At 43.8% G+C, this 115,343-nt stretch carries 111 protein-coding genes, 2 tRNA genes and 1 pseudogene (2 of these 114 cut by a window edge); 64 read left to right on the plus strand and 50 right to left on the minus strand.

Annotation, left to right across the window (positions count from 1 at the left end):
* From EHQ17_RS17780 to EHQ17_RS17790, 3 genes are all read left to right on the plus strand, one after another.
* A protein-coding gene (locus EHQ17_RS17780) for a hypothetical protein (RefSeq protein WP_135736223.1) crosses the window boundary here: on the plus strand, positions 1-212 show its end. 1,204 nt of this gene lie to the left of the window's left edge; only the last 212 of its 1,416 coding nucleotides appear in the window; its start codon lies beyond the left edge, outside the window; its stop codon occupies positions 210-212.
* 105 nt (positions 213-317) lie between these two features.
* Positions 318-1,205, plus strand: coding sequence for a HindIII family type II restriction endonuclease (locus tag EHQ17_RS17785; protein WP_135736224.1), 888 nt, complete (start codon positions 318-320; stop codon positions 1,203-1,205).
* A gap of 4 nt (positions 1,206-1,209) precedes the next feature.
* Positions 1,210-2,133 (plus strand): DNA-methyltransferase, encoded by a 924-nt coding sequence (locus EHQ17_RS17790; protein ID WP_135593903.1) that lies wholly within the window; start codon positions 1,210-1,212, stop codon positions 2,131-2,133.
* A 157-nt stretch (positions 2,134-2,290) separates the two neighbouring features.
* Here EHQ17_RS17790 and EHQ17_RS17795 read toward each other — a convergent pair whose 3' ends face one another.
* From EHQ17_RS17795 to EHQ17_RS17830, 8 genes are all read right to left on the minus strand, one after another.
* Positions 2,291-3,109: an NADH-quinone oxidoreductase subunit B family protein gene (locus EHQ17_RS17795; protein WP_135736225.1), complete on the minus strand. Its 819-nt coding sequence runs from the start codon at positions 3,107-3,109 to the stop codon at positions 2,291-2,293.
* A complete protein-coding gene (locus EHQ17_RS17800) occupies positions 3,106-4,515 on the minus strand; it encodes a hydrogenase large subunit (protein WP_135593899.1) in 1,410 nt (469 codons plus the stop codon). The genes EHQ17_RS17795 and EHQ17_RS17800 overlap by 4 nt, the downstream gene beginning before the upstream one ends.
* Positions 4,516-5,724 carry a proton-conducting transporter transmembrane domain-containing protein gene (locus EHQ17_RS17805; RefSeq protein ID WP_135593897.1) on the minus strand — a complete coding sequence of 403 codons (1,209 nt, stop codon included), beginning with the start codon at positions 5,722-5,724 and terminating at the stop codon, positions 4,516-4,518. It lies immediately after the preceding gene.
* Positions 5,721-6,341 carry a formate hydrogenase gene (locus tag EHQ17_RS17810; protein ID WP_135593895.1) on the minus strand — a complete coding sequence of 207 codons (621 nt, stop codon included), beginning with the start codon at positions 6,339-6,341 and terminating at the stop codon, positions 5,721-5,723. The genes EHQ17_RS17805 and EHQ17_RS17810 overlap by 4 nt, the downstream gene beginning before the upstream one ends.
* Before the next feature lie 15 nt (positions 6,342-6,356).
* On the minus strand, positions 6,357-7,244 hold the full coding sequence (locus EHQ17_RS17815; RefSeq protein ID WP_135593893.1) for an NADH-quinone oxidoreductase subunit H: 888 nt from the start codon (positions 7,242-7,244) through the stop codon (positions 6,357-6,359).
* A complete protein-coding gene (locus EHQ17_RS17820; RefSeq protein WP_135593891.1) occupies positions 7,211-8,932 on the minus strand; it encodes a proton-conducting transporter transmembrane domain-containing protein in 1,722 nt (573 codons plus the stop codon). Before EHQ17_RS17820 ends, EHQ17_RS17815 begins: the two co-directional genes overlap by 34 nt.
* A gap of 23 nt (positions 8,933-8,955) precedes the next feature.
* Positions 8,956-10,932, minus strand: a complete 1,977-nt coding sequence (locus EHQ17_RS17825; protein ID WP_135593889.1) for an alginate export family protein — start codon at positions 10,930-10,932, stop codon at positions 8,956-8,958.
* A gap of 156 nt (positions 10,933-11,088) precedes the next feature.
* Entirely contained in the window at positions 11,089-12,057 is a 969-nt protein-coding gene (locus EHQ17_RS17830; RefSeq protein ID WP_135593886.1) for a sodium-dependent bicarbonate transport family permease, read from the minus strand.
* Positions 12,058-12,642: 585 nt separating this feature from the next.
* Between EHQ17_RS17830 and EHQ17_RS17835 the strand changes: the two genes are divergently transcribed.
* From EHQ17_RS17835 to purT, 3 genes are all read left to right on the plus strand, one after another.
* Positions 12,643-14,274, plus strand: coding sequence for a helix-turn-helix domain-containing protein (locus EHQ17_RS17835; RefSeq protein WP_135593883.1), 1,632 nt, complete (start codon positions 12,643-12,645; stop codon positions 14,272-14,274).
* Positions 14,275-14,455: 181 nt separating this feature from the next.
* Complete coding sequence (locus tag EHQ17_RS17840; protein ID WP_135593881.1) at positions 14,456-15,610, plus strand: FecR family protein; 1,155 nt, start codon at positions 14,456-14,458, stop codon at positions 15,608-15,610.
* A 78-nt stretch (positions 15,611-15,688) separates the two neighbouring features.
* Positions 15,689-16,852 (plus strand): formate-dependent phosphoribosylglycinamide formyltransferase, encoded by a 1,164-nt coding sequence (purT, locus tag EHQ17_RS17845; RefSeq protein WP_135593878.1) that lies wholly within the window; start codon positions 15,689-15,691, stop codon positions 16,850-16,852.
* Here purT and EHQ17_RS17850 read toward each other — a convergent pair.
* Positions 16,849-19,272, minus strand: a complete 2,424-nt coding sequence (locus EHQ17_RS17850; RefSeq protein ID WP_135593876.1) for a 1-acyl-sn-glycerol-3-phosphate acyltransferase — start codon at positions 19,270-19,272, stop codon at positions 16,849-16,851. The two genes, purT and EHQ17_RS17850, sit on opposite strands and share 4 nt — an antisense overlap.
* A 106-nt stretch (positions 19,273-19,378) precedes the next feature.
* On the opposite strand from EHQ17_RS17850, the gene EHQ17_RS17855 reads away from it, so the two are divergent.
* Entirely contained in the window at positions 19,379-20,161 is a 783-nt protein-coding gene (locus EHQ17_RS17855; protein WP_135593874.1) for an LIC13411 family adhesin, read from the plus strand.
* A gap of 8 nt (positions 20,162-20,169) precedes the next feature.
* Here the strand turns inward: EHQ17_RS17855 and EHQ17_RS17860 are convergent, their stop codons facing one another.
* Entirely contained in the window at positions 20,170-20,538 is a 369-nt protein-coding gene (locus EHQ17_RS17860) for an LIC13410 family lipoprotein (protein WP_135593872.1), read from the minus strand.
* Between the two features lie 129 nt (positions 20,539-20,667).
* On the opposite strand from EHQ17_RS17860, the gene EHQ17_RS17865 reads away from it, so the two are divergent.
* Complete coding sequence (locus EHQ17_RS17865) at positions 20,668-21,645, plus strand: NAD-dependent epimerase/dehydratase family protein (protein ID WP_135593870.1); 978 nt, start codon at positions 20,668-20,670, stop codon at positions 21,643-21,645.
* On the opposite strand, the gene EHQ17_RS17870 is transcribed toward EHQ17_RS17865, so the two are convergent.
* Together EHQ17_RS17870 and EHQ17_RS17875 are read right to left on the minus strand one after the other, a co-directional pair.
* Entirely contained in the window at positions 21,640-22,086 is a 447-nt protein-coding gene (locus EHQ17_RS17870; RefSeq protein ID WP_135593868.1) for a MarR family winged helix-turn-helix transcriptional regulator, read from the minus strand. The genes EHQ17_RS17865 and EHQ17_RS17870 overlap by 6 nt on opposite strands.
* 23 nt (positions 22,087-22,109) lie before the next feature.
* Entirely contained in the window at positions 22,110-22,595 is a 486-nt protein-coding gene (locus EHQ17_RS17875; RefSeq protein WP_135593866.1) for a glutathione peroxidase, read from the minus strand.
* Between the two features lie 225 nt (positions 22,596-22,820).
* On the opposite strand from EHQ17_RS17875, the gene EHQ17_RS17880 reads away from it, so the two are divergent.
* Positions 22,821-23,576, plus strand: coding sequence for a type 1 glutamine amidotransferase domain-containing protein (locus EHQ17_RS17880; RefSeq protein ID WP_135593864.1), 756 nt, complete (start codon positions 22,821-22,823; stop codon positions 23,574-23,576).
* A gap of 45 nt (positions 23,577-23,621) precedes the next feature.
* Complete coding sequence (locus tag EHQ17_RS17885) at positions 23,622-25,418, plus strand: monovalent cation:proton antiporter-2 (CPA2) family protein (protein WP_135593862.1); 1,797 nt, start codon at positions 23,622-23,624, stop codon at positions 25,416-25,418.
* 423 nt (positions 25,419-25,841) lie between these two features.
* Here EHQ17_RS17885 and EHQ17_RS17890 read toward each other — a convergent pair whose 3' ends face one another.
* Genes EHQ17_RS17890 through EHQ17_RS17915 form a run of 6 tightly spaced genes read right to left on the minus strand, consistent with a single transcriptional unit; the run spans position 25,842 to position 31,216 of the window.
* On the minus strand, positions 25,842-26,639 hold the full coding sequence (locus EHQ17_RS17890; protein ID WP_135593860.1) for an SHOCT domain-containing protein: 798 nt from the start codon (positions 26,637-26,639) through the stop codon (positions 25,842-25,844).
* Between the two features lie 44 nt (positions 26,640-26,683).
* Complete coding sequence (csrA, locus tag EHQ17_RS17895) at positions 26,684-26,938, minus strand: carbon storage regulator CsrA (RefSeq protein ID WP_135593858.1); 255 nt, start codon at positions 26,936-26,938, stop codon at positions 26,684-26,686.
* Positions 26,939-27,391, minus strand: a complete 453-nt coding sequence (fliW, locus tag EHQ17_RS17900) for a flagellar assembly protein FliW (RefSeq protein ID WP_135593856.1) — start codon at positions 27,389-27,391, stop codon at positions 26,939-26,941.
* Between the two features lie 47 nt (positions 27,392-27,438).
* Positions 27,439-28,704 (minus strand): flagellar hook-associated protein 3, encoded by a 1,266-nt coding sequence (locus EHQ17_RS17905; RefSeq protein WP_135593955.1) that lies wholly within the window; start codon positions 28,702-28,704, stop codon positions 27,439-27,441.
* A 41-nt stretch (positions 28,705-28,745) separates the two neighbouring features.
* Entirely contained in the window at positions 28,746-30,656 is a 1,911-nt protein-coding gene (gene flgK, locus EHQ17_RS17910; protein WP_135593854.1) for a flagellar hook-associated protein FlgK, read from the minus strand.
* Positions 30,657-30,688: 32 nt separating this feature from the next.
* Positions 30,689-31,216, minus strand: coding sequence for a flagellar protein FlgN (locus EHQ17_RS17915; RefSeq protein WP_135593852.1), 528 nt, complete (start codon positions 31,214-31,216; stop codon positions 30,689-30,691).
* 306 nt (positions 31,217-31,522) lie between these two features.
* On the opposite strand from EHQ17_RS17915, the gene EHQ17_RS17920 reads away from it, so the two are divergent.
* A complete protein-coding gene (locus EHQ17_RS17920) occupies positions 31,523-32,608 on the plus strand; it encodes a M23 family metallopeptidase (RefSeq protein ID WP_135593850.1) in 1,086 nt (361 codons plus the stop codon).
* On the opposite strand, the gene EHQ17_RS17925 is transcribed toward EHQ17_RS17920, so the two are convergent.
* Together EHQ17_RS17925 and EHQ17_RS17930 are read right to left on the minus strand one after the other, a co-directional pair.
* Complete coding sequence (locus EHQ17_RS17925; RefSeq protein ID WP_135593847.1) at positions 32,605-32,904, minus strand: DUF1905 domain-containing protein; 300 nt, start codon at positions 32,902-32,904, stop codon at positions 32,605-32,607. The genes EHQ17_RS17920 and EHQ17_RS17925 overlap by 4 nt on opposite strands.
* 13 nt (positions 32,905-32,917) lie before the next feature.
* Positions 32,918-34,015, minus strand: coding sequence for a hypothetical protein (locus tag EHQ17_RS17930; RefSeq protein WP_135593845.1), 1,098 nt, complete (start codon positions 34,013-34,015; stop codon positions 32,918-32,920).
* Between EHQ17_RS17930 and EHQ17_RS19875 the strand changes: the two genes are divergently transcribed.
* Positions 34,014-34,613, plus strand: coding sequence for a hypothetical protein (locus EHQ17_RS19875; protein WP_167881203.1), 600 nt, complete (start codon positions 34,014-34,016; stop codon positions 34,611-34,613). The genes EHQ17_RS17930 and EHQ17_RS19875 overlap by 2 nt on opposite strands.
* Positions 34,614-34,618: 5 nt before the next feature.
* Here the strand turns inward: EHQ17_RS19875 and EHQ17_RS17940 are convergent, their stop codons facing one another.
* On the minus strand, positions 34,619-34,948 hold the full coding sequence (locus tag EHQ17_RS17940) for a hypothetical protein (RefSeq protein ID WP_135593840.1): 330 nt from the start codon (positions 34,946-34,948) through the stop codon (positions 34,619-34,621).
* Positions 34,949-34,965: 17 nt separating this feature from the next.
* The gene (rocD, locus tag EHQ17_RS17945; protein WP_135593836.1) at positions 34,966-36,213 is read right to left on the minus strand and encodes an ornithine--oxo-acid transaminase; all 1,248 of its coding nucleotides are present in this window, start codon (positions 36,211-36,213) and stop codon (positions 34,966-34,968) included.
* A gap of 126 nt (positions 36,214-36,339) precedes the next feature.
* Between rocD and EHQ17_RS17950 the strand changes: the two genes are divergently transcribed.
* The 3 genes from EHQ17_RS17950 to EHQ17_RS17960 are packed head-to-tail and all read left to right on the plus strand — an operon-like array spanning position 36,340 to position 37,706.
* A complete protein-coding gene (locus EHQ17_RS17950; RefSeq protein ID WP_135593832.1) occupies positions 36,340-36,702 on the plus strand; it encodes a TRL-like family protein in 363 nt (120 codons plus the stop codon).
* Between the two features lie 11 nt (positions 36,703-36,713).
* Positions 36,714-37,298, plus strand: a complete 585-nt coding sequence (locus tag EHQ17_RS17955) for a hypothetical protein (protein ID WP_135593828.1) — start codon at positions 36,714-36,716, stop codon at positions 37,296-37,298.
* A gap of 21 nt (positions 37,299-37,319) precedes the next feature.
* A complete protein-coding gene (locus EHQ17_RS17960) occupies positions 37,320-37,706 on the plus strand; it encodes a DUF423 domain-containing protein (RefSeq protein WP_135593826.1) in 387 nt (128 codons plus the stop codon).
* On the opposite strand, the gene EHQ17_RS20010 is transcribed toward EHQ17_RS17960, so the two are convergent.
* Both EHQ17_RS20010 and EHQ17_RS17965 read right to left on the minus strand, forming a co-directional pair.
* Positions 37,703-38,032 carry a hypothetical protein gene (locus EHQ17_RS20010; protein ID WP_210412902.1) on the minus strand — a complete coding sequence of 110 codons (330 nt, stop codon included), beginning with the start codon at positions 38,030-38,032 and terminating at the stop codon, positions 37,703-37,705. The two genes, EHQ17_RS17960 and EHQ17_RS20010, sit on opposite strands and share 4 nt — an antisense overlap.
* On the minus strand, positions 38,022-39,578 hold the full coding sequence (locus EHQ17_RS17965; protein WP_210412901.1) for a carboxypeptidase M32: 1,557 nt from the start codon (positions 39,576-39,578) through the stop codon (positions 38,022-38,024). The genes EHQ17_RS20010 and EHQ17_RS17965 overlap by 11 nt, the downstream gene beginning before the upstream one ends.
* A 75-nt stretch (positions 39,579-39,653) precedes the next feature.
* On the opposite strand from EHQ17_RS17965, the gene EHQ17_RS17970 reads away from it, so the two are divergent.
* Together EHQ17_RS17970 and EHQ17_RS17975 are read left to right on the plus strand one after the other, a co-directional pair.
* Positions 39,654-39,725 (plus strand) — tRNA-Gly (locus EHQ17_RS17970).
* Between the two features lie 267 nt (positions 39,726-39,992).
* Complete coding sequence (locus EHQ17_RS17975) at positions 39,993-40,607, plus strand: DUF6935 domain-containing protein (RefSeq protein ID WP_135593824.1); 615 nt, start codon at positions 39,993-39,995, stop codon at positions 40,605-40,607.
* A 154-nt stretch (positions 40,608-40,761) separates the two neighbouring features.
* Here the strand turns inward: EHQ17_RS17975 and EHQ17_RS17980 are convergent, their stop codons facing one another.
* Positions 40,762-40,959, minus strand: coding sequence for a hypothetical protein (locus EHQ17_RS17980; protein WP_135593822.1), 198 nt, complete (start codon positions 40,957-40,959; stop codon positions 40,762-40,764).
* A 64-nt stretch (positions 40,960-41,023) separates the two neighbouring features.
* Complete coding sequence (gene lpxD, locus EHQ17_RS17985; RefSeq protein WP_135593819.1) at positions 41,024-42,076, minus strand: UDP-3-O-(3-hydroxymyristoyl)glucosamine N-acyltransferase; 1,053 nt, start codon at positions 42,074-42,076, stop codon at positions 41,024-41,026.
* Between the two features lie 219 nt (positions 42,077-42,295).
* Between lpxD and EHQ17_RS17990 the strand changes: the two genes are divergently transcribed.
* Together EHQ17_RS17990 and EHQ17_RS17995 are read left to right on the plus strand one after the other, a co-directional pair.
* Positions 42,296-43,228, plus strand: a complete 933-nt coding sequence (locus EHQ17_RS17990) for a ferredoxin reductase domain-containing protein (protein WP_135593817.1) — start codon at positions 42,296-42,298, stop codon at positions 43,226-43,228.
* 152 nt (positions 43,229-43,380) lie between these two features.
* Complete coding sequence (locus EHQ17_RS17995; protein ID WP_135593814.1) at positions 43,381-43,602, plus strand: transcriptional coactivator p15/PC4 family protein; 222 nt, start codon at positions 43,381-43,383, stop codon at positions 43,600-43,602.
* Between the two features lie 13 nt (positions 43,603-43,615).
* On the opposite strand, the gene EHQ17_RS18000 is transcribed toward EHQ17_RS17995, so the two are convergent.
* Positions 43,616-45,235 (minus strand): anti-sigma factor antagonist, encoded by a 1,620-nt coding sequence (locus EHQ17_RS18000; RefSeq protein WP_135593809.1) that lies wholly within the window; start codon positions 45,233-45,235, stop codon positions 43,616-43,618.
* A gap of 58 nt (positions 45,236-45,293) precedes the next feature.
* On the opposite strand from EHQ17_RS18000, the gene EHQ17_RS18005 reads away from it, so the two are divergent.
* The 5 genes from EHQ17_RS18005 to recR all read left to right on the plus strand — a co-directional run bounded on the left by EHQ17_RS18005 (position 45,294) and on the right by recR (position 48,371).
* On the plus strand, positions 45,294-45,845 hold the full coding sequence (locus tag EHQ17_RS18005; RefSeq protein WP_135593806.1) for a nucleoside deaminase: 552 nt from the start codon (positions 45,294-45,296) through the stop codon (positions 45,843-45,845).
* Positions 45,846-45,873: 28 nt separating this feature from the next.
* Positions 45,874-45,957, plus strand: a tRNA-Ser gene (locus EHQ17_RS18010).
* A 10-nt stretch (positions 45,958-45,967) separates the two neighbouring features.
* Positions 45,968-47,431, plus strand: a complete 1,464-nt coding sequence (gene dnaX / locus EHQ17_RS18015) for a DNA polymerase III subunit gamma/tau (protein WP_135593804.1) — start codon at positions 45,968-45,970, stop codon at positions 47,429-47,431.
* A 6-nt stretch (positions 47,432-47,437) separates the two neighbouring features.
* Entirely contained in the window at positions 47,438-47,785 is a 348-nt protein-coding gene (locus EHQ17_RS18020; protein ID WP_135593802.1) for a YbaB/EbfC family nucleoid-associated protein, read from the plus strand.
* Positions 47,778-48,371 (plus strand): recombination mediator RecR, encoded by a 594-nt coding sequence (gene recR / locus EHQ17_RS18025; protein ID WP_135593799.1) that lies wholly within the window; start codon positions 47,778-47,780, stop codon positions 48,369-48,371. The genes EHQ17_RS18020 and recR overlap by 8 nt, the downstream gene beginning before the upstream one ends.
* Positions 48,372-48,378: 7 nt before the next feature.
* On the opposite strand, the gene EHQ17_RS18030 is transcribed toward recR, so the two are convergent.
* From EHQ17_RS18030 to EHQ17_RS18050, 5 genes are all read right to left on the minus strand, one after another.
* Entirely contained in the window at positions 48,379-49,953 is a 1,575-nt protein-coding gene (locus EHQ17_RS18030) for a hypothetical protein (protein ID WP_135593797.1), read from the minus strand.
* Positions 49,954-49,956: 3 nt separating this feature from the next.
* A complete protein-coding gene (locus EHQ17_RS18035; protein ID WP_135593794.1) occupies positions 49,957-50,805 on the minus strand; it encodes a substrate-binding periplasmic protein in 849 nt (282 codons plus the stop codon).
* A 62-nt stretch (positions 50,806-50,867) separates the two neighbouring features.
* On the minus strand, positions 50,868-52,130 hold the full coding sequence (locus tag EHQ17_RS18040) for an OmpA family protein (protein ID WP_425460728.1): 1,263 nt from the start codon (positions 52,128-52,130) through the stop codon (positions 50,868-50,870).
* Positions 52,131-52,282: 152 nt separating this feature from the next.
* Entirely contained in the window at positions 52,283-53,536 is a 1,254-nt protein-coding gene (serS, locus tag EHQ17_RS18045; protein ID WP_135593790.1) for a serine--tRNA ligase, read from the minus strand.
* A complete protein-coding gene (locus tag EHQ17_RS18050; protein WP_135593788.1) occupies positions 53,529-54,338 on the minus strand; it encodes a TatD family hydrolase in 810 nt (269 codons plus the stop codon). Before EHQ17_RS18050 ends, serS begins: the two co-directional genes overlap by 8 nt.
* Before the next feature lie 119 nt (positions 54,339-54,457).
* Between EHQ17_RS18050 and EHQ17_RS18055 the strand changes: the two genes are divergently transcribed.
* The 4 genes from EHQ17_RS18055 to EHQ17_RS18070 all read left to right on the plus strand — a co-directional run bounded on the left by EHQ17_RS18055 (position 54,458) and on the right by EHQ17_RS18070 (position 57,339).
* The gene (locus EHQ17_RS18055; RefSeq protein ID WP_135593786.1) at positions 54,458-55,483 is read left to right on the plus strand and encodes a M23 family metallopeptidase; all 1,026 of its coding nucleotides are present in this window, start codon (positions 54,458-54,460) and stop codon (positions 55,481-55,483) included.
* Positions 55,484-55,831 carry a bactofilin family protein gene (locus EHQ17_RS18060; RefSeq protein WP_135593784.1) on the plus strand — a complete coding sequence of 116 codons (348 nt, stop codon included), beginning with the start codon at positions 55,484-55,486 and terminating at the stop codon, positions 55,829-55,831.
* Positions 55,828-56,340, plus strand: coding sequence for a YaaR family protein (locus tag EHQ17_RS18065; RefSeq protein WP_135593782.1), 513 nt, complete (start codon positions 55,828-55,830; stop codon positions 56,338-56,340). The genes EHQ17_RS18060 and EHQ17_RS18065 overlap by 4 nt, the downstream gene beginning before the upstream one ends.
* Before the next feature lie 309 nt (positions 56,341-56,649).
* On the plus strand, positions 56,650-57,339 hold the full coding sequence (locus tag EHQ17_RS18070) for a hypothetical protein (protein ID WP_210412900.1): 690 nt from the start codon (positions 56,650-56,652) through the stop codon (positions 57,337-57,339).
* A 230-nt stretch (positions 57,340-57,569) separates the two neighbouring features.
* On the opposite strand, the gene EHQ17_RS18075 is transcribed toward EHQ17_RS18070, so the two are convergent.
* Genes EHQ17_RS18075 through EHQ17_RS18085 form a run of 3 tightly spaced genes read right to left on the minus strand, consistent with a single transcriptional unit; the run spans position 57,570 to position 59,951 of the window.
* Positions 57,570-58,445 (minus strand): ParB/RepB/Spo0J family partition protein, encoded by an 876-nt coding sequence (locus tag EHQ17_RS18075; protein WP_135593780.1) that lies wholly within the window; start codon positions 58,443-58,445, stop codon positions 57,570-57,572.
* Positions 58,446-58,447: 2 nt separating this feature from the next.
* Complete coding sequence (locus EHQ17_RS18080; protein ID WP_135593778.1) at positions 58,448-59,209, minus strand: ParA family protein; 762 nt, start codon at positions 59,207-59,209, stop codon at positions 58,448-58,450.
* Entirely contained in the window at positions 59,187-59,951 is a 765-nt protein-coding gene (locus EHQ17_RS18085; RefSeq protein ID WP_135593775.1) for an RsmG family class I SAM-dependent methyltransferase, read from the minus strand. Before EHQ17_RS18085 ends, EHQ17_RS18080 begins: the two co-directional genes overlap by 23 nt.
* A gap of 207 nt (positions 59,952-60,158) precedes the next feature.
* Here EHQ17_RS18085 and EHQ17_RS18090 point away from each other — a divergent pair, with 207 nt between their 5' ends.
* Positions 60,159-60,614 (plus strand): MarR family winged helix-turn-helix transcriptional regulator, encoded by a 456-nt coding sequence (locus EHQ17_RS18090; protein ID WP_135593773.1) that lies wholly within the window; start codon positions 60,159-60,161, stop codon positions 60,612-60,614.
* Between the two features lie 68 nt (positions 60,615-60,682).
* Here EHQ17_RS18090 and EHQ17_RS18095 read toward each other — a convergent pair whose 3' ends face one another.
* Positions 60,683-62,137 carry a M20/M25/M40 family metallo-hydrolase gene (locus EHQ17_RS18095; RefSeq protein WP_135593771.1) on the minus strand — a complete coding sequence of 485 codons (1,455 nt, stop codon included), beginning with the start codon at positions 62,135-62,137 and terminating at the stop codon, positions 60,683-60,685.
* A gap of 166 nt (positions 62,138-62,303) precedes the next feature.
* On the opposite strand from EHQ17_RS18095, the pseudogene EHQ17_RS18100 reads away from it, so the two are divergent.
* Positions 62,304-63,020 (plus strand): annotated as a pseudogene (locus tag EHQ17_RS18100) (hypothetical protein); the annotation flags it as partial.
* 491 nt (positions 63,021-63,511) lie between these two features.
* Here EHQ17_RS18100 and mnmG read toward each other — a convergent pair.
* Complete coding sequence (gene mnmG / locus EHQ17_RS18105) at positions 63,512-65,410, minus strand: tRNA uridine-5-carboxymethylaminomethyl(34) synthesis enzyme MnmG (RefSeq protein ID WP_135593766.1); 1,899 nt, start codon at positions 65,408-65,410, stop codon at positions 63,512-63,514.
* Positions 65,411-65,551: 141 nt separating this feature from the next.
* Between mnmG and EHQ17_RS18110 the strand changes: the two genes are divergently transcribed.
* The 10 genes from EHQ17_RS18110 (at position 65,552) to lenA (ending at position 78,478) form a co-directional block, all read left to right on the plus strand.
* A complete protein-coding gene (locus tag EHQ17_RS18110) occupies positions 65,552-66,475 on the plus strand; it encodes a branched-chain amino acid transaminase (RefSeq protein ID WP_135593765.1) in 924 nt (307 codons plus the stop codon).
* A 5-nt stretch (positions 66,476-66,480) separates the two neighbouring features.
* Positions 66,481-67,419, plus strand: coding sequence for a hypothetical protein (locus EHQ17_RS18115; RefSeq protein ID WP_135593764.1), 939 nt, complete (start codon positions 66,481-66,483; stop codon positions 67,417-67,419).
* 334 nt (positions 67,420-67,753) lie between these two features.
* A complete protein-coding gene (dnaA, locus tag EHQ17_RS18125) occupies positions 67,754-69,067 on the plus strand; it encodes a chromosomal replication initiator protein DnaA (protein ID WP_135593759.1) in 1,314 nt (437 codons plus the stop codon).
* 299 nt (positions 69,068-69,366) lie between these two features.
* Positions 69,367-70,488 carry a DNA polymerase III subunit beta gene (dnaN, locus tag EHQ17_RS18130; protein ID WP_135593757.1) on the plus strand — a complete coding sequence of 374 codons (1,122 nt, stop codon included), beginning with the start codon at positions 69,367-69,369 and terminating at the stop codon, positions 70,486-70,488.
* Between the two features lie 68 nt (positions 70,489-70,556).
* Positions 70,557-71,654 (plus strand): DNA replication/repair protein RecF, encoded by a 1,098-nt coding sequence (gene recF, locus EHQ17_RS18135; protein ID WP_135593755.1) that lies wholly within the window; start codon positions 70,557-70,559, stop codon positions 71,652-71,654.
* Positions 71,651-72,115, plus strand: coding sequence for a DciA family protein (locus EHQ17_RS18140; protein WP_135593753.1), 465 nt, complete (start codon positions 71,651-71,653; stop codon positions 72,113-72,115). The genes recF and EHQ17_RS18140 overlap by 4 nt, the downstream gene beginning before the upstream one ends.
* 65 nt (positions 72,116-72,180) lie before the next feature.
* Complete coding sequence (gene gyrB, locus EHQ17_RS18145) at positions 72,181-74,109, plus strand: DNA topoisomerase (ATP-hydrolyzing) subunit B (protein ID WP_135593747.1); 1,929 nt, start codon at positions 72,181-72,183, stop codon at positions 74,107-74,109.
* 17 nt (positions 74,110-74,126) lie between these two features.
* On the plus strand, positions 74,127-76,631 hold the full coding sequence (gene gyrA / locus EHQ17_RS18150; RefSeq protein WP_135593745.1) for a DNA gyrase subunit A: 2,505 nt from the start codon (positions 74,127-74,129) through the stop codon (positions 76,629-76,631).
* Positions 76,632-76,635: 4 nt separating this feature from the next.
* Entirely contained in the window at positions 76,636-77,592 is a 957-nt protein-coding gene (dusB, locus tag EHQ17_RS18155; RefSeq protein ID WP_135593743.1) for a tRNA dihydrouridine synthase DusB, read from the plus strand.
* 151 nt (positions 77,593-77,743) lie between these two features.
* A complete protein-coding gene (lenA, locus tag EHQ17_RS18160) occupies positions 77,744-78,478 on the plus strand; it encodes a lipoprotein LenA (RefSeq protein WP_135593741.1) in 735 nt (244 codons plus the stop codon).
* A 296-nt stretch (positions 78,479-78,774) separates the two neighbouring features.
* Here the strand turns inward: lenA and EHQ17_RS18165 are convergent, their stop codons facing one another.
* A complete protein-coding gene (locus tag EHQ17_RS18165; RefSeq protein WP_135593739.1) occupies positions 78,775-79,338 on the minus strand; it encodes a lipoprotein LipL21 in 564 nt (187 codons plus the stop codon).
* A 139-nt stretch (positions 79,339-79,477) separates the two neighbouring features.
* On the opposite strand from EHQ17_RS18165, the gene EHQ17_RS18170 reads away from it, so the two are divergent.
* Positions 79,478-81,028, plus strand: a complete 1,551-nt coding sequence (locus EHQ17_RS18170) for an LIC10012 family protein (RefSeq protein ID WP_135593737.1) — start codon at positions 79,478-79,480, stop codon at positions 81,026-81,028.
* A 21-nt stretch (positions 81,029-81,049) separates the two neighbouring features.
* Positions 81,050-81,943, plus strand: a complete 894-nt coding sequence (locus EHQ17_RS18175; RefSeq protein WP_135593735.1) for an AAA-type ATPase lid domain-containing protein — start codon at positions 81,050-81,052, stop codon at positions 81,941-81,943.
* On the opposite strand, the gene holA is transcribed toward EHQ17_RS18175, so the two are convergent.
* Positions 81,885-82,982 carry a DNA polymerase III subunit delta gene (gene holA / locus EHQ17_RS18180; RefSeq protein ID WP_135593733.1) on the minus strand — a complete coding sequence of 366 codons (1,098 nt, stop codon included), beginning with the start codon at positions 82,980-82,982 and terminating at the stop codon, positions 81,885-81,887. The two genes, EHQ17_RS18175 and holA, sit on opposite strands and share 59 nt — an antisense overlap.
* A 77-nt stretch (positions 82,983-83,059) precedes the next feature.
* Here holA and EHQ17_RS18185 point away from each other — a divergent pair, with 77 nt between their 5' ends.
* Complete coding sequence (locus EHQ17_RS18185) at positions 83,060-83,275, plus strand: hypothetical protein (protein ID WP_135593731.1); 216 nt, start codon at positions 83,060-83,062, stop codon at positions 83,273-83,275.
* On the opposite strand, the gene EHQ17_RS18190 is transcribed toward EHQ17_RS18185, so the two are convergent.
* Positions 83,266-83,829 (minus strand): nucleoside triphosphate pyrophosphatase, encoded by a 564-nt coding sequence (locus EHQ17_RS18190; RefSeq protein ID WP_135593729.1) that lies wholly within the window; start codon positions 83,827-83,829, stop codon positions 83,266-83,268. The genes EHQ17_RS18185 and EHQ17_RS18190 overlap by 10 nt on opposite strands.
* A gap of 61 nt (positions 83,830-83,890) precedes the next feature.
* Between EHQ17_RS18190 and EHQ17_RS18195 the strand changes: the two genes are divergently transcribed.
* The 5 genes from EHQ17_RS18195 to EHQ17_RS18215 all read left to right on the plus strand — a co-directional run bounded on the left by EHQ17_RS18195 (position 83,891) and on the right by EHQ17_RS18215 (position 88,527).
* Complete coding sequence (locus EHQ17_RS18195) at positions 83,891-84,757, plus strand: hypothetical protein (protein WP_425460729.1); 867 nt, start codon at positions 83,891-83,893, stop codon at positions 84,755-84,757.
* Entirely contained in the window at positions 84,754-85,272 is a 519-nt protein-coding gene (locus tag EHQ17_RS18200) for a hypothetical protein (protein WP_246057617.1), read from the plus strand. Before EHQ17_RS18195 ends, EHQ17_RS18200 begins: the two co-directional genes overlap by 4 nt.
* Positions 85,273-85,278: 6 nt before the next feature.
* Positions 85,279-86,022 (plus strand): SDR family NAD(P)-dependent oxidoreductase, encoded by a 744-nt coding sequence (locus EHQ17_RS18205; protein WP_135593727.1) that lies wholly within the window; start codon positions 85,279-85,281, stop codon positions 86,020-86,022.
* 15 nt (positions 86,023-86,037) lie between these two features.
* The gene (locus EHQ17_RS18210) at positions 86,038-86,646 is read left to right on the plus strand and encodes an L-threonylcarbamoyladenylate synthase (protein WP_135593725.1); all 609 of its coding nucleotides are present in this window, start codon (positions 86,038-86,040) and stop codon (positions 86,644-86,646) included.
* Between the two features lie 192 nt (positions 86,647-86,838).
* Complete coding sequence (locus EHQ17_RS18215) at positions 86,839-88,527, plus strand: FG-GAP and VCBS repeat-containing protein (protein ID WP_135593723.1); 1,689 nt, start codon at positions 86,839-86,841, stop codon at positions 88,525-88,527.
* A 1-nt stretch (position 88,528) separates the two neighbouring features.
* Here the strand turns inward: EHQ17_RS18215 and EHQ17_RS18220 are convergent, their stop codons facing one another.
* Positions 88,529-88,885, minus strand: coding sequence for an arsenate reductase family protein (locus EHQ17_RS18220; protein ID WP_135593721.1), 357 nt, complete (start codon positions 88,883-88,885; stop codon positions 88,529-88,531).
* 273 nt (positions 88,886-89,158) lie between these two features.
* On the opposite strand from EHQ17_RS18220, the gene fliG reads away from it, so the two are divergent.
* The 5 genes from fliG to EHQ17_RS18245 all read left to right on the plus strand — a co-directional run bounded on the left by fliG (position 89,159) and on the right by EHQ17_RS18245 (position 93,390).
* Positions 89,159-90,172 (plus strand): flagellar motor switch protein FliG, encoded by a 1,014-nt coding sequence (gene fliG / locus EHQ17_RS18225; protein ID WP_069605674.1) that lies wholly within the window; start codon positions 89,159-89,161, stop codon positions 90,170-90,172.
* A 206-nt stretch (positions 90,173-90,378) separates the two neighbouring features.
* Positions 90,379-90,969: a hypothetical protein gene (locus EHQ17_RS18230; RefSeq protein ID WP_246813877.1), complete on the plus strand. Its 591-nt coding sequence runs from the start codon at positions 90,379-90,381 to the stop codon at positions 90,967-90,969.
* Positions 90,941-92,155, plus strand: a complete 1,215-nt coding sequence (locus tag EHQ17_RS18235; RefSeq protein ID WP_135593719.1) for an LIC10025 family lipoprotein — start codon at positions 90,941-90,943, stop codon at positions 92,153-92,155. Before EHQ17_RS18230 ends, EHQ17_RS18235 begins: the two co-directional genes overlap by 29 nt.
* A 167-nt stretch (positions 92,156-92,322) precedes the next feature.
* On the plus strand, positions 92,323-93,027 hold the full coding sequence (locus tag EHQ17_RS18240) for a urate hydroxylase PuuD (RefSeq protein WP_135593717.1): 705 nt from the start codon (positions 92,323-92,325) through the stop codon (positions 93,025-93,027).
* A gap of 3 nt (positions 93,028-93,030) precedes the next feature.
* The gene (locus EHQ17_RS18245) at positions 93,031-93,390 is read left to right on the plus strand and encodes a c-type cytochrome (RefSeq protein WP_135593715.1); all 360 of its coding nucleotides are present in this window, start codon (positions 93,031-93,033) and stop codon (positions 93,388-93,390) included.
* A 316-nt stretch (positions 93,391-93,706) separates the two neighbouring features.
* Here EHQ17_RS18245 and EHQ17_RS18250 read toward each other — a convergent pair whose 3' ends face one another.
* The 3 genes from EHQ17_RS18250 to EHQ17_RS18260 all read right to left on the minus strand — a co-directional run bounded on the left by EHQ17_RS18250 (position 93,707) and on the right by EHQ17_RS18260 (position 97,559).
* The gene (locus EHQ17_RS18250) at positions 93,707-94,555 is read right to left on the minus strand and encodes an inositol monophosphatase family protein (RefSeq protein WP_135593713.1); all 849 of its coding nucleotides are present in this window, start codon (positions 94,553-94,555) and stop codon (positions 93,707-93,709) included.
* A gap of 20 nt (positions 94,556-94,575) precedes the next feature.
* Entirely contained in the window at positions 94,576-95,484 is a 909-nt protein-coding gene (locus tag EHQ17_RS18255; RefSeq protein ID WP_135593711.1) for an LIC_10030 family protein, read from the minus strand.
* Between the two features lie 92 nt (positions 95,485-95,576).
* On the minus strand, positions 95,577-97,559 hold the full coding sequence (locus EHQ17_RS18260) for a beta-galactosidase (protein WP_135593709.1): 1,983 nt from the start codon (positions 97,557-97,559) through the stop codon (positions 95,577-95,579).
* A gap of 190 nt (positions 97,560-97,749) precedes the next feature.
* Here EHQ17_RS18260 and EHQ17_RS18265 point away from each other — a divergent pair, with 190 nt between their 5' ends.
* From EHQ17_RS18265 to EHQ17_RS18295, 7 genes are all read left to right on the plus strand, one after another.
* On the plus strand, positions 97,750-98,607 hold the full coding sequence (locus EHQ17_RS18265; RefSeq protein WP_135593707.1) for an Hsp33 family molecular chaperone HslO: 858 nt from the start codon (positions 97,750-97,752) through the stop codon (positions 98,605-98,607).
* A 7-nt stretch (positions 98,608-98,614) separates the two neighbouring features.
* Complete coding sequence (tsaE, locus tag EHQ17_RS18270) at positions 98,615-99,127, plus strand: tRNA (adenosine(37)-N6)-threonylcarbamoyltransferase complex ATPase subunit type 1 TsaE (RefSeq protein ID WP_135593705.1); 513 nt, start codon at positions 98,615-98,617, stop codon at positions 99,125-99,127.
* Complete coding sequence (gene tsaB / locus EHQ17_RS18275; protein WP_135593703.1) at positions 99,124-99,804, plus strand: tRNA (adenosine(37)-N6)-threonylcarbamoyltransferase complex dimerization subunit type 1 TsaB; 681 nt, start codon at positions 99,124-99,126, stop codon at positions 99,802-99,804. The genes tsaE and tsaB overlap by 4 nt, the downstream gene beginning before the upstream one ends.
* A gap of 5 nt (positions 99,805-99,809) precedes the next feature.
* Positions 99,810-102,077 (plus strand): ribonuclease R family protein, encoded by a 2,268-nt coding sequence (locus tag EHQ17_RS18280; protein WP_135593701.1) that lies wholly within the window; start codon positions 99,810-99,812, stop codon positions 102,075-102,077.
* Between the two features lie 84 nt (positions 102,078-102,161).
* Complete coding sequence (locus EHQ17_RS18285; protein WP_135593699.1) at positions 102,162-102,665, plus strand: hypothetical protein; 504 nt, start codon at positions 102,162-102,164, stop codon at positions 102,663-102,665.
* A gap of 2 nt (positions 102,666-102,667) precedes the next feature.
* Positions 102,668-104,284, plus strand: a complete 1,617-nt coding sequence (locus EHQ17_RS18290) for a GMC family oxidoreductase N-terminal domain-containing protein (protein ID WP_135593697.1) — start codon at positions 102,668-102,670, stop codon at positions 104,282-104,284.
* A gap of 63 nt (positions 104,285-104,347) precedes the next feature.
* The gene (locus EHQ17_RS18295; protein WP_135593695.1) at positions 104,348-105,850 is read left to right on the plus strand and encodes a tetratricopeptide repeat protein; all 1,503 of its coding nucleotides are present in this window, start codon (positions 104,348-104,350) and stop codon (positions 105,848-105,850) included.
* On the opposite strand, the gene EHQ17_RS18300 is transcribed toward EHQ17_RS18295, so the two are convergent.
* Genes EHQ17_RS18300 through EHQ17_RS18315 form a run of 4 tightly spaced genes read right to left on the minus strand, consistent with a single transcriptional unit; the run spans position 105,847 to position 108,523 of the window.
* A complete protein-coding gene (locus EHQ17_RS18300; protein ID WP_135593694.1) occupies positions 105,847-106,566 on the minus strand; it encodes a type I 3-dehydroquinate dehydratase in 720 nt (239 codons plus the stop codon). The genes EHQ17_RS18295 and EHQ17_RS18300 overlap by 4 nt on opposite strands.
* Positions 106,567-106,568: 2 nt before the next feature.
* Positions 106,569-107,537, minus strand: coding sequence for a KpsF/GutQ family sugar-phosphate isomerase (locus EHQ17_RS18305; protein WP_135593692.1), 969 nt, complete (start codon positions 107,535-107,537; stop codon positions 106,569-106,571).
* Positions 107,521-108,060 carry a UpxY family transcription antiterminator gene (locus tag EHQ17_RS18310; protein WP_135593690.1) on the minus strand — a complete coding sequence of 180 codons (540 nt, stop codon included), beginning with the start codon at positions 108,058-108,060 and terminating at the stop codon, positions 107,521-107,523. Before EHQ17_RS18310 ends, EHQ17_RS18305 begins: the two co-directional genes overlap by 17 nt.
* Entirely contained in the window at positions 108,044-108,523 is a 480-nt protein-coding gene (locus tag EHQ17_RS18315) for an LIC_10042 family TonB-like protein (RefSeq protein ID WP_135593688.1), read from the minus strand. Before EHQ17_RS18315 ends, EHQ17_RS18310 begins: the two co-directional genes overlap by 17 nt.
* A gap of 240 nt (positions 108,524-108,763) precedes the next feature.
* Here EHQ17_RS18315 and EHQ17_RS18320 point away from each other — a divergent pair, with 240 nt between their 5' ends.
* The 4 genes from EHQ17_RS18320 (at position 108,764) to EHQ17_RS18335 (ending at position 113,598) form a co-directional block, all read left to right on the plus strand.
* Positions 108,764-110,461 carry a methyl-accepting chemotaxis protein gene (locus tag EHQ17_RS18320; protein ID WP_135593686.1) on the plus strand — a complete coding sequence of 566 codons (1,698 nt, stop codon included), beginning with the start codon at positions 108,764-108,766 and terminating at the stop codon, positions 110,459-110,461.
* 80 nt (positions 110,462-110,541) lie between these two features.
* Positions 110,542-111,417 carry a M50 family metallopeptidase gene (locus tag EHQ17_RS18325; protein WP_135593683.1) on the plus strand — a complete coding sequence of 292 codons (876 nt, stop codon included), beginning with the start codon at positions 110,542-110,544 and terminating at the stop codon, positions 111,415-111,417.
* Complete coding sequence (locus EHQ17_RS18330) at positions 111,414-112,352, plus strand: UDP-glucuronic acid decarboxylase family protein (protein WP_135593681.1); 939 nt, start codon at positions 111,414-111,416, stop codon at positions 112,350-112,352. Before EHQ17_RS18325 ends, EHQ17_RS18330 begins: the two co-directional genes overlap by 4 nt.
* A 76-nt stretch (positions 112,353-112,428) precedes the next feature.
* Positions 112,429-113,598: a Re/Si-specific NAD(P)(+) transhydrogenase subunit alpha gene (locus tag EHQ17_RS18335; protein ID WP_135593679.1), complete on the plus strand. Its 1,170-nt coding sequence runs from the start codon at positions 112,429-112,431 to the stop codon at positions 113,596-113,598.
* Here EHQ17_RS18335 and EHQ17_RS18340 read toward each other — a convergent pair.
* Both EHQ17_RS18340 and hisS read right to left on the minus strand, forming a co-directional pair.
* Positions 113,557-114,093 carry a phosphatase PAP2 family protein gene (locus tag EHQ17_RS18340; protein WP_135593676.1) on the minus strand — a complete coding sequence of 179 codons (537 nt, stop codon included), beginning with the start codon at positions 114,091-114,093 and terminating at the stop codon, positions 113,557-113,559. The two genes, EHQ17_RS18335 and EHQ17_RS18340, sit on opposite strands and share 42 nt — an antisense overlap.
* Positions 114,090-115,343: the 3' portion of a histidine--tRNA ligase gene (gene hisS, locus EHQ17_RS18345; protein ID WP_135593673.1), read on the minus strand. It continues 66 nt past the right edge of the window; 1,254 of the gene's 1,320 nt are visible here — the last part of the coding sequence; the start codon falls outside the window, past its right edge; it ends in the stop codon at positions 114,090-114,092. The genes EHQ17_RS18340 and hisS overlap by 4 nt, the downstream gene beginning before the upstream one ends.

Genomic DNA, 115,343 nt, shown 5'->3' on the forward strand with positions numbered 1-115,343 from the left:
AGGTTTTTCAGGATACGAAAACGGTCGTTCTTACGACCTATTCGTATCGGGATCAGAAACGTTTTTATCCGATCCATACGAAAAAGGACGCAAGGATCGCATATCCCGTGGATATTCTGGAAGGTATAAACTCGGACATACTGTTTTCGAGTATGGGCTTAAAGTCGAGAGAAGCGTTATACGCCACGGAAAGAATGGGGAAGGAATTTTAACGGATTCGACGGCGGCGATAATTTAAATGTGAAAGTCCTACTCTCGATATACCAAAAAAATATCGAATTGACATAAGCTCCCTCTAAATAAATAAAATTTATCGAATGAATTTCTTAGGACTAACCGCATTAATTAAAAAACTCTCCGCGTCTCAAAAATCAACTTTTGAAGAAAATAGTATTGTGATGCAAAAAACTATTTATGATATCAATAAGAAAGAATTTTTACCTATCTTAAAAGCAATCGGTACTATCCCAGAAAACATAGACCATGACTCTTCGGAGGAAAAATTATATTCGAAATGTACAGATATCGTTCTTTCTAAAACTTTCCAAGAACTAGGTCTCACAGCTATGATCAACAAAGAACGGTCAAACAATGCAGATATTTTTGGTAAAAGCCTATATCATCAATATAGTTACGTAGCAGACGCTAAATCTTTTCGATTAAGCCGTACAGCAAAAAATCCAAAGGATTTTAAGGTAAAATCGATGGCCGACTGGAAAGGCGATTGCGATTATGCTATCCTAGTATGTCCTTATTACCAATATCCTAAATCAAATAGCCAAATATATGGACAGGCCCTTGATGGAAATGTTTGCTTGTTAAGTTGGGAGCATTTAGCTTTCTTGATGGAGCATGAAATTAAAGAATCTAAAGACCTAAATCTAGCAAACATTTGGAATTTTAGCGACACTTTGGCTTCAATGGTCACAGTCAAAAACAAAGATAAAAACATGAATTTCCACACCAAAGGAAATGAAATTATTTGTAAAACTATAGGAAAATCCATAGACCAGCTTCTAAATTCTTTAGAAAAAAATAAGAAACTAATTGTAGAGAGGGGCCAAGAAGGAATAACATTTTGGGAGAAACGAATTGAAAAAATCAAAAATTACAGTAAAGAAAAAGCGATTTCGGAATTAATTTCCTCTATGAAAATTTATGAGAAAATCTCATCTATAAAAAAATATATCGATTCCTTGGTTTAATTAAATGGAAGATTTCATAAATAAAATACACTTAGGGGATTCGATCAATTTTCTTAAGTCATTTCCAAAGAATTCAATTCATTTAATTCTTAGTGATATCCCTTATGGAATCGGTTTCGAAGATTGGGATGTCTTACACAACAACACTAATTCTGCTTATTTAGGCTCCAGTCCCGCCCAAGAAAAAGCCGGTGCAATATTCAAAAAAAGAGGAAAACCTTTAAATGGATGGTCGGAAGCCGACCGTCAAATCCCGATCCAATATTATCAGTGGTGTCTAAAATGGGCGCCGACATGGTATGATATTCTAAAGCCGGGTGGTTCAGCTATCATATTTGCAGGTAGAAGATTGGCTCATCGCGCAATATCTGCACTTGAAGATTCCGGGTTTACGTACAAGGATATGTTAAGTTGGAATAAGGAAAAGGCCCCGCACCGAGCACAGAGATTAAGTATTATATACGATAAAAGAGGAGATAAGCGTGCTGCCAAATCATGGGATGGATGGAAAGTTGGAAATCTTCGTCCGATTTTCGAACCCATACTTTGGTTTTCAAAACCTTACAAGATAGGAGGAACTATTGCAGATAATGTTTTAAATAATGGAGTGGGCGCTTTTAATGAAAAAGCGATTTCAAAGTATAAATTAACACCGGATAATATTGTTAATATCAGCTCTACTAATACAGATATAGGTTTACATCCTGCTCAAAAACCGTTAAAGCTAATGCAATTCTTAATCGAACTAACAACTAAGGAAAACCAATTAGTCTTAGATCCGTTCGCAGGTAGTGGAACTACCTGCGTAGCCGCAAACTTATTGAATAGAAAATATATAGGTATCGAGTCGGAAAAAAAATTTTATAAAATTGCTTCTGATAGATTATCAAATTTAAAAAAAGAAAAAGAATATTCGCTATTTAATTAGTTTTACAGATTTAATCTGAAGAATTTTTTATATTCACTTAATACTTTTAAGAAATAAAAATTTTTCCTAAACGAAAATCGGGATCCTTCGTTAGTAATCCCCTTCCTATTTTTCGATTCTTCTTTCGAATAGGAAGGGTTCATAGTCTAAAACAATTTTATTTTTTTCTAATATTCTGAACAAACTTGGATAATTCGGCGCGAAAGGAAAACTCACCGATTCCCATCAGATAACGGAACGCCGAAACAATCACATCGGGACGCGGAGGATCTCCTCCTATGAAAAGATCGGGTTCTTTAGGTAATTTTCCGAGTTTAAAAAGCCCTCCTGAAATCGCTTCCGAGCCGCAGGCTACAAGCGCTTTGGGAGAAGGTATCGTTTCCCAAGCGGTATCCAAAGGCCCTTCCATATTCGGACCGACCGGTCCGGAATAAACGAGCGCGTCCGCGTGTTTCGGAGAAGCCACCACCCGAATTCCGCTCGCCTCACTGTCGAATAAAGCGTTGAAGCTCGCGTTGATTTCAGCCTCGGTCGTATTGTTTCCGCTAGCCGCGACTTCCCGAAATTGAAACCCGGTATTTCGGGTAACGTCTCTAAAGAGTTTTACCTCATCGGTAATCGGTTCCGTTCTTTCGTCCGGAATTCCCGAGGTATACGTTACGCGTAACGTGTCGCGATCCGTGGAATAAACGTGGACAAAGCCGGAATCGACTATCTTTCCATCCGAACATATCTCCGAACACTTTCCGCACTGAAGACAGGCTCCGTAATCGAAACTCATCTTATCTTTAGAAAGAACTTTCAAAGAATGCGTGGGACAAATCTGTTCGCAAGATTTGCAGGAAAGGCAGGATTCGTCCGAAGCCACCACCGGGACGGGAATTCCCCGTGCGTTCGGATTTACGAAGGAAATTTTCCGGTAGTTCATCGTTTTTGCGGGACGAAGTATATTCAAAATTTCATATATCATTTTCATAGATCCACTCCTACGTAACTTAGGTTGAAGGATTTATTGTTCAAAGGAAAATCTCCAATATATTCTCCCCGAACCGCCAGCTCGAGCGCGTGCCAGTTAAGAACGGAGGGATCTCTGATATAGGCCTCTTCGATCGAACCTTCCGAATCCAAATCGAGAGAAACCAAAACCGGTCCTCTCCATCCCTCGACCGCCGAATAATACGTCCCTTTTTTTACGGATGATTTTGCGGGCGATTTTCGTAATTTGGGATGAAGCGCGGCTTCCAATTTCGGAATCGCCTCCAACAACCACTTACCGCTTCTTTTTAATTCTTCGTAACGAAGATAAAACCTCGCCCACGCGTCCCCCCGCATCTGATCGCGGTTTAATTCGAGGGAAATCGGAGAAGAAAACGCATAAGATTTTTCTAAATTACGTAGGTCACGATTGAGGCCAGTACACTTTTCAGCCATTCCGACGAATCCCAAATGACGAACCTGTCTTTGACGAATCACGCCGCAAGACTGAAGTCTTTCCCGATTCGTTGAAGTGTTTGCCGCTCGTTCGAAATGAGAAACGACGTCCTCAACGACTGATCGGATTCTTTCGGAAAGCTCCATTAGTTTTTCGGAATTTAGGTTCTTACGTAAAAAAACCTTTCCGGGAAGTAAGGCTCCGCGCCCGAAACGATTTCCGGTCAATGTTTCCATCACGCCGAGGGGAACCCCTCTTTGCAGCGAACACACGCCCTGCAACGGATAATATCCGATATCTCCGGCGATCGCTCCCATATCGCCGATATGTGTCGCGATCCTTTCCAACTCAAGCAACACAAGTCTTGCGAAATCCAATTCTTGCGGAATTTCTATCCCGTGGGCTTCTTCAAAAATTCTTGAGAAAACGATTCCGTAAGCGACCGTACTATCTCCTGAGATCGCCTCAGCATACGGAAGAGATTCGTCCGCACCTTTTCCTTTGATAAGATCGATCAATCCTCGTTTTTGAAATCCTAGTCTGATGTCCAAATTTCGGATCTCCTCACCCTTCACTATAAAACGGAAATGACCCGGCTCGATTACACCCGCATGAATCGGACCGACGGCGTGCGAATAGTGACTTGCAGGAATCGGTACCTTTAATCCCTTATATACTAAATCCTTAATGCCTTTTTTGGTTACGAATTTTTCGAGATCGGTTTTGCGGTCGGCGGTGATATATTTTTCGAAATCGTAGGACGAGTAATCCTCTTCGCCCTGATCCGATCCGAGGGAATGCCTCAAAATCCAGATTGGATTGGCGGTATCTTCATACGCATCCTTTTCGGAATATTCCACGACTTCCCGTTCGACTCCGTCGTTCGAAAGCCAAAACCGGTGGTAGCCTTTTTTACCCTTTCTCGGATACAAACCCGTTACGCTACGCATTCAAAATTCTCCTTGAAGCATATGATAAAAACCCCATATTCCTAAACCCAAAACCAACAAAAAAAGTAAAAGTGAGTTGGTAAGTCGTATTTGCAACGTTGCGGCGAACTCCTTCGAAAACGGACGATCCTGCAGATTGAAAAGAGGAACCGTCTTGTAAAGAAGCACGCTGAAAAACAAAAGTCCTAAAATGGGAACCACGATTACGAACCATTGTCCTTGATTCCAACCCATCTTTAACAACAATAAGTCGTTCACGAAAATGGGAGAACCCGGAAGAACGAAAGCGAGAAATAACGATGCGGTATAAAGAGACAGCGCTTTTTTATTGATCGAATCCGAAAGGAAAATTTTACTTAACTCTCGTTTGCCGGCGTCCATCCTTACGATTCCCATGGAAAGAAACAGAACCGATTTCAACACTATATTGCCGGCCATTACGAAATTGAAGACCGAATCCGGAAGATCCATCCAAAGAAAAATACCGATCGCGCCGCTATGAAACAACGCGACCTTTGCCGTCATCATTCTCAAATCGTTTCTTTGATAAAGGGCGACGATACTTTGAAGCATCGTCACGATTCCTAAGATCAACAATCCATCGGCCGCGCTGAAAGTAGTGGGATACAACTGATGATCCATATGTATGAATGGACGAAGCGCATAACTTACCGCGACCGGAACAAAGGCGGCAATCAACGCGGAGATTTGACTCGGACTTTCTCCATAGGTATCCACCACCCAGACGTGATTCGGAAAAAGTCCCAACTTCGCTGAATATCCGAAAATCGCAAGCCAGAGCCCGATTTCGATCCATAGATTTTCCGGATGTTCGGACAACTTACCGGCCAAAACCTCGACCGGATGATCGATGCCGTGTAACGTGGCGGTGACGATGACGATTCCCAAAAACGCGATTCCGAGTCCGAAGGAATTAATCAAAAGAAATTTCCATGCGATCGGAAACGACTTCGACGTTTTACTGGAAGAAACGAGTAACGCACCGGTAAACGTCGTCGCTTCGATAAGGACCCATTGAAGACCGAAACCGTCCAGGTTCCAAGCCGAAAAAGTCAACAAGGTGAAAACGATCATCATCACCGACCACATCGCGATCTGCTTTTGACCTTTTGTAGGGGCGAGTATGTATGCGAGAAGAATCAGAAACATAACAGCCGCTCCGATTCCGTTTAATACGAGAAGATTCACGCGGAGGCCTCCTCTTTTTCGTTTTCGGAAGAACCTTCCATGCTTATCCTAAGAGTCGCGGCGGCACCGATGATGAAAACTGCGTCCAAAAAGGATCCGAATTCTATTCCCAAAGGAAGTTCGGTTCTCAAAATCTGCGTCAGTAAAAACGTCCCGTTTTCGAATACCGCAAACGAAGAAATGACCCCGACCCAATGTCTTCGGACCACGAAGCCGACCATTCCGACATATAACAGAAGAAAGGTGTAAAGGAAAGACATTTGATTCACTTCACCAAAACGAAATTTAGTAAATCCTAATATAATAAAACCTACGATTCCGCCGATGATCAACAACGCGAAAGTGGGGATATAACCCACGCGCGGAAACGTTGATTCCACAGAGTTCGTCCTCCGTGCCGTCCAAAAAAGGATCCAAGGAGTGAGTAAGACCTTAAAAAGAACGATCATACCCGCCAAAAAGAGACTGTGCGTTCCGTAACCTCCGTCTTCGAACAAAGGAACGAGCAGAAAACCGCTTTGAAACGCAAGAAGTAACACGAGTCGTTTGAGTCTGTTTTCCAAGAGAATCACGACTCCGATTAAAAGAAGAATTAGATAACTGAATTCTGTTCCCATAAATTTTCCTCGGGATCAACCCAATTTGAGAAGAATACCCAGAAAGAGCATGAAGATGAAGTTCAAACCGAGCAACTCTGGAACCCAAAGCCATTTCCTACGCGTGCTGTTCGCTTCGATATATCCGACACAAACCGAGACGAATAACGCGCCTAAGACGGAAACGATGTCGAGCCAGTAGTGAGGAATGGATCTGCTCAGAAAAAATTCACCGTGATACACTCCCATTTTTGCGACGAAAAGGAACAACGAGCTCGTCTTGAGCTGTTGCGCCAATTCGAAAAGGGCTCTTCTGCTTCCCGATGCCTCCAAAAGCATGGCTTCGTGGACCATAGTCAGTTCGAGGTGGGTTCTCGGATCGTCAAACGGCGGTTTGGCGAGTTCGGCGAGAATTACGAGCGAAGTTCCCAGTAGAAAAAGTCCTCCGAAAGCAAGGCTCGCAAAATTGGCGTTAAATACGAGATGCGATTCGAAAACCACAAGAACCAAGATCATGATCGGCTCGCAAAACACGTAAAGAATAACTTCCCGCGCCGCACCCATTCCCGCAAAGGAGGTTCCGTTTTCCACGGAGTAAGCCAACAGCGCGAATCTCATGATTCCGATCAAAAAAGGTATGAGAAGAAAAGATCCCCATTCGAAACTCGCCAGACTCCAAACTACGACTCCCGCCAAACACGCAATCAACGGCGACGCTTCGGTGAAAAATCCCGAAAAAGGTCCGTCCACAGGTTTTTTCCGGATCATTCTCCAAGTATCGTAGAGGATCTGTAAAACGGGCGCACCGACTCTTCCTTGGGCGTAAGATCGTATCTTTTGAACCAAACCTCCGCATAAAAACGGAAGCAGCAAGAATGAAACAATCCGTATCACTGGGTCAATGTATTTAAGAATAATTTCCATAAATCTCCTTCTGCCAATTTCAGACCGATAATCACGAACAAAAGAATCACGACCGTAACCGAGGAGAAGGCGAGATTGATGGAAATCGTATCCTCGTCCGATTCGTTGACGCTCGTTTTGAAAGTATCCAATAATTTTATAATACTCTTAAGTATTCCTTCGTCCAATCGGGAATTACCGTGTGAATCGGTGAAATACCTTCCCAAAGAGGGAAAGAGAGGATCGGATATTCCGTCGGAAGGAATCGCGGCGTCGGCGCCGCCGTAGTTTCCTCCGCAATCCCATAGTTTTCGTTTGGAAATTTTCGTTCTTAATCCGAGTGCCCCTACAAGAACGGCCATTCCCAAACCGACGAAATTTACGATCGCAAGTCCTTTATACCAATTTTCATCCAACCATTCCTTTTTCGGGGAATAGTAGAGCGTATATGCGGAAATTCCTAAAGAGATAAGAAAGATCAAAATTCCACAAGCGGCTAACGCGTAATAGACGGAACGAGGTGCTTTATTTTCTGGCCAATCAATCCTCGGCCTGGATAGAACCATCCCGAGAAAAATCCGCAAATGTCCCGCGGCACCGAGCACCAATCCGGAAGAAACCAGGATCAAAAGCGGTAAAATGAGAATCGCGCTTTGTCCCGGAATTTCCAGAACACCGGCGACTAACTTGACAAAGGTGGCTTCCGAGATGAATCCGGTCGTACCCGGAATCGCGAGAAAGCTGATCGTTCCTAAACTCAACAAGGAGGTCGGAATTCCGGAAATCCTTCCAACTCCGGTGTTTTGATCCACGTTGGATGAACCGGACAATTTGGTAAGATATCCGATGGACAAAAATTGGAACGTTTTGCTCACACTGTGATGGATCAGAGAAAGAAAGAAAAGAAAGGAAAACGATCGGCTTAAAACGCGGAGGCTTTCCGATTCGTGATCCTTCCACAACGCGGAAAGCAGAATACAAAGAAAAAGAAAATTCATATTTTCCACGGTGCTGTAAGCGATCGCCTTTTTTGCATCCCTGGAAAACAAAGAAGAAAGCCCCGCCCAAAGAACTCCGAAGCCAGCCATTGGTATTAGAATTTTAATATATACTGTTTCTCCTAACCAAGGCGCCACCAGTTGATGAAAAAGAATCAAGGGTAAGTTGACCAATATTCCCGAATAAGCCGCGGAAGCGTGCGCCGGAGATCCGGAATGCGCCTCGGGAAGCCAAAAATGAAATCCGAAAAACGCGGCTTTCACCAAAAGCCCCGCGACTAGAAAGTAATTTCCGAATTCACCTTCCGGAGAATAAATCCAATAGGTAAAACAAAAAGCGCCGACTCCGCCCGCAACGACCAAAGCGATAAAACTTCTGATCGAGTTCGGAGTCCACTTTCCTCCTTGATACAAAAGAAAAGCGCTTACCGTGGATAATTCCCAAAACAGAATGAGCCATAAAGTCTTCCCCACCAAATAACAAAGTCCGGTGCTCAGGAAAAAAACCGAGTATCCCAAAAGCACCGTGGCTTTCTTACGATGTTCGTAACCGTAAACGTAAATCGCGATGACGGTTCCCAAGACGGCTTGTAAGGTAAGACCGATGAATACGGCCGAATCCTGTCCGAAAAAATTCTTACCGAGCACCTTTGCAGCTAAGAAAGGTGCGATAAGGGATATTGCTACTATCAAATACGATAGAATGATCATCGGCCGATCAAGCCTCCTTTGTTTTATAAAGCGGCATTCACTTGAAGAAAGAATACGCTCGCGTTATTTGCGGAAGTGTGTTGTTTCATAAACGCTGCCGGATTCAACTCGAATTGATGTTTCGTTGCGTCGTAAAGTAACGGGCTGTTCCGATAATTTCGAACGGAGTTTCCCGCCACAAGAAATCCCGCACCGGTCCAAACAGAAACGTTTTCGTTGATCTGAAACATCCAAGTCAGATCCAATTCGTTGTAGATATTTCTTCCCAAAGAATACGGTTGAGTGAACGCGTTACCCGAATAATTTTCGCTCGAACCCGAAGCGACCGTCTGATTCGCGGCGTTGACGGAAGTCGCGACCGGAGAAGACAACGCGGAACCCGCTAAAGAATTCGCTCCCCCGTTGATAGCATACCAAGCGTCGTTTTTCTGCGCTTTGTCGTTGATGATATAAGCGATTTGAAACGTACCCCATTTACCGCTTTTATACGTGATGTTCGCGTTCCAAGAGCTGAGGTTTTTGGTATCGATATTTTCGGAAAGACCGGCCACGTTGTTCCAATAAGGAATCACACCGAAACGCGGATTTACGAGAGTTTGAAACGTCGAGGAACTACCGTCCGCACGATTGTTATCGCCGGAAGAATAGGTATATTGTGCGCCGATTCGAAGTTTTTCGGCGAACGTATAACCCGTCTGAACGACGTGGAACCGTCCCGAATACTTAACCCTTTCCGTTCTCGTATCGGCGAGTTTTATGCCGTCGATCGTTCCCGGCACGTCGCTTCCCAGAAACGTTTTATGAATTCTCTGTCCGGTATAACCGTTTTGCCACGCGCTTTCGATCGTCCAATCCCAAGCCTTACCTTCGGGAAGATTGTTTTTGTTAGTCCGATTTGTTAAACGAAATCCGTTGGTGTAAAGTTCGTCGTTCTGACGTTTACGATGAGTCGCAAGAACGTCGTCCGCGGTGCTGATCGGAGTCGAATTGGGAATCCATTTCTTCACTACATCGATGTTATAAACGTCGAGCGTAACTTCGTTCAAAATATTAAACGAATTATAAGTACCGAATAACGTAGTATCCGATTGTGAAGCGGAAGGATTCGTATTCCCCGGAGTGGAATTCACCTTAGGGTCGTTAGCCGATAAAACGCCGTTGACTCCGCTTTGAGTCCAATACGGCCTCGCCGCAAAAAAGTGAGAACTGAATTTATCGAAGTCGAACATCAAACGCGCACCGTCGTAGGAAAGGCCGTTGATGGTCCAATTTGCTCCGCCTAGCATCCTTTGATCCCCGTATGCCCAAATCTGTCTACCGATCTGAACCTTAGCGTCCAGCGGAAGTTTTTTGATCATCACGAAGGCTTCGCGTATGCTCGTGTTGTTCGGCGCGATCGAATTAGTCTGTTTTCCCGGAGTATTCGGATCGGAACTCAAGGTCGGAGTATTACTGAAAAAACCGGAACGGATATCCCCGACATTCGCGGGCGATTCCCCACCCCAAACCCTCGTATCCTGAACCGTAACCTTAAACGTTACGTACGGACTCGGATCGATCAAAAAGTAAAACGCGGAAGTCTGCATCACGCGGTCCGTATATGCGTGGTTGGAGGAGTCGAAATTCAGGTTGTTTCTGGATTCGTATCTAGGTCGTAAATAGAACCCGAGTTTGATCCAATCGTTGACCCAAAGTTTATTCGAATACCGATTCACCGTTTTCGAAAGTTCGGGTTCGATGAACATGTGTCGATTGAATTCGGGGTTTATTCCTCCCTTTTTCATAGGGGAAACGTAATTGTCCAAATCTTCCGGTTTGGATTCCGATGTAGCCGTCTGCGTTTCGGTGGCAGATGCGGGTTTCGTTTTTGCGGAAGAAGGTGAAACTTCCGTAACGCCGGATTTGGTTTCCATTTGTGTCTGGGCGACAAGGCCGAAGGAGGAAAAGAAAACGAACAGAATGAAAGCTATTTTTATAAGTTGTTTATTGGTAGAGGTCATACAAGTTTACTCTTTCTTTATATTTAAAAAAGATAATATCCGAACTTTCGAAATCCGAGTCGTTTTTTTAGAAAAAAATTCTTGATGAGTTCGAAAATCCTTTCCGTAAACTTTTCTCCGGCCGAATCGGAAAAACGAAACGTCCGGAAAAACTTTTTAGAAAACGGTTACTAAGTAATAGTAAAGCGGAATTCCCGCTACGATATTGATCGGAAACACGATCGAAAGCGCCACGGTCAGATAAACGCTTGGATTCGCCTCGGGAATCATATCTTTCATTGCCGCCGGAACGGCGATGTAGGAAGCGGAAGCGCAGAGAACGACGAACATCAGGGCGTCACCGACCGGCATTCCTATGATTTTCGTAAGAGCCAAACCGATACCGGCGTTTAAGATCATAAGGCCTATGGAGGCGGCAATGAGAAAAAATCCGACGTGAGTCAGTTCTTTAAAACGCCGCGCTGCAGAAATCCCCATATCTAAAAGGAAGAACGTTAAAATTCCCTTAAATAGGTCGTCGGCGAAAACCTTTTCCGCCTTCCAACCGGAGTCGCCCGTAATATAACCCACAAGCAGGGCGCCGACCAAAAGGTAAATGGACGAACCGAAAAGCGCTTCATGAAATAAGGCCTTCCAATTGATCGCACCGCCGCCGTTCGCCTTGTTCTTGTTTAAACGATCCAAGATTACGGCAATTACGATCGCGGGAGATTCCATCAAAGCCATACCGGCTACGATAAAACCTCCGTATTCGATACCGAGATTATGGAGAAAGGCGCCCGCAGTCACAAACGTAACCGCGCTGATCGAACCGAAAGAACCCGCCAACGCCGCGGCGTTGTGTTTGTCCAATTTGATCTTTAGTACGAAATACGCGTAAATCGGAACGATAAACGCCATGATCGAACACGCGATCAAAGTAAAAAGGTGTTCTTGGCTGAACGCGGTCCGAGACAATTCGTGCCCGCCTTTGAAGCCGATTGCAAAAAGCAGATACATCGAAAAGAATTTGGACAACGATTCCGGGATTACCAGATCCGATTTGAAGAAAACGACTCCCATTCCCAAAAAGAAAAAGAGCACCGGGGGGTTTAGCACATTCTCTAAAATTGCGTGCAAATCCATAGTAGCTGACTCCACGATTCGGAGATTTCGAATTCGCCTGAAAGGTTATGACGAATCCCGCGAATCTAAATTTGTAAAGGAATGAAAGAACTTTGAAACCTATTCAGTGAATCCCCTACTGAGGGAATAGACTTTCCAGGATTATAAAATTGGACAACCATTTTTCGAAAAACTGCTCTTTCTCGAGATTTTACGTTTCGATCCTAAATCGGAATCGGAGGGACATAAGATTCCGAGGAAAGGGTGAAAGAACTGCGTTTTCATTTTTCCGCAAATGCTTAAATTCTCTATGATTATCGTATTTATTGAAAGAATTGCCTACGATCTAAACCGGAAAAAGCGGGGTTTTTCGAAATCGTCACGGTGGTGATTCAGAGGTTTCAAGTGTCTAACTTTATAAAATTGGAAAAATAAAATCGCTTGTGCTTTCTCCAAAAAGGAGTTTAGATTTTTAGCCGAATCCGAACGTAAAAAACTAAATTTGCTTTCGAGGCGGGGATAAAATCATTGTCGCAAAACAAAGATGATTTCGATTCTAAAAGCTCACAGAACGTTCCCTAAAAAGAAAAAGGAAGAAAAAGCGAAATGAGACAAAAACTAATTTTCTCCGCTAACTCGTTTCTGATTATCTTCGGATTTTTGGGTTCGTTTTCATCCGTTTTTTCTCATCCCGATTCGGTTCTCATCGATCGCGACACTTCAACGCAAAATATCAGTTCTTTGATCGAGTATCGATATCGAGGACAACAATTCGCCGGTTGCTCCCCGGAGCACATTGCAGGTTTGGAGGATTTGGAATGGCATCCCACTTCCGGTAGTATTCTTCGGGTAAAAAGGACTCCATTCGGAAATTGGCTTCGTTTTAGCGTTCGAAATTCCCAGGAAAGCGCTCAAAGCAGAATTCTTTTGCTCGGTTGGTTGAACGTGCCCGATACACAACTTTGTTTTTTCGATAAACGAGGGAAGTTCGTTTCCGAAAATTCCGGTTATTCGAACGCATCCGGGGAGGAAAAAATTCTAACGTCTCTTCCTCATTTTAAAATCGATTTAGAAGCCAAGGAAAATAGAATCTACTATCTTTTCGTCGTTTCCAACGAGGACATAAATTATAGAATTCAAATTATGGGAACGGAGGAATACGAACGGCACAAACGCCTCCGATCGATTATCCCGTATTCGATTATAGGATTGGTTTCCATCGCGGTTTTTTATTCGTTTTTCGGTTATTATCGATTTAATAGTTCCGTCTTTTTCGCTTTCCCCGCTTACCTAATATCTATGTTAATGACGTTTTATTTTCTCCACGGAAAAACCTTCGCCGAAATCGCAGGCAACACGAACAATCTTTTCCGTCATAGTTATTTTTTATTCCTATCGATCTCGCATATATTCTATTTTCTTTATCTATTTACCGTGGATAAGGCCAATCAAAAAAGGATTTATCGCTCTATGTTCTTCTGGATCGCAGCGGCCATCGGAGTCCTTTACGCTTTGATTCCGCTTGTTCCTTCCTGGTACGAACACAGAATCCTTCTTTTAGTCGCGACGGTCGGAGTTTCCCTTTATTTTTTCGTGCGAGTTCATTATCAACTTTTCGGTCCTAACTCGCCGATCGGTCTGATTTATACCGCTTCTTGGACGGCGTTTTTGTTTTTAGATATATACAAAACCATCTTTCATTTCGATTTTTATCCGTTCAACGCGTTCTCCGTTTTCGGAGTCGTTCTTTTTTTACCGTTTCATTCGATTCTAACGAGCTTTTCCCTGAACGAGTTTTTCGGTAAAAGGAAAATACAGGAAACGGAAGAAAAAGAAGCCGCTTCACAAACGCGAAAATCCACGATCGGTTCCTTGAACGTTTCGGAGATCGTACAAAATATTAAGAATTTATTGGAGAAGAACAAGGTATATCTGCAAAAATCCCTTAAGGAAGAAAACGTAGCAAAGGAACTGGGGTTGAGTCTTCATCAACTTTCCGAAATCATCAACGTCGAATTCGGCAGCAACTTTCCTTCCCTTATCAATCAGTACAGGATCGAAGAAGCGAAAAAACTTCTCCTCGATCATCCGGAGGAAACGACCGCGGAAATCGGCGGAAGAGCGGGATTCAGTTCCAAATCCTCGTTTTATATGGAATTCAAAAAAATCACCGGAACCAATCCGAACGCGTTCAGAAGAAAAAAGACAAAAAGTGAAAGCGCATTCGGCGAACGTTAAATTGCGGAAGGAATACCGAAATCGATCGGGGAACAAATTTTCGAACGCGACCAAGAGGGAATTTTCCGTGTAAGTTTTCTTTTTCGTAAATAAAATATATACAAACGGAAAAATTTTCCTTTCTAATTTGTTATTGGATTAAACATCTTCTCAATTTCTATATCACTACCCGGAAAAAAAAATGAGACGCAATTTCTTTATCTGCTTAACGTTTATCGTTTTGACCAGCAATTCTTGTCGTTTTATCTCCTCGTTTCTAAACCAGGAAAATCAGACTCCCCCGGGTGTCGTAGTCATCTTTCAAAACGGTGAAATCGAAATTCTTCGAGAAGATAAAAAGATTCAAAGTAAACCCGGGTTGGTCTTAAAACAAAACGACGTGATCACCACCCGTTCGGGTTCCCTCGACGTTCAAACCTCTTCGGGAGACGTGGTGCGGATCAAATCCTTCAGTAAAGTAACGATCAAAAGTATTCTCACCGGCGCAAAACCGGACGTGAACTTATATACACAAGCCGGTTCCTTATTGATAAAGACGAATAAGTTGAAGTCCGAAAGTTCTTTCTCGATCTCCACTCCGACCGCGGTGGCCGGAGTCCGCGGAACTACGTTCGCTTTCGAATTAACGGACGGTCAACCTCCGAAGGTGAAAGTTTACGAGGGCGCGGTCGCCATTTCCTTCCGAATTCCCAAGGAAATTATCGAAAACAGCAAAGCGATGGACAAGGAATTATATAAGGAATTCGTAACATTCCTTGAATCAAACGAAGTGGTTTTGGAAAACGGGGAGGAATCCTACGTTAAACCTAGCCTCGACGAAATGATCCAACTCGTGATCACCAGAATCGAAGAGAATAAGGACATTTCCAAAGAATTCGAAACCCTCAAAAAGGCCGAAAAGGAGGATTTCGGAAAGCGAAACTTCGAAAATACTCCGCAAGAGGATGCCGAATTGGAGACTCTCGTAGCGGCTAACAACGATTTAGTGAAACAGGCCGTGGATAAAAACGGATCCGAAAACTTGAAAGCGGGCGAGACTTCCGATATTTCCTCGGAAATCGAAAAGGATCATTCCTCAAAGTTGGATCTGGCTTTGGATCGGATCGAATCGAACGCCGAGGCGAACGAACTAAAGAGTGAGACGAAAATCCGGGAATACTATAACGTCCTAGAAATCATCGTTCAATCCGACGGAAAAAAAATGTCGGGAGCCATCGTGACTCAGATAGGCGATAAGCTGATCGTACATACTCCTTCCGGAGTGGTTCGCCTGAATAAAAAGGATGTGGAATACGTGGATTACCAGACTTTCGAAATTAAAACGAAAGCGAAATAATTCGAACGGATTTTACCGTTAAGAAACCGTTTTTACTTTGATCTCCGGAAACCGATTTTTCAGTCTGTCTGCAAGAACATGAAAAAGAAAATCCTTCTCCTCGGTTCCGGGGAACTCGGTAAAGAATTCGTAATCGCCGCGCAAAGACTCGGCCAACACGTGATCGCCGTTGATTCGTATGACGACGCTCCCGCGATGCAAGTCGCACAAGAAAAAGAAATCATCAATATGCTCGACGGAGATCTTCTGGATCAGGTCGTAGCAAAACATAAACCGGATTTGATCGTTCCCGAAATCGAAGCCATTCGAACCGAACGTTTTTACGAATACGAAAAACAAGGGTTTCAAGTCGTGCCTTCCGCAAAGGCAGCAAACTTTACGATGAACCGGAAATCCATCCGCGATCTCGCCTCAAAACAATTGGGACTTCCTACGGCGAAATATCTGTACGCTTCTTCCGAGGAAGAATTAAAGAAAGCCGTTCGGGAATTGGGTTTTCCGTGTGTGGTCAAACCACTCATGTCCTCTTCCGGCAAAGGACAATCCGTAATCAAAAACGAGGATGATATTTCGAAAGCCTGGGAAGCGTCGCAAACCAAAGGACGCGCGAGCGGTGCGGAAGTGATCGTCGAGGAATTCATCCGTTTCGAATCCGAAATCACTCTTTTGACCGTAACTCAGAAAAACGGAAAGGTTCTTTTTTGTCCGCCGATCGGCCATAGGCAAGAACGAGGAGATTATCAGGAAAGTTGGCAACCTACCGATATTTCCGAAACCCAGTTAAAAGAAGCTCAAAGTATGGCCGAAGCCGTAACGCGCGAACTCACCGGAGCCGGAATCTGGGGAGTGGAATTTTTTCTCTGTACGGACAAGGTTTATTTTTCGGAGCTTTCCCCGAGACCGCACGACACCGGAATGGTCACGTTAGCCGGAACACAAAACTTCAACGAATTCGAACTTCATCTTCGGGCTATTTTAGGAATACCGATTCCAGAAATTACGTTGGAGCGCAAAGGTGCAAGCGCAGTTATTCTTTCATCGACGGACGGAAAAATTCCGGAAGTTACGGGTTTGGACGTGGCCGCGGGAATGCCCGAGTCGGATTTTCGAATTTTCGGAAAGCCGGTGACACGGCCCTACAGAAGGATGGGAGTAGCGCTCGCGTATTCGGGTAAAAACGAGGAAATATCCTCACTTCGCAAACGAGCAGTGTTACTCGCTTCCAAAATCAAAGCGAATTAGGCGGATTCCTCTCCGCACATATTAGCGTAGTATCGGATCAAGTTCGGATTCAATATTTTTAATATTCCGTTTTCTGAATCTATTATTTTTCTTTGTTTCAGAACCCGGACGCCGCGGCTCAATATTTCGTCGGAATCCGTTAGAAGAAAATTCTCCTTTTTTGTTAAGATTGTCTCCTGAATCAGACTTTTCAGTTCGGATACGGGAACGACGTCTCCGAACTCCGACATCAATCTCGCAACGAGATGGTTGGGAAGAACCCTTCTGTATTTTTTCCAGCCTTGTGTGATTTCAAAACCTATCGACCCGGTCGGATCCTCTTCGTGGATATAACGCGAAACCGGGATCGGATCGCAAAGGTCCATATAAACTTCGGTTCTTTTATAGAAAAAATCCTTAAAACCGGGCTTTTTATCGCTTCCGCAGAATTCCTCGTCTTCGGGAACGTTTTCGTACGACAAAGCGATCGGAACCACGATCACTTCCGAACCGGTATGTTTGTATGCGTCCACGGAAGTCGATAAAATTCCGGTTTTGATCGGAATGATTCCGCCGGTTCTGGAACGCGTTCCTTCCGGATAAACGAGAGTGGGAATACCGGCTTCGAGCATCATCGTCGAATATTGCGTTAAACATTCCAAATATAGAATATTACGATTCCGTTTACGATCCACCATATAAGCTCCTAAAGATTTCAGCACGCTCGCAAGCCCGGGAGTTGCCATAACCTTTTTATCTGCGGCGTATCTCGGAACGGGAAGGCCGAGCCATTTTAACCCGAAAGCGACTTCGATAGAATCCAGGTGGGATCTGTGGGTAGGAGTATAGAGTATATCGTATCTGGAAGCCAAAGCCTTAACCTCTTTGATACATCCGCCGATTTTCGGCAAACCTGCGCCCGGTTTAAAACCGCTGAAAACGAAACGTGTAGGCGCGATTAAATGGATCAGAGTATCGCGTAAAAACGGTTTGTAATCATCGGCGATTTCCGTAACATAAAAATCTAATATTTTAGAAAGATCCTTACTGCCTCGTTCCCGAAAATTCTCCTCAATCTCGTTCCAGAACACAATCTCTTTGGGTATCTGAAGAAGATCCGTAACATCCCCGGATTCTTTCGCTTCTTGAAGTCGTTTTTCGAGGGATTTTAAAATGAGAGAGGATTGTTTGACCACACGGTCCGTCATACCCGGTTGGCCGTTGATATGTCTCAGAACGTTCTTTCTCAGCGCTTCCTTGAATTTTTTTCCCGAGGCCATTCCCAATCCGGAGCGTTTCGTGGCGATTTTGGAAATGTGTCTGACCTCGTCCGACGTGGATTTGGAAACGAAACGGATCAGTTCCGTGGGGGAAACCCTTCTGGTAAGAATTTCGAATAAGGTATTATATAAGGGAATCTGAATATTCTTTTCTTCCGCCAAAGCGACGATCGAAGCAAGTGAAAACGCGCCTTCGACGTGACTTTCGCTTTGACTCACTTCTTTTTGGATGAATTCCGCCGGATTAAAGAACAATTCGATTCTTTCGATGAGGTTGGGTTGGTCCTCGCCTGAAATCAACTTACGGACGAATCGATGACCGTACGCCTTATTCCTTCCGAAGCGGGAAGTGCAGGAAGCGATCAAATCGGCAAGGCCGTATTCCCGAACCTGTTCGGTGGAAATTTGTAGTCCTTCCAAAAACGAAAGAATTTCCGAATAACCGAGGCTTATCAATTCTCCCTCGAAATTGCTTCCGCACTCTGGAATTCCGGAAGCGATTCCGCAAGCGATCGCGATCGGATTTTTCATTACCCCAAAAATCTCCATTCCGACAAGATCGTCGTAGGTTTTTTTATGGTGTTTGGGACCGTTAAACAGAGTTTCGAATACGTCCACCGATTTATTTCCGGAGGAAGCCAAACAATAAAAACTATGATGATTCCGTTTCAGTTCTCCGAGAAGATTTGGACCGTTAACGGCCGTATATTGTAGATCTCCGAAACCGACCGAGACGGCAAGTTTGGAAATATATTCAGAATATGTAATACAGTTCGTTTTTTTTCTCGTCGAGGCCGAAAGAAGTCCTTTCGTAAAAGTGAATATATAGTGGGACAATTCTGGATCGAGAAGTCTGGTCAATTCCTCCAGAACCCCTTCCATCAAACGGGAAGGAACCGCAATGATCAAAGTCCAGGATCCTTTTTTAAGAAAATCCAATTCTCCCTCAACATATACGTTTTCGGAAAGGGTGATCGTATCCTCTAACAAAGTTGCGATCCTCTCCTTTTGTATCTTATCCGCTTTCTTTCTATCATCATACCAAAGAAAGAGTTTTTCGGTTTTCGGAGCGAGATAAGACGAGAGAAAAACCCCCATCGGTCCTCCGCCCAAGACGGCGACGTTGGCGGAAACTCTTTCGGACGATTTTAATTCTTCCATTCTTGATTCTATTGAACTTAGGATCCTCGTAATAACAATCAGAAAACGATCTTGTACGACTTCTTTTCCGGGTTGCCTAACAAGCCGAATCGAGGAGAGTGGGTTTGTGATTTTATCGGATCAAAATTCAAAACGAAATAAATTCTTACTTTCGAAATTATTTTCCTTATTCGTAATCCTACTTCTCTCCAATTGCGCCTCATACTTGCAAAATCGAAAAAACGATTTTAAGGATATTTTCACGGCGGGTTTGGAATCACCGGGGTACGGAGCCGGACTTAGGATCGGACCTCTCGCTGCGGGATTCGTATTTCAAGGCGGAGAATCTTCTCCGGGACAACGCGATTTGGGAAAAGGATACGGATTACGCGGAGGTTACTTCGGTTCGTATCGATCGCAACAACTGATTTTCGGTATCTTAGGAGGAGACACTTTTTTTCCTTTGGATGCTCAGACTACCGCGGAAGCGTTGGAAGAAGAAGTTTCCCCGGAGTTAAAGGAAGAATTAAAAAATTTGCAAACGAGTAAGATTCCCGGCGACAAAGTTCCCGAATTTCAAAATGAACGATACAATATTAAAAGCCACAAACTTCGTTATCTTTCCTTTTATAATATTCCCGTTGCGGAAAGGAGAAAAAGAAAAAAAGAGGAATTTTATCGTCAGTTCATCGAACGGCAAAACTTCGATCGCAACGATCCTCAAATTCAAAGCGCATTACAAGCTCTTAATAAACGAAAAGACGGTTATCCGAAAAGTTTCCTGTATCAGATAGAGGTTTATCTTGGTTTGTACGTCGGGATAAGAGTGGGCATCAACCCCGCAGAACTTATCGATTTTATCCTAGGTCTTGCGGGATTGGATTTATTGGAGGACGATACCGCGGAATAAACCGACGGTTACAACTTATATTCCATTTTTCTAATAATCCCTTTTTTATCCACGGTCAATTTGATGAATTTGGTATCTTCCGAAATCGAAGCGGGTTTTTCAGCCAAGGTTTTATAGGAATTTTTCTGATAATCGGTTGAAACTAAATACCACTCCAACACGGAACCGTCCTGTGTGTTCAGCTCAACCGTAGGCGTTCCTAATACCGCCTCCGCCTTCAGACGCTTATCCCCTTCTTTGACCATACCTACTTCGAAAGTTCTGATGTCCGAGTTATGTTGAAATTCCTGTTTTACCGGTTGTTTTTTTTCCTCGGAACTACAAGCGTTCATCGTAAAAAGAACGAGAATCGCCAGCGTTGAAAATAATGGTTTCATTTTACTACTTCTCTTTCGTGAATTTTCGAACTACAACTATGGCCTCCGTTTGAACGCTGTCCAGATGAAAAATCCACCTTAATGTCAAAAATTTCTTCTTAGATTATTATTAAAACGCAGTATGGACGAATGAAAGAACGTAGCGTCGCCGCAAAGACGATTTTGGTTACGGGTGGAAGCGGATCTTTAGGCGCTGTTTTACTTCCCGAGCTTTTGAAGGAATATAGAACCGTATGTATAGGACGTAAACTTTCGTCTTTTTCGGACGCAGTCCGCTTTCATCCCAATTTCGTTTTTTACGAAGCGGATCTTGAGCGTGATGAAAAAATCCTAATTCCGGAAACCCCCGAGTTCATCCTTCATATGGCCGGCAAGGTCAGCGGCGAAGGTGTCTCCTTGGAGGATTATAGACGAGCCAACGAAACTTCCACGAGGAACGTTCTAAAGATCGCGTCCAAAAATCGGAAAACTGGAATCCTATTCACCAGCTCCACTTCAGTCTACGGCTTCTCCGAAAGGCCGATGCGGGAAACTTCTCCTCTAAACGGAAACACACCGTATGCGATTTCGAAAATAGAATGCGAATCAATGATACGAAGTTCGAAACATCCGTTCGTTATTCTTCGCGTCTCCTCCGTGTACGGGCCTACGAATAAGAGCTTTCTAAATAAGTTATTGAGAATATTCAAATTCGGTGTTCTTTTGTGTTCGGGAAATCCCGATTTCCGTAAATCGCTCGTACATTCTTCGGACGTAGTCGCTTCCGTTCTAATCGTTTTAAAAAAATGGAAAAAAGCAACGGGCAACACGTACAACGTAGCCTATCCGGAGCCCCTTTCCACCTCCGAAATAGAAATTCTATTTACGGAATCCGATCCGAAAAAGCCGTACGTAAAAATCGGTTTTTCCGGAATAACATTAGTTATTTTTAATATATTGAATTTTTTTTCCGGAAAATTCCTAAAAAAAAGACTAAGCGTGGAATACATTCAGGAATCGTCCGTTATCGATTCGCAAAAAATCCAAAAAGAATTGGGTTTTCAATTTAAAACGAATTTCGAAGAGGGAATTCGGACTATCGATACGAAGAACGGGAGAAATCTATAATTCGGCGTGATCCGATAAAAGGAGAAGCAGTTTGTCCAGGTCGTTTTTCAAATTGATCAATTCTTTTTTATCCAGATCCAAAGTTTCGAGAAGTTTTCCGGGAACACAAAGCGCCTTCTCCTTCAGGCGTTTTCCTTTCGAAGTAAGAAAAATTAGAACCGAACGCTCGTCTTCCGATGAGCGTTTCCTAATCAACAATTCGGCGTCTTCCATTCGTTTTAACAAGGGAGTTAACGTTCCCGAATCGAGATATAAATTCCTACCGATTTCCTTTACGCTCAAACCGTCCTCTTTCCAAAGAACAAGGAGCACCAAATATTGAGGGTAGGTTAATCCGATTTCTTCGAGTAAAGGACGATATAAGGCGGTCACGGCCCGAGAACAAGCATATAAGGGAAAACAAATCTGGTTTTCCAGATATAAATCCTTTGCAGCCGTCATGACCTTTGTTCTAACGATTCGGATTATTTTTCCAGGAGCGTCTGGATTTCCTTTTCGATTTTTTCGGGAGTGGTAACGGGCGCATAACGTTTGATGACGTTTCCTTCCTTATCGATGAGAAATTTAGTAAAATTCCATTTAATCGAACTACCGAAAAATCCGGAGGCTTTATTTTTGAGATAATTGAAGATAGGATGCGTATTATCCCCGTTTACTTCTATTTTTTTGAATATAGGAAACTCGACGCCGTAATTTCTTTTACAAAAACTCGCGATTTGCTCGTCGGTTCCCGGTTCCTGATGTTTGAATTGGTCGCAAGGAAAGCCCAGTACTTCGAGACCTTGGGATTTGTATTTATCATACAGGGCTTGAAGACCTTCGTATTGAGGGGTAAAACCGCACTGACTAGCCGTGTTTACGATCAAAAGAACTTTCCCTTTATAATCGCTCAACTTTTTATCCGTTCCGTTGTTTAGCGTAGCCGTTAAATCGTATAATGTCTGATTCATTTAGATCTCCATTTAGATTGTGCACAATTTAATTTTAAAAAATCATATTTTGCTCGAAAGTCAAGAAAATTTTTCCGTGGAAACCCGCGTATTATTCTTCAACTCGTCCTTTTTATACTCAAATCGAAAACGTCGGATTTCTTTCGCAACATTGCAGTACGTTTTTCAGGAGACAAAGCTGGTAAGAAAAAGTTGATTTTTTCGGGAAAAACATAAAATAAAACGATGAGCTTCCGATTCAAAATTTTGATCCCTCTTCCCTCTACGGATTTTGATCCAACCGAAAGCGCCGTTCCTTGGCAAATTTTGACCGAAAGGAATTTCGACGTTTTTTTCTCGACTCCGGATGGCAAACCGGGACAAGCAGACGAGAGAATGCTGGTGGGCAAAGGATTGGGAATTTGGAAACCGATTTTGATGGCACATAAGAACGCTCGTGTCGCTTATCAAAAAATGATAAACGACACTCGATTTTTAAATCCTATTCCGTATCGTGATCTAACACCCGAGGAATTTTCCGGCGTAATTCTTCCCGGGGGCCACGCACCGGGTATGAAGGAGTATTTAGAATCAAACTCCCTTCAGGAATTCGTAGGCGCTTTTTTTTCCACAGGCAAACCACTCGGCGCGATCTGTCACGGGGTTGTTTTAGCGGCCCGTAGCAAACAACCGGATACCGGACTTTCAATTTTACACGGAAAAAAAACCACAGCGCTCCTTAAAAGTCAGGAACTTGCAGCCTGGAATCTGACCAGATTCTGGCTCGGCGACTATTATCGCACGTATCCTCAGACAGTGGAGGACGAAGTGAAGTCGGCTCTGAAAGATCCGGGTGATTTTTTTTTCGGACCCAAACCGATATTCAGAGACAATCATAAAAAATTAAAGCGAGGCCATGTGGTCGTGGACGGAAATTACGTTTCGGCTCGGTGGCCGGGTGACGCGTATTCCTTTACAAATTCGTTCGCGAATCTATTTTAGAATTTCTTAAATCAATTTATATCGTTTAATTTATCCGGGAAAAAAATGCAGGATCACAGTCTACTCATAACCCTTATCGTATTCCTTTCTGCGGCCGTAATTTCGGTTCCGCTTTTCAAAAAAATCGGATTGGGATCCGTAGTCGGTTATCTCATCGGTGGAGCCGTAATCGGACCATGGGGAATCGGTCTCGTAACGGACGTCGAAAATATACTTCATCTCTCCGAATTCGGAGTCGTATTGCTTCTTTTTCTGATCGGTCTGGAATTAAAACCCCAAAGACTCTGGGTACTACGCAGACCCGTCTTCGGTCTCGGTGGCCTACAGGTCGTTCTTTCCGCTCTGATTTTTTTCGGTATCCTTTCTTTAATCGGTTTAGAACGATCCCAAACGATCGTAATAAGCATTAGCATTTCCTTATCTTCAACGGCGTTCGCATTACAGGTTTTAGGCGAAAAAAACGAATTGAATACGGCTCACGGAAGAAGCGCCTTCGCCGTGTTATTGTTCCAAGATCTGGCGGTGATACCGATCATGGCGATCCTTCCTTTTTTGGGAGCTTCGTTGGAAACGGAAGGGGCTCAAGGTTTTTCCCAGAAAATGTTCCCCGCCATCGGAAGTATCGTAGGAGTCGTTTTAGCGGGAAGGTTTTTGGCAAGACCGCTTTTTCGTCTGGTGGCTTCCACCGGAAATCACGAAATCTTTACCGCCTTATCCTTGTTAATCGTCGTCGGAGTTTCGCTTCTGATGGATCAAGTCGGCCTTTCTATGGCATTGGGTTCCTTTTTGGGAGGAGTAATTCTTGCGGATTCGGAATATAGACACGAGTTGGAATCCAACTTGGAGCCGTTTAAGGGGCTTCTTTTAGGTCTTTTCTTTTTGGCTGTTGGAATGTCGATCAATTTGGGTGAAGTGCTTAAGGATCCGATTTTAGTGATATTGTTTGCTCTGGGTTTGATGATCGTTAAGTCGCTCGTACTATACGCGTTAGGCAGAATCTCGAAACATTCCGAGGAATCATCTCTGAATTTAGCCGTAACCATATCGCAAGGAGGCGAATTCGCATTCGTCATTTTGGGAGTAGGTGTTTCCCTTTCTATTCTCCCTCGCGAACGAGCGGATCTCGTCATAGCAGTGGTTACTTTATCCATGGGTCTTACTCCGATCCTATCCATCGTCAAAGATAAATTCGTGGAATCGTTTTTTAAACGACGAACCGAACAGACGGCGGATTCCATCGAAGAACAAAATCGAGTCATCATCGCAGGTTTCGGAAGATTCGGTCAAATCATAGCACGTATGCTTTTTGTGCATAAGATCGGTTTCACGGCTTTGGAAGGAAATCCAGAGCAGGTCAATCTCGCCAGAAGATTCGGTTATAAGATATACTATGGAGACGCGAGTAAACTTTCCTTGTTGAGGTCGGCCGGTGCGGAACACGCAGACTTATTCGTATTAGCGATCCAAGATATAGATGTTTCCGTAAAAGTAGCCGAGCTGATCAAAAAACATTTTCCGAATCTCACCGTCATCGCACGTGCTAGAAATCGCGAGCACGTTTTTAAACTCATGGAAGCGGGAGTTAAAATCATAAGAAGAGACACTTTTGCTTCCGCTTTAGAACTCGCGGGCGAAACATTGAGCCATCTCGGATTTATGGATTCGGAAGTGGAACAGAAGGTGAGAAAATTCCGGGCTCATGACGAGCTAACTCTCAAAGGCCAGTATCAGATACGGAACGACGAAAAGGAATTCATCAACTTTTCCAAAAACGCAATGCGTCAGTTAGAAGCCGCCTTCGAAGCGGATCGACAGGAGAAAGAAGGAAAAGCCGCCGGTTAAAAAATCGGTTTTTGTGACGAGATCTACAATTCGGCGATTTGATAAAAAAAACATCAAATCGAACGCAACTTATTCAATAATTTATTACCATGTGTGGAATCGAATTCGAATTCGAGCAAAAATATGCTTAGTGAAATCGTTTTTCTCTGTCCTTCAGATTCGGCCTACCGGATATGTTCATTATAGGAAACTTTCCCGTTTAGACTTCCCATAGAGTTCGAAACGGGAGAATCCAATTCTCTTCACTATTCTCTCCGGAGTGGCTCTTTACGAGCCGCTCCGATTTTTTGAAAAGTAGGATTCGAAAAACGATCCGTTTTCTAAATTCTATTTCGCCCGAAACAAAAAGTCTAAATTCCCGATTTTATATATTGCACGGACCGCGGATTATAATTCGGAACGCTCAGAAAGCAATGGAATCAATCAGAGGGAATCCAATATTTCCGTCCTTTTTTTACGGTATTCTTCTTCCGATATTAGATTTTTTTCATAGAGCCGCTTTAACTCGATCAACCTTTCCTCAAAGTTTTTATTCTTTCTTTCGGAACCGGCATCCGTGTTTTTGTTCCGAGAAACGGATTCTTTATAAGGAATTAAAATATGATATTTTTGTAATTCGATTGAATTCGTTCCCCGAAAATAAACGGATTTTCCTATCGCCGAATCGGGAATAAAAATTTCCAGAGAAGGGTTAGGTTCGGAATCGGAAAGCGAAAAATTCGACCAATCCTGAAACGAATACGGAGTTTGAAAATCTATGAACTGATCCAGCTCAAGAAATACTATGTGAAAAGAATCGATCGTCGGATATAACACGAATACCGTTCTTCTAATCCTTCTCCCCGGATTGATCGGATCCTCCTTTTTTAGAATCCACAACTGATAAGGAAAATCCTTTCGTTCTTTAAGACTTTCGTAAACACGGGAGGAAATTTCCTTACTCATCTCCTTGGAAAAAATTCTTACGGCCGAATCCTTGGTTAAGGAACCGTTTTTATTGCCGAGGAGATAAAGGGATTCCTCTAAGAGAGAAATCAGTTTCGGTTCAGGTTCAATCGCGATCGCATTTTGATCCAACCAAGACGGGAATTCCGAAGAAACCGCCAGGGAATAAAATGCGATTGCATCGGAGGAATATCTAAGCTCTTTGCGAATTCCCGGCGACAAACAAGCGGCCGCTATCGGAACGGATACGAATAAAAAAAAACGAATACGGTTCATGAAGCCTCTTTAGACTGAAGGTCTTCGTAAGATAAGCAAGAAGATTACTCTTTTTTATTCGAGTCCTTCTTCTTAAGAATGTTTCCGATCTTACCGAGATCCTCCGGCTTGATTTTGGTTCCCGCCGCTTTTTTATTCTCTTCCTGAATATCTTTATAAACTTCTGCTCTATGTACGGAAACGTTACGAGGAGCCTTCACTCCGATTTTTACCTGATCGCCTTTGATATCGACGATCACGATTTCTATATCGTCTCCGATCATGATAGACTCGTTCGTACGTCTTGCTAAAACGAGCACTTAATTCATCTCCACCGCGGCTGATTCGAGTATTTTTTCACGAACCGAATGCGCCTCGTTTCTCGATATGAACTGTTTTCCCAAAAGTGTGTCCTTATTGATCAGGATCGGCCCCTGCATGTTAGCGGTCATCAGCGCAGGATCTTCACCCGGAATCGTAACGATAACCAACGTTAGACTCTCTTTGATTTCCCCGATTCCTATGCTTTGCAATTCCTGTTCGGGAATCAGAGGTTTGTATTCCTTCTTAAACAAACTCGGAGGTATCACGACGAAAGCGAGATCGACTTCTTCAATCGATTGAAGCCATTTGAATACGGATTCTTCTTCCTCTTCTATCAAAGCGAATTTTTTGTAATCCTCGAATCCGAGCAGACCTTCCGGAAACGCCAATATCTGTTTTTCCGAAATTTTTATCTTCCCGAACGGCTTTGTTTGAATCTCGATTCCCATTTAAATATCCACTCCGAAAACTTTCCCTTTACAGGATTTTATCCTTGTTATCTTAGAAAATCCATCAAAGTCGGTTTAATGATCTTGGATCCGACATTGAGGGCATATTGGTGAACCGTCTCAAGCCACTTCATGTTCATGATTGTCTCGGGAAAATCCACTCCTTCATTTTTGGAAAGTAATTCCGTCATATACGACTTATCGAAATCGACTCGTTGCGCGTGCTCTTCCATACGATTCATACGAGCGCCTACGATCGCGCGATAGCGAAGGACGTTTTCCATCGCTAAATCCAGATCTTGGAGGTCCCTTCCCGAGATCCTTTCCTGATCCTTTTGGATGAGGTCGTTTCTGAATTGGATCATCACGTCGAAAACGGAAAGTCCCGTAACCGTGGCCGACTTGGAATAGTTGTTAGGCGGTTCGGAAGCGGCGGAATCTATCAGACCTATATCGCGGAGAATCGTTCCTCCTTCCATATCCTCCATCCAAATCTGATGCGGCGCGGTCGAACTAAGACTGATATTATCCTGTGCGAGTTTATTCGCCTTAACTTCCAAAGGAGAATTGTTGATCTTGTCTATGACGTCGTCGATCGTATCTCCCGCGGAAATATGAATCTCCACTCCGTCGATTTTGAATTTCTGATCCGAAGAAGCCACATAACCGGAGTTATCCACCTTGCTAGTGATGCTCATGTTCGTTCCCCAGAAAACCTTGTTTCCCGGAATCGTAACCGGTATGTATTCCCCTTTTTCGATTTCCCTAAGCTGTTCGCCGATGTCTCCGCGATACTCGACGCCGATATATTGATTCTTTAGTTCGATACCTTGGAGGCCTTTTATCTTGGATTCGATCGGTTCGAAAGGCGGTCGCTCGATCACGTGACCTCCGAACAAAGGTCTTCCAGTCGCGTCTCTTGTATTCGCGATGTCAACTAACGCTCTCAGAATTTCGTCGATCTCCTTTCCGATCGCGACTTCGAGTTCGAATCCTTTATCTCCCTGATAAATTCCGTTGGAAGCCTGGACCGCTAAAACCCTTGCTCTTTGGAACAAAGAACCGATCCGATCCAGTTCACCGTCGATCTGTTGCAGACGCGAATTTCCGTCGTCGATATTCTTTTGGAAGGTGTCCAGTTCGTTCAAACGGGAACGGAAGAACATTTGATTGGTCGCTCGTCCCGGTTCGTCGGAGGGAAGACGAATTCTCTGTCCCGTAGAAAGTTGATTCTGGGTTTCGTCCATCAGTAGTTGATGTCGGTTTAAATTTTTAACCAGACTATTGTTCTGCATCATGTTGGTAATGCGCATCATAAGATTGTCTCCTTACTTATCCGATTCCTTCGGAAAGATCAAGCGCCTAAACGATTGATGATCGTATCCAGAATCTCGTTCATCGTATTGATCATTTTAGCGGACGCGTTATAAGAATGTTGAAACTGAACCATATTGGCCATCTCCTCGTCGAGGTTGACTCCCATGACGGATTGTCTCATGTTTTCCAACTCGGTCATTAGATCGTTCTGAATTCCGAATTCCTGTTTCGCTTCCCGGGCTTCGGTTCCGAGTTTGGAAATCAGAGTGTTGTAAAAATCGTCGGTCGTTTTGGAGTAGTCCACCATCACGGGATTGTTTCTTAGCGCCGAGGCCACCATCAAAGCGTTACGTCCGTCTTTGTGTCCTCCGGGAGAATTATAGTCGCCCGTACCACCGACGTCTTTTCCGCGCGCCGCTGCTATGTTAGCAACGTTATTCGAAATCGATTCCGCGATCCTGAAATGGGAAGCAGGATGAAAATGCGGCGTCAAAGTTACGTCCTCCGGACGTGATTGAAGTTTGTTGATTTCTCCGAGACGTTTATAATCGAATGCACCGGACGGACCGGATGCCATCAGAATTCCGGACATACCTACCAAAAGATCTCCCGAATCCTCGATATGTCTAAGGATGAAGTTCTTATTCGGATGATCTTCGGCGACCGTCGCCTTTAACGCGAGTTGATTGTCATGATTCATATAAGCGACCACGCCGGACTTCGAGGCGTTGATCCGTTTTATGATTCCGTTCATCGTATCGTTGGAAGAATAAGGGATCAAAACGGGAGCTTCTTTCGCGTCGGAACGGTTAAAACTGATCGTACCGTTGATTCCTATCGGACGATCCGGATCGATGGTATTTCTTCCCGTAACGCGAAAGATAGCCGTGATATCGTTTTGACCGTCTCCGTTTGAATCGTATTCTCCGAACGTATTGATCGACAAGGAACGTATATTAAAAAATGATTGATTAGTATTTCCGTTAATTCCGAAACCGTCTTTGTGAATTTCGTTGACGGCGTCCATAACGTTGATGGATAACGCATCCACTTGATCGATTTTTTCGCGCAGAATCTGATCCCGAACCTCGATCAAACCCTGCATTCTTCCTTTTCGTAGAAGAACAGGGTCTCCCGTAGCCGACCAATATAAATCCAAAAGACCGTCCTTGGAAGGATTTCCGAGGATATCGATTTTGTTCGCCTTATTCCCTTGAACTAAAATCTGCTGACCTATGAAAACCATCAACTCGTCCTCGTCGGAACGACCGATGGTAATGTCAACGAGCGAAGATAATTCCTGCAGAAGCGCGTCGCGCTTATCGTAAAGATCGTTGGGGCGATCGCCTAACGCTTCCGATTTACCGATTCTTTCGTTCAAAGTACGAATGTTCTCCGCGATCGTATTCATGTGATACGCTTTGGTTTCGATTTCACGATTGGCTTGATCCTTGAGCTGAGCGAGTTTTCTATAAACGTCCTCGGTTCTGCTTCCCAAACCGTTCGCCCTTTCCAAGACTACGGATCTATGCGCGTTATCCTCGGGATAATTGGCGAGATCTTCCCAAGAAGACCAGAACTTATCCATCAAAGTTCGCAGTGTGGTTCCGTTCGGTTCGTTGAAGATCGTCTCGAGTTGATAGAGATATTCGTTTTTGGCCGCCCAGTAATCCTTCGTTCCGGAAGTTTCGATGATACGATCGTCGATGAAGTTATCGCGCACTCTTTCGATGGACGCGATCTCCACGCCCTGACCGATTTGTCCCGGAACGTTGGCGCGGTTTAACGAAGGATCGTATAACGGATCCATTGCGGACATCGTCACTCTTTGTCTCGCATAATGTTTGTTATCCGCGTTGGAAATATTATGACCTGTGGTTTGAAGCGCCTGTTGGTGAGCGGTTAATCCTCTTTTTCCTATTTCAAGTCCTGAAAACGTGGAACCCATGGCATCCTCCTATTCGAAAATATTCGATCGATTTACGCCGAAGCGTTTAACATCAAAGCCGGGCGTTTGGCTTGTTTTCTTTCCGGATCCTTTCCGGAACCGTATGTGCTGACTCCTGATTCAAGAGCCTTTTCCTTCATCGCGTCGATCGTTTTAGAAAGAAGTTCCTGACGAGTGTTTATCAGTTTTTCGTTCGATTTGATCTTTTCCTTCAAACGATGAAGTACGGATTTTAAAGAGGATCCGTATTCTTTTAAACGGAAATTTGAATCGCGATCCAGTCGGTTTAAAAAATCGGATAAATTCGGAACACCCGAATCAGGAAGAGCGAAATTTTTGGAACGATATACTTCTTCGATCGATTTCATACGAATTCTTTCGATCTCAGCCGCCATTACGAGAAGTTCGTACGTCCTTTTTGTGATGGCCTCGAGGGATTTCCCGTCGGCTTGAACCACTGCTGTCGATTTCTGCGTTTCCAATTCCAGCACGTCCGAATAGAGATTGATCTCGTCCTGGAAGAGTTTCGTGAGTTGTTCCAACCATTCCTCTTGTTTCATTTGTTATATCCGATCCCTGCTAAGAAGAATCGGTAGAATTCGAAATTTGCTTAGGCACTTTTCGGAATAAAACGGAAGAATCGTCCCCTTTCGTAAAATTACTTCCGTAATTCGTTCGAGGTTTTTCGAAAGGTGCAGATGGATTTTGAAAAGCGGAAAAAAGGAAGCGACATAAAAATTTTCCAAAAAAAAGGTCCGATTTACGCGATTCTGTTGTTATTTTTTTGAAAACGGGAGTCGTTTATAAATTATTTCCGTTTCTTTTCGCTGTGAGCGGAAGCAATTTTTGAAATTTAGTAGAATCCGATGTTTTTAAATCTTATTTTCCCGTTATTGACGTTCTTCCTTTTTCTTTCGTTCGAAACGAACACGTTGTATTCCAAAGAAAAAGCCGGCCCTAAAGAAACGAAAATCGTTTCGACGACCGATGTTTCTAAAAAGGAAAAACACGTTCCCTCTCAGTCGAAAAAGCAGGATCGAAAAAACGAAACACAAACGGAATTCATCCGTAAAAAAGAACCCTTATTCTCTTTTTCGATTCAGGCTCGTCGATTCGCTCAGGGAGAAGTTTTATTTCTGAGACTGATTCCGGAAAAAACGATCCTCTCCAAATTGGATCGAATCAAAATTCTTTGGGAAAAAAAAGAAGTTCCTTATACGATGAAGGATTCCGTCTTTCACGCGTGGATTCCTGTTTCACCCGAGTTCGAAAAAAAAAGCGGCGTGCTCGAAATTCAGGACAAAAATCTTTTTCGGAAAAACGATTTTAAGGAGTACGAAATTCCGATTCAAAAAACCAACTTCTCGGAAACGAAAGTATCTTCGTTGACGATGGATAAAAAATACACTTCTCAGGAACTTCCCAAAGAGACGTTGGATTTTATCGCCGAATGTTCAAGGGCGAAGTCGGAGGCCTTTCAATCCAAAACCGATCTCCAAGTTTGGACAGACTTCGTTTACCCCGTTCGGGAGGTCCACTTTACAAGTCCGTTTTATAAACGCAGAGTCTACAATAAGATCAAAGGAAAAGCTCACGGAGGCGTCGATTTTAAAGGCGGAACAGGCACGCAGATTTTCGCGATCAACGACGGAACCGTCGTATTGGCGAGACCCATGTATTACGAAGGAAATTTTACCGTGATCGATCACGGCTTGGAGATGTATTCTTTGTATATGCACCAATCCGAATTGGGCGTTAAAGCGGGCGACAAAGTGAAAAAAGGGGATCCGATCGGAAAAATCGGCTCCACTGGAATGTCCACCGGACCGCACTTACATCTCGGTCTCAGAGTCCGAGGAACGATGGTCGATCCTTTGTCCGTGGTGGGTTTAAAAATTTTCGGCGAAATTTCGTCTAACGTAGAAAGCAAAAAGACCGCTATTCAAGATTAAAAATCGATCGTAATCGAAGCCGTGACTTTTTGTTCCGGAAGAATTTTTTCCTTTTTGCGAACGTCCGCCTTCAAAGGAAGAACGTACTGAGGCGAATTTTTTTCGGGAAAGATCGACGTCTGCCAGACTGTATCACCGATTCGAGCGACAACGGAAACCATTCCCCAAGAGGAGGATTTCGAGACGAAGGAGCGAACTTGTTTGGAGGCCGCCGAAGACAAGGTCAAAAAATGCCATCCTCCTTTTCCGGGATAAACCCATACCTTCGCCGTAAATCGGATCGTAACGGAATTCACAAACGAACCGTTTTCATTCTCTTTTAAAACTTTGAAGAATTTTTTCCACGACTTCCTCGTGCGATCGTCCTTTGACAAGATTTTCCGAGACGTGTAACAAAAACGAATCCGGCAGTTTTTCACCGGATACGATAAAAAAACCGGTTTTCGCGTAACGAGGACGAAGATTGTCGTAGTAGGTCCAGAACACACCGTCCATTTTCTTTTCGAAATTTTCCTCTCCGAGTTCGTGAACTTCCGTCATATCTCCTTGATTGATCGCCAAATCCAAAAATTTTTGAAACTCCGGTTTGATTTTATCCAATTCCAAAAACGGCTCAGGAAAATAAAAAATCCGAACGGAAGGATAACGATTCGGATCCGTTTCACTGGAAGAAACGATCCCTGCGATTTGTCCCGTTCCGGTTTGATCCTTTAAGGAAAGATTTTTCGGATTATGAAAGTAATAATCCTCCGGTAAAGTCAATCGAGCATGCAGATCTGCATTGGAGAGAATTCTTGTTTGCGAATCGTAAGTCCAGTCGGTGAGTTCCTTCTGTTCCCAGTTCGGTTTAAAAAGAATATATGCCGTAAGGATTTCAGCGTGTTGTAAAACCTTAAAACTGAACAAACCGGCGGTCAACACCATCAAACCCAATAGGGAAATTCTGTAAAAAACGTCGCTTTCCAAAAAGCGAAGCGCGATTCCCACCCCACAATAAACGCTCACGAAAAAAATCCCGGAACGATTGGAGTAGAAATCCGTAAAAAACAACAACCCGATACAAATAAGAAAGATTCCGATTTCTACGATCGGATTGAGTACGATCGTTTTCGTGTCGTACGCTTCCGCAGAATCCGGACCTATCTGATATTTTTTCCGAATCTTTTCTTTCTGAAGTTTTCCGAATGCGTACGAGATTAGAAAGAAAAGCAACGTAGCGACCGCAAACGCCCCAGCGACCAACATCAGAATAAAGAGAAACGGTAGATGATTTTCATGAATGTATAAAAAGCAAATTCCTACGATCGAATAAACGAGGTAAAGTTTTCTTAAAAAGGAAAGTTCTTGCAGTTTCACAAGGGAGGATTGGAGTTTCTCCCAACCTGGAATTTTTCGGAGTAGTTTCATGAATCAGTTTACCGGTTTTTTTACGGATTTAAAGACGAGTTTTGACGACCTATCTCAGTCCATCCAATCATTTCTGGATACGATCTCGGTAATTACTTCTTTTTTAAAGATTCTTTTTTCCATCGTACCTTTGGATCTTTTTCTGGTTCTCGTATTTTCTTTATTCCTTGTATTTCTTTTTAATACGATTTCACCGAACACGACACGAATCAATTATACGCTGGGGGTTTTACTCGTCTCCCTAGGAAGATCCTTTTTTCACAACGCGGTCTCCCAAACTTGGAACGTCGGTCCCGTTTCCTTAGGCGCATTCTATCTGCTGCTTCCGGCATATTCAACTTTTCTTTTGCGTTTTATAATAGGAATCGCGATCCGATCTTACAAAAGAAAAAACGCCTTAGATCCGAAAACCTTGGAACAGGGCTTATTGAATATACAAAAGACGTTTCACGAATTGATGGCGGAAGGTCACCGCGAACTTTCGAAGTCGGGATCGGATCCGATCTTGGACCGCAACGTTCTTAAAAAGAGTTTGCAGGAATTGGAACTTACCGTTTCGGGATTAAAGCGGATTCTCGATTCGAAATCTCAAGAGTAAAGGACTTATTCCGTGGGTTTAAAAAGATCTTTAACGGCGTCTTTCGCCTTGGATTGATTGAAATCCTCTCGATCGACGAGAATCAGATCCAACCCTTCCTTTTCGATACGATTGAGAATTTTAGCGACATCCGTCTGGGATTTGGAATTGGTCGCCAAATATTTAAACCGAACTCCGCATTGAGGACAGGTCTTATCCTTGATGTAATTGAGTCCGAGATGTTTGCAATTTCCGCAAGTTCCGTATAAATCGTCGATCAACATAAGCTGCGAAGAAACCTCGGATACGCTCAACTTTGTCCAAACACGGATGAATTTCTTTTCTTCGGTTGACATGGGATTCTCTGGATATTTTATTTTTTTACGGAGTCAACACAAAACTCGACAGCGGTTTCAATTCGATCGCAAACCTCGTCGATTTCCTTTCTGCCGATGATCAAAGGAGGCGCGAATCGGATCGTATGATCGTGGGTCGTTTTACAAAGAACCCCGAGATCCATCAGTTTTTTGCATACTTCCTTTGCGATGGATTTTCCGTTTTTCACGGTAAATTCGACGGCGTTCAAAAGTCCCTTACCGCGGACCATTTCGATCTCATCGTATTTCGAACAAAGCCGATCCATTCTATCTCTGAAGACGTTTCCCTGTAAGAAAGAATTTTCGATCATATTCTCCTCCGTTAAAATCTCTAACGCACGTTTGGCGACTGCGCAGGCGAGGGGATTTCCTCCGTAAGTCGAGCCGTGTTCCCCCGGTTTCAAAGTCAACATCACCTCGTCGTCGGCTAACACGGCCGATACGGGAATCGTTCCGCCGGACAAGGCTTTTCCCAAAACGAGAATGTCCGGTTTTACGGATTCGTAATCTCCGGCCAATAGTCTGCCCGTTCTTCCCAAACCAGTTTGAACTTCGTCAAAAATCAGAAGCGCTTTAGCGCTTCCGCAAAGATCCTTGCAAGCGGAAAGATATCCTTCGTCGGGAACGATTACTCCTGCTTCTCCTTGGATAGGCTCCACCATAAAACCTGCCACGTTGGGATCCTGAAGAGCTTTCTCCAACGCCTTAACGTCGTTAAACGGAATAATTTCGAAGCCGGGAACAAAGGGGCCGAATTCGTTTCTACTCAACGGATCCGTAGATGCGGAAATGGCGCCTAAACTTCTTCCCCAAAAGTTTCCGGAAGCGAACAGGATTTTGGCCTTGTTTTCCGGGATTCCTTTCACTTGATATCCCCATTTCCTACAAAGTTTCACGGATGTTTCGGAAGCCTCAACTCCTGTGTTCATCGGAAGAACACGATCATAGCCCAAAAGGCGAGTAACGTATTCCTCGTATTCGCCTAACATTGAATTGTGGAAAGCACGCGAGGTTAGAGTGAGTTTTGCGGCCTGTTCGGCCAAGGAACGAACCAGCTTAGGATGGCAATGTCCTTGGTTTACCGCGGAATATGCGGATAAAAAATCGAAATACCTTTTTCCCTCGACGTCGAAGAGATAGATTCCTTCGCCTCGATCGAGAACCACCGGTAAGGGTTCGTAGTTGAATGCTCCGTATTTTTTTTCTAGCTGAATGTAATAGAATGAATCTCTTCCGTTGGACATAGTCCCACTGGTAGATCGGGACCGAACCTCTACAAGGAAATTTTAAAAAGGACTCCGGTTCTTTTCCCTTGACTTCTCATTTTCGGAATTCATCCTTCGATAAGTTTAGAATACCGGGTGCTTTTAATGAAGAATTTATGGATCAAAGTCTGTTCGGGCATTTCCGTTACATTTATTACGGGATGTCTTTACACAAACGTAAAAACGCCCGGCTGGTTCTATTCTCAAAGTTACTCCGATGTACGAGGAATGGAACCAGTGGGAAAATTATCCGGACAAGCCTGCGGTGAAGGTTGGTTTTGGATGGTTTATACCGGAGACGAAAGTTACGAAGCCGCAGTTCAGAATGCGATCCAAGACAAGGCGGACCTTCTTTTCGACGTTCAAACCGATTATTACGTTAAGTCTTTTCTCTTTAACCTTTACTTCCACAAGTGTACGCGCGTTAGCGGAATCGGAGTCAAACTTCCGCAGAGATTGATGAAATAAATCGACTCGATATGCGACATTTTCGATTTCTCTGTTTTCTTTTTTTATCGATGTCGTTCTGTTTCGACTGCGCTCTTCCTTTAGGAAGCCGCCGAACGCTCGTTAGAAGAAATCCTATGCCTTATCCGACCGATTCATTTTTATCACCCGAAAACCGCGTTTCCATATACGGAACTTATTTCAGAGACCCTTCCATCCATTACGGAAACGCTTCCACAAGGTTGAAGTTGTTCGGTTTCGACGGTCTCGTCCATTCCACGTCGTCACTTCCTCATAAAGACATGTTTCATGGATCAATGGACGATTGGGATTGGTCCAAACACAGGATTATTCGATTCGAAGGAGAAAGTCAAGGTTGTCAAAGGGGAATAACGTTGATTCTACCGTTGCGGCAAGGAGAACAGGAAGCCTTTGTTCCGGTCTCTTTCGTTTTCGGAAAAAAAGGTTTTTACGAAGAGTTAAAGCAGGAAATGGAAAAACATAGGATCAAAGCTCTTTTCGATTCTAAACTGGACGTCGAAGAAACGGCTTATTTCTTTTGGTTGATTCGAAAAAAATGTATTCGTTTTAAAAGTTATGCTATTCAGGAATTTTGAACCTTCCATTTTGAAATCATTATGACCGGAAAACAAAAAACGATTTTATTTCTCTCATCCCTTTCCGGGTTTTTAGGGGTCGCCTTAGGTGCGTTTGGCGCTCATGCGCTTGAATCAACGATAAGCCCGCGAATGCTCGAGATTTACGAAACCGGAAACCGATATCACTTGATCCACAGCGTGCCCCCCATGGTTTTAGCCTTGACCGGTTACGTAAATTCTGCGCGGTCCGCATGGGTTTCTTCGATTTTATTTTTAACGGGAATTCTGATTTTTTCCGGTTCTTTATATCTTCTTGCATTAACCGAAATACGAATACTCGGTGCAATCACTCCGATCGGAGGGATTTCGTTTTTGCTGGCTTGGCTGTTTTTGGCTTGGTCGCCTTTTGCCGCAAAGAGCGACTAACGTTTTGTGCCGAAGTAGAACTGCCCTTTTTTTTCGATTAAGTTTCTCGTGATCAAACCTTCCGCGATGATCAATAAACCCTGTACGGCTGCTTCTTTTTTAGGTAATTCGACTTCTTTTTGCTGAACCATAAGCGCGTGAACGTATTCCCTTCGTTTCCCTTCCAAAACCCCCAACATCGAGCCGCATACTTTTTCGTCGCCGATCAAAAATGCGAGTGCGAGGGTTTGCGGAGGGGTTTCATTACAAAGATAATAGAGCGCCAGATTATCGAAGTAGGAAAATTCCCCGAATGATTTTACAGTAAGCTGTTCTTTATCTTCCATGACCGATCGATTCCAATTCGTTGAGTTTATTTTCCAGATAACGCACTAAAAACGAGGAATCCGGATCGGAGCCGGTAGCGTTACGAACCAGATCTTCCGCGGAATCGTATTTTCCTCTCCAATGAACGTTTTTTCTAAGCCAATTTAATAGGGAAGAGAAATCCTTTTTAGAAACGACTTGATCCCCGAAATGCGGATTCTCTTTGTTGAACGCTTCGAAAAGTTGCGCTGAGTAGATGTTCCCCAAAGTATACGTAGGGAAGTAACCGAACGCGCCGCCGCTCCAATGGACGTCCTGCAAAACGCCTTCTCGATCCGAAGGAACTTCGATATCGAATAGTTCTTTCATCTTAGAATCCCAAAGTTCCGGTAGTTGGGCAACACCGATTTGTCCGTTGATCAAGGACCTTTCCATCTCGAAACGAAGAATGATATGAAGATTATACGTAATTTGATCCGCTTCCACTCGGATTAAAGAAGGACCCGATTGATTGACGTACGCGAACAAATCCGGAAAATTTAATTCCGATTCCTTTAGCTCGAGAGCGTTTATTAGAATAGGGTAATACATTTCCCAAAACGGACGGGATCTACCGACTTGATTTTCCCAAAGACGACTCTGGGATTCGTGAATGCCTAAAGATACGGAATCGTGTAAAGGAGAAGGGCCGCCCTCGATTTCGGAAATACCCGCTTCGTACAGAGAATGGCCGGTTTCATGCAAAATACTGAATATTGTAGAAAGAGGATCCTTGACATCGTAACGGGTCGTAATCCGTTTATCCTTCGGTCCCAAGGAAGTGGAAAAAGGATGTTCACTTGCATCCAATCGGGAGACTTTCGAAGACAAGCCCAGTAATGAGGGTAGTTTTTCTCCCAATTTTTTTTGTAAAGAAATTGGAATCTCTTTTGGAAAAGGATTTCGAATACGTTTTCCTCGAGCGACCAAAGGTTTGAGGGAATTTTTCAGACTATGAAATAGGGATTCCAGGTTGGCGGCCCGTTCTCCCGGCTCGTAACTTTCCAACAAAGCGTCGTAAGGTTCCGTTTCGAACCCGTAGGAGTCCGCTTGTTTTTTGGAAAGATCCACGATTCGATTTAGAATGGGCGCGAAATCCGCGTAATTATTTTCCTTTCTCGCTTTTGCCCAGATCGCATGGGCCTTACTCGTGGTTACGGAAAATTCCTCCACCAGTTCTTGTGAGAGACGACGGGAACGATCCAAATCTTGAAAAAGTTTTTGAAGTTCGATCCTTCGCTCCGATTGGCCGGGGAGATTTTTTTTCTCGTTCTCGTCTCTCGCCTCTTGAGCGAGACGATAGAAATTTTCGCCCGCATACTTCGAATGAATCAAACCGGAGAGAAGACCGATCTGATTTCCCCGCTCCGCTCTTCCTTCTTCCGGAAGTGTAATTTCCGAATCCCAATGAAGTACGCTTAGTATATTTCTGAGCGTCCAAATTTCACGATACGCGGCTCTGTATTCCGAAAAAAATTTTAACTCGTTCCGAATCGAATCGGAGAAGAGGTTCTCGTATTCTTTCATCTCAATGGATAGTAAAAAATCCTCTTTTAGATTGACAAGTACCCTACCCGCAAAAGAATGATTTTTGCACGATTAGCGGGCATGGTGTAATGGCTAGCACTGTAGCCTTCCAAGCTTCCAGTGAGGGTTCGAGTCCCTCTGCCCGCAAATCTTTCCTCTTGCAAAAATAATCCCTCATTCAAAAACAAACGACTCGAACGCGAGTTCGGATAAGCTCGAAGAGCGACCCATAGGGAGCGAAATTCGAGCGTCGAGGTGCAAGGATGCACCGAGTCCGAACGAGACGCCTCGGAGCCAAGTCGAGCACGAAGCGAGACTGCAAAGAGGGCGAGTCCCTCTGCCCGCAAATCTTTCCTCTTTTCACTCGACAATCCCTCGGTATTCAATAATTTATAGCCTCTGCTTGGAGGTCTTATGAAATTTCGAAAATTTTCACTCGCCTTTGTCATCGTAGTTTTACTGATATTCCATACCGATACGAACGCGGAAAACGTTTCGGTCGAAGTTCCGTCCTGGCCTACCGATCTCAGTTCGTTTGATTCGTTTCGAAACGAACGTTCTACGACTCCGGAAGGAGCGCTTCTTTCCTTAATTGCTGCTCTTGATTTGTATTCGAAAAATAAGGAAGACGGAATCAAAGCGCTGATTCTCGTCGTCGATTCCTCTCATCTAAACGAGGATTCGAAAGGATACAAAGGATTTTCCTTAAACCGAAACCTTATCGATCTCGTTAAACGTCAAATCGAGCAACATCCGTATTTAATCTCTTCTTATTTGCCAGGTTCCTCTTTATCAAACGGATATCAGCCGAGTCAGCCTCCTTATACGTTCTCGCTGAATTCCAATCGATTCGGAGGAAGCGTAGAATCCGGTGAACGCAAACTTTTTGTTCCGTCTTCCGGCGCGGACTCGGAAAGACCGGTAACGTTAAAACGAAATTCGAAAGGAGTTTGGAAGGCGAAAGAATTTTCGAGTCTGTTGGTGGGTATCAGAAAACCTGCCGGAAAAAATTCTGCAGACGACTTATAGAAGTAAATTCGAATCGTTTAAAATTCTTAGTGACGGCCGAAACGAAAACTATCGTCGTTTTTAAATGAAGGATCTAATTTTTGTTCCTAAGGTAAGCGTGAACGAAAAATCGGATCCTTTCTTTTCGCAAAGGAACCGATTTAAAAGTTCTAATTCATCCGTGAAAGGAAGTTTCCGATCTACGGCTTTCGATCTCGTTCAGGAAAACTATATTTGTGGAATCGTTTTCCAACATGCTATCAGCGAGGGTTTCCAACAACCTTCCGATTTTTTTGCTCTGGGAAAGGTCCGGCTTACGGGAGATTTTGTCCGGATCTTTTTCCGGTTGATCTTCGTTCGCTCGGGAATACACGGGAATCCTCCAAAAGGGTGTGCAAGAAAGCCTGAACCTGATTTCGGCGCGAGTCAAGCTGATTCTATTCTTCCGTTTGAATTCCTGTCTGTTTTTCCAGGGTTTTGATCCTTTTGGCCCATTTCTGAAAATTGACGAGATTGTGGATATTTACGCGTAACTTTTGGAATTCAGGGAAAGTGAGACCATAGTCCCATCCGACGAAAACGTCCTTTTTTTTCGGAGAAGTTCTCAAGGAAGTCCCGCCGGCAAGGATCGTTCCGGACGGAACGTGCAAGTGATCGGAAACCGCGCAAGCCCCGCCGATGATCACATCGTCTTCGATGATCGTACTTCCCGCAACACCGCTTTGACCGGCAATGATGATGTTTTTTCCTAAAACACAATTATGCGCTACATGAACCATATTATCGAATTTGCATCCGTTTCCAATGATCGTGTCTTCCAATCCGCCCCGATCGATTGCACACAACGAACCGATCTCTACATCGTCTCCGATACGAACGATCCCGACTTGCGGAATTTTGTTGTGTTTTCCGTTTGCAAAGACGAATTTGAATCCGTCGCCGCCGATAGAACAATTTCCCGAGCAGATAAATCTTTTCCCGATGACAACTCCGTGCTGAATACAGGAATTAAAACCGATCTTGCAATTTTCTCCGATCGTAACGTCTCTCGAAATTTTTACACCGTCTTCTAAAATCGTGCCGGACCCGATCACGGAATTTTCTCCGATCGTGACGAAATCGCCGACCGTAACTCCTTCCCCTAATTTCGCGGTCGGATGAATGATCGCGGAAGAGGAAATTTTTCCGGGAGCGACATAAGGCGGATAGAAAAAATCAAGAGCTTCCGCTAAACTCAATTCCGGATTCGGTACGACCAAACACGGTAGGGAAATTTCTTTCGCCAATTCCTCCGTCGTCAAAATGACGCTGGATTTCGTCTGTATCGCTTCGGAGAGGAGCTTCTTGTTCGAAAGAAAACTCACGGCGAGATCCGCGCCCGGGCGAATGGGGGCCACTTTATCGATATAAACTGATTCCGGAGCGCTCGAATTGACGATCTTCGATCCGTTTACCTTCTTAGCTAAATCCGAAAGCGTTCTTTGAGACATGGTTCCTCTGTAATTTCCGATTTGCATACACGGAGAATTAAGGGAAGGAAGCGGTCACTCAAAAAAACGAAATCGGAACGAACAGAACGTATTGAATTATAAAATCCCGAAGTTTCTCGGCGATTCGGGCATAAATATCCAGTTTGACGAAATGACTTCGCATAAAACCATGTAGCAAAATTTGTAAAATTCCCCATTTTTAGGAACCGATTCGCCCCTATGAAACCGATCAGAGAACCTCAAATTAATATCTTTAAAAAATCCTCACCTTACAAAGCGAAGGTAATCAGTAACGAATTACTGACTCCGGCGGCAGGAGCCGGAAAAAGACCCAAAAAAGAAGGAGAAGCCCTGGTTCACAGAATCGTTCTTGCCATCGATCATTCCGCGTATCCGTATGTGATCGGACAAAGCGGCGGCGTAATTCCTCCCGGAGAAGATCCCGAGAAAAAGGCCAAAGGTTTGGCGGACGTAGGTTACACGGTAAGACTTTATTCCATCGCGTCTCCTAGTTACTCCTTCGGAATGAAAGAGGACACGATCGAGTTCATCATCAAACGCGATAACGTTTACGACGAAAACGGAAACGTTCAATTCAAAGGCGTTTGTTCGAATTATATGTGCGATCTAAAACCCGGCGAAGAAGTTGTGATGACGGGCCCTTCCGGTAAAAAATTCCTTTTGCCGAACACGGATTTTTCCGGTGACATTATGTTCCTCGCCACCGGAACGGGAATCGCCCCTTTTATCGGAATGAGCGAAGAGCTCTTGGAACACAAGTTGATCAACTTCACAGGAAGTATCACCCTCGTTTACGGCGCTCCCTATTCCGACGAACTCGTGATGATGGATTATCTCAGAGCTTTGGAATCCAAGTTTAAGAATTTCAAACTTGTTACGGCAATTTCCAGAGAGGAAAAAAATCCTTTCGACGGAGGGAGAATGTACATCTCGCATCGAGTCAGGGAAAACGCGGATGCGGTGAAAAAAATCCTGAACGGCGGCGGTCGTTTTTACATCTGCGGCGGCCCCAAAGGAATGGAAAAGGGAGTCATCGAAGAGATTCAAAAAATCGCCGGTGATACGGGAACTTATGAAGACTTCAAACATCACTTGGAAGGCGCTCATCAATTGTTTGTAGAAACCTACTAAAATCTTTTTTCGATTTCGAACGAAGACCGGAGGGAAATCCGTTTCCTTCCGGTCTTTTTTTGTTTTCGTTTACGGGTTCGATTTTTAAAAACGATCGATGAAATTTATACGATCGTTTTATATTGGTCTAAAATTCGTTAGGAGAATCGGAAATGGGCGTTATCCGCGATGTGGACAAAGGACGTGGAGAAGTGATCCGCGTGGAAGTATCCGAATACAAAGGAACCAAATATCTCAATCTCAGAGTATGGTACACGGATAAGGACGGCGAAAAAAAACCCACTCAAAAAGGGATCGCGATTCCTCCCGAACTTTACGATGAGGTCAAGGCCGCGGTTTTGGAAGCGGAAGACGAAGTAAAACGTTCCTTATGAAACCTAACGGAGGTTAGGCGTTGCGCTCCTGAATCATTTCTCGAAGGATAAATCGTCCCGCCTCCACCGTGTCCGCCACGCGAATATGACTTTCCAATCTCGTAATGGAAAAAACTTTTTTCACGGAGTCGCGCAGATCGGAAACGATCAATTCCCCGCCTCTACGTTTTAACCATCCCGATATTTGGATAAGCGTTCCGATTGCGGAGGAATCTATGTACGAGGACGAGTTCAGGTTGATGATCATAAATCGGAATCCTTCCCGCATCTTTTCCTGAATCGCACTTTTTAACTCGGGACATTTATACAAATCGATATCACCCGCGGATTGATAAACGAAAATCTCGTCGTGATACTCCACGTCCTCCGAAATAGGATCGGCACTTCTATAAAGAATTTCCGACGCGCCCGCCATCAGATGTTTTCCGGCGGTTTTTGAGTTCTCTCTGATCTTGGATTCCAACGTTTCCAATCTCGACTTTAAGGATCCCATCACTTCGGGCGCAAGTTCGATACGATCCTCGACATCCTGGATCAAAGTCGAAAGAAATTTGGACGCTTCCTCCAAGGAACCTTCCTTCATCAAAGCGCTCGCCTTCTTCAGAGTTTTACCGGATTTGGCAACGATCGATTCCACGATGACGTCGGCGTCTTGTTTTGCGGAAACGGATTTCCAATCGGGTTCCAATTTAGAAACGATCGTTTCTAATTTCATTTTTTCGGAAAGATTATAGAAGGAACTTGTGATCGAAACACCCGATTGGTTTTCCGAATTATGAATCAATCGTTCTGGATGCGTTTTGACACGAAGCACGATATTCCGTATGTCGTCCGCGCGCATATCTCCGCACTGTAGAACGACGGAACGGATCCTACTCGGTTCTTTCGGATCCATTTCGGTATAAAACGGAAGATCGCTCATCAATTCCACAAACTCGACGTCCTTTGCGAATTCCAACCTGGTTTCGATGGATTGCGCGTAGAGCGAACCGATGTCGCCGAACTCGCGGAAAAAAATATCACCCGTTCCTTCCGGACTTTCTATATAATAAAAATTTCCACCGCCCGCATCCGCTATGTCCTTCAAAAGAATTTCGTTGAAGTCGTCTCCGAATCCTATGACCGTCGTCGATATTCCTTTTTTGTAATGATCGGCCGCGATCTGAATCAGGTCCAAAGGATCGGTGATTCCCTGCGTAGGATTTCCGTCCGTCAAAAGAATAGCGCGTTTGTAAACGGTGGAATCCGAAAAAAGTTCCAAACCTCGAAGCGCGTTCAACCAACCCCCGGAAAGATTGGTGGAAGTCCCGGGAACTATGGTATGAATCCGATTGATGATAGTGGATTTTTCCACAAGTTGAATGATCGGTTGAATGACGTGAATGTCCTCCGCATACGCCGTAACCGAAAGATAATCCCTTCTGGTAAGCCAATTGACCAACGAGGAAGCCGCTTGGATCACCGCTTCCATTTTCTCCCCCTTCATCGACCAGCTTCGATCGATCGCCAAACCTAAAACGATCGGTCTTCGATCCGGGTTCGAAGCTCCGGTTGGAGAATTCAAACGAACAAGAATCGTATTGTTTCTGTTTTCCGAGGCTGCGTTGTGTAAAAACTTAGCGGAGAGAATCATTCCGTTGAAAAAACCATTTACCGAAGGCCCGATCAAGTAGAATTTGTGGAAGAGAAAGATGGACCGATTCCTGAATCATAAGAACCGAATCGCAAAATTGCAAAAAAACGAGAAAGCGGAAACTTCGCAGTTAGAATCCGAAAGCGATCTTATGAAAACGATCCTTACGGATTTTTTAGATTCGATGAAAAATCTCTTTTCTCCGGATGGAAAGGAAATTCCCAGTTTTACGCGGATCTACCGAGGAGATCGTCTTCTATCGGAAAGTTCCAATCAAGTGGAAGAGAACACGGACGCTTCGTTTCATAGCGAAATTTTATGCATTCGAAATGCGAAAGAAAAATTGAAAACCAAATATCTAAGCGGATGTATGCTCGTCACTTCGTTGGAACCCTGTTTGATGTGTACGGGAACGATTTTACTTTCCAGAATCCCTAAAGTCGTTTATCTGCTTCCCGCAAAACAAGGGGAAGGAATTTCTTCCCTCAGTGTGGAAACCATCTATTCCAGAAATTTTTTCCCCGAGCTGGTATGTATTCCGACCGAAGTTTCCAAAAACGCGTTTAAGTCGTTTTTCAAGGCCCGAAGAAAGAAATCAATTGACGTATAACCGTTAAGCGGAATTCCTGAAAGCAACAGGAGAAGTGTCAGAGTGGTCTATTGTGCATGCTTGGAAAGCATGTGTGCCAAAAGCACCCCGGGTTCGAATCCCGGCTTCTCCGACTCCGTTATATGGCAGGAACTCACGAAGTCCTTTCCCGGAAGTATCGCCCGCAAAAATTCAGGGACGTAATCCATCAAGATCTCGCCATAGGCGCTCTTCAAAACGCTCTTAAATCCGGAAAAATCGGTCACGCATATATCTTTTTCGGTCCTCGAGGCGTAGGTAAAACTACGATCGCGAGAATTCTCGCCAAACGTCTCAACTGTCAAAATCCGATCGACAACGAACCTTGTAACGAATGTAATTCCTGCACGGAAATCACGCGGGGTATTTCGAGCGACGTTTTAGAGATCGACGCCGCAAGTAACCGCGGAATCGAAAACATACGCGAGCTGCGGGACAACGTAAAGTTCGCTCCTATGGGCGGGAAATATAAGGTTTATATAATAGACGAAGTTCATATGTTGACTGATCAATCCTTCAACGCCTTATTAAAGACGTTGGAGGAACCTCCGTCCCATATCGTTTTCGTACTGGCTACCACCGAATTCCATAAAATTCCCGAAACCATTCTTTCAAGATGTCAGGATTTTATTTTCAAAAAGGTTCCTCTTTCCGTACTTCAGGATTATTCCGAAAAACTTTGTAAGATCGAAAACGTTCATTACGATCAAGAGGGTCTTTTCTGGGTGGCAAAAAAGGGCGACGGTTCCGTCCGGGATATGCTTTCCTTTATGGAACAAGCGATCGTATTCACCGATTCCAAACTTTTAGGAGCTGGAATCCGGAAGATGATCGGTTATCACGGAATAGAATTTTTGACTTCGTTTATCAAAAGTCTGGTCGATCCGGACAATCATTCCAAAGCTCTCGAAATTTTGGAAAGTCTTTATCAGGAAGGTCAGGACATCTATAAATTTCTTTGGGATTCAATCGAGTTTACACATACTCTCAATCTGATCCGCGATTCCCTAGCCGATCCGGAATCGGTCAATTTCCCCAAAGAGGATTTAGCTAAGATGCGCTCCGATTTCGAGGCAGTCGATTCGGCAAAATTGAATTTTTTATCCGGAAAACTTTTCGAAATCTACGAAAGGATCAAAACGATCCGTTTACGCAATTCATTCGAGATCAAGGTTTTCACGGAAATTCAAATCAAAAAACTGGTCGAAGAACTTACCTATCCGAGTTTGGCCGGTTTGGTGGATCGAATCAATCATCTGATTTTGATGGTTCAAAATCCGAAACACGTAAGAACCGAATCCTCCGCGACCTTATCCGAAGAACGCATCGAAAAAGCGTTCAAGCCGCAACCTACGACCGAGCCCGTCGAAAAAAAAAATGAATCCCTAATGAATGTCTTTGAAAAGCAGATCGAGTCTAACTTTCAGGACCCGATGATTTCAACTTCGTCACCGGAAGAAAAAAAGATTTCGGAAACCGCATCGAAATTCGATCCTACCACCGAAATCAAAAAGAAGTTTTTGGGAACCGAAGTAGATAGGACCAAAACACCAAAATTGGATTCGTAAACGATTATGTTCGACAAGATCAAAAATTTTTCCGAAATTCTTTCCAACATGGGAGCGTTCCGCGAAAAGATGGAAGAAGTCAAAAAGCGGATCTCGGCGATACGTGTTATGGGCGACGCCGGTGCCGGAATGGTTACGGTTACCGCTACGGGCGAAGGTTTGATCACGAACGTAACGATCAACAAACAGCTGTTTGACGCCGACGACAATAAGATGTTGGAAGACCTCGTCCTGGCCGCGACGAACGACGCCTTAAAAAAGGCGAAAGAAGCGACCGCATACGAATTTCAATCCGCTTCGGGCGGTATGGATTTCTCCGAAATATCAAAATTATTCGGCGGTAATCTTGGCTAATCATCTTCTCGAAGAGATGGTAGACGCGTTGTCTTCTCTTCCGGGAATCGGAAGAAAAAGCGCCTTCCGAATCAGTTTTCATCTTTTGCGATTGGAACAAGGTCTTTTCCATCAATTCATACGTCAGCTTACCGAAACTAAAAGTAGAATCCAATTTTGTAAACGATGCGGATCTTATTCCGAAACGGAGATCTGCGACATTTGCACTTCTGAAAAACGCGATTCACATACGTTTTGTGTAGTGGAACAGCCGGAAGATATTTTTTTCATCGAAAATACGAAAGAATTCCAAGGGAAATATCACGTTCTCAACGGAGTGATTTCTCCTTTGGAAGGAATCGGTCCGAGAGATCTGAGAATTAAGGAACTACTCGAAAGGATCGAACCCGAACAGGTTCAAGAAGTTTTGATCGCCACCAACCCTACTTTAGAAGGGGATGCGACCGCCGATTATCTCGCCAACCAACTGAAACCTCTTTCGGTTAACGTTACAAGAATTGCATACGGAATCACAGTGGGCGGATCGATCGAACTTTCGGATCAATATACTCTCGGTAGGGCGATCCGTTCGCGTTTACGTCTATAATCAAATTCTAAAATCTATGTTCCGCGGTTATGAAAAATTCCCGCAGAATTTTTCCATGGGTGGTATCTAGGTACGCCCTCAATCCGTCTCCCGCCACGAAATAACCGGAACGCATCAGTATCTGCATATCTCGAAACGCATTCCAACGTAAATTGATGTTGATCTCGTGTCCGAAAAACGCGCTAGTTTTATATCCGTTTTCCGCGTTAAAGTATCGGTTGTTTTCGATATAAGGCGATTTAGTTCCGTACAAACGATAGTAACCCAAGGTCAAAAGCAAAGGACCGTAAACAACGAAGTCGCCGTTAATCCCGTACTCGTAAAGACCGCTTGAATCTTTTGCGGAAAAAAGGGCATATCCCCCGGTGAAGTCGTTCGCGATATTCGAAACCGAATAACCGGGTAACAAAGTTTTATAACCACCGCCGCGTAGATTCGCTTTCGTTCCGTCCTTGTCGTATCCGGGTCTTCCCGTGCTTCCCACTCCGACAAGATTGAAGGTTAAATTCTCGCTGTAACGGTACGAAAACTGAAGATCCGCCATTCCGCCCGATATGGTATGTCTATCGTATCGATTGTATAAGACGTTTCCCGCCGCGTCTCGATACGGAGCAAGCGACTGCACTTTTCCATGGTTGTAAATTCCGTGTATGACGAAGCCGAAATTGGACAAATTGATTTCCGTCATCAAGCCGTGCCAGAACAACTGACCGACTTCGCTATCGAGTGCGATCACGTTTCCTTTTGCGTTGGTTGTTTTTTCGATCGAATTGATCGTATCGTCCAGAAAGTAGGAATACAATTCGTTTTTGACGTTGTTGAAAAAACTGGTTTTGATTTCGTAAAAATATATATTCGTCCCCAAATAATTCTTATCGGCGTATGTATTCTTATCCAAATCCAGTTGTGCGTTTTGTCTCGCGACAAACCAACCCGCTTCGATAGTCGTGTTCCAGAGACGAAAATCCTTATTCAAGGTAATTCCCGTTCCGGGCGTGAATACGACTCTTCCTCGAGGTGAGGAAAAAAGTTGTTGCCCAACGCGAAGACTAAACGCGTCTTCGGGAAGTTTAAAATTCAGATATAAAAACGTGGTCTGAATGTTTACGGGAGAAGTAAAACCGGCTTCTCCACCTTGACCGGGACCGGTCGTGGAATTTTGACCGAAACCTTTTCCTCCAAAGGTAATGTCGCCTACTTGAACTCCCCAAAGCGCTTCCAAGTATTTCGAAGTATTGAAGTTCATATTCACGGTCATCCTCGTATCGAAATACGAAATGTCCTCTTTCTGCGGAGAAAGCGTGCTGGGATTTCCTTTTAAACGTTCGGAAATCTCGTTATCCAGAATTTTTTGATTTGCCTGTTGTTCTTCCGTTTTGAAGGTATTTCGATCGTACGGAGTGGCGGGTGTTTGACGAAACGTATAAATATCTCTGCCGAGATTAAAACCACGAACCCGGTAATTCCCCTGAAAATCGAGTTTGGTTTTTTCTTCGATCTCTTGGGAAAACAAGGCGAACGGAATCAATAGCAGGATTGGGCAAAAAAGCCGAATAGCCTTTTTCAAAAGGTCGATGTACACGGATCATTTTACCCAGTTATTCTGATTAAAATATCGGTTTCTTAGGTCGTCCAAAACACCGGTCCGTTTTAATTCCTTGATAAAGAAGTTCAAATTATCGGCGAAAATAAGATCGTTTTGAGGAAGAGCCGCGCTTATATTCTCCTCCTGAACCGAACCTAAAAGTGGAAGATAATTGGCACGCAAAGAAGGATTTTTTTGCAGCAGTGTCAGTATAAAAAAACTGTCCGCAACGAAACAAGTCACGTTATTGCTCACTAAGTTATCAACGGCGATCGAGTCCGAAAGGTAACTGTAGATAGGGAGTTTAGAAAATTTCTTTTGAAGATACAAGTGATTGGTCGTATTGGAACGCACCGAAAAGCTGACAAGACCGCTCAACGTGGAAAGATCGTTCAAGCTGATGAATCGTCTCGAAGTCACAATGTTTCCTTCCGGTTCTGGAGGAAGAATTTTTTTGCTGACCAATCCGGCCGGAGTCGTGACGAGATACGGATCCGAAAAAGTGACTTGTTTTCCGCGATTCAAATCGGTGGACATACCCGCAAACGCAAGATCTATTTTACCCGCTTTGATATCGTCCGAAAATTGACGAAAGGTTTTTAACGGAACCAATTTAAGGGAAACTCCCAAATAATCCGCGTATAACTTAGCGAGTTCCGCGTCGATACCCGGATAACCGTCTTTCGGATTTTCGATATAAAACGGTTCGTACTGTTTATTGACTCCGACTACGAGTTCTTTTTTAGAAAAAATTTTCTCCAGCCTCGATCCGGAATATTCGGATTGCGGAAATACCGCGACCGGAATTAAAAAAATCCAAAATGAAAGAAGGATTCTTTTCGCTAACATGAAACAAAGAATGCACGCAAGCCCGAATTTTGCCAGAGCATTTTGATCGGAGGAAAGAATTTCTACTGTGAAACGATCCGAAACTCGGTTCTGCGATTCTTGTAATCGGTTTCAGGATTTTTTTCAGGTATAATCGGTTCCGAACTTCCTTTTCCTTCGGTTACGATACGGTTCGGATCGATTCCTTTCTTTAATAGAAAGTCCTTAACCGCTTCAGCCCTATTCTTACTTAGGATTAGATTTTCTTTTTTATCTCCGTTTAAATCCGTATGACCGATGATCTTTAATCGTACACTCGGATTTCGAACGAGAAAAGAATTCAAATTCTCTAAAATAGGAAACGAATTCTCCAAAATTTCATAGGATCCTAACGCAAAATGAATGTTATCCAACGAAACCGCCTTTCCTTTTTCCAAATCCGAAAACGGATCGGCGACGTTGGAAAAGATATCGTAATCCTTTCCCGTTCTTCTACAAAAATAAAACGTAGTGCCGTCCCCGGATTCGAGATAAAACGCTTCGTCTCCGGCAGTATTAATATCCGGACCTAAATTGATCGGTTCGGAATAGTTTCCGTCGTTTAACAATTCGGATTTATAAATATCGTAACCGCCGAAACCTCCGGGACGATTGGAGGAAAAGAAGATCGTTTTACCGTTTTTAGAGATCGTCGCGGCGATCTCCGAATAATCGGTGTTAATCGGTGCGGGAAGACTCAGGGCCTTGTCCCACGTTTTATTCCTGTACATTGAAACGAATATATCCGCTTCTGAGACTTTTCCGAACGGATATCTCGTAAAATAAAGACGGTCGTTGAAAAGAAACGGATTTTCTTCGATCGATTCCGTATTTACGGTCCTGGGTAAAGCGGCAGGAGCGGCCCAATCGGATCCTTTCTTTTTGGAAAAATAAATGTCCCGGGAAACACCGATTTTTCCGTTCGAAAGTTGAAACTCTATCGCTCCGTCTCTATTAGAGGAAAATAATATTCCTTCTTCCTTATTGAGGATAAACGGACTTTGATCGTCGAAATTCGAATTTAATACTTCGATCTCTTCGCCTTGTTTCCATTCGTTTCCGTTCCGTACTGACCGATAAAGATCGGTGTAATTCGAGTTTTCTCGTTTCGAATAAAAGTAAAGGACGTTACCGTCGTCGGTTAAACTGATTCCGAATTCGTTCAGACCGGTATTGATTCCGCCGGTTAGTTTTATCGGTTTTGTCTGCGCTGCGGAACGTATTTCGTTTTCTTGAGAATTCAAAGAAAAAATACGAAAGAATAAAACCGAGACAATTGCAGCCTTAAAGAAAATACGATTTGACAAAGAAGACGAAAACATAACAACTCCAAGATCGGAAAGATCCTAGTTTATTATCCTTTCTTTTTAAAAAAACGTGAGTGAAAACTTTGCGAAAACGGAATAATTTCCGTTTCTATTTTTGAAAATTGACGATTTGTTTAAAACGGAAAAGCCGCCTAGAAATAAGGTTTTAAAATCTTCGGAATACGAACCGTCCCGTCTTCGTTTTGGAAGTTTTCCAAAATCGCGGCATACGTTCTGCCCAAAGCCAAACCGGATCCGTTGATCGTATGAACGAGTTGATTTTTTCCATCCTTGGATTTATAACGAATCTTTCCTCTTCGCGCTTGAAAATCGCGAAAATTCGAAACGGAAGAAATTTCCATATAACGGTTCAAACCCGGCATCCAAACTTCGATATCGTATGTGATCGAAGAGTTCGCGGATATATCTCCGCTACAAAGTATAATCACGCGATAAGGAAGTTCTAGTTTTTTTAGAATGTTCTCGGCGTGTGCGAGCATCAGTTTATGTTGCTCCTCGGATTCCTCGGGTTTGCAGAATTTTACGAGTTCCACTTTTTGAAACTGATGTACACGAACCAATCCGCGCGTGTCCTTACCGTACGATCCCGCTTCTCTTCTGAAACAGGAAGTGTGTGCGGTAACCGAGATAGGCAACTGTTCTTCGGGAATGATTTCGTCCCTGTATAAATTCGTAAGAGGAACTTCCGCGGTGGGAATCAGATTGAGTTCGTCTTTTTCGATTCTATAAAATTCGTCCTTGAACTTCGGATATTGACCGGTCGCGGTCATGGATTCGTCGTTTACCATCATGGGGACCCAAACTTCCGTATAACCGTGTTCTTTGGTATGTGTTTCGAGCATGAAGTTCATCAGGGCCCGCTCCAGCTTGGCGCCTTCCTTCCAATACGTATACGCTCGACCTCCGGAAAGTTTAACTCCCTTTTCGAAGTTGATCCATTCCAGCGATTCTCCGATTTCAAAATGAGGTTTCGGAACAAAGGAGAATTTCGGAATCGTACCGACTTCGTATTGTACTACGTTGTCATGTTCCGATTTTCCTTCCGGAACCTTCGGGTCTAAAACATTAGGAAGTCCTAAATTAATTTCGATTAGGGATTTTTCCTCTTCTTCGAGTTTGGTTTCGATTTCTTTGATCTTTTCGCCGACCAATTTCACCGAAGCGGATATTTCCGTTATATCGCCGCCCGCCTGTTTGATTTTACCGACTTCTTTACTGACTCGGTTGCGCTCCTCTCTCAGTTGATCGGCTTCCTTTTGAAACTCCCTTTTTTTTCGGATAATCTCCGTTAGACGGTCGATGATTCCGATTTCCTTAAATCCTCTGAGCTCCAAAACCTTTTTGAGGTCTTCCGTGTTTTCGGTGATGTAACGAAGATCAAGCATTGTGATGATACGCCTTACGATTCATAAATTTGATACTGTTTTCGAAAAGACGACGTTCCACTTCGGAATTCGATTCATGACGAAGAGAAAACATCTTATCCAAAATGAATTTCATATACGAAGGTTCGTTTCTTTTTCCGCGAAAAGGAGGAGGTGCCAAAAAAGGGGCATCCGTTTCGATCAACATCGATTCGAGAGGAAGTTTTTGTGCGGCTTCCTGGATGTCCGTCGCGTTCTTAAAAGCGACGATCCCCGAAAAGGAAATATAATAACCGATATCGACTAACGCTTTTGCGGTCGGGTAATCGTACGTAAAACAATGAATCACACCGAAAGCCCTGTCTCTAAAATTCTTAAGAATGGAAACCGTATCTTCTTTCGCGTCCCGAGAATGAATCACCACAGGAAGTTTCGTTTCTGCGGAACACTCAAGAAAGGATTCCAATATTTCTTCCTGTTGTTTTTTGGTATCGGCTGTATGATAGTAATCCAAACCGATCTCGCCTATGGCGGATAACTTCGGATCGCCTAAACTCTGATATACGAGTTTGAGAATTTCGTCTTTGTTGGGAAATTCGTGCGTTTCGGTCGGATGACAACCGATACTATAACGAATCTCCAACGAATCATCCGAATATTCGTTCGCTATCGAACGGGCGCGTATAGAACTCTCCAAATCGATTCCGATTTGAACGATCTTTTTAACGCCGGATTGTACCGCATTTTTGAGGGAATCGGCGATATCTAGACCCTGAGATTGAATGATATCAAGATGGCAATGTGTGTCGGCGATGGAAACCATAGAAAACCGGTTTTAGTGAGTCACTTTTTGTGAATTCGATTGACTGAAAAGAGATTTTTTAAGATCTCTTCAGACAGGTGAAAGCGATCGGCTAAAAACCAAGTTTCGGGACATAAACCGTGGATATAAAAGCATCGAGTGCATTACTATATTACAGACTTCGGTATAAGTATCAAGAGTACAAGCTCAAACTGGATCTGAAACTTTCCGAACTCAACAGAAAGGGAAGAGAAAGACTCACCGTTATGGTCATTCCGCACTCGGAACAAAAGACCATCAACTTTCACATTTCTTACCGGGCGATTTCCATCTTCATAGGTACCGTTTTTATTCTTCTTATCATCAGCTCCATCAACGTTTTGAGTCATAGCGGCTCCGTCCATCAACTCACCGAGCTGAATCTTTCCAACAAGGACTTTATCCGTCAATCGGCGAAGATGAAGGAAGAGATCAATTCGCTTCACGAGTATGTGGAATATTATTACGGAAGATTGGCGAGACTTTACGTTCGTCTCGGCGGCGATCCTGCAAAAGTTTCCAAAGGGATCGGTGGAGCGGAGCAACTAACGACCCAACCACCTTCCGTGATAGAACCGAAAACAAACACGAACCCCTTATCTGCAAACGATCTTCCCGAAGGTGCGGCGGTTTTCCGTTTAAAGGAAGACGTTCACAATCTCAAGATCAGCAACGAGCTCACTCAGGAAATCATCTCGATTCTGAAAAAAAGAAAAAACATCCTAAAACAAACGCCCTCGATTTGGCCGGTTAAGGGTTACGTACTTTATCCACATGGTTCCTATTTCAATCCGATTTCGGGAAGAAGAGAATACAACAACGGAGTGGACATAGGATCGTTTGCAGGTTCGGAAGTAATGGCGACCGCTCCGGGGACCGTGTATGAAATCGGTTATACGAGAAACACCGGATATTTCGTAAAAGTCGGTCACAAATACGGTTGGAAAACGATTTATTCGAATATGGATCGGCTCAAAGTAAAACAAGGCCAACAAGTTTCCAAATCCGAGGTCATCGGATTTGTGGGAAAAACGGAATCTTCTCCCAATTATATGCTTCATTATGAAATCCACGTTGGAACAAGAGCGATCAATCCGTTCGCTTTCCTCAATCAAATTCAGGACTGAATGGCGACAACAGAAGAACACTTAATCGTAAATAGTATCATCGGCGAAGGCGCCGAGTTCAGCGGCGAATTCAAACTTTCCGGTCTTTTACGCATCGACGGAATTTTTAGAGGTTCGATAAAAACCGACGGAAAAGTCCTAATCGGTAAGTCCGGAATCGTCGATACGGATATCAGAGCCCGAATTGTCGTCGCTGGCGGTGAAATCAACGGGAATATTTACGCGAGCGAACGAGTTACTTTACTGGCTTCCTGTAGAATGAAAGGAGACATCGTATCTCCTAGGATCGTCATGGAAGAAGGGGTACAATTCGAAGGCAATTGTAAGATCAACCCAGTCGCAAATTGAAAGTACTCATACCTCCTTATCAACCTCCTCGAAAAGAAACAGAAACCAAAAACGCTTCCAAAACCAAGAAGAATGGAATTTCCTCTTTAAACGGAGGAAGTGCTTCGAATTCGACGACACCGATCGAAAACGCTCCGTCTTCTTTTTTGGATATTTTAGAGGAAATCGTTCCTTCCGGATCGGAAATTACAAAAGATCTCAACGCACTCTGGAGAGAACTTCCCGAAATCGAAAAAAGATTCTTAGATCTTCCTTCCATCGAAAATTTAGAAGCCTATCAAAAACACGTTCAAGCGATCACGAAAACGGTCATCGATCAGAATATGAAAGTGGAAACTCTCGCGAGAAGAATGAAAGGTGAAACAAAAAAGATTTATCACGTCGTCAAAATCATCGACGAAAAAATCCAGGTTTTGGCTGAATTGATCATGAACGAAGGAAATTCCGCTTTTAAGCTGTTGAAGTCTCTTACCGACATCCGCGGTTTACTGTTGGATATTCAAGAGTAACCGAATTTCCCAGTTTCCGAACGTTAGAAAAGAGGATCCCACCCAGGCGCGTTTTCAACGTAACCCGGATCGTATTCGGAATGTATCACCAACATTCCTTTTTTTTACTCTTTCGAACTCGAGGAAAATCACGACCCTGCCGCTCCAGTGCCGCGTTTCGAAAAAACGATTTTCATCAACGTTTCGGCTTGCAGTTCATTCCCCATATACGTGTCTTCGTTCCTGTTTAGAGATTAGACATTCTCCTGTCTGTTATTTCATACCGAGGGATTATATTTCCCGCTAGTTCAAATAACATGAGGATATCAGATGAATTCAATCATCCGTTCGTTTCGCAATGGAGAAAAATTACGGAAATCACTTAAAAGATTTCTAATATTGCTTGTATTGTCGTTTTTAAGCGGCTCATTTTTCGCGTGCGCACGCTTAAATTACATCGCTAGGTTCGAAAAAAAAGGTCAAGTCGTCGATACGGCCCATTTAACCGAGGAAGCCCGTAAACTAAAACAGGAAGACGTTACAAACGTAAACGCATATGTAATCGAATTCCCGCCGGGAATCAACTGGGACGGACACACTCTGCGAGTTGACGAAAAAAAATGGGAAGTATTAGGAACGGTCCATTCGGACTACGACCAAGGAAGTTATATATTCTGGTTTTACGATTATCTGGAGGAAGAGTCTTGGAAAAACACCTATTGCCATTTGCAAGTTCCCATCAACTGGATCACTTTAGGAATTTGGGCTTTCACACCTCTTTATTATCCTTGTATCGTACGCGAAGCCAAAGATGATGTGGAATTCGAAAACAGTCGTAAATTACGCATCACCAACTCGCTCAAGAAAATAACCAAAGTAGCCGGCGGAGATACCGTTTTGGTCGAAGGTTTCGGAGATCTTAGGATACAATTTATCAACACAAGTACCGGGCAAAACGCCGGAGTCGTCGGGATTAAAACCGTTTCCGGTAACGGGTGGGCTTTAAAAAAGAAGAAGTAACGCGTAACTTTTAAACAATACCGGCGGAATGGGTCGAACAAGAATCTAGGATATTATCGGCTCATTCCGGCAAACAAAGATTAGTCGGTATTTCTTAAGAATCTCCCTCCTACATTGTTTGTTTTTGATCCCCTAGCGTTATGCGATCTCCGTTCTTGCGATTACAAAACGTTTGATTTCTTTCTTCGGTTTCGCCACTCAATTCGAAGAAGTTCGGAGGATTTGAAAGCTCAAAGACCCAATGCGTTTAGAATTTTTTCCATCGCTTCCAAATTCGGATAGGCAATGGTCATCTTTCCTTTTCCGGAACTTTGGTTGTGGCCGATTTCGATTTTCATGGAATACTTTCTACGGAATTTATTTTCCAACTCTACGATATTCACGTCTTTTCTGGATTTCTTTTTTTCGGAAACCGGAGAACGTTCTTCCGTAAGATTGGAAACCAGTTCTTCCACCTGCCTTGCGGTTAATCCTTTTTCCGCGATCTGATACGCGATTTGTTCGATCTTTTTGCGATCGGCCAAAGAAAGCAGAGGCCGTGCGTGACCTTCGGAAATCCTTCCGTTTTTTATCAAGTCCTGAACGGAATCCGGTAGTTGCAAAAGGCGGATCAAGTTGGAAATCGTCGAACGATTTTTACCGACACGAGAAGAAATATCGGTTATCTTAAGATTTAATTTTTCGGAAAGTGTTTTGTATGCGATCGCTTCCTCGATCGGATTCAAATCCTCTCTTTGGATATTTTCGATGATCGCCATTTCCATGGATTGATTTTCGGAAACGGTTTTTACGATCGCCGGAATTTTAACGAACCCGGCGAGTTTGCAGGCACGATATCTTCGTTCTCCCGAAATGATTTCGTATCCTGACTCGGTTTGTTTGACAACGATCGGTTGAATGACTCCGTGTGCTTTGATCGTTTCGGAAAGTTCTTTCAGAGATTCCTCGGAAAAGGTTTTTCTCGGTTGGCCGGGATTCGGTCGAATTTCTACGATCTTGATTTCCCTAAGTGCGCCATCGGAAGAAGAGTCCATCGGCGACTTATTTTCGTTCACCGGGATTAAGTTTCCAAGACCTCTTCCCAGAGCTTTGGGTTTAATCGCCATTCTTAATTTTTCCCTGCAACTTCCAGAGCTAAACTTCTATAACTCTGAGCGCCGACTCCATCCGGATCGTAACTCATGATCGTTTGACCGAAAGAAGGAGCTTCGCTCAATTTAACGTTTCTAGGGATGATCGTGGTATATACTTTATCTTTAAAATACGATTTTACGTCTTCTGCAACCTGATTGGCGAGGTTCGTTCTTTTATCGAACATCGTCAGAAGAACACCTTCCAACTCAAGGGAAGGATTGAGTTGGTTTTGAACGAGAGAAATGATCTTCATCAGCTGGGTTAATCCTTCCAAAGCGAAGTACTCCGTTTGTAAGGTAATCATCACGCTGTCCGCAGCACAAAGCGCGTTGATCGTCAAAATCCCCAACGAAGGAGGACAATCGATCAGAATATAATCGTATTCCGTTCGAAGACCGGAAACCGCGTTTTTCAGGCGGTATTCTCTTTGTTCTTCGGCGAGTAAATCCGCTTCCGCGCCGCTTAGGTTGATGTTGGAAGGAATGATCTGCAGATTGGGAACGTTCGTGTGCTGAATACACTCCACCGCCGAAGATTCACCTAACAGAAGTTCATACGAAGTTTTGCCGAGAGTGTTGATTTCAATGCCGAGTCCGGAACCCGAATTTCCCTGAGGATCCATATCGATGATCAAAACTTTTTTCCCGATCGAAGCGAGATTGGCCGCAAGATTGATGGATGTCGTCGTTTTTCCGACGCCGCCTTTTTGATTACTAATGGATACGATCTTTCCCATTGCCGCCCTTACTCTCCTTGCTGATATCCTTCCAAGCTCTTGGATAACCATGCCTTGGGCTAGAAACCTTTTTCAAGAATTTAATATGTCGCATGCCTAAAAAGTCAAGCGAGGGCAAATTCAAAGAAGAATTTAGAACGAAGCCGCAATTCGAAAGCGTACGTTCTTCTAATTTTATATCAATATCATGTTTTGCTAAAAATGGGACATAAGTTCCGCCGACCTTTATGAGATTACAGACCGCTTCTACGCTAAACGGATACGGGATAAATCCACGCGATACGACATAATCAAGGGAAAATTTCGATTCTTCCGTTCTCAGATAATGAAACTGAACATCGGAAATTCGGTTTTTTTTAACAAAGTTTTCCGTATGAGCTAACTTTCTTTTTTGCGAATCGAGAAGAAATACGATTGGATGTTCCAGCAAACAACGAAAGAAAAATCCCGGAATTCCCGGACCGGTCCCCGCGTCGCCCAATCGAATTCCTTTCCAAGAAGAAATCGTTTCGTCGATTTTAAAAACATGATAAACGGATTCTAAAACGTGCCGATCTAAAATTTCCTCTCCGTCTCTTTTTGAAAAAAAACCTCCCTCTTCGTTTTTTGCCCGAAGGAAGTTGGTGAAATCCGTGATGAGGTCCCAGTCGAAACGAGGAAGAATCGAATCCGCTTCGTTCGGAAAACGTTCCCGCAACCGTTCCCAAATCGATGAGTTCGTAAACTGTTCCGGATCTTTCATGTTGCTAACTTAGAATTTGCTTCGAACTTGTCCAGACCGATGAATCCTACGAAAGAAGATTCACCGACATTTTTATTCCTAAAACCTTACGACGGGTTCGATTCCAATCGGAACCGTTTCGGATAAAAGAAAGAAATCGGATTTTGAATCGATTACTTGTTTAAACAAATAAATGGACGAATCGATATAAAACGAAATTCTTCCCGTATGTTCGTTTTAGACAAACAACTCGGATTCAACTTACATCGTGTGGCGCTTTTGTTTCGAAGAGAACTTTCCCGCTGTCTTCGTGATTACAACCTTACTCCGGAACAATGGCAGGTGTTAGCCGCTCTTTGGGAAAAAGAATCCCTGACTCAGAAAGAAATCATACATATAACTTTGCAGGACGCACCTTCCGCTTCTCGAATGATTGCGAGGATGGTTCAAAAAGATCTCGTAAAAAGCGAAACCTCGAAAGAAGACAAAAGAGCGACCTTGATCACCCTTACGAAAACAGGAAAGTCGTATGAAAAAATTCTTCCGAAAAAAATACTTTCCCACTTTGAAACCTTGTTAAATGATTTTTCGGAAAGAAAAAAACAAACTCTGTTGGACTTGTTGAAGGAGTTGCGAATCGTATTCGGAGATTTTAATTCTCCTCCGGAGGGAATCCAAAACTAAAAACGGAGAAGGCCGACTAAATCGACGTTCTCCGTTCCGGTTTCGGGGACTCTTCTTTTAGAAAAGAATCATTCTTCGTAGTTATTGAATTCGATAACCGACTTATGAAGAATTTCGATTCCCGTTTTTAAATGTTCCACGGTAGTGCTTTCGTTTTTGCCGTGAATTCCGTCTATCTCTTCGGAAGTCAATAGAGCCGGAATCAAACCGTAACACTTATATCCAAGTAAACGTAGATACGATGAGTCGGTAGTTCCCGGCGACAAAAACGGAGTGACCACCGAACCCGGTACTACTTCCTGCACCACACCCGAAAGAATTTTAAAGTATTTGGAATCGACGGGAGAAGTTGTCCCCGGTTCCAAATGCCTCGCAGTCACCTGTACGTTGTATTTTTCACCGAGCTGTTTTACCTTTTCGTAAATCTCGTTCTCGTTGAAACCGGGAAGGATTCGAATGTCCACGCTTCCGTTTACTTTAGAAGTTATCACGTTAATTCCCGCGTAGTGCGTATCAACTCCCGTAATACTCACCGAGTTACTTGTCATTGCTCGAAGATGTTTGTTCGTCTGAATCACACCTTTGAGAACGGTTCCTAAAAGAGGATTTCTCGATCTTTTGAGTATGAACGAATTCGGAAAGGGACTTACGACACCCATTTGATAAAAGAAAGAAGCGGTCTCATCCTTAATGATCGTAACCTCGTTCATTTTTTTGAGTTCGTATAGAAAGTCGATGAGGTTCAGTGCGGAATAACGAATCGGCGGCGTACTTCCGTGACCGGGAATATCCTCGGCTACGAGATCCAACCATACTGCGCCTCTTTCCGCGTGCTGAATGTTAAAGATCTTACTTCCTTTGATGACCACGTCTTTGGTTCCGACGCCGCCTTCATTATGAACGAATTCGTATCCGTTGAAAATTTCTCGGTGTTTGGCGATTAAAAATCTCATTCCGAATTCGGAACGGCTTTCTTCGTCGGAGACAGCGAGATACATCAGATTCTTTTTCAATTTAATTCCCGAGTCGTGAATTAAAAAGAACGCATACAACTGCATGATTCCGAGACCCTTCACATCGACTGCGCCGCGTCCAAAAATACGGTCTCCTTTTCTTATTCCGGAAAAAGGATCCTCATTCCAATCCTTTGGATCGGCTTCGACAACATCGATATGATTCGTAAGAATCAAACCTCCTTCCGGATCCGTTCCTTTGATCTCGGCGTAAATGCTCGCTCGATCCGGTTTTCCGGGAACCTCTATGATAGTTGTCGTAATTCCGCGTTTGTCAAAGAGGCTTTTCAAAAACAGAGCGGCTTGTTTTTCGTTACCGCGAACCGTTTTGATTCTCAGATAACTCTGAAGATCTTTGGCGGCTTCCTCCGAAATTTTCGCGTAGTCTTTCGTTTCGAATTTTGTTTTAGGAGGAATGGACTGAATTCCTTTCTCCGTAAAAAAAATCGTATATAACAAAAACAAAGTCAAAGCTCCGAGAAAACCCAAAGCTATTTTCTTCCAATTCATCTTCCATCTCCTCAGTGCGGGTGAGATTAACGTGTCCCTCTTTCCTTTCAAGGCATTTACAACCGAAGATCGGCGTCTTTTTTAACGGCGGAACCTGGATTTGCCGGTTAACCTTTTCATAAGATATCCGATGATTGAAACGTAGAGGTTGAAAATGAAACGAGGATTGTTTTTACTCCTGCTTTTGCCGGAAATCATACTTGCTGTGACCCCGGGAAAGTGGTCGCACATCGATAAATATGTTTTAGGAAATTATTCAAACGGTCCCGTCAAAGAGATCGTTAAGAATGCAAACGGCAAAGTCATCTACAGTGCCGGTTACGAATACGACTCCTTCGGAAAATTGATCAAAGAATCTTATTGGACCGAAGACGGAAAACCGGACGGGGCCACCCTCTTCCAATACAAAGACGGCAAAGTGGTTCGGGAAGAACTCTTCGACAAAGATTCGATTTTAATCGAAACTAGATTATTCCGATATAATTCTAAAGGACAGATCGATCTCATCGAAGTTTTTGATCGTGAAAATAAACCCATACTTAAATCCAGCGTCAGCGCTTGGGATAAGGAATTCGTAAAATCGGGACAAACGACTTGGGCAAACTCTAAAGAAGTCGAAATGTTCACCTTGAATTCAGATGAAAAAAATCCCAAAGCATTGATTCAGAATATTTATAACGAAGAAAAGAAGCAGATCGCTTCGACTAAGTTCGAATATGATGAAACGGGAAGGTTGCTTTCTAGGATTAACGTACAAGGAGAACAAGAAAGAAAAAATCTAATGAATTACGGGTCGGATAATCGACTTCAGAGTTTTACGTTTCACGTGAAACAGAACAATAAGTGGGAATTACTCAAAACTCACGAACTTCTCTATAAATAACCCGGCCAGTTTCATCCGGTTAGCTTGTTCGTAGCGTAACCGGATGCATCGAACATTTTCCCAACCTTTGTCGAACGTTGAAACAGCTTTTTGCTTTGAGGTTGGCTTTCGGAATACCGTCGTTTTGATTTTAGAGGCGGTAGGAATTCCTACTAAATTAGATATATAACGGACTTTGTTTTTTTAAATCTGCGACATCGTCTGCATCGTATAATTTTTTTAACGAGCAGATTCTTCCGCTCGAATTTAGGAATTCCTACGACCATTTCAAATCGAGAAATAGAAAGATGTCGGAATTACGACAGATTGAAAGAAGATCAATCTGGACGTTCCACGAGAAATGAAATCGTGAAAGCCGAATTCGTTTCACGTGAAACAAAAAAAATGGAAGCGGGGTAGGCGAGTTGGATGCGGAAACTTTAGCAGGAAATTCAAAAGGTCGGAACTCCGTACAAAAGTTCGGAGTTCCGACCACAATCTAAAAGAAAAATTCAGACTTCTTGTTTCTTTCTGCCTTTGATATGATACAAAATGAGATCGATATCGCTCGGATCCACGCCGGAAATCTGCGACGCTTTTTCCAAGGTCATCGGCTTATGTGATTTTAATTTTTGAATCGCTTCCTTCTTTAAACCTGGAATCGAATCGTAATTCAAATCATCCGGAATACTCAGATCCAAATACTTATTCTTCCATTGAATTGTTTCCAACTCGCGTTTGATATATCCTTCGTATTTGATTTCCATTTCGAGAATGTTCTTATCGAGCTCCGACCAAGATTCAACCTCGGGAATCATAAATTCCACATCGGCGATCTTAATCTCGGGACGTTTTAAAAAAGAATCCAATTTCATTCCGAACTTGTAATTCGAAATACCCTTTCGATCCAAGAGTGTTTGAAATCCATCGGAAGGTTTTAAGGGAATCCTATAAATTTTCTCACGAACCTCGTTGACCCGCGAATATTTATCATTCATCCGTTCGTAACTTTCTTGATCGACAAGTCCGAGTTCGTATCCGTATTTCATCAATCGTAGATCTGCATTGTCTTGTCTTAGAAGAAGACGGTGTTCCGCACGAGACGTAAACATTCTATACGGATCCTCCACACCTTTGTGAACGAGATCGTCGATCAAAACTCCGATATACGATTCGCTTCTTTTGAATAAAAGAGGAGAAAGATTCTTTAACGAACGAAGCACACTATAAGCGGCGACCAAACCTTGAGCGGCCGCCTCTTCGTAACCCGTGGTTCCGTTGATCTGACCCGCATGATAAAGACCGCGAATCTTCTTCGTTTCCAAAGTAGGTTTGAGTTCCGTCGGATCCACGTAATCGTATTCGATCGCATAACCGGGACGAACGATTTCCGCGTTTTCCAATCCTTTCAAAGAACGCACCAATCTCCATTGGACTTCTTCGGGAAGACTGGTCGAAACTCCATTGAGATAAATCTCCGAGGTTTCATATCCCTCCGGTTCCAAAAAAACCTGATGGCGTTCTCGATCTGCAAAACGAACCACCTTATCTTCGATCGAAGGACAATACCTCGGACCTGTACTTTTGATTTGTCCAGAATACATCGGAGATAAACTCAGATTCTCATGAATGAGTCTGTGTGTTTCCGAATTCGTATACGTGATATAACAAGGAATTTGTGTACGAGTGATCTCCTTCGTTGAAAAAGAAAACGGAGAAGGATGAGGATCCCCTTCCTGAATCGCAAGTTCGCTAAAGTCCACGGAGTTTTTATGGATCCTGGGAGGAGTTCCGGTTTTCAGTCGTCCTAATTTTAAATCGTACTTAGCGAGGGACTTGGACAATCCCTTCACGGTCGGTTCGCACATTCTTCCGTTTTCGTTTTGATACGTTCCGATATGAACGAGAGAAGAAAGAAATGTCCCCGTAGTTAAGATAACATGATTCGTATAAATCTCGAAACCTCGACCCGTCTTAACTCCTACCACTTGATCGTTCTCAATGAGAAGTTCCTCCACCGTATCTTGTCGAATCGAAAGATTTTTTTCCGCTTCGAGAGTGTGTTTCACTTTGAGTTGATATTCTTTTTTTTCTGCTTGAGCGCGCGGAGCCCAAACGCTTGGACCCTTGGATGTATTCAACATCTTAAATTGAATTCCGGTTTGATCGATGACCCTTCCCATCAAACCTCCGAGCGCATCCACTTCACGCACCATATGGCCTTTTGCGATTCCACCGATCGCAGGGTTGCAGGACATTTGTCCGATCGTATCCAAGTTCATCGTGATCAAGAGAGTTTTTGCTCCCCCGCGTGACGCGATATACGAGGCTTCGGAACCCGCGTGACCCGCGCCGACGACGACACAATCGAAACGATTCGGAAAAAAAGAATGGGTTTTGGATTCGATCATCGAGAGCAACTTCCTGAAAAAAGATTATTCAACGTAAAAAGGAGTATTTTAAAAGTAGCGAAAGTCTCCGTGCAAGATGAATCGACAGGAGACCAGACATATTGATTCATGGAATTATATCACTTATCAGGTTCCTGTTCCATGGCAGAATCCATCAAGAAACTATCCTATTTCGAAGGAAAAATCCTTCCCGAATCCGAAGCTAAAATCAGCATACAAACGCACGCTCTCCAATATGGAACAACCGTCTTCGGAGGTCTTCGCGGTTATTATGACAAAGATACGGACAACGTTTATCTGTTTCGTATCTTGGACCACTATCAAAGACTGATCAACTCGACCCGTATCATGCAGTTGAAGTTGGATAAGACGAAAGAAGAATTGCGTGACATAACCGTCGATCTGATTCGTCAATGCGGTTATAAGGAGAATATATATCTTCGACCTTTCGTTTATACTTCCGCGCTTCAGTTGTCTCCCCGATTTCACGACGTTGCGACACAACTTGCGATTTACATACTTCAACTCGACGATTACCTCGATACGAAACGCGGACTAAGAACCATGGTTTCCAGTTGGAGAAGATTCGACGACGCGGTTATACCGACCTTGTCCAAAGTTTCCGGCGGTTACGTAAACTCTGCGCTCGCGAAATCCGAAGCGGTACAAAACGGTTTTGACGAAGCTATCTTTTTGGACGCGCGCGGTTTCGTAAGCGAAGGATCCGCAGAAAATATCTTTCTTGTCCGCGATGGAAAAATCATAACGCCCGGAATCAACGCTTCCTTATTGGAAGGGATCACGAGAAGAAGCGTGATTCAAATCGCAAAAGATAACGGGATCGAAGTGATCGAGCGCGATGTTTCTCGAAGCGAGTTGTATATCGCGGACGAGGTTTTCTTTTCCGGAACGGGAGTTCAAATCGCGTGGGTTTCCGAGATCGATCACAGAAAAGTGGGGAATTCGGAGATGGGGCCGATCACTAAAAAAATTCAAAGTCAGTTTTTCAACTTGGTCGTCAACAGGGACGAAAAATACAAACACTGGCTCACACCGGTATATTAGGAAAAATGAATTCCCCCGCGTTTCAATTGGACGAAATCGTAGGTCAAGAAAACGCTCTGACCTTTTTGAAACGTTACGTATCAAAACCGGAAACGATTCCGCCCTTATTGATCTTTCACGGACCGCAAGGGACAGGGAAAGAATCCGCATCCGAACGTTTTATCAAAAACATATTGTGTTTAGAAGGAACCTCTTGCGGCGTATGCGCTTCCTGCAAAGCGTTTCGAAACAACTCTCACCCGGATTACGTTCGATTTCCCGAAGAATCCGGAAAACAAATTCCCATCGGAAACGAGGATAACCCCGAAGAGTTTTCGATCCGTTGGTTGATACGATCCCGTTTGAATTATAGACCGCATCTCTCCAAGGTGCGCTTTATCGTGTTCCCGGACGCTTCCTTAATCGGGCACGAAGCCGAAACCGCTTTGTTAAAATCTTTGGAAGAAGCTCCTCCGTTTTCCAGATTTATTTTTATCGTGGATAACCTGGACAAACTCAAAGAAACGATCGTCAGTCGCGCCATTTGTGTTCCGTTTCGTTATCTAAGTCAAAAAGAACTTTCTAATATTCATTCGCAAATCGGTCTTCCTATCCTTCCGTTTCAGGGAGGAAGTCTCGCTTTTTCGGAATGTCCTCGAGAAGTCATTCAATTGGTTCAGGAAAAAATCAAGGATCGTTTGGAAACTCAGTTGGATCTTCTCAATCTTGAGTCGTGGATTTCGACTTACAAAGACGAACATCCTGAATGGAAAGAAAATTTTTCATACAAAGAATTTTTGGAGCTCGTAAGTCTCGTCCTTATCTATGAATACACGAGAAAAGACTACGAAAACAACCTCGCAAAAATAGAATCCGTCTTTCAATTTAAGGAAACCGTCCACAAACGAATCACAGGTCTGGAAACGTTCGCTCTGGCGAGATTGTTTTTTCAATTGTCACTCTAAAAACATTCCAAATATTGAATGTATTCCGCGTTCGATATTTAACACACGTTAGTCGAAACGAGACTAAAATTTCAGAATTCTCCGTTTGAGACATAATTTATTATCCCAAACATAAACCCGTTCTTTTTTTCGGAGAAATTTAGGATTCGGGAATTTTCATTTGAGTACAAGACTTCTTTCAAAAATACTGTATTCTCATTCGTACGTTTTTGGGTCTCCGGAAACGAAGTGAAAAGCCGTCTTATTCGACCGGTTTGGAAATAAATTTCCGAACCGATATCCAAAATGATCCCGTTCTTCGGGATTTTTCGTTTTATTTTTTTCGGAGGAACCGTTGAACCTAGCTTGGAATAAAATTTTAGAGGAAGTATCAAAAAAAATCTCTCCTCAATACTATGAAAGGTTCATCGATACCCTAAAATTAGAAACTCTCAACGCGGAAAAATGTATACTTTTAGCGCCTTCGGCCACGATCAAAACACACGTCGAACGAAAGTATCAAAGATTGATTGAAACCGCGATTTTAGAAACCTACGGTGATAAAATTCCCGTGGAAATTCTGATCGAAAGTAAAACGGCCGCTCCTCTTCACTCGATTTTAGAAAAGTCGTTCGATCAAAAAGAATTTCAATTCAATCCGGATTATTCTTTCGAATCCTTTGTGGTGGGAGATTCCAACCGAGTCGCCTTTACTGCGGCCAAAGAATGCGTCCGTAAACCCGCGGATATAAATCCTTTGTATTTATTCGGAAACGTTGGCGTCGGTAAAACTCATTTGTTGCACGCGATCGGATCCGAACTCCTTAAAAAGGATCCTTGGAAAACGGTTTGTTACGTGGATATATCCTCGTTTATGAACGAGTTTCGTTTCGCACTTCAATCAAGAGAGTTGATCGAAAGTTTTAAGATCAAGTATCAGTCCTACAATTGTCTTCTGGTGGATGACATTCAGCTCTTATCCACGAACGCGGAAAAAACGCAGGACGAATTTTTCGCGTTGTTCAACTTTCTCTTTGAAAGAAAGAGACAGATCGTCATCGCTTCTGATCGTCCAAGCTCCGAACTCGCCATCCACGATCGTTTGAAATCTAGATTCGTCACCGGAGTACAAGCGGACATCCAATATCCGGATCGCGATATTCGGAAAGGGATTGTTGCTCACCATTCCAAAATTATGGATTTGGGATTAAGCGAAGATATTCTCGATTTTCTCGCGGATCAAATAGAAGAAGATACAAGGCTTCTTTTGGGAGCGTTGAACGACATATATCTTTATAAAAAATCGTATTCTTTATTATTTCTGAATCTTGAAAAAGTTAAGGAAATCGTCAAAAACCGTCTTTATCGAAAAAAGAACGTGGAGTTTTCCCACGATCGTATCATAGAATCCGTCGCAAAAGAATTCAATTTGAACGCTTCCGAGATCATGGGAAAAAGTAGAAAAAAAGAACTCATCATACCGCGTCATATCTGCTTTTATCTGCTTCATACCGTGTTTAAAGTGAATAAATCGCAGGTGGGAAGATTATTCCAAACGCAACACACTACGGTAATTCACGGTGTTAGAAAAGCGGAAGAACTTCTCTCTTCGAATAAAGAACTTCGTTTTTTAATCGAGAAAATCGGCTCCAAGTATAAATTGCAGTGATACTGCAGTTGTTTCGGAAGAAAAAAACACTGTAAATAAACTGTAAATAAACCATAAAAAAATTAGTAATAACGTATCGCATTTCTGTAAATAAGACATAATACAAAATTACTGTCGCTTTCATTGGGAAATTTACTTAAGAATTATGTCGGAAACGAAAATTCTCTTTTCAAAAAAAATGAGACATATTTCAGTATTCCACAAGAATACGTTTTTATACACATATTTACAGGTACTACTTCTACAACTGTACAATAATAAGAATTTATTTAATAAAGAAATACCTTAGGAGAACTAAATTGAAAATCAAAGTAAATACATCCGAATTCCTTAAAGCGATTCACGCTGTGGAAGGTGTAATCTCCGCAAGAGAGATAAAATCAGTATTATCAAATCTTAAAATAGAAGCCGAAGGAAAAGAGGTTTTTCTTTCCGCTACGGATCTTGAAATTTCAATCAAAACGTCCTTACCTGCGGAAGTGATTCAGCCGGGAAATATATCCTTACCCGCTAAACAACTTTCCAGTTTTTTTAAAACGATCAACTTCGAAGAGACTACCTTATCTTTGGAAGAGTCGGACGGAGATTCATCCATCGCATATATCACGGATTCTTCAGGAAAGAATGATTATAAATCCAAAATCAGCGGAATGGATGCGGAGGAAATCAAAACGATTTCTAAAGTATCGGCTTCTCAAGTTTCTTCCTTTCCAAGCACTCTGATAAACGATATGATTCGCAAAACTTCGTACGCGATCGCACACGAGGATCAGAGATTTATCTTTAACGGTCTTTATATGATTCCCAACGGGGATAAACTGATCTTTGTGGGAACGGACGGACGTAGACTTTGTAAAATAGAAAGAACTCTTCCTTCTCCGCTTCAGTTTAAGGAATCCATAATCGTACCAGCAAAAGCCATCCGTGAAATTTCCAAAATGATCGCCACTTCCGAAACGGGGAATATTGGATTGGTGGAAGGTCAAATTTATGCGTCCGCAAATAACATAGAATTGTTATGTAAGTTGATCGAAGGAAATTTTCCGAATTACGAACAAGTTATTCCTAAAAGTACGAAATTCTCCACGGGCATTTCCAAGGACGAATTCCAAGTGGCCTTGCGTCAGGTTATGACCGCAGCCGAAGAACCTTCCAGACAGGTACGTTTGACTTTCGGAAAAAATAATCTGAACTTCTTCGCTCAAACGTTAGGCGCATCGGAAGCGAGCATCAACAAACCGATCGAATACTCCGGAGAAGAAGTTACGATCGCGTTTAAAGGCGAATACCTGATGGATATTTTCCGTTCGATTGACGACAATGAAGTTCGTATCGAATTCTCCGATTCCAGTTCTCCGGTGATCTTCAAAGATCCTTCCGATCCGGAATTTATTTCCGTGATTATGCCGATGAAGTTGTAGGAGTTTTATTCCAGGGAACATACGAACGTGATCGAAACTGAATTCCTCCATTTTTGCGGAACGTCGTAATGTTTTTAACGCATCTTTCACTTCAAAATTTCAGAAGTCACGAAGAGTTGAGCCTGGATTTCGATTCCAGGCTCATTTTTTTCGTGGGTGATAACGGAGAAGGGAAAACGAACCTTCTTGAAGCGGTTTGTATGCTTTCCTGGTTGAAAAGTTTCCGCGAATCGGAGGATTCCAATTTAATTCGATGGGGAGCATCCAATTACTTTCTCCGAGGAAAAGTAAGGGATAACCGCAAAGATTTCGTTTTGGAAATCGGTTATTCCTCTAAACCGACCGTTAAACGGAAATTGAAACTCAATCAGGAAGAGGTGAAAAAAAGGACAGATCTGATCGGAAAGTTCATCACCGTTCTATTAACCCCGATGGATCTTAAAATCATCGAAGGTGGACCGTCCGAAAGGAGAAAATTTTTAGACGCTTTTCTTTCCTCATTCGATCCGTTTTATTTGGATTGTTTGTTAGAATATAATAAAATTCTTAAACATAGAAACGCACTTTTAAAAAGCGGTAACGTCGATTCCTCCCTGTTGTCGATCTGGGATAAACGTCTGATCGAAAAAGGTTCGATCATTTTGGAAAAAAGAAAATCCGTCGTTTCAGAGTTGAACTCGTATTATCGATCGAATCTGGAAAAACTCAGCGGAGGAAAGGACGCTCTGAATCTTTCCTATGACCCCGACGTAGACGACGAGGCCGAATTCTCCGAAAAGTTGCAACGTAATTTAGGAAGAGATCTGCGTTTAGGGTATACGTCCGTCGGGATTCACAGAGACGACCTTTTTATCGGAGCGGATTCCAGGGACATCACCGAATTCGGATCGCAAGGACAAAAAAGAAGCACCGTAATCGCGTTAAAAGCCGCGACGTTCAATTATTACAAACAGGTTTTAGATACGACCCCGGTCCTTTTGATCGACGATGTGATTCGTGAATTGGACGTAAAACGAAGGGAATATTTCGTTGATCTCGTGGTCAATGCCGGTCAGGCTTTTTTTACGACAACGGACCTCGAGGGAATTCAGGATTATGTCGGAAAATTAGAAGATCAAAAACAGATTTTTCTGATCAAAAACGGAGTCGTAAGTCCTTCAAAATGAACGAAGATCCGATTTCTTCCAAAAAGATCGATACTTCCGAATTTCGATCTATTCTTCAGCAATTAGGAATTACGGAGGAAAGTTTGCGGGAGAAAATTTCCCTTCATACGTTAAGAAACCGTTGGAAGGAAGTCGTCGGCCCGATGTTCGCTCCTCATTCCGAAGTCGTTTCGCTTCAACTCGGAAAGTTACGGATCGTCGTTTCTCACAACGCTTACAAACAAGAACTGCTTTTTCTACAAAACCGAATCCTGAGACAATCGGCCCAGTATTTAGGGAAGGGTTCCGTTCGTTCCATCGAAATTTCCGTCGGAAAATTGACCTCTTCCTATCCTTCCCCGAAACCGGAAACGAACGAAAAAAAAGGTTTAGAAGGTAAAGAAGATTTGATCGCGATTCTTGAAAAAGAAACCGATCCGGAAATCAAAAAACGATACCTCGAGATTCTTCAATATATCTGATCGAAAACTGAATTTCCTTGCCTCCTTACGGTTTTCAGGAAAACTATTCCTGAGGTCTGGAAAAAATGAGTCAAGAAGAAGCAAGCTACAGCGCCGGTCAGATTAAGATTTTAGAAGGTCTGGAAGCTGTTAGAAAACGTCCTGGAATGTACATAGGCACTCAGGACGAAACCGGACTTCACAAAATGGTCTACGAGGTCGTCGATAATTCCGTAGACGAAGCAATGGCCGGACATTGCACCGAAATCAAAATCAGCATTCTCCCCGACAATATAATCGAAGTTCGAGACAACGGTCGCGGTATCCCGGTGGACATTCATCCCGATAAAAAAATTTCCACCATCGAAGTGGTTATGACCATTCTTCACGCGGGAGGAAAATTCGAAAACGACGCTTACAAGGTTTCCGGAGGTTTGCACGGGGTCGGGGTTTCGGTCGTCAATGCGCTTTCCGAATGGTTGGTCGTCGAAGTTCATCAAAGAGGAAAAATATATACGCAGAAGTACGAAAAAGGGATTCCCGTTTCTCCCGTCGAAACCGTGGGGGATACGCAAGAGCGGGGAACCATCGTTCGTTTTAAACCCGATTCCGGTATTTTTACTACGGTCGATTTTCAGTTCGACGTATTGTCCGCGCGTTTCCGAGAATTAGCTTTTTTGAATAAAGGTCTGATACTGATCGTCGAAGATCGAAGAAAAGGTTCCGAAGCGGAGAATCTATTACGAAACGAATTTCAGTTTTCCGGCGGAATCGTCTCTTTCGTGGAGCATATCAACGAAAACAAACATCCGATGCACAAGGTGATCCATTTCGAAAGAAATAAGGACGACGTCCTTGCGGAAATTTCGATTCAATACTCGGAAACCTACACGGAAAACATCTTCTGTTTTACGAACAACATCAACAACAATCTCGGTGGAACCCACTTGGAAGGTTTTCGAGCGGCGCTTACCAGAACCTTAAACGATTATCTGAAAAAGGATGGCACTCTTTCCAAAAAACATCCGACGGGTCTTTCGGGAGAAGACGTTAAGGAAGGTTTGACGGCCGTGATTTCGATCAAAATTCCCCAACCGCAATTCAATTCCCAGACCAAAGAGAAACTGGTAAACGCAGAGATTAAGGGTATTATGCAAACCTTGACCGGCGAAGGTTTAACGCTTTTTTTCGAAGAGAATCCGAATATCACGAAAAAGATATTAGAAAAATGTATTCTTTCGGCAAAAGCTCGGGAAGCGGCTCGAAAGGCGCGCGATCTTACGAGAAGAAAGACCGTTCTTGAAGGCGGTGGCCTTCCCGGTAAACTTGCGGATTGTTCCGAAAAAGATCCGGCCTTATCCGAAATTTATATCGTCGAGGGTGATTCTGCCGGAGGTTCCGCGAAACAAGGTAGGGATAGAAATACACAGGCTATTCTTCCCTTAAAAGGAAAAATTCTCAACGTGGAAAAGGCGCGTCTGGATAAAATTCTCTCCAGCGAAGAAATCCGCGTTTTGGTTTCCGCGCTCGGCACCGGAATCGGGGAGGATGAATTCAACGTCGATAAGATCCGATATCATAAGATTATGATTATGACAGACGCGGACATCGACGGTTCGCACATCCGCACATTGTTGCTTACGTTTTTCTTCCGATACATGAGACCCGTCATTGAAAGAGGATATTTATACGTCGCACAACCTCCTTTGTATCTGATCAAACACGGAAAAAATTCCACGTACGTTTATTCGGACAAAGAAAAGGAAGATCTCCTAAAATCGCTCGGAAGCGATTCTAAAGTGGTGATCCAAAGATACAAAGGTCTCGGAGAAATGAACCCTGAACAACTTTGGGAAACAACGATGGACCCTGCCAACCGAGTCGTGTTGAAGGTCAAGTTGGACGACTTCGTCGAAGCGGAAGAGACTTTCAACATTCTGATGGGCGACGAGGTTCAACCTAGAAAACAGTTCATCGAAGTCAACGCGGCTAAGGTCGCAAACTTGGATCTTTGATCCTAAGGTAAATAGAAATGAGTCAAGAGATGGAAAACGAAACAAAAGTCCTCAGCTATAATATCGCCGGAAGACCCGATATAGGCGAAGCGATTAAAAACGGCGTACGTGTAATTCCCGTAGAAATCGAAGATCAAATGAAGGAAGCCTATTTAGGCTACGCGATGTCCGTAATCGTTGGTCGTGCTTTGCCTGATGTGAGAGACGGATTAAAGCCTGTTCACAGACGGATTCTGCACGCGATGAACGAACGAGCTTGGAGAAGCGATCGCCCTTACGTTAAGTGCGCTAAGATCGTGGGGGAAGTGATCGGTAATTATCATCCGCACGGAGACGCCTCCGTTTACGAGGCCCTTGTGCGAATGGTTCAGGATTTTTCTCTTCGTGTTCCTTTGATCGACGGACAAGGAAATTTCGGTTCCGTAGACGGAGACAATCCCGCGGCGTACCGATACACGGAAGCGCGGCTCGAAAAGGTCGCGGAAGAATTGTTACGCGACATCGAAAAGGAAACGGTAAGTTTTTCGCCGAATTACGATGATACGAAACAACAACCCGATGTTCTTCCCGCAAATTTCCCAAACCTTTTAGTCAACGGTTCTTCCGGAATCGCGGTGGGAATGGCGACGAATATTCCTCCACACAATTTAAAGGAAACGATCGAGGCCGTCATCGCGGTGATTCGAAATCCGGAAATTACGATTCCGGAAATCCTAAAAATCGTTCCCGGTCCCGATTTTCCTACCGGTGGAATTATCATAGGCGGAGAAGGTCTGATTTCCGCGTATTCGACCGGAAAAGGTTCGATTCGTATTCGTTCCAAAGTAGAGATCGAAGAAAAGAAAAACGGAAGAGAAGTCATCGTAGTTTCCGAAATTCCGTATCAAGTCAATAAAAAGGTTCTCTTAGAGAAGATCGGCGAACTCGTAAACGATAAGCAGATCGAAGGAATTTCCGAAATTCTGGACTTATCGGATCGAAAAGGAATCCGCGTCGAAATTCATATTAAAAAAGACGCAAACGCTCAGGTCATCCTCAATCAATTGTACAAGATGACGCAGTTACAGGTGAGTTACGGAATCACGATGCTCGCGATTCTCGATAATAAACCTAAAATCTTTAATATTAAGGAAATTTTAACTGCCTATTCCGCGCACAGACGAGAAGTTATAGTACGCAGAACGCAGTTCGATCTGGACAAAGCGGAAAAGCGCGCGCACATTTTGGAAGGTTTGAAGATCGCTCTCGAAAATATCGAAGAAGTGATCAAAGTCATTCGAGCCTCTAAAAATCCTCCGGAAGCCAAAGAACAACTGATGGCGCGTTTTAGTCTTTCCGACGTTCAAACCGATGCGATTTTAGAGATGAGACTACAAAGGCTGACCTCTTTGGAAGTTCAAAAGATCATCGACGAACTCGAGGAGGTTCGCAAGTTGATTTTGGATTTAAAGGACATTCTTGCAAAACCATCCCGCGTTAACGATATCGTATGCACCGAACTTCAGGAGGTCGGAGATAAATACGGTAACTCAAGAAAAACGGATATTTCCATCGAAAGTATCGAAAGCTCCTCTTTCAATGCGGAGGATTTGATCGCCGACGAGGAAATCGTAATTCAGATTACGTACGATCAGTTCGTAAAACGACTTCCGATCGACACATTCAAACGTCAGAAACGCGGAGGTAAGGGAATACAAGGCCTTTCCCAAAAACGAGACGACGTGATCAAAATCATGAAAGCGGCGATGACGCACGATAGTATCATGTTTTTCTCCAATATCGGTAAAGTGTACGTCATGAAGGCGTACGAACTTCCGATCGCATCCAAAGAAGCGCGAGGAAAATCCCTAAAGGCGATCATCAACTTAAGGGAAGACGAATATATCTCTTCCGTATTCGCTTTCCGTGAAGAGGATATGGATAAGGACCTCCTTCTTGTTACACGAAGAGGTTTTATTAAACGAATTCAATTAAAGGAATTTTCCAACGTAAAAAAATCAGGCATCATCGCGATCGGTCTTAGGGACGGCGACGACCTAATCAAAGTGGAAGCGATCGCCGACAAAGACGAGGTCATCATTTTCTCCAGAAAAGGTTTGGCGCTGCGAATCGAAGGAAACATCATCCGAGCACAAGGAAGGACCGCGAGCGGCGTGACCGGAATGCGATTGGCCGACGACGACGCGATCGTGGGTTTGAGTAAATACAAGGAAGGAGAGGACATTTTCGTCGTCTCCGAAGAAGGTTACGGTAAACGCCTCGGGTTCGAAGAATTCGCAGCCAAAGGTCGGGGAGGAAAGGGAATGGCGTATCTGAAAGTTACGGATAAGAACGGATTCTCCATCGGAACCGGATCCGTCGGTAACGAAGATGAAATCATTCTTATCACACAACAGGGAATGACGATTCGGATAAACGCATTCGATATTTCTAAATTAGGTCGGACAGCGGTCGGAGTTCGTCTTGTGGATCTGAAAGACAACGACAAGGTTCAGGATTTCACCGTACTCGGCGAAAATTAATTCAATGATACGGATCGGAAATGTAGTGATACCCGGGAGAATTTCGCTTTCTCCTATGGCGGGTATCTCCGATTCTCCCACTCGTAGAATTTGCCGGAAATTCGGAGCAGCCTTTTCGTTCACCGAGTTCGTCAACACCGATGAATTGGTTCACCGCGCTCCGAAGGCGATGAAATTATTTCATTACGAACCCGATGAAAGACCGATTACGTTTCAAATATTCGGAAACAGATTGGAGAACATCGCACAAGCCGCGGAAATCATTCAAGAGCTAAAGCCCGATATCATCGATTTGAATATGGGTTGTTCCACTCGGAAGGTTTCTTTGCGGGGAGCGGGAGCCGGTCTTTTGAGAAGACCGACCTACGCAGGCAAAATCATAGAGGCGATCAAAAAGCGCGTTTCCGTTCCGGTTACCGCGAAAATTCGTATCGGTTGGGATTCTCAAAGCAAAAACTATTTGGAAGTCGCGCATATTTTGGAAGAATCGGGTGCGCAGGCCATTACCGTTCACGGTAGAACCAAAGAAATGGCGTATACGGGTTTGGCGGATTGGGAAGCGATCGGCGAGGTGAAAGCCAAAGCGAAAATACCGATTTTCGGCAACGGAGATATCTCGAGTTTCCAAGAAGCGAATCAGAAATTACGAACTTATGCTTTGGACGGGGTTTTAATCGGAAGAAACGCGATCGGAAATCCGTGGATTTTTTCTCCGATTCTAAAACGAGAATTGAGTTGGGAGGAAATTCGAGAGGTGTTGTTGCAACACGCGCTCTGGATGACCGAAGAGTTCGGCGAAGAATTCGGTCTGGTTCTATTTCGGAAACATCTCGTTAAATATCTCTCCGGTTTGGAATTCGATCCTCGATGGAAATCGGAGCTTTTGGAAATCCGAGAATGGAATCGCTTTGAAGATTTGATTTTTTCCGATAAAGAAAAGACCCAAGCGGTTCTCGTTTAATTCAAAACCTTCCCTCGTTGGAACGTACGACTCGGTTGATTCGTGTACGACTATAAATCGAAATCGCTTCCTTAGAACGTGAAAAACATTTTCCTTGACTATTTTCGGGAACGAACTTAAAAACTTCGTGAAACGGAGAAATCTCTACTATATGAAACAGATAAAGTTATTCTTATTCCTTTTCGTCGCGTTGACGATATCGATCGCGTGTAAAAAGGAAGAAAAAAAAGAAGTTCAAATTCTGGGGACCAGATTCGCGAATTTCGATCAGTGGATTTACAAGAATCCAGGTTCCGATAAAAAAGAGGACCAAGTAAGTCTTGTTTACGGGATGGAAGAAGTTACCGGTTTGGAAACGGTCGATGCCGAAGTCGCTTCCAAAAAAGGGAATACCGCCGTTACTTTTATCAAAGTAAGAACCGTGGAAAATAAGGAAGGGTACGCTCCCGCAAAGAATTTTTCGGAAAACGTCTATTTCGTGTTAAACGATTCGGAGGACGCTTTCGTAAAACCTACGATTACCGCCAACACGAAAGGAAAATTAAAACGAGGTATGTATTGTCTGGAACAGGAAGTGATCGGAGAATTCTCCAAGGTAACTTGTTACGATTCCATTCTTACGGAAGATAAACTGACAAACTACTACGACGTTTGGATCAAAACGGCGTCTACTTCTCTGAGTAAGGACGCTTTGTTAGGGGAAACCGTAAAACTTCTCAAAAAGTCCAGCCAAGAATTGGTTAAATTCAACAACGCATCTGAAGAGGAAAAAACCAAGATTTTGCAAATAGCAACGGAGTCCTTAAAGAAAGCCGCGGCGAAACAAGACGAGTTTATAGCTGACATCAACAATCTTGCGAGTAAATTCGGAATTACTCTCGAATAAAGAACGTTCCGATTTTCCCATACGAAAAAAGGGCTTCGACCGTCTTTCGGTTTGAGGCCCTTTTCGTTTTGTGATACTTTGCTTGAGCGGTCTTAGTCTTAGGTCGAAAGCACCGGATGGGTTGGATGTTTCGTCCCGTCTTTCAAATTCACCGGTCTAAATTCCATTTCAATGAGCGAAACAGAGTTCTGTACTGAATTCGGTGGATCGAGTTTCAAATAAGAAAGATTATAAATAAAAAAACCCCGCCGTTAAGCGGGGTTTTGTAACAAAACAACGTAAGATAAATCTTTCGTTTATTGTTTGTTGGAAACTTCTTGCGCTTTTGCTACAAGAGCGTCTTTTCCGCCTGGGAACTTAGCGTAAATTACACACTGACATTCTTCCCAGTTGTCCTTAGAAACATCTTTAGGATCGGAACCGGATCCGGTTGCTTTACACTCGTAAACACCGACTCCTTTTACAACACCTTGAGACTGAGAAACGATTACGGATGCGGTCGCTTCACCGTCGGATACTCCGGATGCAGCTTCCACTGTTTCACCAACCATTTTCTTAACTACGTCGGAAGCTCCTTGAAGTCTGGAAGCCTCACGGCAAGTAGATTGCATCATTGCCTGGCTCTTCTTTGCCACTGCTTTAGCGGAAGCTCTGGAAGAAAATTTAATATAGTACCAGTCTTTAGGATTCGTATCTCTTGGTGTTTTTCCGTCGTTTCTTTGTTCTGGAGGTCCACCCCATCCTTCAAAAGTCCAGCCGCCGTCTCCAACAGTCGTTGCGTCCTTTTGTCCGGTGTCGGTGCTGGAGCAAGCTGCGAAAATCATCGTTGCTACAGATAGAGCGATAAGTCTATTGATCATTATTTTCTCCTTGATCTACTAAATGAAAAAAACTAATACTTCACTAAGTTTATGCAACTCATTTTTTAATAGGTTGCTTTTGAATCGTGTATTTCGATGGATTAACTTTCAAAACCGATTTGCGTCGCACTAAATCCCGATGATCAAAAATTTATTTTTTTCCTTACTTTTTATAACACATCCGTTGCTTTCTGCGGGGATATTATTTCTCCCAGGAAGAGCGGAAGGTAATCTTCCGAGTTCCTTGGAACGTGTTCATGACCGTTCTCAAGAAATTTCCAAGTTCGGAGCTTTTTATGCGAATCTACTTATAAGAACGAAAGCGGAAACGACGGAAAGATTGAGAGACAGGGAACTTTTCGATAAGTTCCGAGGTACCCGGTTTTCCATAGAGGATTTCGCAAAAGTTTGCGCAGATTCAACAGCGGAATATCTTGTAAGAGACGAGCTGAGTTTTCAAAATAAAATCTCTTTGGATCGGACCGTTTATAACTGCGTTCAAAAAAGATTGGAAGAGATTCATCTTTCGGATGTTTCGGATCCTTTTTTTCTGATGCGTTCCGTGACGGAAAAGTCGTTCCCTTTTTTGCCGAGTAAACGTAGACAAAACGCGCATTCAAACTTACTATCCAAACCGAGAGAATTGATTTTTATCGTGGATTTGTCTCCTTCCTTTCAGAGGGAACGTGAGGAATGGAGTACGTTTGTTTCGAACTCATCTTGGGGTGGCAGAACGGGGATTCGGCTCGTATCTTTTGCCGAAGGAAAGGTTTCGATTTTTCCAAAACCCAAGTCTATGTCGGAATTCCGCTCCCAATTAGGAAGTTTGAAATCCTCGGGGAAATCGAGCTTGGACGACGTTTCAGAAGCTCTCTTTCGCGTAAAAAGAACCCTGTTTCAAAGCGGAAATCGATCCATAGATCAGGAAATAATCCTTTTGACGAATGCAAAGGGAAAGATTCCTAATCCGACTTTGTCCTCCGCGTTTCAGGATTTACAATCCTCCGGATATCGACTTTCTCTTTTTACGGCTCCTTATTTTTCCAATTCGCAAATTCAATTTTACAAGGGAATTCTTCCGAAAAATTCTCTCTTCGAAATTTCCTACTTCCGGCGTGTAAGTACGGATAAGGATTCGAAGACGATCGTATTTCGAGGTAGACAAATTTACTTTACACATTCCTCAGTGACTCCGTCGGAAAATTTATCAGAGACTTCGCTTAATAAAGTTTCGTATGCAGGAAAATATACGGAATCGGAATCGATCAACCCGCTGAACTTCACCGAAATTTATTCCGAACTTACGGGGGAAAAAATTCTCGGTGCGGAACCGTTGCAGAACAATCTCTCGTATCTCCTCTCGCAAACCCTACTTAAGGATCAAAATCGACCGGAAGGAATCGAGGTCCTGATCAAGTCGGGGGAAAAGGCGTTTTGGATTTCTCTTCCTAAGGGAATTCAACCTCCTGCAATCGAAGAGAAGATCGCATATCAGACGACTTATGTTCCATCAACGTCCTCGATAGACGGAGTCGTCAATCTTCCGGACTGGACGGAACGATACGCACAATCACCTTCGCAATTGTTGGAATGTACTCCGACGCAAGTCAGGAATTATTTCCAAAATACGAATAAAAGTTCCTTCGATTGTATCGTCCGCGGTCAGGTTCTCGAGGTCAAAGGATTATAAACTTCTAATGAGGATTTCCGTTTGAATTCCGGAGAATTTCTTTTTATCGGTAACGCATCGAGCTCGGCGAAAATCCTGAACAGGCTCAAAGCGTTTTCGGAAAATAGAATGCCTTTGTTCGTGACCGGCGGTCCCGGCTCCGGAAAAACGTTCGTCTCCCGTTTTTTAGCGGAACTTTCCGCGGAGAAAAATCGGGTTCGCGTCATAGAATCGGATTTGTTCGACTCCGAAGCGGCCCTCGAATCTTCTTTGCAAACGGAGGAAGTTGGATACTTCGTCTTTAAGGAGATCGCGGATTTTCCGAAGGAACTCCAAGCGAATCTGCTTAAACGAATTCGCGAAAAAAAACCGGACCATCGATTCGTTTTTTTGTCGGGTAAGGAATGGAAGCGTAAACTCGACACCGGTTCGATTTTGGAATCTTTGTATTTCGAAATCTCGAATTTCCGAATCGACCTTCCCGATCTACGCGAAAGAAAAGAAGACATTCCTCTTTTTATCCGACACTTTCTGGAAGTACTTTCCCAAAAATACAATCGAAAGGAAGTGCGTCTCAGCGAACGGCTCTATCATTTTTTGCTAAACTACGATTTTCCGGGAAACATACGCCAACTGAAAAATCTTTTGGAAAGTATGGTTTCTTTATTTCCCGCAAAAATTCTCGATATAAAACATCTTCCTCCGCAGATGTTCGAAAGTTCGTACGTTTATGCGGAATTTATCGAGGTGAAGACGGGCATTCCTCTCAGAGATTACGAAAAGGAAATCATCCGAAAAAACCTGATTTTGGTGAACGGAAACAGGGAAAAGGCCGCAAAATTATTGGGAATTTCCGAACGGACGATCTATAGAAAAATCATAGAATTCGGTCTTTCCGGCGAAGCTGAAGGAAAAAATCCTCCATCCGACGATTGAAATAAAACTCCGCGCCTTCCTTTTCGGAACCCGTTTTGATTCGTACGTTCATATCTATCATAAAATCATAAAGTTCTAAAATGATTTTGTCGGAAAAAAAGGAGGCTTCCCGTTTCAAACGGTTTCTGACGAAATTCTTCCGTGCGGGACTGTAGGATTGTATGTCCAGGTATTCGTAAAATTCCTCGTCGGATAAGGAACTTTCGTATTTGCGGGAAAGGATTTTATATTTCCGTAACTGGTCGATCCTCTCCTTTAAAATCGTGAAAAACAATAAAAAAGAATCCTTCCCGGTTTGGAATTTACCGAGTTCCTTAAAAAAACGGATCCGATCCGATTCCATAAAAAAATCGACGAGCGACGATGAGTTGAGTTCGGAATTGAACAACAGAACGTCCTCGACGTCCTGTCTTCCGAACGTTTTTTTGTGCAGATACAATTTGAGTTTGGAAAGGGATTGTAGATAAGCGCCCATAGACGGAGGAATTTTGTGTATGAACTCGTCGGCCGCGTCCTCTTCCAGTTGCACGCCTACCTCTTTGCAAGCCTGCATGAGTCCCGCTCTTGTTTCGTTGGGATAAAAATTCTTCGTTTTGATCAATTTCGCTTTTCCGCCGAAAATCTGAAGAACTTTGATCGGAACTTCCCAATGATTGTAATGGACCAAAAGTTGTAGGTTTTCCGGAAAATCCGAAAATCGTTTTTGAATCGAGTCGTTGTTTTTTCCTTTTCCGCCGGAAATCGGTTTAAAAAAATCCAAACCGGATTTGATGATGAACAACTTTCTAGCGGAGAACATGTCCAGGTTGAAGGCTTCCGATTGGAATCGTTCGAAGTCGCCCGGCTCCGAAACGAAAACGACGATTTCAAACGCATCTCCGGATTTTCGAATCGCTTCCTTGTATCGTTCGGCGAGAATTTCGAATTCGTAGGATTCTTTCGCCGCAACGAAAACTACGGGAGGAAGTTCTTTGCCGAAATCTGATAGGAATTCGATCGAGTTTTTGTATTCTTTCGTTTTGGAAGCGTTTGCTTTCATAAAATTCTCATCTCAAACTGCGCGTAAAAAAAACGGAATCGCTTAAGCTGGGCAACGGATTCTCCGAAGAATAAAATATGAATATCAGTTCCGGAGTCCAGAGGATTTCTTTTCCGGGAGAAAGTTTGGCGTATGTGAGTCCGGTTCGACTCGGAGGAAAGGTTCAAGCAGTGGAACCCGTTCGCCGAGAGGATTTCTCTCCCGATCGAAGTTTTCCCGGAAAAAATTTCGCATCGATCCCGAAAGAATCACTTCCAGAAACCAGAGGAAGATTGATCGATTTTTACGCTTGATTTCCTTTTAAATATTCCTTCCACATCCCATGATATTGATAGAACATCCGGATCGGGAATCCGAGTATGTTCGTGTACGAACCTTCGTAATGACGGACCGGTCCGTTTTTATCTTGGATTCCGTAACTCCCCGCTTTATCAAAGGGTTTGTATTGTTCGATGTATTTGAGGATTCGCGGCTCCTCCCAAGAATGAAAATAAACTCGCGAAGAATCGAACGCGAACTGTTCCAACCCGTCGCGGTAAAGTCCCAAACCGGAATAAACGAGATGCGCTTTTCCGGAAAGACTTCGTAACATTTTCAACGCTTCCGCGACGTTCTCCGGCTTTTGGAGAATCGAAGTTCCCTGAACGACGATTGTATCACAAGAAATCAAAAATTCTCCGTGAGTTCTCGTTCCAAGTTTGGCGAGCGTGATCCTCCTAAGGTATTCGAGCGGGCTTTCTTTCGTAAGGGATCGTTCGTCCACGTCTTCGGGTTCGATCCTAAAATCCAAATCCAGAGTTTCCAACACCTGTTTTCTCCGAGGAGATCTGGATCTTAAGACGATCATAAAATCCAAGGTTTGAGAAAAGCGTTGCTTTGCACCCGTTTTCCGGTCGATATAGACAATGATGATGAAGAATCGGCGACCCCGAGTTATCGGTATATGTATCGTTTTATGGTCTCTTTTCTGTACCGTAAGTCCCCTTTTTACGGAAGATAAAAAAACGGAGAAGGAATCTCAAAAACCCGAATCTTCGCGGGAATTGATCGAAACCGGAAAACTGGAATCGGTGCGTAGACGTGCGTTTACGGCCTTAAAAGGAATTCGTGTTTCTCTTTTGAACTTCGGCAAAAAGCAGGAGCTGGAAAAATTTACGACCGAATACGGCCAAGCCGAAACTCAATATCTAAGAGCCGAGTATTCTTCCGCGACGAATTCCTTTGAACGGATTTTTAAATCGATCACTCCTTTGGAAGATTCGATCCGAAAGGACTACGAGTCGAAAACGATACAACTCGGCCAAGAAATCGCTCCGATCGTGGTTTCCATCCGCCTGGATGAAAAAAATAAACTCCGTTCCATTTTACCGGTATTAGAAAAATTTTATATTCGCTCCGGAGAATCCTCTAAAGCCGCCGTAAACGAATTGGAAAAAGGAGATCGAACCTCCGCGTTTTACTTTCAGAAACAGTCGTTGTTTTCCTTATATCAGATAAAAATTCTTCTGGGAAAAAACGAGGATCTCACTCTTTCGGATCGGATTTCCAAAAACAGGATTCTCGAAACCGATTATCTGAAGCCGGAAGAATTGGTTTACTGGGACGATACGAACGATCGTATCCATTCCGAAGCGGAAGAAGAACGCAAAAAGGAAAGAATCAAAACGCTCAAAACATACGAATGGCGTCTCGGTATTTCCGCCGGAAAACTTCAAAAGGAATCGGATTCCAAAGCGCCCCCTCCCGCGCCGGATAATTCCGCTAAACCGAAATGAAAGCATTCAAAAAAACGAATATAATTACGACTTTGACGCGAATTTTCCGGCTCTCGGTCCTCGTTTTTTGTATCGGAGTTTTACCTTCCTGCAGAAGGGGAAGTTTCGATCGTGTAAAGGAATCCGGTTTCCAATATCTTTGTAAGGAATATCTGCTTTTTTGCGATAAGATCGTAACCAAAATCGACATGTTCGACTGCGACCCTTTGCACAACATGTACGAGAGCGACGGTTCCCATTATATCAACAGGGACGTCCTGGTAGACGACCTCACCGTAGAAAAGGGGGATCGTGAGTCGGAAATTTTCGATCCTTATTCCGAAAAAAGACCGAAGAAGGAAAAAACGAGAGATACTAATTCCGACTTCGGAAAAAATATCCGGATCGATTCTAAAAAATTGATCCGAACCTTCGATACCGAACGCGGAAAAAAACCGCAAATCGGAGACGGTTCGGAATCGATCGAGGATATTCGTCCCTGTTATCCCGTTAAACCGAACTACGAAAAGGAGTGAACGAAATTGAACGATTTATTCAACGTAAAAAATAAAACCGTCCTTGTTACGGGATCCACGAGAGGAATCGGAAAGTATTTTGCGGAAGGTTTCTTAAAAGCGGGCGCCGTCGTCTACGGAACCGGCTCCTCCGAGGAATCGATTAAAAAATTCGAGGGGACAGGGATCAAAGGTTATGCAGCGGACATCCGTCAACCGGACGTCATGACTTCCATCATAGAAAATATCGTAAAGGAGCACGGAAGATTGGACGTTCTCGTCAATAACGCAGGAATTGCCTCCAACAAACCCGCCGCTTTTTTGAAGGAAGACGAAATCGAATCGATCATACAGACGAACTTTACGGGCGTTTTTCGCACGTGTGCGTCTTATTATAAAATCCATAAAAAGAAAGGCGGAAATATTATAAATATTGCATCTATTTTGGGGATGAGGGGAACGAAATTCGCGTCCGTTTATTCCGGAACCAAAGGCGCCATAATCAATATGACCCGAGCTTTGGCCGTAGAATGGATGGGTTCCGGTTATCGTGTGAACGCGATTTGTCCAGGTTTTATCGATACCGATATGACCGATATGATTAAAGAAAAACCGGAAGTTATGGAACATATGCTGAAGGCTATTCCGATGGGAAGATTGGGAAAACCGGAGGATCTCGTAGGCGCCGCGATTTTTCTGGCGAGCGAGGCTTCTTCGTACGTTACGGGACAAACGATCGTTGTGGACGGCGGTATAACGGCGGGTCTTTGATTCGTCTAACGTTAGATGATTGTTTCTTTACATCCGATCAATCCGGAAAAACGAAAACTCCAACAGATCTCGGATCGATTGTTGGAAGGGAAGGTTTATATCTTTCCTACGGATACCGTCTATGCTTTGGTTGCGGATTCCCAATCGAAAGCGGGCGTCGAACGTCTGTATGAACTGAAAAACATTCCTAAAAACCAACCCTTATCCTTGGTTTGTCCGAATATTTCTGTCGCATCCAATTATATGGAATCGCTTCCCAACGAAGCCTTTCGTCTGATGAAACGAATTACTCCGGGCCCGTTCACATTTATAGCAAAAGCCAACAAACATCTTCCGAGAGTTTCGTTTTCCAATCAGAAGGAAAAGCAGATCGGAATTCGAATTCCGGATTCGGTTTATCTGCAGGAATTGATGAAACTTCATCCGAATCCTTTGACGACCACTTCCGTTTTCGCCGGAGACGAGTTTATCATCGAAGTGGATTCTCTGGAGGAAATCTACGGAAGCCGAGTCGAGGGAATCGTGGACGGCGGTATCGTTGAAGTAGAACTTTCGACGATTTTGGACGTTACAGGAGACGAGATCGTGGTCGTTCGTGAAGGTAAAGGCGCCGAGTTATTGTGACTTTTGTTCGCTTTCGTATGTCGCTTTAAAAAAATCGCTTTTAAAATGCAGTTCCTTTGTATAAAAATTATTTCGATTTCTACTCACCTCTTCCGAAAACTGCCGACTGTGTTTTGAAAATTATTTCGAAAATTCGTCTACTGAATTGCGCTTTCCGAAGTTTATCGAAATCTTTACCCGAAATTTCACGAAATGAAACGTTTCTCATCGATCCTATTCATCATATCCGCTTGCGCTTCCTGTAGCCTAAAGTCGATGGAGAACGTTTGCGACGTTTCCGGGTCGCTTTTTTATAAGAACCTCCTACTCAGTTATATCGTCAATGCCGGAAAAATTTCCAGCTGCGGACTGGACGAACGATTACCGAGCGGTGCGCCTCCCCGGATTTTAAACGCGGGTGAGAATCGGATTTTAAACAGCGGATTTTTAACGGGTGATTTCGATTCGGATGTTTCCGAAATTCAAGTTTCGTTGGATTCAGGTCCTTTTGTTTCCGCCGCTCTTTCCGGAAATCAATGGAAGTTTCAACTTCCTGCGGCCGGGGTTCCGACCACAATTCCAGTAACGGGTGTTTGGAAAGAATGGAGTTTTCACACGATTTCAGTTCGATCGAGGAACGCTTCCGGACAACTTTCCTTAACGGAGACGATTCGAGTTCAACAAGGAATCAATCGTGACATTAACGGAGACGGATACCCCGACGTGTTGATCGGTTCTCAAGTTTCCAACAGTGTTCGCGTTTATTACTCGCTCGGAAAAACGAAGGGTATCAGCTCTTCCCCCGTTTCGGTCATCAATGGAGGCGGCGGCGGATTCGGATATTCTGTAAAATTAGGCGACGTTGACGGAGACGGATACGCGGACGGGGTCGTCGGAGATGCCGCTGATAACGGTGTTTCCGTTTATTTGTCCTTAGGAACTTCCGGCGGACTTTCCAATGCCGCGGTTACTTCTTTTACGGCCGGAACCGGCGGGATCGTCAACGTCGCGTTAGGTGATACAAACGGGGACGGTTTTACGGATCTTTTGTTGGGAGCTTGTTACGATGCCGGAAATGCGGGAGGGATTTACGTTTATACTTCCAACGGGATCGTAGGCCAGGGTGTTACATACAGTCAAAACATAGCCCACCCCGGAGGAATTTCGTTTTTCGGTTACGGTGTTGCGCTGGGCGACGTTAACGGAGACGGCAAAGCCGATGCGATGATTGCGTCGGTAGGTTCGAGTCAAAACGGATCCTCATACATATATCTCGCACAAACTTTCGGAACGTACGGAGGAGCTCCCTCCCAAACCATTTCCGGTTCTCCGAACTGGTATGCGAATTCGATTTACGCGTCCGATATCAATCGGGACGGTTTTACGGATATGATCGTAGGGGCTTATCAGGAAAACGGAGGAAGTATTTATATCTACAATTCCAACGGATCGTCCGTGGTAAGCGTGCTCAACAGTCCCGTGATCGGACTTGCCGGATCGGCTAACGGCACTTCGGTGACTTCCGGAGATGTCAACGGAGACGGCTTTTTCGATGTTCTTGGAGGCGGTTATACCTATACCGATACGAATTTAAACCAAGGATCCGGCGCGACTTTTTTGTATGCAGGAGATCTGTTCGGCTTCTCGCCTACCGCATTGAATTTTCTAACCTCTCCGGTAACGGAAGGGCAAATGGGAATGTCCGTCGCTTCAGCCGATATCGACGGAGACGGTTTCAGCGATCTAATGATCGGAGCACCTAGTTCAGTCGGCGGTTCCGCAACGAATGCCGGAAGAGTTTATTTGTATTTCTCGGACGGAGTCGGCGGTTATACGAGCGCACCCCAAACGTTCACGGATCCGGACGGGACCGGTGCGTTCGGTCAATCCTTGGATTTATGATTTAGCGGAATCGCTTTTTCCATTCCTCTTCTTTAAAACCCGCGAAACCGAAATCTTCGCCGAGAACAAAAGGTCGTTTGACGAGGTTCCCATGTTTGGAAAGAAGTTCCAATTGTTCGTCGAGAGACAAAAAAGGAAGTTTGTCTTTTAGCCCCATTTCTTTATAATCCCCGCCGGAGGTGTTGAAGAGCTTTTTGGAATCGTTTCCAAGATACTTCAACATGGTTTTTAGTTCCGCTTTTTTGGGAGGAGTTTCCCGAATCGGAAGAACTTCCAACTCCACTTTTTTTCCGGCTAAAAATTTAAGAGCCTTTCTGCAAGTTCCGCAATTTTGGTATTGATATACTTTCAGTTTCAAAGACGTATTCCCCGATTTCGATGCTTTTACGCGGATCTTTCGGGTCAAGTTTTCCGACGCCGAATTTACGAAAAGATCGTAGTTTTGGAAGGACGCTTACGGAGCTATCTCAGGATTCGAACCGTAATTTTCGGTCCGTTTTCGAATCCTATGTTTCGAGTGTGGTCGGAACTCCGGATTTTTGATCCTGGAATTTTCTTCCCCCGTCTCGAAAATCTTTTCGTTGAAATTGCTTCTTTCGACCGATAGGATTCATACAGGCAGACTCGGAACGTGTTGAATAAAAAGACCAATCTGACCGGAAGACAAAAGGCCGCGATTTTTCTCATTGCGGTCGGGAGCGAGGTTTCTTCCGAGATTTTCAAACATCTTCGAGAGGACGAGATCGAGCAGATCACTTTCGAAATCGCTCGTTTGGACAAGATTACTCCGGAAGACAAGGAAAAGGTCTTAGTAGAATTCAACGAGCTCATGATGGCTCAAGAGTTTATCTCCAACGGCGGGATCGACTTCGCAAGAGGGCTTTTGGAAAAGGCTCTCGGAAACCAGAAGGCGATCGACATCATCAATCGACTTACGTCTTCGTTACAGGTCAGACCGTTCGACTTCATTCGAAGAACGGATCCGCAGCACTTATTGAACTTTATCCAGAACGAACACCCGCAAACGATCGCTCTCATTTTATCGTACTTAGATCCGCAAAAAGCGTCCAATATCCTCTCCAATTTACCGCATACCATTCAGGCGGAAGTAGCGAAACGAATCGCTACGATGGACCGGGTAAGTCCGGACGTACTTCGCGAAGTGGAACGAGTCCTGGAGCGAAAACTTTCCACCCTGGCTTCCGAAGATTATACCTCTGCCGGTGGTATCGATTCCGTGGTGGAAATTCTCAACCTGGTGGACCGGGGAACGGAAAAGACAATCATAGAAGCTCTGGAAGAAGAAGATCCGGAACTTGCGGAAGAGATAAAAAAACGGATGTTCGTCTTCGAAGATATCGTTCTTTTGGATGACCGAGCGATTCAGAAAGTGATGCGGGAAGTGGACAACTCGGATCTCGCAAAAGCGTTGAAATCGGTGGATACCGAAGTTCAGGAAAAAATCTTCAAGAACATGTCCAAACGGGCCGCAAACCTACTTCGGGAAGACATGGACTTCATGGGTCCGATTCGGATAAAAGACGTGGAAGACGCGCAGCAAAAAATCGTAAACATCATCCGTAAACTCGAAGACGCGGGGGAAATCGTCGTGGCTCGCGCCGGAGAAGACGAACTCGTTATGTGATCCGAGTTTTCTATTCGGAAAAATTTTCTTTCGTCTTAGTTCAAGTAAGACAACCATCCTCCGTTGACACGAAAATCATTTAAGAGGATAGACTTAACGATTCAGTTTTGCGATTCACGAGAAAAAGCACGTTCTACTTCATTCAACCTTCCCGAAAAAATCGGATCTCGTTTACGGTTTTAAGTTGAATCCGACTTTATATTTTTATGAACACGACGATCCAAGAGGAAATTTCATTCAACTTGTCCGAGACGAAATCGCCTGGTCTCGCGAAAACCTATTTTTTAGTCCCGCAAACGATCCGAACTTTAACGATCGTAATCTTGATTTATCTTTCGATCTTAACTTCACTCACGGCGGAGGAAGCTCCGTTTTTTCGACTGAAAGACCAACGCGGAGTTACGATCGATTCGAGAAGTTTTAAAGGAAAAACCTTATTCTTGTTAGGTTGTAATTTTAAAGACGTTGTACTTTGTCGTAAACACGGAAGAAAGATATACTGGAGAATGCAGAATCTTCTGGAGGAAGCCGAAGATACGACGGTTTTCGTCGCTTTTCTGGATTTTCGGGGAGCACCGAAAGAAGTTTTTTCCTACATCGAAAAAGAGCGAAATAAAAATTACGAATCCATCTATTTGGACGAAAAAGGAGTCTTATCTTCGGGTGTTCGTTCCGGTTTTTCCTGGTTGCGTATTTTTTCTCGGAACAAACGGCTCCTTTACGAATCGTATTATTCGGAAGTAGATGATCGCACCGTAGATTCCCTTTATGAAATCATTCGCAGACAAAAAAAATAAAATCCTGTTTCTCCTTTGTATTTCGGCGTTTCTTCCCTTGTTTTCCTGCGTTCAAAAAAAACCTACACAAGCCGATTATTGGAAACGATATCTCGAATATCAAAAATCCGTTCAAAAAGAATATCCCACAGGAGGAATCAGAAACGCCCTTTTCGGAAATTTGACTTCGGAAGACGAACCTCTCTTGAAGAACGAAAACGGAATTCTTTTTCTGAATTTGTATCTCCAAAAAACGGAACGAGGTTTTCAACCCGTTTTAACGGGGGATCCGATTCCTGACGATGCGCCTTATAAGATTCATGCGGAATATTTACCTTCTTCGTTTCAGGACGTAAAGACATACAAACTCAAACGAAAAACCGTCTCCGTTTTACCCGCTTACAGTTATGCGGATTTTTTCAGACACGCAGATCGGTTTCAGAATTTTCTGAAAAAAGAATCCGCGGATTCCGCAAAACTGGCGTCGATCTCCGCGGCACATCGATATTTGTGTACGGTCAGTCGATGCGATTGTACGAGGTCCGAAAGTTCTTCCCTACTTTCGTACACATTGAACGATGATACACGGGAGGAATTTCCCAACTTCTACAAAAGGTTTTACAAACTTCTAAATCAAATTTCGTATAAAATCACGATTTTTAAATCCGGAGAATTTCTAAACGGAATCGAACTTTACAACGAAAAGGAAAAAACATTCTTAAAAATCCCGGACACCGAATCTGGTTATTGGGCTAATCCAAAAATCCTGCATATTAGAATTTCCTTATTCATAGAGGCCTACGGTCTGAAGATCGACATTAGAAATTTAGGATATAGACTCTCGTTTTTCTCATCTAAAAACCGGGAAAAAATTATCGGAGAGTTTTCGCGAATACCCGAACGAAAAATCAGCGGACGTTTTCTCAGGATTTTCCCTCCTGGAGTGGTGGATTGGTTCATACCCGGAAATATGGATGAATATTTCGATCGATACTTTTCGCTTCTTGTGCAAGGTTCGGACGGAAAGGGAGGAAGCAGATTTCGAACCGAATCCGTAAAAACCGGTAATACGATGAAAGTCATCTTAAATTCGGAAGCGGAAATTTTCAGAGAAAGATTTTCTCCCTTTCGATCCGGCGAGACCACGGAGGATCGGCCTTCCTTTTGGGAAGTTTTGGAAAAGATTTTAATAGAAGATTTAAGTTAAAGTGTACTTTAACTTCTACTTTGAGAGTGGATTTTATTTTTCTTTAGAAATTAGAATCTTTCTAAAGTGCTTGACTGTGCGTCTAATTTCCGGATTTTATTTTTAGTTCCAACGTTCGAATTCTTCGGCGTTGAAAAATCAAATTCTCTCGATGAATTGGAGGTATTATGGAAGGAATCGCTCTTTTCACGAATCAGGGCTTTTATTTCGTCTTTAAATGGATACACTTCCTCGCAGGTGTCGCTTGGATCGGTTTGTTATGGTATATCAATTTCGTTCAAGGTTCGTTCTTCGCCGAGACGGACGCCGATACGAAAAAGAAAGCCACTCAACAACTCGTTCCAAGAGTTCTTTGGTGGTTCCGTTGGGGAGCGATGTTTACGTTCTTAAGCGGTTGGACGATGATCGGAATTTCCCTTTATAACGGAACAACTCTTTCTTCCGGACAATGGCTTGCCGTGATTTTAGGCGGAGCTCTTTTGGGTTCTTTGATGTGGTTTAACGTTTGGTTCGTGATTTGGCCCGCTCAAAAAGTGGTCATCGCGGCCGCAAAAGGTGAAACCGCTGAAAATCCCGCTCCAAGAGCGGCTCGCGGACTTCTCGCTTCCAGAACGAATACGCTTCTTTCGATTCCTATGCTGTTTTTGATGGGAGCCGCAAGAAACCTTCCGATTTCTTTCGATGTAAGCGGATCCGAAGCGCACACTTTCTTAGGAGTCATTCTGGCGATTTTAGCCCTGGTCGAAATCAACGCGTTAACCGCAACACCGGAAAGCGCGACGTTCAAGCCGATCAAAACCGTTAAGGGAGTCATCACTTCCGGTTTCGTTCTTACCTTGATCATTTACGTAATCCTTGAGGCGATTCTCTAATCGATGCAGATCACTGAAAATCGAGGCGGGTTCTCCCGCCTCTTACTTGTTTCTTTTTCCTTAATTCTTCTTATTGCGAATTGCAAAGAAGAAGAGAATCTTTCACCCGAACAAAAACTGATTTCCCAGGGAAAGGGTTTGTATGTTACGAACTGTTCCGCTTGCCACAACCAAAATCCCGCCCTCGACGGCGCGGTCGGTCCGGCGGTTAAGGGTTCTAATTTCGAATTATTGAAGGCAAGAATCGTAAGCGGTACTTATCCGCCGGGATATACGCCAAAACGACAAAGCCAAGTCATGACCCGTCTTCCTCTGAACGACGATCAAATCAAAAGTATCGAAGCGTTTTTAAATTCTCCTTGATCGAACAAAAACATTAGGGATTTTGAATATCCCTAATGTTTTTTCCAGCCGAAAGGTCGTTTTCAATACGTTTATTAGACGATGAATCCTCTATCCTTCGTTTTCGAAAAATAGATTCGATTTTTTGAATGTTCTGCATTTACGATCTTTGCGAGAGGGATGCGTAGGGCTTGTCTCGAAGCGCGTTTTTCGAATGTTCTCGCGTTTTTTCTACAAGACGAGCGGAGAGATGAGCGGACAGCGAACCCGGAGCAGCGCGTTTCCCGCGGCTGCGGGAACTCGCCACGAATCCTGAAACGGATTATCAAGAGAATTCTTAATTTCTGCCGATCGAGTCGCGGACATTTCTCATGATATCCACGATTTGCGAATGAATCCTGCCGTTGGAAACTACCACTTCCGAATTTCCGGAAAGAAAGCGTTTACCGCCGAAGTCCGTTAGTTTTCCTCCGGCCTCGGTGAGTATTACGGAGCTCGCAGCCGTGTCCCACAGTTTGACTCCCTTCTCCCAGATTCCGTCGAGCAAACCTTCCGCAACCCAACATGTATCGAGAACGAACGAGCCCGTTCGTCTCATCGATCGGCCGCAACTGATGAAAGCGGTGATATCGGAAATGACTTCGTTTAATATTTCCTTTCTATTCGTGGGAAAACTCGGAACCAGCATGGCACGCGCCAAAGATTCCGTGTTGGAGACGTCGATTCGAAGTCCGTTTTTAAAAGCGCCTTGCGAAAGAATCGCCGAGTATTTCGTATTCAATCCCGGAACGAAAACCACGCCCGCAACGGGGGATTCTCTGTGTTCGAGTCCGATCGATACACAATAAAGAGGAATTCCTCGAACGAAATTCATCGATCCGTCGATTGGATCCAAAACCCAACGAAAGGAATTGTTTCCCTCGTATCTGTAGTTGTCTTCGGAAAGGATGGAATCGGACGGAAAATTTTGTCTGAGATATTCCACGATGAACTTGCCCATCATCTCGTCGGCCTTGTGGATCTGATCCTTCTCTTCGGCCTCGGTTGAAAAAGCGAACGCTTTGAGATCCTTTTGAAGTTTCAGCGCGGATTCGATAAAAATCCCGGAAACGGATTGAACGGATTTGATCCTGCGTTTGACTTCCTCTAAAGGAAAATCAATGGGAGGGGCAAGTGGTTGGTCCATGGGCTTCTCTTCAAAAAAGATTACTTTCGATTTAGGATTTTCCAAAGCATATTACCGGAGGGAGTTACGTCCCTTTCCGTTCCGAAGGAACGGAGCCAGTCGTGCAGTGGTTCCCGTTTTACTGAATCTATAGTCATGCTTTCCGGCGACAATAAAAGATCAATCAAATGCCGGAAGGTATCAAATCTCCGGAAAATTCTTTCCTGAGAATCGTCCAAAAAACGGGAACTGATCGTATGAAGTTCGACGTCGATCGGTTCGAAAACCTTACCCGGTTCCCATATTTCCTTACGAATGTCCAAGATGGAATGAATCATGGAGATCTGTTTGGAATAGTCTATATCGTCGAAGAGTTCCGAATAGGTCTGTTGAATCTTGTTCGATACATGTTCGTCGTCCACTTCGACCATAAATTCCGTCTCTTTGTATTTGCGAGGCAGAAAGTCCACGATTTGTCCCTGTATCAACTCCAAGGATTCCAAAGGAAGAATTCTCGCGAGATAATAGATTTGCCGCGTTCTCACGGAAGCGGTTTGTCCTTGTTGTGCCTGCTTGACGATCGATTCTCGAGACGCTCCGCCCAAATAGGAAAGAATAAAACTCACCACGAAGATGAATCCACCGCTCTCCGCTGATTCGTCAGGAAACGGTTTTACGAGATAAAGCTGGTTGGAATTTTTCTTCGGTTTCGAAATCGGAAGCACGTGACAACCGGCGATCAATTCCGGCACGAGTTGTTCGGCTTGTAGAAGAAATTCCTTTGCCGCGGAAAATTCGACGCCGTAAATCGACGTCGGCGGTAAAATAAAACTTTCCTCGAATCTGAGAAACGGCGTATGCAGGTTATCGACGAAAATTTCATTCGGACGATTTTTCCCCGTGACCGACGAAAGGATACGATTCAGTTCTTCGATTTGATTGAGTTCCAAAAATTCAATACCTTTCTATTTTGTTAAACGACAACAATCGACGAAACCGAATTGTGCTTCGGAAATATACTATGAAAAACCGACAAACGATCCTACTTTTTCCTTGAAACGGTTTGAATCCGCACTTCGTAAGGATTCAAAATACGAAATCCGGCCGGGGCTTTTTTTCCGGAATGATTTATTAGAATTTCGTAATCATTCTTCCTTCCCTTACGGATTACTTTTTCCACATTGGGTCCGTAAAAAGTAAAAGGCAACTTGGCTTCTCTAAGAACCCTACGATATAAAAGCATAAAGCCGAGAGGTTCGAGGGATGCGCCTACGTAAATCACCTTTCCTTTATGGTAGGAATTGGCCGTGATGACCGGTTGGCCTTTGTAGAATTTCCGCTTGTCCGTATAACGCGCCCAGACTTCGGCCGTTGTGGGCTCCAGAATTTCGCAGATCTTTGTACAAACTCCCGGAAAAACGCGGAATCGGAATTTTACCTTTTGATTTCCCACGGCCTCGAATTTGCGGACTCGTACCCCGGCCATTTCCGCAAACGGACCGGGTATTTGTGAGTCGTTCATCCAGCCGTTTAGGTCTTTTGCGCCGGTCCTAAACCCGAGAATCAAAATTCCGCCTTCCCGAACGAACGTCTCCAGCTTTTCGAAAACCGTATCGTTTACCATCGTATACATCGGAAGTATTATAATTTTATAATCTTTGAAATCGATCTTCGAAGCAGGACGAAAATGGGTATTCACGTTGAGAACGTTCATCCCCGCAAACCACGTCGCCATTTCTATATCGTAACCGACCTGCGACCAAGGTACGGGGGAAAACTTCAAACCGGAGGAAATCGGTTGGTGTTTCCAGTTGCGTGCGTTTTCTATGTCGTGAACCACGGCGACTTCCGCGGGAAATAATTCCTCCGTAAAGTCATCCGCGTATTCCGAGATTTCCTCGATTCCTTTCTGTAGTTCGAAATAACGATCGGTCTTCTCTTTGTCGTGATCCAAAATTCCGTAACAAAGTTGTTCCTGCCCGAAACGCGCGGTTCGATATCTGAAATAATAAATCGCGTTGGATCCGTGAACGATAGAATGTTTCGTCCAAAGTTTGATTTGTCCGGGAGCCGGAAGATAACCGAGTAAGTCGTGTCCTTGAAATCCGGAAATCTGCTCCATCACGGTAAAGGGAAGATTTTTCAAACCTCGACTGTATTGCAACATTGCGGAGATAAACGGATGCGGGAACGGTTCTTCTTGTTCTCCCCAAGTGGGATAGTGATCCCAGGAAACGTAATCCAGATAGGAGGACAATTCGGCCATGTCGATGATCGGCAGAAACGGAGAAGGATATAAGTTCGTAGTCAAAGGACGTCCTACGGAAAATTTCCTCAAAATCTGGGTCTGCAATCTTACGAATTCTACGATCGTGTCGGAATGAAACCTGTAAAAATCCTGAATCATCGAAGGATTAAAATTGCTCGCTACGTGCGGACCGGGCGCCGGAATCTGATCGAAAGAATCGTAGACTACTCCCCAAAATACGTTTCCCCAGACTTCGTTTAACGTTTTGATCGTTTTATATTTTCGCTTCAGCCATTCACGGAACGCCTTTAAGGAAGTCGGAGAATGATCGATATCGGATCCTTCGTGGCCGATCTCGTTGTCGATTTGCCAACCTATTACGATGGGATGATTTCCGAAATGTTTAGCCATGGCGGTCACGATTTTCGTCGTCGCCTTTTTATAATTAGGCGAAGAGAAACAGGCTTGTCTTCGTGTTCCAATCGTTCTTTTGATTCCGTCCCTTTCCTGAATTATGTCCGGAAATTTTTTGACAAGCCAGGGAGGAAAGGTCGCGGTGGGGGTTCCTAAAATCGCGGTCATTCCGTTTTTTTGAAGTAGGTCCAGAATCCGATCGTAAAAGGAAAAGTCGAATTTTCCTTCCTTCGGTTCCATCAGAGCCCAGGAGAATTCCGCGAGACGAACCGAACGTAAGCCCATCTCTTTCATAATTCGGATGTCTTCTTCCCAATCTTTTGGGGTCCATTGTTCCGGGTAATAATCGGCTCCGAAAATCATTCCATTCTCCTTTTGTTCCGCAAAGAGATTTCATCGAAGGGTTCCATTCTGAAAAGAAAGAAAAGCGCAAATCCGGTATGTCTAATAGAAAAAATACTGTCTTTTCCCGGGAAAGTCTGAGAGGATACGATCGAGGCGGAATCGTATCGAACGACCCCTCTCCAGCCATCCCGCCGTCAAAAAGGATTTCATGCAAAATCAAGATTCCCTGATCTACGGAATTTTACCCGATATTCACTTCCGTTATTCCGCCACAGAAATTTCATACGCCGTTACTGCCGCTTCCAATTTGCATAATCTGGATGATTCCGATACGCAGTTGTTGGCGAGGGCCATGTTGGGCGCGTTCTTTCTCGCGGACCAAGTAAAAGAAGATACGAAAGTCAGCCTTCAGATTCAGTTTAACGAAGATTCACCGATTCATTCCGTGCTCGCTTACAGCGATCGAAAAGGTAGAATGAAGGCTGTTTTAAGGGCGAGACCGGAAGAGGACGTCGAACCTTCTCCCGTTTCGGAGGATTATCGCGGAGTTTTAAAGGTCTTTCGCTGGAAAGACGGAGCTTGTATCTATCAATCCGTGGTTCCGTATCAGAATAAAAGTTTCGAGGAGAACTTTCAGAATTATCTCAATAGCTCGGAACAGATCACGTGTTTCGTCGTTTTGTGGATCGAAAAAAACGACCTTCATTGGGATATTCGCGGATTGTTGTTTCAGTCCCTTCCGGAAGCGAAGGAAGAAGATATTCAAAAAATTGAAAGTCTTTGGGAAAAAATAAATTCGGATCCGCACGGGTTTTTAGGAAAGAACATCTATAATTGCCTGAATAAAATCGGGGAAGTCAGTCGATCCGCGGTCCAGATTTTGGAGGAAGGGCAACCGGAGTTTCGTTGCGATTGTTCCGAGAATAAAATTCGCGAATTGATCCAGACGTTGGGAAAGGAAGAAGCGATGCAGATCGTTGACGAGATCGGTTTGATCGAAGTTACATGCGAATTCTGTACTTCCGTATATCGTTTCGAAAGAGAAAAGGTAAGTGAATTGTTTTGAGGATGAATTGGAAACGGTATTTCGTAATCTAAAATTAGAAGCATTAGATAAACCTGCAGAATTTATAGCGTCCTTAATCCGCGCATCCATCGACCGAAATCTTCATCCTGTTTTTCTGTTTACCGGATCGATGGGATCTGGTAAAACGACTTTCACATCTAAACTGGTAAAAAAAATTTCACCGAACGCAAACGTCAATTCGCCCACGTATACGCTTTACAACGAATATCCGATTCCTGAAAGCGAGGAAAAATTCTATCATTTCGATCTCTATCGTTTAAGATCTCCCCTTGATTTGGAGGATTTGGGTTTCGACGAAATTTGGGGGAAAACCGGAATTTCGATCATCGAGTGGTGGCAGGTCGCGTGTGCCGATATAGAAATTCTTCCTTTAAAAATCGAGGCGGGATTTAAGTTCGAATCTGAAGAAGAAAGGACGATTACATTCAAAAGTTATGATATACTTTCCTTTCCGGACTTGAATCGACTTTGGAGCGATTCGGAGAAACTTCTTCTATGAAAAAGATTCTATTCTTCGATGCAACCAATCAGTGGATTTTGGCCGAAACGTTTCTTTTTCACGAAGACGAAACGGTGGAACGAAAGTCGTTCTATTCCGGAATTCATCCCAAAGAATCCTCGAAATTACTGATTCAAGAGTTGCGTAACGTTCTAATAACTTCCGATTGGACTAAACCGGATCTGATCGCGGCGGCGCTCGGTCCGGGATCGTTTACCGGGTTACGGATCGCCGTCGCCACGGCGCGCAACCTTGCACAACTCTGGTCGATTCCCGCTTTGGGTTTCGATAGTTTGAACGTTTATACGTCCTACTATTTTCGGGAAGCGGGCGACCCGGTCGTCGTCGCGATCGAAGCCAAACAGAAAAAAATTTATTTCGGAATGGAGGATCGTCGCGGATTCTTCGGTTCGATGGACGTCAAACCGGATGAGATCCTCGAAAGGATTCCCGAAGACAGGCTGCAGGCTTTTCTGACTTCGCAAAAATATTCGGATCGTCCGGATTTTTTCGAAGGAGTTTCTATCTTGGAAAACTTACCGTCTGGCTCCGCGATACTTCAGGAGAATATTTCGGTGGTTAGAGAGGCCCTCGAACTACCGCACCGCTTTCCGTATTGGAAACTGGTTCCCAACTACGTTCGAGGAACGTACGTCGATGACAGATCGACAACATAACAATCATGAAACAAAATAAAAAACAAATCAAACAAAAGGGTTCATCCAAGTCGTTCCCGAAAAAGAAAACCACAACTTCGTTTAACAATCGTCGTTCGGATAAAAATCCGGGAAGAGGAGAAGGTTTTAAAGAAAACGAATTAGGAAAGAAGATCCTCAAATATCTTCAGTCCAGAGCCGGTTCCGTGATTACCAACCGGGATCTATCCGCCAAAATTCTTCGGGAAGAGAATCAGAATTCCTACGGAAAAAAAAGGGAAAAATGGCAATTTGAGGAAAAGGAACGGGAGATTTCCGAAATTCTGAAACTGCTCGAGTCGGAAGGATTGATAGAATTAGAAAAAAAGAATATATTCGTCTTTCCGAATCAAACGTTGCAAGGAACGATTTCGATCAGCAAACGCGGCGACGGTTTCGTTAAACTTCCTTCCGGCACGGAAATTTTCGTTCCCGGTCAATTCGCACAATCCGCGATTCAAGGCGATCTAGTGGAAATCCATCCGTATGGAATAGGTAAAAAAGGAAGATTAGAGGGAGAAGTCACGGAAATCCTTCGTCGAGGCCGCGATCTATATCGGATGATCGTAACCGAAAAGGATCCCAAGTTCATATTCGGCAAATTGTTGGATATAGACGGGGAAGAAAAGGAAGGTTACATTCTTCGAAAGACGATCCTAACGGATCTTCAGGATGAGATCAGATCGGACGACGTCCTGATCGTTAGGTTGAAGGAAGACACGGAACACGAAAGAAATCTTTACGAAGTCCAATTCCTCCGTTTCGAATCCGATACGAAAGAGGATCTTGATCTTATGAGAATGTTGATGAAGTACAATTACGATATTCTCTATCCCGAAACGATTCGACTAGATTTTCCGGACGAAGTGGACGAAAGCACAGTGGATGATTGGAATTCGAGGGTGGATCTTCGGAATCTGAAATGTATCACGATCGACGGAGAATACTCGAAAGACTTCGACGACGCGATCAGTTTCGTGGAGGAGAAAAATCGGATCCGATTTTACGTTCATATCGCGGACGTTTCGTATTACGTAAGACCAGGAACTCCCTTGGACGAAGAGGCTTATAACAGAGCCACTTCCGTTTATCTGGGAAGTCGTGTCGTGCCTATGCTTCCTCCTGAACTTTCCGAAAATTTATGTTCTTTGGTCGCCAATAAAAATCGTTTGGCTTTCACGGTGGAAATGGAGGCCGATCGGAAGGGAAAAATCACGCATGCAAAATATTATAAAAGTGTAATACGAGTTGCGGAACGTTATACATACAATCGAGCCGAGGCAGAAATTCTTTCAGGAGACGCGAAAAATTGGATCTTTAGAATGAACGAATTCGCCAAGGCGCTCCGCGAAAACCGGATCGCGAACGGCAGAGTGGATCTCAATTTAAAGGAAAATAAGGTAGTCACGGATTCCGATCACAACGTGATCGAAATTTCCGTTCAGGAACGTCTGCAGGCGCATATTCTCATCGAAGAGTTTATGCTTTCCGCCAATATTAAAGTCGCGGAGTTTCTCCGAAAAAAGAAACAACCTACTTTGTATCGGGTGCACGAAGCGATGGATGAGGAAAAGTTGGAATCCCTCAACGCGTTTTTAAAGTTAAACGGAATTAAAACTTTGCTTAAGGATTCGAGTTACGAATCGATTCGTGCCGTTTTGAAAAACCTCGAAGGGAAACCTGCGGAACGTCTATTCAATATGTTTTTGCTTAGGACGTTTATGCAGGCGTATTATTCGGGAGAACATCTGGGCCACTGGGGATTAGGTTTCGAGGATTATTGTCATTTCACTTCCCCCATTCGTCGCTATCCGGATTTGATCTGTCATCGTGCGCTTCAGAATATTCTTTTGGAAAAAAAACCCGCTTATACTCCGGAAGATATGATATCCGCAGGATTACATTGTTCTCATCAGGAAAGAAAGGCGACCGATTCCGAAAGGGATTACTACAAACTTAAGGCGTGTCGTTATCTGGAAAAAACGGGAATTAAGGAATTCTCGGCAACGATCATCGGTTGTAAGCCGTTTTTGATTTTCGTAGATTTGGAAAATCCCGCGGTGGACGCTTGTCTTCTCGCGTCCGAATTCACCGATGAAGGAGAAATCAGAATGGACACTGACTTCTCCTTTTATTCCAAGAAGTTTACCAAAATTTATACGCTCGGAGATAGGGTGGAAGTGGAGTTGGATCGTATCGATTACGAGGAGATCAAGATCTACGTGAAAATGAAAAAATTCCAAAAGAAAGTATAGACAAAGAAATTCCTTTCGTATACCACTGTGGAACGGTTGTTATATAAAAAACCGCGGTCTGCTTTGCGGCGGCGGGAGGTGAACTTGGAGCTGTTTCTGCAAGAACCGATTTCTCGGAATCGTTTTCTTAAACTCGGTTTGAAATTTCTCGCGATCACTGCGTTCGTTCTACCCGGAATGAACGCTTGTGGAGGGTCGATTCCGCGTCTTAGAGGTTTGAAAGAGGATCAATATCTTTCTTATAAATCTTTGGGAGAAGTTTTTTTACAGGGAAATCCCATCTCCGATTTCGATCTCGGAGTGGCGATGGACGATTACATATACGGGCATCCGACCCCGATCGATACCGAAGACGTTTTGCTTTTGTTGGGAATGATTCCTTCTTCGCGATTGGCTTCGCTCGCGCTCGATTTTTCGTTTACTCCGATGATCGGTTTGAGCGTGGAAGATCGGGAAAAACGTCTTCTTTCTTGGAAAAATTCCTCTCTCAATCTCAAACGGGGCGCTTATTCCATCATGCGGCAGATCGCGTTCTTTCTGGTTTCGAAAGACAAACGAATTCAAAAATTAGCGGGATACGAGGTTTAACTATGGGCGGAATTCCGGCGGCAAATTCTAAAATTATCGTTCCTAAACATCATAAGGAAATCATAGAACGCGAGAATATCAAAAACGGAGTCTGGGAACTCAAAGCGGAAGCGGTTGTAATCGGTTCCGGTGCCGGAGGAGCGGTCGCCGCCGCAACCTTGGCCAAAAAGGGATGGAACGTGATCCTCATCGAGGAAGGCTCTTACTTTACTCCGGCTCAATTTAACGGAGAGGAATTTTTATCCTCCGCGAGATTGTACAGAGACGCTGGTTTTATCGTCTCGGAAGAACAAACGCTGAGTATTCTCCAAGGAAGAACCGTCGGAGGTTCAACAACCGTAAACTGGCAGACTTCCCTCTATCCTCCGGATTACGTTACCTCCGAATGGGATCAAAGATTCGGTTTAAAAGGTTATTCCAGAAAGGATATGGATCCGTACGTTTCTTCCGTGCACGAAAGATTGGGCGTACATCCAGTTCCCGAAAATCTGATCAATGCGAATAACAATACTTTGATGAAAGGCGGAAAAGCACTCGGTCTTCATCCGGAAGTTCTGAACAACAACAATCGAGGTTGTATCGGTTTGGGAAGATGCGGTTTGGGTTGTCCGATTAACGCCAAACAGTCGATGTTTTTAACGTATATTCCCGATGCGATCGAAGCGGGCGCTCTCGTGATCGCAAATATGAAAGCCCAGGTGATCCATGACGGAGCGATAAAAACGGTCGTTGCGGAATTCACTCCGGATCCGTACGAAAAAGCGCCGGATACGGTCATCGACAAAATCAAGATTTCCGCACCGGTCGTTATAGTCAGCGCGGGTGCGATCGAAGGCCCTGCGTTGCTGCAAAGATCCGGATTGGGGAACGATTGGGTGGGAAGGAATTTAAAAGTTCACCCTACGAGTACGATCTTCGCCGTTTTCGACGAAACGATCAACATGTTTTCCGGTCCGCCTCAATCCGCCGTAATCAAAGACGGTCATAATCAGAATAATACCGGTTACGGCTTTTGGCTGGAAGTCGCTCCGTTTCGACCTACGTTAGTTGCTTCTTTGATTCCGTTTTACGGGAAACAACAGTTCGAGATGATTCAAAAATATCCGAACATGAGCGCGGGTATCGTGCTTGTTCGTGACGGCGCCGACGGAGAAGCGAACGCTTCCGTAAAATGGTCCTTAGGTTCCAGAAAAGTTTATTTCGAACTGACACCGGGGGACGGAAAGAATATGCTTCGCGGATTGAAGATGTTGGCCGAGGTTCAAGTCGCAGCCGGTGCAAAACAATTGATCTTTCCGTTTATGGATTTGGAAGGACCGATTTCCGTGGATCGAAACTCTAAATTCGATTGGGTCCTTGATAAAAAATTCAACCCGGGAAGTTTGTCGGTCGGTTCGGCTCATCCGCACGGTTCGATTCAAGCCGCAGATTCTCCGGAAAGAGGGGCCGTCGATCCGAATCTTGAATTGTACGGACATAAAAACATCTTCGTCATCGACGCATCCGTTTATCCTACGGGTTTGTCCGTAAATCCGCAAATCACTACGATGAGTTTTGCGCTTCGTGCAACAGAGGGATTGGCTTCTAAAAAAGGGGAAAAATTAGGAAATTTATTATAAACCGGTACGAAAGGGGGACGCAAATTCACTTTTAAAAAAGTCTTCCTTTTCCAAACTGGTCCTATGCTTCGGATTTTTTTCCTCGTCTTTTTTTCCTTTCTTTTGTGCGGATCCTTGTTTGCGGATTTAAAGGAAGGGAAGAAGGCGTATGCGAGAAAGGACTTTTCCAAGGCCATGGACGAGTTCCAGAAATTCAACGAAGCCAATCCTTCTTCCGGAGAAGCGTGGATGTATATGGGTTACATCTACGAATACAGAAGAGACTATCCTAAATCGATCCAAAGTTTCAAAAAAGCGGTGGGTTTGAATCTACCGAAAAAAGATCTCGTAAACTGTTATCAAAAAATCATCCTATACTTCAACTATCAGCGGGATTATCATGAAGTGATCTCGTATTCCAACCGTTTACTTAGGATCGATCCGGATCTTACCCATATTCAAAAAATCAGATCGACGGCGGAGGAGAGACTTTCCACGGGACATCACGTCGTTCATAAACCGAAACGTCCTATCTCGGAAGAATCAGAAACTTCTTCGCAACAATCGGAAGAGGATTTTCTCAAAATTCTGAAAAAAGATCCCAGTAACGAATCCGCCCGCTGGAACCTCTCTCTCGTTTACGCCAATCAAAAGGAGTTTCAAAAAGCCGAGGGAATTTTGGAAGGTTTAGTGAAGGATTTTCCGGAAAAAGAGGATTATCTCTACAAATACGGAGTCACTCTGATTCGTAACGAAAAATACGCCGAAGCGCTTCCGATTCTGGATAAACTTGAGACGAAAATCGGAAATAATAGTACAAAAATGTTATATTATGCAAATTTAAATCAGGCAGTCGCGTATCATAAGATGAAAAAATACGAGGACGCTGCAAAGTATTATAGGAAATCATACGCGGCCAATGCCACGGTTCAACCTCTGGTTGGTTTGACAAAACTCAAATACGAGGTCAAAGATTGCGAAAACGCGATCAAAACCGCCGAAAGGGCTTTGGAGTTCGGCGAGCGTACCAGAGAAATTAGGATGTATCTCGCGTTGTGTAAGATACAAAATAAGGAAGAAACGGAAGGTTATTCGATTCTTAAGGAAATAGCGGCCGCTCTGGAAAAGGAAAATCCGGATTTTAAGGATCTGCCGGACGTTTATAACGACGGAATTCTAAAATTAGCGCGTTATTATACCAACCGCGGAGAATACGAAAAGGCTCTTCGTTATTTTCACGGAGTAAAATCCTCCGAAGAAGAACAGAGAGAATATCGTTTTTATCTCGGAAAGGCTTATTATTATACCGGAAAATTCGACCAGGCGATTTTACTTCTGGAAAAAGTGGGCGGTTCTTCAGGAGCTTATTATCTATTAGCGAAATGTTATGCGAATAAGGACGATCTTGAAAAGACGATGGATTATATCCGCAAAGCCGCCGATATGAAGCCTTCGATCTGGGCCGCAGCCGCCGAAGAAAAGGAATTCGATCGTTTTAAGGAAAGGTCGTCTTTTAAAAATTTTCTGGAGTCAAAGGGCGGGGAAAGGGACAAAGAGCCGGATTCCCAAAGTTCGAATAAAACCTAATTCGAAACCGCGCTGCGTAGTCGGTTCCAGGATTTTATATCGACCTGACCCGGGGCTTTCGGTTCCGCTAAACAACAATACGTAAAATAGGAACCGAAACGTTCCGGAAAAATCCTGGAAACTATTCCCATCGGTCCCATACAAATTCCGGTAAGAAGTATATTATATCTTTTGAATTTATTCGCAATTTGTCCGATAGAAAAAAGAAAATCCGCCGTCTCGGAAACCGTTTGCGGAAAGACTGCAAACTTATACACCAAAGGAAAAGTTCCGAAATATTTTTTGCTGCCGTTGAAAAAAGAATCGTTCGTGATCCAATTTTCGATTTCGGTACGATTTAAAATCCCGTCAAATTTATGCACGGAACGCACTAAACCGAAACCTCGTTCGGAAAAGGGTTCCAAAAGATCGTTGGTGCGGTTTAATTCAAGATCCAAGTAGTGTCTTTCGGGATCGAGGGTTTCCGCCAAGGTTTTAAAATCGATATCCTTTTCCGAAGAAGACGCGATCTGATCCGTATCACCCGCCTGCCGATACGTAAAAATACAACGGGCGTCGAGTCGTCGGATTTGTTCGGTTAAATCGATTTTAATCTTCGACGGTGAAAAAAGATCCAAACGAATTTCTATACGATCGCAAAGAGGAAGTTCGTTTAAGGAAAAGAATTCCTCTTCGCTTACGGTAAGAACCACTTCTACGTCGGCGAAACGTGACACCTTCAAAGTCCTTTTTGCAAAAGGTCGTGAATCGATACGATCCCGATGAGATTTTTCGATTCGTCCACGATCGGCGCAACGGAAATTGGATTCGGCCTCGATTCCATACTTTGCAAAACCTCGTAGGCGTTCGTTCCGGATGAAAATACCGTCGGATTCGAATTCATAAGGTCTTTTGCTTCAATCGAAGAAACCAATTTTCCTTCCTTTAATTTTTTGCGAATGTCGAAATCGGTGATGATTCCTGAAAGTTTACCCGAGGATTCAACTACACCCGTCGCGCCTTGTCGCTTAACGGTAATTTCCGTTAATACGTCTTCCAAAGTCGATTCAGGCGAAACTTTTGCAAGGTCGGATCCTTTGCGCATAACGTCGTCGATCTTAAGACTTAGGCGTTTACCGAGCCTCCCGGCGGGGTGATACAACGCGAAGTCTTCACGTTTAAAATCCTTGATTTCCATCAAACACATCGCGATCGCATCTCCTAAAATCAGGGCGATGGTCGTACTCGAAGTCGGCGCAAGTTCGAGAGGACACGCTTCTTTTAGAACCGGAGTTAAAAGTAAAACATCGGATTCTTTTGCCAGTTTCGAGTCTGCGTTAGCCGTCATCGCTATCAATTTGGCTCCGATGTTTTTGATCGTGGGAATCAAGTTCAACAACTCTTCGCTCTCTCCGGATTTACCGATCGCGATTACGACGTCGTCATGAGCGATAATACCCGCGTCTCCATGCGCTGCGTCGGCGGGATGGAGAAAAACGGAAGGAGTTCCCGTGGAACATAGGGTCGAGGAAATTTTTTTACCGATGTCTCCCGATTTGCCGACTCCGGTTACGATCAATTTTCCTTTGGAGTTTAGAATCAATTCGATTCCTTTTTGAATGGAGGGATCCAAATTCTTTCTAAAATGGAGAATGGATTCTATCTCTATATCGATCGCTTTTTCTATCTTTTCAAAAATCTGACTCAATGGTTTCCTCCAGTTTCAGCGTTCCTATGTCCAAGGTCACCGAAGTCATTAAATTCATTCCGGGAAATTTGACTATAATTTGCTCTTCGTTTTTTTTGCGAACGACTTCCGCATTGTAACCGGCGAACGGCCCTTCCCGAACTTTGACTTTTTTACCGGGAAGCAATTTTTCCTGGATCTGAATTTCTATCTTATTCGGAAAGGATTCCAGAAAAATACGAACCAAATTCAGGTCCTCATCCGGAATCGCATACGGTTTCCCCGCATAAAAAACGAAATGGTGAGCGCCGGGTAATTGAAGCACTTTGACCCGGTCCCGATAGAATTGAATTTTTACGAAAATATAGGAAGGATACAAAGGTTCTTCGATTACTTTCCAACGGTCGGACCATTTTTTCTTTTTGGAAAGCAAAGGCAGAAAACACTCCAGCCTGTTTTGTATCAGTAAATGTCTGAGTTTTTTTTCCGCTCTCGGATTTGTGTAAAGAGCGTACCATTCGTCGATTTCAGAGTTCTCGTTCATCTATCTTAAAAGAAACCGGAATGATTATATTCGTATCTTCTTCCAGTTCGAATTTCCAAGTTTTCAGAGCTCTTCGAAATTCGTTCTCGAAAATCGAATAAGCGCATGGTTGTATCGTCCGGAGAATTTCTCCCTTTCCGCCAGATTTTATCCTTACCTCCCAGGAACAATCCGATTCCAGTCTTTGTTCCAGCGCCCTTTCCGGAAAGTGTATTTCGTTTTGAAAACGCCGGATCTCTTTTTCAAGAGTCCCTCGGGGATCGGAAGGACTCTTACGTTCGGATTCCGCATTTTTTCCTGAGCCGTCACGATTAAAGTCCAGAACGAAATTCAGGTCCGCGCCCTTTTTTAAAAAGATCCGAATATCCGTAGTTGATTCTGCTTTACGGAAAAAAAAACCGTAACCGATCAGGATGAGAACATGAAATAAACCCGAAATTAAAAAACAAAATCGCAGATCCACGAACCTATTTTTCACGAAAGTGTATAAAGCGCAATCGATACGCGATCGAAACTAGTCTATAAAAACCGAAAATAACGAAATTCGACTTTCTGTTTCAAAAACATATTATGAAATCATTGTTTTTATTATTTTGTCTCATCGTTTTTTTCGGATAGGCGACGGAATTCTTTTCCGATCGGTTTCAAAATTCTTCTTTAAAGTATGTAACGACTTTTATGCGATGTAAAAGAGAGGAAACGTATGAGAAAAAATCTTCCGGTTACCAATCGAGAACTTCCGATTCCCGCGAATGCGGTTCTCATTTCCAGGACCGATACGAAAGGAAGAATCTCTTACGTAAGTCAGGATTTTGCGGACATCAGCGGCTTCTCCGAAAAAGAAATGATCGGAGAACCGCATAATCTAATTCGTCATCCGGACGTTCCTCCGTACGTCTATCAGGATATGTGGGATACGATTCAAGGAGGAAATCCTTGGAACGGAGTCGTCAAAAACAGGGCGAAGTCCGGCGATCATTATTGGGTCGATGCGACGATTACCCCGGTGATGAAGGACGGGGTCGTGTCCGGTTATATGTCCGTTCGAAAGAAAGCGACTCGAAAGCAGATCGAACAAGCGGAGATCCTATTCGGTGAACTAAAAAATACGGAATCTTTCTCTTGGAAAATCAAAACCCGATTCCGCGCCCTTTTGAAAAAGCTCGGATTGGCCGGAAAAATTCTCACATACAGTCTGCTCGTTTTCGTTCCTCTTCTGTTCGCCAATTTCGAATGGCTCAAACAAGGTATGATTTTTCTTCCGATTCTGGGAATCGTCTGCGGGACTTCGGGTCTTTCTCTTTTGATCTTAACCATTCTGAATTACCGAAAACGGATCCACGAAATCATATCGATCCAAAAGGAAATAGTTTCCGGAAACTTCATCAAGGAAATTCCCGCACGACAGGAATACACGGAAGTTTCCGAAATATACTCCAGCTTACGCGTGTTAGTAATCAGTGTTTGGGGTTTGCTCGTTCAGATAAAGGAGAACTTCGAAAAGAACGACAAGTTGTACGCGTATTTATCCGAATCCACGGAACAATTCCAGGGACATACGCACGCACAGGCGGCTTCCGTGGAAGAAACCGCTTCCGCTTCGCAGGAACTTTCCTCGACTCTGGAGGAAATCGTAAATTCGATTCATTTACAATCAACCGGTTTGGGCGCCATCAACGAGGGCATCGGCAAGGTGAACGATTCGATCCACAACGTTTCCAAGTCGATGGAAAATCTTTCCAATCAAACGGCTTCCGTTAAAACCAAGGCCTCTCAAAGCGAGGAAACGTTCGGACGCGCGATCCTCGCGATGGATCAAATCAAGGAATACTCCAGCGGGATTTCCAAAATCATCAATATGATCACTTCCATTTCCGAAAAAACGAATCTTCTCGCGCTTAACGCGTCGATCGAATCCGCAAGAGCGGGGGAAGCCGGTAAAGGATTCAGCGTCGTAGCGGAAGAAATTTCCAAACTTGCGGACCAAACCAGAAATTCCATCAAAGATATCGTGAACTTAATCGGCGATACGACGAAAGCGGTGGATTTCGGCGCGGAGAAATTTCAGGAATCCCTTTCGATCGTTAAGGAACTTACGGATTACATCTCGGAAGTCAATTCCTCCGCAACGATCGTAACTGCTTCGCTTGCGGCTCAGGCAGAGAAGTTGAATGAAATCCGCAAGAACACAGTTCAAGTCAATCGTCTCGGAGAAACGGTTACAGAATCGTCTAACTTTCAGAAGACGGCATCCGAAGAGATTTCCAATTCGATGTTGAACATCGCCGAAAATTCGGAATCGATTGCGAAAACTTCGGGGGAAATCAAACAGACGGTGGACGAGTCGGTTCAAAAGGCCGCTAAACTAAAGGAAATTTTGGAACATTTTAGGACGATCTAATCGTTTTAAACGAGGAATTCCACTTTCGCCCAACGTCAATTTGCTTCTTCCGGTTTTGAATTCTGCCGATATTTAAATCGATGGAGAATCGATTTCTCAGGCTTACGATTTTTATATCCATAGCGATCACGCTTTTTTCCTTTTGGGATCATCATCTCGTAAGTTATCTAAAGGATTTTATCGTATTCGTTCACGAACTGGGGCACGCGATCGCCGCCTTGTTGACCGGAGGTTCCGTACATACGATCGAACTCCATGGAAACGAATCCGGAGAAACGATCGCGATTCCGAATTCGGGAAGCGGTTCGTTTATCTTCGTGGTTTCCGCCGGCTATTTGGGTTCTTGTCTAATCGGAGGATTTCTTCTCAACCGCGGATTTTCCGGAAAAATGATCCGGCCGACTTTGATTTCCTTCGGAGCGATTCTTTTGCTCATGACCGTCTCGTATTCCAAGCCCGGAAATCTTGCGCAATACACTGGCATTCTCTGGGGGTTGGGTTTTGTTCTTTTAGGATTTTTGAATTTGAAATTCAATCCTTTCGTGCTCGTATTTATGGGAACGAGCATCACTCTTTACGGATTATACGATCTTCTCGATTTTACGGGCAACATCGTTCATACCGACGCCGGTATCATGGCAGCGTGGATCACGGGAGCGAACGCCTCTAAGAACGTTCCAAAATCCGTGATCGTCTTGGGATATTTGATTGCCCTTCTCTGGTCTTTTTTTAGCTTATCCATCATATTTATATCCGTCAAAAAGATCTTTCAACCCGCGCCTCGAGAAGAATTTTCCACGGAAGAAAATCCTTTTCTCGATCCATATAATACAAGTTTGGAGGCGCCGTTTCCGGGGGACGTAACTCCGGAAGTGATGGAATGGTTTTTCAGTAAAGGTTTGGACTTAAACGGAAAACCCCTGCCGGCGGAATTTTTGGAAAAAGAAGAATCATGAGCAAACGAAGAATTTTAGTCACAGGCGGAGCCGGATTTATCGGATCACATTTATGTTCCCGACTTTTGAAGGAAGGAAACGAAGTCATCTGTTTGGATAATCTTCATACAGGAAGAAAAAAAAACATTGAAACTCTTCTGGACGATGCCCGCTTCGAATTCATCCGTCACGACATCACCGATCCCATCAAGTTGGAAGTGGATCAAATCTACAACATGGCTTGTCCGGCAAGTCCCATTCATTATCAATCCAATTCCATCAAGACGATCAAAACGAACGTTCTTGGAATGATGAACATGCTCGGACTTGCGAAACGCGTAAACGCAAGAATTCTGCAAGCATCGACGAGCGAGGTTTACGGTAATCCTTTGGAACATCCTCAAAAGGAAACGTATTGGGGGAACGTGAATCCTATCGGCATCAGAAGCTGTTACGACGAAGGAAAGCGGGTCGCGGAAACCCTTTGCTTCGATTATCAAAGAAATCACCAAGTGGATATCAGGGTGATACGGATCTTTAATACGTACGGTCCTAATATGCTTCCGGACGACGGCCGCGTGGTAAGCAATTTCATCGTTCAGGCTTTGAAAAAAGAAGACATAACCCTTTACGGAGACGGAGAACAAACTCGCTCCTTCTGTTACGTGGACGATCTTGTGGACGGCATCGTTAGAATGATGAATACCGAAAATTTTTCCGGTCCGGTCAATCTCGGAAACGACGGCGAATTTACGGTTCGGGAATTAGCTGAATTGGTTCTAAAGCAAACCGGTTCGTCTTCCAAGTTGATCCACAAACCTTTGCCTCAGGACGATCCTGCCCGCAGAAAACCGGATTTAACCCTTGCAAGGCAGAAGTTAGGATTCGAACCCAAGGTTGCTCTAACGGAAGGAATTCGGAAAACAATCGAATACTTCAAAAATAACTTGGATTAAATTTACGCGAAGAAAATCTGGACGTACTTTACCGAAGCGTGCCCTATAACACGCGATTTATCACCGGGATAAACTTATGATTATTGGAATTTTAAAAGAAGCTAAAGAAGAGACGAGAGTTTCCGTAACTCCCGATATTATCGACGCGTTGAAAAAGATCGGAGCTTCGGTCATCGTCGAAAAAGGCGCCGGAGAACAATCTTTCTATCACGACGAGGATTATAAAAAGGCCGGCGCAAGTTTGGTTTCTCGTCAGGACGTTCTCAGCAAATCCAATATTATCGTAAGCATCCATCTCGCCGATCCGGCAACTCTTGCAAAAATAAAGACAGGAACGATTTATCTCGGAATGTTTCAACCGGCGATGAACGCGCCTACGATTCAAAAACTGGCCGCTAAAAAAGTGGAAGTGTTGAGTTTGGACGCGATCGCGAGAATTACCAGGGCGCAATCTATGGACGTTCTTTCCTCACAGGCGACCGTCGCCGGTTATAAGGCGGTGCTTTTGGCGGCTGCGAATTTGGCGCGTTTCTTTCCGATGTTAACCACCGCAGCGGGCACGATCACTCCAGCGTCCGTGTTGATCATCGGGGCGGGCGTTGCCGGTTTACAAGCCATCGCATCTTCGAGAAGATTAGGAGCGGTCGTGGACGTATTCGACACTCGTCCGGAAGTGAAGGAACAGGTTCAATCCTTGGGAGCGAAGTTCGTCGAAGTGGAAGGAGCGTCTCATTCCGCGGCAGCGGGCGGTTATGCTGTGGAGCAAACGGAAGAATATAAAAAGCGTCAGCAGGAAGCGATCGATAAATTCGCCCAAAAAGCGGACGTTATCATTACCACAGCGTTGATTCCCGGCAGAAAAGCCCCCATTCTGATTACTAAAAAGATCGTAGATAACATGAAATCAGGTTCCGTAGTAATAGATCTCGCGTCTCCGATGGGTGGAAACTGCGAATATACGAAACACGGTCAAAACGTGATCACTCCAAAGGGTGTTACCGTAATCGGTCACAAAAATCTTGCGGGATCGATTCCGAACGACGCTTCCAAAATGTTCGGAAAAAACGTATTAAACTTTTTGAAACTACTGATTAAAGATAAAAAGATCAATTTGGATCTGAACGACGAAATTCTTTCTTCTACTGCGATAACGTATGCCGGGGAAATCCGTCATAAACTGACACTGGACGCCTTGGGTTCCAAATCAGGAGCAGCAAAATCTAAGAAGAGCGTTTCCAAGAAATAAACCGGTAAGTCCGAAAATCGAACCGATGATCCAACCTCCGATCACGTCGCTTACGAAGTGATGGAGAGAAAGTAATCTGCCCACTCCGGCCAAAAGACTGACTAGTATCAAGGCCGGGGGAAACTGGAATAATAGAACCAAAATCAAAACGGCCGTCATAGAATTGGCCGCGTGCGCCGACGGAAACGAATGTTTCATATCCGGATTGGAATCCACTTTTCCCGCGACGGTCACAAGAGGGCGTTTCCTTGCGATCAGTTTCTTTAAGAATAAAACGAAACGGTCGTTTGCGTATGTAACCGCTCCCGTAAACGCCAATACCCAATACCACGCAAACGGTAAGTCGCTTTTAAAAAAAAGAAATGGTAGAAGGATAACGAGAAAAACTTCTCCTCGATTCACTTTTGATAGCGCGCTACTTACTTTCGGGCTATGCAAATTCTCCCTTATCCAAGTGGAGAGCGAATAATCGATCTTATCTACGACTTTAATCAAAGTTGAAAGTCTTTTTTGAGAATTTCCGAAAGCCCGTTTCTGGGCAGGCTTTTTTGTTCGCCGGATATCAAGTCTTTGATCTGAACCGTATCCGTACTGATTTCCGATTCTCCGAGGAACAATACAAAACGATAACCTTTTTTTTCGGCGGTTTGAATTTGTTTTCCGATTTTTGCGGAATCCAACATCGTTTCCGCGAGAATTCCGTTCTCCCGAAGTTCTTTGGAAAGTTTGAACGTTTCTAAAAAGAGAGACTCTTCCATAATTGGAAGAAACACGGTTTTTTCCCGATTCAGATTCGGAATCAAGCCGTGACCTTCGAGGAAATTTTTAAAAGTCACGTCTCCCAGTCCGAATCCGATTCCAGAAAGCTGCTCTTTTGAAAAAAGTCCGATCAGATTATCGTAACGACCGCCTCCGTACAAGGACCTTCTGTTTTCAGGATTGGTGTCGAAAACCTCGAAAATACAACCGGTGTAATAGTCGAAGCCGCGAACGATCGAAGGATCGAAGATCAGCTGCTTTGTAACGCCTAACGCCTGTAATTCGCCGAAAAGGTCGCGGATGAACGAAACGGATTCCGGATCGATTTCCGGGATTTCAGAAACCGATTGAAGATCGGAACTTAGGAACTTTTCGATCCAAGGTATTTGTTTAGTCGCGTCGTCGAGAAACGGTTTTATTTCCGTTTCGAAGGCTTCCGCGGAAATTTTCGATTTTTTATCCAGAAGTTTGGAAACTCCGTGAACTTGATCCGCGTTTAGTTTGAGGGTGTTTTTTAAAAAACTATCCAAAAGTTTTCTGTGAGAAACTCGGATTTGATAACTTCCTTCCGGAGCTCCGAACCGTTTTAGGATGGAATCCGCGATTAAAAGTATCTCCAATTCCGCGCGAAAGGAATCCACGCCGAACAGGTCCACGTTCAATTGCCAATGTTCCCGAAGTCTTCCTTTTCCTGGCTGTTCGTAACGCCAAAGGTTCGGAATGGAGAACCAGCGTACGGGTCTTGGAAGATTTCGAAGATTTCCCGCAACCATTCTTGCAAGAGTCGGAGTCATCTCCGGTCGAATCGCAACTCTACGTTCTCCTTTGTCCACGAAGTCGTATAATTGACGTTCTACGATTTCCTCTCCGCTTTTCGCTTTATAAAGGTCGAACGATTCGAGAATCGGTCCGTCGTATTCCTCGTAGCCGAAAGATAGGACCGTTTCCCGCATTACGGAAAACATCCAGTTACGCAATCGCATTTC

Origin of the sequence: Leptospira gomenensis (assembly GCF_004770155.1) — a bacterium.
Lineage (GTDB): Bacteria > Spirochaetota > Leptospiria > Leptospirales > Leptospiraceae > Leptospira > Leptospira gomenensis.

What these genes read in the sequence shown, in the direction of transcription:
- EHQ17_RS18280 (WP_135593701.1), top strand. Translation starts at nt 99,810, where the DNA reads ATGAAACAAAATAAAAAACAAATCAAACAAAAGGGTTCATCCAAGTCG.
- EHQ17_RS18165 (WP_135593739.1), bottom strand. Translation starts at nt 79,338, where the DNA reads ATGATCAATAGACTTATCGCTCTATCTGTAGCAACGATGATTTTCGCA.
- purT (WP_135593878.1), top strand. Translation starts at nt 15,689, where the DNA reads ATGAAAAAGAAAATCCTTCTCCTCGGTTCCGGGGAACTCGGTAAAGAA.
- EHQ17_RS18185 (WP_135593731.1), top strand. Translation starts at nt 83,060, where the DNA reads ATGAATATCAGTTCCGGAGTCCAGAGGATTTCTTTTCCGGGAGAAAGT.
- EHQ17_RS18075 (WP_135593780.1), bottom strand. Translation starts at nt 58,445, where the DNA reads ATGGCGATTAAACCCAAAGCTCTGGGAAGAGGTCTTGGAAACTTAATC.
- EHQ17_RS18090 (WP_135593773.1), top strand. Translation starts at nt 60,159, where the DNA reads ATGTTCGTTTTAGACAAACAACTCGGATTCAACTTACATCGTGTGGCG.
- EHQ17_RS18250 (WP_135593713.1), bottom strand. Translation starts at nt 94,555, where the DNA reads ATGGACCAACCACTTGCCCCTCCCATTGATTTTCCTTTAGAGGAAGTC.
- EHQ17_RS18020 (WP_135593802.1), top strand. Translation starts at nt 47,438, where the DNA reads ATGTTCGACAAGATCAAAAATTTTTCCGAAATTCTTTCCAACATGGGA.
- EHQ17_RS18325 (WP_135593683.1), top strand. Translation starts at nt 110,542, where the DNA reads ATGGAGAATCGATTTCTCAGGCTTACGATTTTTATATCCATAGCGATC.
- EHQ17_RS18085 (WP_135593775.1), bottom strand. Translation starts at nt 59,951, where the DNA reads ATGAAAGATCCGGAACAGTTTACGAACTCATCGATTTGGGAACGGTTG.
- lenA (WP_135593741.1), top strand. Translation starts at nt 77,744, where the DNA reads ATGAAACAGATAAAGTTATTCTTATTCCTTTTCGTCGCGTTGACGATA.
- EHQ17_RS18210 (WP_135593725.1), top strand. Translation starts at nt 86,038, where the DNA reads ATGATTGTTTCTTTACATCCGATCAATCCGGAAAAACGAAAACTCCAA.
- EHQ17_RS17955 (WP_135593828.1), top strand. Translation starts at nt 36,714, where the DNA reads ATGCGACATTTTCGATTTCTCTGTTTTCTTTTTTTATCGATGTCGTTC.
- EHQ17_RS17915 (WP_135593852.1), bottom strand. Translation starts at nt 31,216, where the DNA reads ATGAAACAAGAGGAATGGTTGGAACAACTCACGAAACTCTTCCAGGAC.
- EHQ17_RS17905 (WP_135593955.1), bottom strand. Translation starts at nt 28,704, where the DNA reads ATGCGCATTACCAACATGATGCAGAACAATAGTCTGGTTAAAAATTTA.
- EHQ17_RS17965 (WP_210412901.1), bottom strand. Translation starts at nt 39,578, where the DNA reads ATGAAAGAATACGAGAACCTCTTCTCCGATTCGATTCGGAACGAGTTA.
- EHQ17_RS18320 (WP_135593686.1), top strand. Translation starts at nt 108,764, where the DNA reads ATGAGAAAAAATCTTCCGGTTACCAATCGAGAACTTCCGATTCCCGCG.
- EHQ17_RS17790 (WP_135593903.1), top strand. Translation starts at nt 1,210, where the DNA reads ATGGAAGATTTCATAAATAAAATACACTTAGGGGATTCGATCAATTTT.
- dusB (WP_135593743.1), top strand. Translation starts at nt 76,636, where the DNA reads ATGATACGGATCGGAAATGTAGTGATACCCGGGAGAATTTCGCTTTCT.
- EHQ17_RS18000 (WP_135593809.1), bottom strand. Translation starts at nt 45,235, where the DNA reads ATGATTCTCTCCGCTAAGTTTTTACACAACGCAGCCTCGGAAAACAGA.
- EHQ17_RS17800 (WP_135593899.1), bottom strand. Translation starts at nt 4,515, where the DNA reads ATGCGTAGCGTAACGGGTTTGTATCCGAGAAAGGGTAAAAAAGGCTAC.
- EHQ17_RS18050 (WP_135593788.1), bottom strand. Translation starts at nt 54,338, where the DNA reads ATGGTTTCCATCGCCGACACACATTGCCATCTTGATATCATTCAATCT.
- mnmG (WP_135593766.1), bottom strand. Translation starts at nt 65,410, where the DNA reads ATGATCGAATCCAAAACCCATTCTTTTTTTCCGAATCGTTTCGATTGT.
- EHQ17_RS18005 (WP_135593806.1), top strand. Translation starts at nt 45,294, where the DNA reads ATGGACCGATTCCTGAATCATAAGAACCGAATCGCAAAATTGCAAAAA.
- EHQ17_RS18295 (WP_135593695.1), top strand. Translation starts at nt 104,348, where the DNA reads ATGCTTCGGATTTTTTTCCTCGTCTTTTTTTCCTTTCTTTTGTGCGGA.
- EHQ17_RS18310 (WP_135593690.1), bottom strand. Translation starts at nt 108,060, where the DNA reads ATGAACGAGAACTCTGAAATCGACGAATGGTACGCTCTTTACACAAAT.
- EHQ17_RS17890 (WP_135593860.1), bottom strand. Translation starts at nt 26,639, where the DNA reads ATGAACCGTATTCGTTTTTTTTTATTCGTATCCGTTCCGATAGCGGCC.
- EHQ17_RS17975 (WP_135593824.1), top strand. Translation starts at nt 39,993, where the DNA reads ATGAAATTTCGAAAATTTTCACTCGCCTTTGTCATCGTAGTTTTACTG.
- EHQ17_RS18215 (WP_135593723.1), top strand. Translation starts at nt 86,839, where the DNA reads ATGAAACGTTTCTCATCGATCCTATTCATCATATCCGCTTGCGCTTCC.
- EHQ17_RS17885 (WP_135593862.1), top strand. Translation starts at nt 23,622, where the DNA reads ATGCAGGATCACAGTCTACTCATAACCCTTATCGTATTCCTTTCTGCG.
- lpxD (WP_135593819.1), bottom strand. Translation starts at nt 42,076, where the DNA reads ATGTCTCAAAGAACGCTTTCGGATTTAGCTAAGAAGGTAAACGGATCG.
- EHQ17_RS17950 (WP_135593832.1), top strand. Translation starts at nt 36,340, where the DNA reads ATGAAGAATTTATGGATCAAAGTCTGTTCGGGCATTTCCGTTACATTT.
- EHQ17_RS17865 (WP_135593870.1), top strand. Translation starts at nt 20,668, where the DNA reads ATGAAAGAACGTAGCGTCGCCGCAAAGACGATTTTGGTTACGGGTGGA.
- EHQ17_RS17820 (WP_135593891.1), bottom strand. Translation starts at nt 8,932, where the DNA reads ATGATCATTCTATCGTATTTGATAGTAGCAATATCCCTTATCGCACCT.
- EHQ17_RS18240 (WP_135593717.1), top strand. Translation starts at nt 92,323, where the DNA reads ATGGAAGGAATCGCTCTTTTCACGAATCAGGGCTTTTATTTCGTCTTT.
- EHQ17_RS18070 (WP_210412900.1), top strand. Translation starts at nt 56,650, where the DNA reads ATGAATTCAATCATCCGTTCGTTTCGCAATGGAGAAAAATTACGGAAA.
- EHQ17_RS20010 (WP_210412902.1), bottom strand. Translation starts at nt 38,032, where the DNA reads ATGGAAGATAAAGAACAGCTTACTGTAAAATCATTCGGGGAATTTTCC.
- EHQ17_RS18190 (WP_135593729.1), bottom strand. Translation starts at nt 83,829, where the DNA reads ATGATCGTCTTAAGATCCAGATCTCCTCGGAGAAAACAGGTGTTGGAA.
- EHQ17_RS17875 (WP_135593866.1), bottom strand. Translation starts at nt 22,595, where the DNA reads ATGAATCAGACATTATACGATTTAACGGCTACGCTAAACAACGGAACG.
- EHQ17_RS17795 (WP_135736225.1), bottom strand. Translation starts at nt 3,109, where the DNA reads ATGAAAATGATATATGAAATTTTGAATATACTTCGTCCCGCAAAAACG.
- EHQ17_RS18230 (WP_246813877.1), top strand. Translation starts at nt 90,379, where the DNA reads ATGAACACGACGATCCAAGAGGAAATTTCATTCAACTTGTCCGAGACG.
- EHQ17_RS17850 (WP_135593876.1), bottom strand. Translation starts at nt 19,272, where the DNA reads ATGGAAGAATTAAAATCGTCCGAAAGAGTTTCCGCCAACGTCGCCGTC.
- EHQ17_RS18170 (WP_135593737.1), top strand. Translation starts at nt 79,478, where the DNA reads ATGATCAAAAATTTATTTTTTTCCTTACTTTTTATAACACATCCGTTG.
- EHQ17_RS17860 (WP_135593872.1), bottom strand. Translation starts at nt 20,538, where the DNA reads ATGAAACCATTATTTTCAACGCTGGCGATTCTCGTTCTTTTTACGATG.
- EHQ17_RS18060 (WP_135593784.1), top strand. Translation starts at nt 55,484, where the DNA reads ATGGCGACAACAGAAGAACACTTAATCGTAAATAGTATCATCGGCGAA.
- EHQ17_RS17940 (WP_135593840.1), bottom strand. Translation starts at nt 34,948, where the DNA reads ATGTCAACCGAAGAAAAGAAATTCATCCGTGTTTGGACAAAGTTGAGC.
- EHQ17_RS17825 (WP_135593889.1), bottom strand. Translation starts at nt 10,932, where the DNA reads ATGACCTCTACCAATAAACAACTTATAAAAATAGCTTTCATTCTGTTC.
- tsaB (WP_135593703.1), top strand. Translation starts at nt 99,124, where the DNA reads ATGAAAAAGATTCTATTCTTCGATGCAACCAATCAGTGGATTTTGGCC.
- EHQ17_RS17815 (WP_135593893.1), bottom strand. Translation starts at nt 7,244, where the DNA reads ATGGAAATTATTCTTAAATACATTGACCCAGTGATACGGATTGTTTCA.
- EHQ17_RS17835 (WP_135593883.1), top strand. Translation starts at nt 12,643, where the DNA reads ATGAGACAAAAACTAATTTTCTCCGCTAACTCGTTTCTGATTATCTTC.
- EHQ17_RS18330 (WP_135593681.1), top strand. Translation starts at nt 111,414, where the DNA reads ATGAGCAAACGAAGAATTTTAGTCACAGGCGGAGCCGGATTTATCGGA.
- EHQ17_RS17960 (WP_135593826.1), top strand. Translation starts at nt 37,320, where the DNA reads ATGACCGGAAAACAAAAAACGATTTTATTTCTCTCATCCCTTTCCGGG.
- flgK (WP_135593854.1), bottom strand. Translation starts at nt 30,656, where the DNA reads ATGGGTTCCACGTTTTCAGGACTTGAAATAGGAAAAAGAGGATTAACC.
- dnaX (WP_135593804.1), top strand. Translation starts at nt 45,968, where the DNA reads ATGGCAGGAACTCACGAAGTCCTTTCCCGGAAGTATCGCCCGCAAAAA.
- EHQ17_RS18265 (WP_135593707.1), top strand. Translation starts at nt 97,750, where the DNA reads ATGCAAAATCAAGATTCCCTGATCTACGGAATTTTACCCGATATTCAC.
- EHQ17_RS17785 (WP_135736224.1), top strand. Translation starts at nt 318, where the DNA reads ATGAATTTCTTAGGACTAACCGCATTAATTAAAAAACTCTCCGCGTCT.
- EHQ17_RS18260 (WP_135593709.1), bottom strand. Translation starts at nt 97,559, where the DNA reads ATGATTTTCGGAGCCGATTATTACCCGGAACAATGGACCCCAAAAGAT.
- EHQ17_RS18290 (WP_135593697.1), top strand. Translation starts at nt 102,668, where the DNA reads ATGGGCGGAATTCCGGCGGCAAATTCTAAAATTATCGTTCCTAAACAT.
- fliW (WP_135593856.1), bottom strand. Translation starts at nt 27,391, where the DNA reads ATGGGAATCGAGATTCAAACAAAGCCGTTCGGGAAGATAAAAATTTCG.
- EHQ17_RS17830 (WP_135593886.1), bottom strand. Translation starts at nt 12,057, where the DNA reads ATGGATTTGCACGCAATTTTAGAGAATGTGCTAAACCCCCCGGTGCTC.
- EHQ17_RS18035 (WP_135593794.1), bottom strand. Translation starts at nt 50,805, where the DNA reads ATGTTAGCGAAAAGAATCCTTCTTTCATTTTGGATTTTTTTAATTCCG.
- EHQ17_RS17995 (WP_135593814.1), top strand. Translation starts at nt 43,381, where the DNA reads ATGGGCGTTATCCGCGATGTGGACAAAGGACGTGGAGAAGTGATCCGC.
- EHQ17_RS18195 (WP_425460729.1), top strand. Translation starts at nt 83,891, where the DNA reads ATGATGAAGAATCGGCGACCCCGAGTTATCGGTATATGTATCGTTTTA.
- EHQ17_RS17810 (WP_135593895.1), bottom strand. Translation starts at nt 6,341, where the DNA reads ATGGGAACAGAATTCAGTTATCTAATTCTTCTTTTAATCGGAGTCGTG.
- EHQ17_RS18080 (WP_135593778.1), bottom strand. Translation starts at nt 59,209, where the DNA reads ATGGGAAAGATCGTATCCATTAGTAATCAAAAAGGCGGCGTCGGAAAA.
- EHQ17_RS17880 (WP_135593864.1), top strand. Translation starts at nt 22,821, where the DNA reads ATGAGCTTCCGATTCAAAATTTTGATCCCTCTTCCCTCTACGGATTTT.
- EHQ17_RS18335 (WP_135593679.1), top strand. Translation starts at nt 112,429, where the DNA reads ATGATTATTGGAATTTTAAAAGAAGCTAAAGAAGAGACGAGAGTTTCC.
- gyrB (WP_135593747.1), top strand. Translation starts at nt 72,181, where the DNA reads ATGAGTCAAGAAGAAGCAAGCTACAGCGCCGGTCAGATTAAGATTTTA.
- EHQ17_RS18245 (WP_135593715.1), top strand. Translation starts at nt 93,031, where the DNA reads ATGCAGATCACTGAAAATCGAGGCGGGTTCTCCCGCCTCTTACTTGTT.
- EHQ17_RS17990 (WP_135593817.1), top strand. Translation starts at nt 42,296, where the DNA reads ATGAAACCGATCAGAGAACCTCAAATTAATATCTTTAAAAAATCCTCA.
- gyrA (WP_135593745.1), top strand. Translation starts at nt 74,127, where the DNA reads ATGAGTCAAGAGATGGAAAACGAAACAAAAGTCCTCAGCTATAATATC.
- EHQ17_RS17920 (WP_135593850.1), top strand. Translation starts at nt 31,523, where the DNA reads ATGTTTTTAAATCTTATTTTCCCGTTATTGACGTTCTTCCTTTTTCTT.
- rocD (WP_135593836.1), bottom strand. Translation starts at nt 36,213, where the DNA reads ATGTCCAACGGAAGAGATTCATTCTATTACATTCAGCTAGAAAAAAAA.
- EHQ17_RS17870 (WP_135593868.1), bottom strand. Translation starts at nt 22,086, where the DNA reads ATGACGGCTGCAAAGGATTTATATCTGGAAAACCAGATTTGTTTTCCC.
- EHQ17_RS18115 (WP_135593764.1), top strand. Translation starts at nt 66,481, where the DNA reads ATGAATTCCCCCGCGTTTCAATTGGACGAAATCGTAGGTCAAGAAAAC.
- recF (WP_135593755.1), top strand. Translation starts at nt 70,557, where the DNA reads ATGTTTTTAACGCATCTTTCACTTCAAAATTTCAGAAGTCACGAAGAG.
- EHQ17_RS18110 (WP_135593765.1), top strand. Translation starts at nt 65,552, where the DNA reads ATGGCAGAATCCATCAAGAAACTATCCTATTTCGAAGGAAAAATCCTT.
- EHQ17_RS18140 (WP_135593753.1), top strand. Translation starts at nt 71,651, where the DNA reads ATGAACGAAGATCCGATTTCTTCCAAAAAGATCGATACTTCCGAATTT.
- EHQ17_RS17840 (WP_135593881.1), top strand. Translation starts at nt 14,456, where the DNA reads ATGAGACGCAATTTCTTTATCTGCTTAACGTTTATCGTTTTGACCAGC.
- serS (WP_135593790.1), bottom strand. Translation starts at nt 53,536, where the DNA reads ATGCTTGATCTTCGTTACATCACCGAAAACACGGAAGACCTCAAAAAG.
- holA (WP_135593733.1), bottom strand. Translation starts at nt 82,982, where the DNA reads ATGAAAGCAAACGCTTCCAAAACGAAAGAATACAAAAACTCGATCGAA.
- EHQ17_RS18095 (WP_135593771.1), bottom strand. Translation starts at nt 62,137, where the DNA reads ATGAATTGGAAGAAAATAGCTTTGGGTTTTCTCGGAGCTTTGACTTTG.
- EHQ17_RS18235 (WP_135593719.1), top strand. Translation starts at nt 90,941, where the DNA reads ATGAAATCATTCGCAGACAAAAAAAATAAAATCCTGTTTCTCCTTTGT.
- EHQ17_RS18200 (WP_246057617.1), top strand. Translation starts at nt 84,754, where the DNA reads ATGAAAGCATTCAAAAAAACGAATATAATTACGACTTTGACGCGAATT.
- EHQ17_RS19875 (WP_167881203.1), top strand. Translation starts at nt 34,014, where the DNA reads ATGAATCAGTTTACCGGTTTTTTTACGGATTTAAAGACGAGTTTTGAC.
- EHQ17_RS17930 (WP_135593845.1), bottom strand. Translation starts at nt 34,015, where the DNA reads ATGAAACTACTCCGAAAAATTCCAGGTTGGGAGAAACTCCAATCCTCC.